A 102666-nucleotide genomic window follows, 5' to 3' on the forward strand; every position below is an offset into this window, starting at 1 on the left:
CTGGCGGAAGCGCTGGGGTATGAAGGTGGACAGGGACGCGCCGAGTGCTTCGCTGCGCGGGCAGTCGAACATACCTTCGGCGGCCCGGTTGAACAGGACGATCCTCTGCTGGTCGTTGACCGCGATGATGGCGTCGAGCGCCGACTCGACCATGCCCGACAGCCGCGCCTCGGTCTGGGTCAGGCCTTCGTAGGCACGCTCCAGCTCGGCACTCTTGTCCTCGAGCTTGCGCACCAGGGTCTCGCTGTACTGCCTCAGCACCGGTGTCTGCAGTTCTTCGGCGGTGCCCGGTGCGAGCGGCTGGCGGTCCTCTGCAGAGGCCCTGTGGATCGCCTCGAGCAGGGTTTCGATCGGTGCCGGCTTGGCGATGTAGGCATCGGCGCCGGCGGCGAGGGCGAGCTCGCGGTCCGCGGGTGAATTGTAGGTGCTCGTGTAGAGCAGGAATGGCAGACGCGCGTGCTTCTGGCTCCGGCGCACCTCCATGCACAGGCGGTAGCCGTCCATGCGCGGCATCAGGATGTCCGAGACGATGCCGTCGAAATCGTTGTCGCCATTGAGCGCAGCCAGCGCTTCGACGCCATCGGGGGCCTCGACCACGGCATGCCCTTCGGCCTCGAGCTGGGCTCGCAGCAGGCGCAGGTTGGCCGGGTAGTCATCGACGATCAGCAGCTTCATCGATTCGGCCCCTCGCGCAGATGGGCGCTGACGGTCAACGGCAATTGGCGCGTATCGATCGGTTTGGTGATGTAGCCGTCGCAACCGGCATCGAGTGCCTGGCGTTCGTCGGCGAGCATAGCGAATGCCGTCAATGCAATGACCGGTATCCCTCGCCAGCGCGGATCCGCCTTGAGCTTGCGGGTCAAGGTGAGTCCGTCCATGCCAGGCAAGGCGATATCCATGAGGATGAGGTCGGGACTGCGCGTCGCGAGATAGTCCAGGGCATCTTCCGCGTCGACGGCGGCATCCACCTCGTAGCCCTCGATCTCGAGGACGCTGCGCGCGAGTTTCAGGTTGACCGGATTGTCGTCGACGATGAGGATGCGCTGGCTCATGAGGCAGGCCCCGCGAGCGGCAGTCGCACGGTGACGGTCGTGCCGACATTGACGGTGCTATCGAGATCGATCGAGCCACCCTGGATCTCGACCAGCTTGCGGGTCAGGGCCAGGCCGAGCCCGGTGCCTTGTGATCGCCGTGCGGTATCGCGCTCGACGCGCTGGAACTCGACGAACAGGCGCTCGATGTCGCCGGGCTCGATGCCGATGCCGGTATCGGAAACCTGAAGCACGAGGGCGCCCGTGGCATCGCGGTCGGCAACGACGCGGACCTGGCCGAGCGGCTCGGTGAACTTGACCGCATTGCTCAGCAGGTTCAGCAGGATCTGCTTGAACTTGTGCCGGTCCAGCCTGGCCTCGGCCAGCCCGGCGGCGACTTCGATCCCGAGTACGATGCGCTTCTCCTGGATCAGCGGCGAGAGCACCGCGCAGACTTCCGGGATGTCGCTGCCGAGGTCGAAAACCTCGGCATGGATCTCCATCTTGCCGGCCTCGATCTTGGACAGGTCGAGCAGGTCGTTGACCAGGCGCAACAAGTGGCGTCCGCTGTCGAGGATGTCACCGATGAATTCGCGCTGCTTCGGCTCGAGACTGCCCACCTTGCCATCGATCAGCAGCTGGGAAAAGCCGATGATGCCGTTCAATGGCGTGCGCAGTTCATGCGACATGTTGGCGAGAAACTGGCTCTTGAGGCGATTGGCCTGATGCAGGGACGCTTCGACCTGCTTGCGCTCGCTGACATCGCGGATCGCGCTCGAGACGAGCAGACCGTTCTCGGTCTGCAGGGGACTCAGGCTGATTTCGACCGGGAACTCGCTGCCGTCGCGGCGCAGTCCGTGCAATTCGAGGCCGGTCCCCATGTTGCGGGCCCGCGGTTGACCGAAAAAGCCGGCGCGATGCTCCGGATGCTGGGCGCGAAACCGCTCCGGAACGAGCATCTCGATGGAATTGCCGAGCAGTTCTTCGCGCTGCCAGCCGAACAGGCGGACGGCCTGGGAATTGGCCAGGACGATCCGCCCACGGTTGTCGACGATCACCATGGCATCGGGCGCCGACTCGAGCAGGTCGCGAAATTTCTCCTTTTCGCGGCGTCGCGCGCTGACGTCGCGCACCGCGCTGATGACCAGGGTCGAGTCGCCAATGTGAATCGGGCTCAGGCTGATCTCGACCGGAAACTCGTCACCGTCGCGGCATCGGCCATGCAGGTCGAGCTCGGCCCCCATCGCGCGCGTCCGCGGATGCGAAAAGAACCGTTCGCGATGGCCGCCATGCACGTCACGAAAGCGATCCGGCAGCAATTGCTCGACCGGGCAGCCAATCAGGGCGCGCGGTTCGTAGCGGAAGAGGATCTCGGCCTGCGAATTGGCCAGCACGATACGTCCGTCGGGGCCAACCACGATGATCGCATCGGGCATGGCCTCGAGCAGGGCTCGCAGGCGTTCGTCGATCACTTCCGACATCGAATCCGTCCCTCGTCGGCGACTGCTGTGGAGCTCCCGTACAGAAACGACCCGGTTCAGCTCCGCGTGTCCGTCGGCATCCGGCGACAGCCCATCCCGGGCCAGCCTTCCGCACTTGTTACCCCCTCGCCCGCGAAGCGTATCGCGTCTCTGCCATGACCCGCCATGGGTGGATCGACGATCCGGTTTCGCTCCGGATCAAGCATAGTCGCATTGGCCCGCGCATTCATCCTCGGCGGCGCCAAGTGCTGAATTGCATTCAGGAATCCCCGAGAGGGCGCCGCGGTTGGGCACGCTCGCCATTGTCCGGTGCCGGATGCTGGCACTCAGTGTCCTGGTCGAACCAGTTCTCGGTAAACCGCCACGGTTTCGTCGACACAGCGTGACCACGGAAATGCCGCGGCGTGCTCCACGCCACGGACGGCATTTGCGCGACGCCATACCTCGTCCTCGAGCAGGCGCTCGAGTCCGTCGCGCAAGGCGGCCGGGTCGAACGGGTCCACGCACAAGGCGATGTCGGCACAGATCTCGGGCAGCGAGGAGACATTCGAGGTCAGCACCGGAATACCGCTGGCAAGGGCCTCGAGCACCGGCAGCCCGAATCCTTCGTAGAGCGACGGAAACGCGAATGCATGCGCGCCGGCATAGATCAGCGGCAGGTCGGCTTCGCTGACGTAGCCGAGCCTGCGTGCCGCACCGCTGGACTCGAGGGGTGCCAGCGCCTTCTCCAGATCCGCGCTGAGCCAGCCCCGGGCGCCGACGATGACGAGAGGGTGGCGCTTGCGCAGCGGTGCCGGCAGCGCGGCATAGGCCCGGGCAAGGCGGACCAGGTTCTTGCGCGGCTCCTGGGTGGCGACGACGAGCAGGTAGGCGCCGTGGCTCAGACCGTGGCGCGCCATGGCCTCGGCCAGCTCGTGTTCGTCGTGCGGCCGATACCTCGGATCGACGCCCAATGCGATGACGCGCAGCTTTTCCCGCGGTACGCCGAGCTTGGCGTGTATCTCGGCGGCAATGAATTCCGAATCCGTGATCACCCGATCGGCCCGCTCCAGGGTGCCTGGTAGATGGCGCTCGAGGAAGCGCACGCGCTCGGGTGGATGGGTGTCCGGATAGTTGAACGCCGAGAGGTCATGCACCGTGGTCACGGCCGGTCCGTCGAACGGCATCAGGATGTAGTTCGGCGTGTGCAGCAGGAAGCCGTGCAGCTTTCGCGTGTGCGCGCGGAACAACGTGTTGCGCACCCGGGAGTAGGCCTCGAGGGCGCGTGTCTTGAATGGCAGGTTCTGGCGCAGGCTGGCGAACAGGCGGTTCGAGCGTAGCGCGTCGGCCGGGTCGTCGACCCAGCGCACCGCGGAATACAGGCGCAATTCTTCGACCGACGCATGCCGGGCTAGGCCTTGCGCGAGTTCCAGTGCGTAGCGACCGATGCCGGTCAGCGGCGCGCTGATCGCGTCGACGTTGAAGATCACGCGCATCAGGCGTTCATTCCGGCCCGTTCGCGCTCGACATCGGCCTCGACCATGCGCCGGGTCAGCTCGGCCAATCCGACCTGCGGCGAGAAACCGAGACGGGCCCGGGCCTTGGCCGCATCGCCGACCAGCAGGGGCGCGTCGACCGGACGCATCAGGAGCGGATCGATGCGGATGCGCGGCGTGCCGTCGGCGCGGTCGGTGGCGACTTCATCGATGCCGGAGCCGCTCCAATCGAGGGCGATCCCGGCCGAGGCAAAGGCGAGCGTGGCGAATTCGCGCACGCTGGCGGCCTGGCCCGTCGCGAGGACAAAGTCGTCGCCGTGGTCGTTGTCGGCCATGCCGGCCAGCGCCGAGACGTACTCCGGGGCGTAGCCGAAATCGCGGCGCGCGTCGAGGTTGCCGAGCAGGATCTGCTGGTCGATTCCGAGCGCGATGCGCGCCACGCCCTGGGTGATCTTGCGTGTCACGAATGCCGCATCGCGCAATTCGGATTCGTGATTGAACAGGATCGCGCTGCTGGCGGCGAGTCCGAAGCTGGCACGCCAGCTGGCCATGGCCGCGTGCGCCAGCAGTTTCGACAGGCCATACGGCGAGGTCGCACGGGTCGGCGTGTTTTCATCCTGCGGTGCGTGCTGCGGACTGCCGAAGATCTCGGCGCTCGAGGCGAGCACGAAGTGCGCGTCGGGGGCGTCGCGCCGCATGGCTTCGAGCAGGTTCAGTGTACCGATGCCGTTGGCATGGACGCTGCCGAGCGGATCGCGGAACGAGTCGGCCACGCGCGATTGTCCGGCCAGGTGGAAGATCGCCTGCGGCGACACTTCGGCAACCAGTGTCCGACAGGCGGCGGGATCGGCCAGTTCGAGCGTGCGCAAATGCAGGCGGGAGTGGCCGGCGATGCCGAGTTCATCGAGTCGCCAGTTGCCGGCCGCGCTCGAAGGGCGGTGAGTGCCGATGACTTCCACGCCTTCGGCGAGCAGCTGCGCGGCCAGCCAGGCGCCATCCTGTCCGCCGACGCCAGTGACCAGGGCGCGCTGATATCGGCGCTTCACGGCCGCTCGCCCTTGAAACTGCGCAGCGGATTGATGCCGGCTGCGGCTACGCCGGGCCCGGGTTGAGGACCCGCGGCGAGGTCGAGCACCGGAACGCCGAGGCGCCGGGCCTGCGCACCGAGCAGCTTCATCGCACCCGCTTCAATCCGCTCGCCGAAGGCAACCCACTCGAAGCCGTATCGCTGCAACCACTCCGAAACATGGCGCGACGCCAGGGGTCCGGCTGGGGCCGATTCGACCAGCTCCGCCCGGGCTCCGTGCAGCACCCATTCCTGATTGTGCATCGTGATCATCCAGCTATCGTAACCGGGCAGCGGCGGCGGATTCTGCCCTGCGAGCAGATGCAGCACACGCGGCAGCGGCTGCAGCAGCGGCGCCAGGGCATGGATGCGTCGCACGCGCCAGTCGAGGACGCGGCGCTCGAACGAGAACAGCATGGCGCCGACCTCTGTCTCGTAGTTCGGCCAGCGTTCGCGCAGGACCTGCATGCCAGCGCGGCCGAGTCGCTCGCGGCGCTCGATGCCGAAACTCTGGCTGCGTGCATGCGCGACGAACACATTGCCGGCGACCAGATGCCGATAGCCGCGCGCGCTGGCGCGCTGGCAGAAGTCGTTTTCCTCGCCGTAGCCTTCCGGAAACGCCTCGACGTCGAACAGGCCGACTGCATCGAGGACTTCGCGACGGACGTACATGCAGAAGCCGTTGCCGGTCGGCAATTGCGGATAGGCGTGACCTGCCGATTGCCAGAGCGCGCGCGCGGTCTGCTCGAAGGTCCATGGCGGAGGAATCGGATTCTCGCGCTCGAGCTCGGGCACCGAAAACGCGCCGGCATTGTCCGATACCGCGGTTGCGGTGGCCACGTCGGCGGCGCAGCAAGCGGCGCGGCGCAGTCCGGTCAGCCAGTGGGCGGCCACCTCGGTATCGGCGTTGAGCAGGACCACGTCGGCGGCCCCGGCATGCCGGATGCCGCGATTCACCGTGGCCGTGAAGCCGAGATTCCTCTCGTTGGCGAGGATGTCGACGCCGGCGATGCCGCGATAGCGTTCCAGCAACGGAGAGATGCCAGGGTCGGTACTGGCGTCGTCGATGACGATGAGGCGACATGGCCCGGTGGTGTGCGCCAGCACCGAATCGAGGCAGCGTGCGACCCCTTCGGCTGCGTTGTAGACCGGCACGATCACCGCGACTTCGCGTTGCATCGGTTCGAGTTCGACGGGGACGGGTCGCTCGGCACTGGCCAGCGCGCCCAGCATCGGCGGCAGGTGCAGCGCCGGCTGCAGGCCGGGCACGCCGATCTCGATGCTGGCAACAACCGGTTCGATTGCCGCTTCCACCCGATCCTGCTCGACACGAACGTCGAGCACGCGGTTGCCGGACGGCGAGAAGGGCAGGCGAAGTTGCGCCACGCCATCGGCGCTGGCTTCGATCTCGCAGAATCGGCTGCCGTCGATCGTCACGGCGCAAGGGCCGACCCCAGCCGGAGTTAGGCACAGCGTCTGCCCGTCCCAGGTCAAGGCAGACGGTTGGCGGTTCGGGGACATCGGCATGGAGGAGAGTTGCGGCATCGTCAGGGACGCGCGATTACGCCGCGTGGCGGTCCGCATTGCAAGCGCGGACGGGCATTACCTGCCGACGACGGGGACCGACCCGGCAACCTGCGCGCTCATGCGTAGACAAGGTTGCTGCCTAGAATGCTTCGGTTTTCGATGGCAGCCAGCAGGGCACGCTGCGATTCGGTCAGGGCCTCGTCGAGGTCGGGCGGTGCATGCGACGGTTCGATCCACTCCCGGATGTCGTCTTCGGCGGGCAGTCGAAGGCCCTCGATGCCCATCGCGACGAGCGCATCGAACAGGCGGCCGGTGGTCGCCGCGGGCTGATCGCACAGTTCGCGATAATCCACAAGGACCCGCGCCCAACCCTCGCTGGCGGCGAACGCCTCGCGCGTGTAGTGCTCCCACAAGGCCAGTGCCGAGGCCGCCGACATCGCGTCGCGGCGTTGCAGCGAAGCGGCCACCTCATGCGGATCGCGAACCACGAGGATGAAGACCGGGCGCGTCAGCAGAGGCAGCATCTCGCGCGCCAGCAGGCACAGCCGCGGTTCCTTGACGAACCAGGGACGATGCGGCTCGAGCGCTTCGAGCACGGGTGCGAGCTCACGACGGAACGCATCGACGGCCTCGGCAGGCGCCGTGCGCGGTGGCGCTTTCCAGTCTCCGCCGGCGGACTGGAGGCGGCGCACGCAGGCCATGTGCAGCCCGCCATGTTCAAAATGGCCGCGCGGATTGTCCGGCCCGCGCAGAAGCAACTCCTCGGCGCCTGGCCACGCGCCCATCAACTTGAGCAGGCCGGCCACGCTCGAGGTGCCGGAGCGGTGCATGCCGAGAACGACGATCTGGCCTGTTGCAGGCCGGCGCAGGTCGACCGGGCGGTGCCTGGGCGACTTCGCGGCAGCGGGTTTCAGCGTGCCGCCGGAGGCAAGCAGCTCGACCAGTCGATCGGCACTGGCGTCGAGGTTGTTGGCTTCGGCAAACGGCGCCGCCCGGGCTGCCGCTTCGGCGACCAGATCGGCTCGTCGGTTGTACACATCGCGCAGGCGCCATTCCAGCGATGCGGAATCCGGCTGCGCCCACAGGCAATCGGGCTGGTCGGGGTCGGCGACTTCCTCGCGTACCTCGACGGCGTGGCCCCATTCGTCGATCAAGTCCTTCTGGCTGCCATAGGCCGGTGCGATGACGACCCTGCCGCAGCCGATCGCCTCGCGCACGACCGGATCCCAGCCGGCGCCGCGCCGGGCGCTGACATAGGCATCCGCGGCAACCAGCAACTGGGCGCGCTCGTAGGCCGGAAAACCCCAGCCGGCCAGGATGCGCACGCGCGCGGCGTTGTCGATGGCGGCCAGCGGCTCTAGCTCCTCGCGCAGGGCGCTTTCGTCGTTGCCGGGGCAAATGTAGATGATCAGTTCGACCGGGTCGCCGGCATCGAAACTGCGCCGGAATGCGTCGACCACACGTTCGGGGGCATCGCGCCCGAGCATCTCGACCACGCTGAGGAAAACGAACTTCCCGTCAGGATTGCGTTGGGTCGGAACGTCCGGGTGGCAGTATTCGCGATCGATGCCGAGCGGCAGCACTTCGATCGGTACACGGGCGCCCGCTTCGCGGAAGGCATTCGCCTGGAACGGATCCGGCACCAGCAACAGGTCGAACCGGTTGCACTGTTCGATCCAGGCCTTGTCCGGCCGCGCCCATTCCGAAAACGCCAACGACAGGCGGAAGCGCCCGCGTGCCGTTGTCTGCATCCGTGCCGGCGCGCAGACCAGGGCGACCTCGGGCAAGGCCGGCAGCATACGCCGCGCGGCCAGTTCAAGCCGGAAGTCGTTGCCATCGAGCAGCTCCGGCGCGACCGGCGAATAGGCCATGCGCAGCGAGCGCGCATCGAGGCGCCAGAGCAGGCTGCGGGTCAATTGGCCGTAGGCATGCGGGAGACGGCTCAGGCCTTGCCAGAGCACCGTGCCACGGTACTCTTCGATCAGACGCTGTTGCCAGCGTGCGGCGAAACTGGCGCGGCTCTGTTTCCAAAGGCGTTCGCGAAAGCCGCCATCCTCGCGGGTCGAACCGTGCTGGTCGTGGCAGACCGTGACCGCGCCGGCGACGACGGTGGCGATGCCGGCATCGGCGGCGCGCAGGCAGTAGTCGGTGTCTTCGAAGTAGCTGTGGAAACGTTCGTCGAGCAGGCCGATGCGATCAAGGCAATCGCGACGAATATAGGCCAGCGCGAAGGCAATGCTTTGCACCCTGCGGTCGCGCGGGAATTGACCGACATCCGATTCCTGTTGTCCCGATTCGGTCTGCTGACCCCAGAGCAATTCCGGCTCGATGAAGCCGCCGAGATGGAACAGCAGGTTGTCCGGACTGGGGCCGCGCATGCGGCAGCCGACGATGCCGTGGTCGGCTGCGGCGTAGGCGGTATCGCGCAGGCGATCGAGCCAGTCGACCTGCTCGAAGACGAGGTCGTTGTTGAGCAGGACGACGTCGTTGTCCTCGCGTGCCGCGGCGATTCCCGCATTCATGCCGCGCACGAAGCCGAGGTTTTCCGGCAGGCGGATGGCCCGAACGCGCGCGCCGTATTCCTCGAGGCCCGCCGGCGTCTGGTCTTCCGAGCCATTGTCCACCACGATGACTTCGGCCTGCTCGAGCCGGCAGGCCAGCAGCGAATCCAGGCAGCGTCGGGTCAGAGCCCACTGGTTCCATGCCAGCACGATCAGGCTAGCCCCGCGCACTAGTGCCGAGTCCCGCAAATAGCGCACAACTCTCGCTGGGTCTTCGACTCCGGCCCGGCGTTGCTCGACGTCACCATGGTCCCACTATGCCTCCTCCTCGCGCCTTGTGCCGGGACCGAATCCGCGGCGCGACATACGCTTGCCATTTGCGGAACACGACACTCGCCCGGATTATTCATGAATTTCACGCGCCCTCGCTTGTCCCTTGAATCCACGCGGCTTTTCGCTCATTCGGCGATAGGGCCCGCTATCCCATCACTCGCGAAATACCGCCTGAACCCAGGGTCCTGCGCGATCATCGCGCGAATTCACGAATAATCCGGGCCAGGGAGACTCTGAACCCGTGATGCCACCCTTTTTCCACCATTGAATGCATCGCCTGGGCGATGCCTGCCTGCACGCAGCCCCTTGTTGCGACGACCTGAAAGGCGGCGCGTCTGTCTGCGCCGGCGCGCCGCGATCTGCACGCGGGCAGGTGTCGTGACCTCTGTGCCACCGGTTCAGGGCCTTCCTAGTCCTGTGCCGGCGCGGACGTCTGCCAGAGCGCGCCGAGGGCCGTGCCAAGCGTGTCACGCGCGTAGCTCGATACCGGCGTCAGCAGCAGGTTGGCACAGTCATAGGTCTGTACGCTCGGCTGCCTTGCGCTGCAGCGGATGGAGCGCAGGATCGCCTGCGGCGTATCGTTCCCGTCGTCGATGGCCTGCGCCGCGGCAATCAGCAGGCGACGCGGCGTACTGCCGAGACGGTGCGCCAGGTTCCGCAGTCGGCGCACTTCCTCGCGGTTCATGCGCCACCCTCCGGGTGCACGAGCTCGTCATGGTAGGCCGCAAACACCTCGTCGCGCGGGCCTTCACGCACGCTGCGACCATGCTCGACCCAGAGCAGGCGGTCGCACAGGGCGCTGACCTGGGTCTCATCGTGGCTGACCAGGACCACGGTATGCCCCTGGCGCATGCGTTCGCGCAAGGCGGCGCCGGACTTTTCCTGGAATTCCGCATCGCCCACGGCGAGCACTTCATCGATCAGCAGGACATCGGGTTCTGCCTGGATCGCCACCGAAAATCCGAGGCGCATGACCATGCCCGACGAATAGCTGGCGATCGGTTGTTCGAAGAAATCGCCGAGTTCGGAGAACTCCTTGATTGCCGGCAGGCGGGCGATGATCTCGCGCTGGCGCAGGCCGATCATCAGGCCAGAAAGGATCGCGTTGTCGCGCCCGGAAAGGTAGGGCGTGAATCCGAGCGCCAGTGACAGCAACTGGCACGACACGCGGTCGCGGCGCATCTGGCCGCGGTCCGGGCGAAGAATCCCCGCGAGCACCCGCAGCAGGGTGCTCTTGCCGGCACCGTTACGGCCGATCACGCCAAGCCGTTCGCCCTGGCGCAGGCTCAGGCTGACGTCCTCCAGCGCCCAGAACTTGCCGCTGCCAACGCGCCGCTGCGCGCTGAAGGCGACACCGACATGCTCGAGTTCGATCAGCGGTGCGCTCATCAGACGGCCAGTTTCGGATAGCGCGGGGCCAGCTGCCTGACCACGCCAATGCCGATCGCGAAGACGATCGCGGAAATGATGCAGACCTTGAGCAGGGCCGGCCAGTCCGGCCACTGCGCATGCATCAGGATGCCGCGGGTGGCGTCGAGCAGGGTCGCGACCGGATTCAGTGCGATCACCTCGCGCAGCGGCGAGGGCACCGAATCGAGGGCGAAGACGACGCCGGACAGGAACATGACCACGGTCAGCACCTGTTCGATGACGAAGCGCAGGTCCGGAATCAGGGGCACGACGGCGGCGACCAGGAAGCCGACCCCGGCGGCGAACAGCAGGGTCACGGCAAACACGATCGGCAGGGCCAGGTAGCTCAGGCTCGGCGGATATCCGATGACCCAGAGGATCACCAGCAGCAAGGCAAAAATGAACAGGAACTTGATCGTGTCGGCGAGCATCTGCACGAATGGAAATACCAGCACGGGCAGGCGCGCCTGGCGGATCAGGCCGAGATTGGTCCAGATCGCATGGCCGCCGTGGGTGATGCAGGACTTCATCCACTGCCAGACGGTCAGGCCGACCAGAAGGAAGGGCAGATAGCCGGGACCGCCGGTCTTCAGGATCACATCGAAGACCAGCCAGAACGCGGCCATCATCATGGCCGGCTCGGCGATCCACCAGATCAGGCCCAGATAGCTTCGCGAACGCTCTGCGCGCAACTCGGCATAGGTGCTGAAAAGAATCAGTTCGAAAAGGTGCTGGGGCATGACGGACGATGGAGGCGAAGGCAGGCAGGATACCGGATCGGGAGGCGGGCATGGACGCTCCGCACCCGCCGTCAGGCGCAATTGCCGTCGAGGATCGGCCCGAGCCAGGCCAGGCCGAGCAGGACCATGGCCAGGGCGGCACCCAGGGCGATGCGCCATCGGCTCTGGGCGAGCACCTCGGACCTGCGCTCGCGGTCCACAGCAGCGACGAGGAAGCTGCCGGCAAACCCGCACAGCACCGGCAGCATCTGGAACAGGTAGCGCTGCATGACGTGAAGGCCGGCGTACAGGAGCAACTGGTAGAGCAGGAAGAGTCCGAGGAACGCCGCCAGCGGCCGCCGCCAGCGTCGCCACAGGACGATGCCGAAGGCGCCGAGGACGAGCGTGGCGGAATGGGTCAGGTAGGCCAATACGGTCAACGGCGCCGCCAGGCTGTTCGCGGCGTAGGCGCCGAGGTGGCCCGCGCAGGCCGGGCCGGGCAATTGCGAGACGAGCAGGGTCTTGGCATTGAACAGACGGAAATACTGGGTGCCGAGCTGCTCGGCCACGATGCTGGCCAGGCCGCGCTCGGCGACCACGGATCGGATCCGGTCGAGCGCCATGGCATTGCGTTGCTGCGGGGTCGATGCGCTTTCGAGGAAAGCGGTCAGGGCAGGCAGGCCGGCCTCGTCGATGTAGTCGCTGCGGCTGATGTCGCGGATGCCGACCTCGAGGTTGTATACGGAGCTGTCGGCGATCAGCGGTCGCCCGGTTTCGACCACGCCTTTCCAAAGAGCCGGTGAGATCGACAGCAGCATGCCGGCGACGAAGGCCAGCGCCGCCATCCACGCAAACGAAGGCCCGCGCTCACTGCGGCGCAGGAAGAACAGCAGGAAGACGGGCCAGAAACCGCCGAGCAGGCTCTTGAAAAGCAGGGCCAGACCGATCAGCACTCCGGCCACGAACGCGCGCAGGTGCGGCCGCCCATGCGCGGTCAGCAGCAATGCCAGCGCGCCGAGCAGGCAGGCCAGATGCGTGACCTCGGGCCACAGCCACTGCGCATGCGCGAGCGTGCTCGGATTGAGCAGGAACAGGGCGCCGGCAGCAAACGCGGCACGGCCCTCGTCGAGCGTCTTCCAGAGCCGCACGAGCAAGAGCGCGCACAGCGCCAGCACAGCGATCTGGACCCCCTGCACGGCCAGCACGTGCGCACCGAACAGGCGGTAGACGAAGGCGATGAACCAGGCTTGCCCAGGCGGCCAGATGAAGAGCTCCGGCATCGGCTTGCCGGCGAGCAGGGCCAGCGCGCGCTGGTTGTAGTCGAACTCGTCGCCGACCAGGACCTTGGTCGCCGGCGAGTAATAGATCCAGAGCAGGCCGATGTTGAGCAAGGCCCAGGCCAGGAATGCCGCAACCAGCCAGGCCCGCCGGACCGGTTCCGGGCCGGTCCGCTGCAGGGGATTCATCGGCTCAGGCACGGCGGGCAGCGCCGAGGCCAGCTCGGCGGCCCAGCGCAGGGTGGGCCGGCCGGCGCGGACGGCGCGCGGTCATCCGGCCGAGGGTTCGGTCCTGGGCGAGCGCTTGGCCGGCGCCTTGAAGGTCGGCGTCATCTTCTCGCGCACGCCGCTGGTGCTGATCGACTCGACGTAGTACCAGTAGTCCTTGCATGGATCGATGCTGTCGTCCCGATACTGGTACTTCTGCGTTTCGTCGGTGGTGCCGGCGCCAAGGATCGGATCCTTGTTCAGCTTGACGAATTCGCCGTTTTCCGAATCGCCCCGAAAGACATCGAAGCCGAAATTGTCCTGCTCGCTGGCCAGCGACCATTTCGGCGTATTGGCGAGGCGGTCTGCCTCGGGGATTCCCGACTGGTCGCCGCAGGTGCCCTCGGGTGGCCGGGCCGCGGGCGCTGGCGCAGGCGCAGGCGCCGCTTGTGGGGTGGAAGCGGATTGGGTCGACCCTTTCGCCGGGGTCGCGGGCGCGTCGGGAGACGGTTGATCGCAACCCGTGAGGGCCAGGACGAGAAGGCTGGACAGGACAATTCGGCGCATGACGACTCCGTGCGGCAGGGAAAAGATCTGGCTGCAATGCTAGCCGTTGCCGGCAGGCAGCGCACGGCACGGTTGCTCCCGGGATCATCGCATTCCTCGGCAAGCGCTGCGCCGACGCCGCGGCGCCTGGGCTGCGCGCGCCCGACGATGGACCTGGGCATCTGTCCCCGGCGCGGCCAAATCGATGAAATCCCGGCAGCGGTGCGACTGGACACGGGCGGCCCGGGGCAACGATAGTCGTGCCATGCACCGATCAGCAACCACACCATCGAGAGGAGCTCCGGCGCGGCCACTGCTGCGCGCCGTCTTGCGCATCTACCTGGCCTTGAGCGCATCGATGGCGCTCGTGGCCCCGGCTGGCGCGCTCTCGCTGGACATCGAGACGACGCCGTCGGGAGACCTCTTTCCCGCCCTCGAACTTTCCCAGCCCAGAACGGCCGACGGGGGCGAAGCACACGCCGGAAACGGTCTGCTGCGACTTCGTGTCGGACATTCCGGCCAGCCACGCGATGCCCGACTGACCGTATCCACCCCGGGCCTGACTACGGCAACCGTCATCGATACGCACATCGATGAAGACATCGTCCTGCGTCCCCGCCTGAAGTGGGATATCGGTGCCCTGCGCGGGATGCAAGGCGTGCGCCGCCAGGCCCTGCAGGTCGTGCTCAGTTCTCCCGGCATGGACCCGATCATCCGCACCGTCGAAATTCGCCTGCACCCTCTCGACGAGGCCTTGTACTTCGTGCGCGAAGGCAACAATCGCATCGATCTGGGCTGGTCGTTCGCGGCCTGGGTCGATCCGCAGGATCCGGTCATCGACGAATTGCTGCAACTCGCCGGTATCGATATCACGGGCATGATGCGCATGCCGTCGAATCGCGCCGACCGGCTCGCGCGTGCGAGAGCGATCTGGTTCGGCCTTGAGCGCCATGGCCTGCGCTACGCCGACGACAGCGCCGGAATCAGCCAGGGTCCGGTCGTCTACAGCCAGCGCGTGCGTTTGCTGTCCAGTACCTGGGATGAGCGCGTGGCCAACTGCCTGGATGGCAGTGTCCTGATTGCCTCCGCGCTCGAACGGCTCGGCGTGGGCAGCTTCCTGGTCCTTGTCCCGGGTCATGCCTTCGTCGGCTTCTACACCGACGACGCCCGGCACGAAGCGGAGTTTCTCGAAACCACCCTGCTCGGATTTGCCGGGCAGGCGCGTCCCGCGCCGTCCGGTTCGGGTGCGCGCCCGGCGCGGCAGCGTGCCATCGAAGGCTTCGAGGCGGCGCGCCGTGCGGGGCGGGATCGCTACCGCAGGATTGCGCCGCGCCTGGATGGGCGACATCGCCCCGACTACGCACTCATCGACATCTCGAAAGCGCGCGCCTATGGCATCATGCCGCTCGCCGTCGGCCGGGGCGACCGCGCCGGCAGTGCTCCAGTCGCCCTTTCGGCGCCCCACCGTCCGCAACGTCCAACCAGCCATATTCCGTGAACAGACTGCCCCAGGAAAAGCCGCTTGAGGTGGTCAGGAACGAGATACGGGCCGATGCGGAGTCCGCCCGCTTGCGTGCGCCTCCGCGGCCGGCCCGGAAGCCGCCGCAGGCGACTTCGAATACGGCTCCCGCGGCTGCGACGCAAAGCCGGTATTCGATCTCCGAATTGAGCCATGCACCCTTCCCGGGTTTTCTCGAACACGCTTTCCAGGCTCTGCTTCGGCGCCCGCCCGACCCGGCAGGATTCGACGCGCAGGCGCGCCTGCTGGCCCAGGGACGCAGCAAGATCGAGGTGCTCGGCAATCTGCGCTGGTCGCCTGAAGGGCGCGAAATCGGCGTGCGCGTGCCATGGTTGCTGCCGCGCTACCTTCTGGCCAAATGCCTGCGCATCCCGGTACTCGGCTATCTGCTCGAATGGGTCGTCTGCCTCGGCGGCCTGCCGCGTATCGTCCAGCATCAGCGTGCTGCGGACATCTACCATAGCGTACGCCTCCAGGAAGTGCTCTCCGCGTTTCGCGGCCTCCAGGCTGAACTCGCGGCGGCGCGCGGTGACATTGCCCGGCTCGATACCGACCAGCAACGCCTCGGTGTCCGCCTCGATGATCTGAATGATCGTACCTCCCAGTTGCAGGCCGAAATCGCGCGCGTCGGCGCCGATGCACATGAATTGCGCCACCTCGTGTTGAGCATGAATCACTGGCTGGCTTCGCTGCGCAAGAATCTCTCGGCACTGGAACTGGCCGAGGCGGACCAGGCACGCCAGGCGGATACGCTCGATGCGGACATCGCCGCCCGGATGATGGCGTTGGATACCGCGCGTCCGGACCGACTCGGCGGTTGGGCCGGGCAGGTCGCCAGCCTCTTGCCAGCAGGCGCCCGGGTCCTCGACCTTTGCAGCGGCGATGACTGGTTGGCGTGCCTGGTCGGCAACGGCATAGAGGCGATTGGAATCGACACCAATACGGAGGTCGGAGCACGAGCGCGCGCGGCCGGGTTGTCGATGGCGGTCGCCGAACCCTCGGAAGTGCTGGCGCGTACGGCTGATCGGTCGCTGCACGGCCTGACCGCGCTCGACACGGGTGCCCTGCTGTGCGAGATGCCGGCGAATTCGCTGCTGGTGGCCATCCGTCGCGTGTTGCTGCCAGGAGGACTCGTGGTGCTGGGTTGCGGTCGCGAACCAGCAGGCATCACTGCGCGCTTGCGCGGGCGCGCCGATGTCCAGCTCAATGCCGAATTGATCCGGCAGGCCCTGCTGGCCGCCGGCTTTGTCGACGTCCGGACGTTGGTGGCCAGCGATGGTGCGGTCTGCCTCGCCGCCAGGATCGGGAGTCTGCCGGAGTGAATCGCATGCAATACGGTCACTGCGGCGGTGGTCGCCGTCCGCCCTCGCGTGCCGCCCTGGCAGGTCAGGCATGAGGGCGGCCATCCTCATTCCGGTGCTGACCAGCAAGGACGCCGTGGGCGCCGATGCCCTGGCCATGGCCTCGATCCTGGAAGATATGGGAATCGAGACCCGCGTGTTCTGCCAATCCGCGAGCGGGGTGGAACGCAAGACCTACCCGGCCAATCAGCTGCCGCAATTTGCCGGCGGCCCACGCGACCTGGTCATCTACCATTTCTCCACTGGCTGGCCGGCCGCGATCGAGCTGCTTGGGCGCTGTCGCGGCTATCGCATCGTGAAGTACCACAACATCACGCCGCCGGAATTCTTCAGCGACATCTCCGCGGACTACGAGACCGCCTGCAGGAATGGGCGGCAGGAAATCGCGAGCATCGCAACGCTGGGATGCGAGCTCTATCTTGGCGCTTCGGCCTACAACCTTGGTGAATTGCAGAAGGCCGGGATGCCGGCGGATCGAGGCGGCGTGCTCGCCCCGTTCCACCGCGTCGACGAAATGGCCGAAGCCGAGGGCGATGTCGCCCTGATCAAGCAGCTGACCGACGGATCGCGCAATTTCCTCATGGTCGGCCGGGTCGCGCCAAACAAGGGCCACCTTGCCCTGGTCGATGCGTTCGATGCGTATGTACGGGGCTATTCCGCGACTGCCCGGCTGATCATCCTTGGCAAGATCGATCCGCGCCTGGACCGTTACACCGCGGCGATCACCGGTCGCATCGAGGCCCTGGACCTGGCCGATCGGGTGCTCTGGATCGACGCGGCCAGCGAGGCGCAGCTCAAGGCAGCCTATCTCGCCAGCCATGTGTTCATGCTCCTCAGCGAGCACGAGGGATTTTGTGTTCCGCTGATCGAGTCGATGGCGGTGGGCACGCCGATCGTCGCCCATGCATCGAGTGCGGTGCCGGAGACGCTGGGTGATGCGGGCCTGATCTGGGAGGAACGCGACCCGTGGCTCTATGCGGCCAGCGCCGCGCGCCTGTTCGAGGACGATGCGCTGCGCGCGGGCATGCTGGAGCGGGCGCGCCTGCGCTATCGGCAGCAGTTCGCCATCGAGGTGCTGCGCGAGCGCTTCATCGGCTTCCTGGAGCCCGCCCTGTGAGGCCGCGCATCGCCATCGTCGTACCGCGTTGCCACGCGCGGCTGGTCGGCGGTGCCGAGGCTCTGGGCTGGCAATATGCCCAGTTGCTGGCTGTCGACCACGAAGTCGAGGTGCTGACGTCGGCCGCTTTCGACTATACGAAATGGGACAACGATCTCGAGCCCGGCAGCGAGCAGAGGGAAGGCATCACGATTCGCCGGTTCAGGGTCGCGCGCGGGCGCACGCCGTACTTCCATGCCCTACATCGGACCATGCTCGATGCGTTCGAAAAGATGCAGGCGTCCCCGGCTTCCGGCCAGGCGCCGCGCTATGGATGGCCGGAGGCGCTCGAAGAGGAATTCATTCGTGCCCAGGGGCCGAATTGTCCGGACCTGACCGCTCACCTGTCGATTCATGGCGACGCCTACGCGGCGATATTCTTCCTGCCCTATCTGTACCCGCTGGCGCTAGACGGCATCCGTGCACTGCGACATCGGCGCTGGGCGCTGATACCTGCCTTGCATGACGAGCCGCCAGCCTACCTGCAGACCTTTGCGCAGATGGCCCGCGCCGCGCCGCGCATCCTCTGGAACACGCCGGCCGAACAGCGGCTCGGCGCGCGACTCTGGGGCGTGCACGGCGGCAACGTCGTCGCCATGACCGTCGCCACCGACAGGGTCGAGCCGGCCCGCGAAACGCGCCCGTACCTGCTCTATTGCGGACGCATCGACGTCAGCAAGGGTTGCGGGCAATTGCTCGAGGGTTTCGAGGCATTCAAGGTGGCGCATCCGGATTCGGACCTCGAACTGGTCCTGACCGGCAACGACGTGCTCGGCGTCGGCAAGCGCAAGGACGTGCGCTATCTCGGTTTCGTCGAGGAACAGCGCAAATTCGAGCTGATGGCCGGTGCGGCGGCATTCGTCCAGCCGTCGCCGTACGAGAGCCTCAGCATCGTCCTGCTCGAAGCCATGGCGCAAGGTGCGCCGGCGATCGTCAATGCCCAGTGCGAGGTCCTGGTCGACCATGTCGAAGCCAGCGGCAGTGGCCTGGCCTATCGCGGCACCGGCGCACTGGTCGATGCGATAGGGCAGGTGCTCGCGCTCGACCCGGCGACCCGCAGCGACTGGAGCGTGAAGTCCCGCGAATACGTGCTCGCCCACTACAGCCGCGATCAGGTCAAGGCGCGCCTCGACGCCGAAGTCCGGGCTCTCGCGGCGGCGTGATTGTCGCGGTCGGCAAGTACGTCGGCGGAAAGCTCAGCCTGAACGCAGGTACAAGTCGAAGCGCGCGCCGCCAAGCGTCTTCGAGCGGCCGACCTTGAGCGTGCCGCCATAGGCCTTGACGATGTTCTGCACGATCGACAGGCCGATGCCATGGCCCTGGACGCGCTCGTCCCCGCGTACGCCCCGTTGCAGCAGGTACTCGACGCGGTCCGGCGGAATACCCGGGCCATCATCCTCGACGCAGAGGTCGAGTCCGCCGCTCCGCGAATCGGCCGATCGCCCCGGCCGCGCGGTCAGCAGCACGCTGTGCCGGGCCCACTTGAATGCGTTTTCCAGCACGTTGCCGAGCAGTTCCATGAGATCGCCCTGGTCGCCACGGAAACGGGTGTCGGGATCGATCTCGAATTCGCACAGCACCTGCTTGTCGGCGTAGACCTTCTCGAGGCTGCGCACGATTTCTTCGGCATACGGTTCAAGCGGCAATGGTGCGGCGAAGGTCTGCCGCCCCGAGGTGGCCGCCCGCGAGAGTTGGTAGGCGACGATCTCGTCCATGCGACCGACCTGTTCGAGCACCGTCCAGCGCAACTCCTTGCCATCGGTCTCGGACTCGAGTTGGGTGCGGACCACGGCCAGCGGGGTTTTCAGGCTGTGGGCGAGATCGGCCAGGGTATTGCGGTAGCGCTCGAGACGCTCGCGTTCGGAGTCGATGAAATTGTTGAGGTTGGTGGCGAGTCCTGAGAGTTCTGCCGGATAGCGGCCGGCCAGATGCCCCTCGGCGCCGCGTTCGACGCGGGCCAGATCGGCAGCCACCCGGCGCAGTGGCGCCATGCTCCAGCGCAGGACGCCGAGCAGGAGCAGAAGCAGCAGTACGCCGAGTCCACCGAGCCAGGCCAGCAGGGTACGCCTGAACACTTGCACCTGGTTCTGCAGGGCGGCGCTGTCCTCGGCGATATGCAAGGTCAGTTTCAGTTCGGGCCGGTTGGCGACGCTCCAGGTGATGCCCTGCGAGAGGATGAACAGATCCCCCAGGCTCGTCTGCACCGGGCCACGAAACACGGTTGCACCCTGGGGCAGCTCGGTGTCGAACGGCAGTTCGAGCCCGAGCGCCGAAGGCGAACGCCACTGGCGCTCCTTGGCATTGCGCACATGGTCGCCGACGATGCTTGCATACAGGCCCGAACCTGGGCGGTCGAAGCGGGGATCCGGCCCGACCTCGGGTGGAATCAGGTTGCCGGCGCGATTGGTGTCGGCACCGGCGAGGTAGGCGTGCATGTAACCCTGCAGGCGATCGCGCTGCGAACTCAGGGCGGCATCGAAGAAGGCCTTGTCGAGGGCGAAGAAGGCCAGGCCGAGGAATGCCGCGAGCGCAATGCCCGCCGCTGCCAGCGAACGGGCCTGCAACGACAGCGGGCGGGCCATCGCGCGGGCCGGAATCAGGCGGCCGGTTCGGATGCGGTCTCGTCCGCCCCGCTGTCAGTGCGTTCAAGCGCGAACCGGTAGCCGCGCCCGCGAACCGTTTCGATCGGCTTGATCGTGTTTTCCGGATCGAGTTTGCGACGCAGGCGACCGATGAAGACCTCGAGTACGTTGGAGTCGCGGTCGAAATCCTGCTGGTAGATGTGTTCGGTGAGATCGGCCTTCGAGACCAGCTCGCCGGCATGCATCATCAGGTATTCGAGCACCTTGTACTCGTAGCTGGTCAGGTCCACCGGGTTGCCGTTCGAGCTGACCGTCTGCGCGGTCGTGTCGAGCGCGATCGGGCCGCATTCGAGGAGCGGACGCGACCAGCCGCTGGCCCGCCGCACGAGCGCGTTGAGACGGGCCAGAAGCTCCTCGACATGGAACGGCTTGACCAGGTAATCGTCGGCGCCGTACTTGAGACCCTGCACCTTGTCCTGCCAGGACGAGCGGGCGGTCAGGATCAGGATCGGGTAGCGCTGGCCGTCCTCGCGCAGCTGCTTGACCAGTTCCATGCCCGACATCTTCGGCAGGCCGAGATCGATGATGGCCACATCGAACGGAACTTCCCGGCCGAGGAAAAGGCCTTCCTCGCCATCGCCGGCGGCATCCACCGCAAACCCGTCGCGCTTCAATCGCGCTGCCAGGGTCTCGCGCAGTGGTGCTTCGTCTTCCACGAGCAGTACTCGCATCGCAATCTCCTGTTATTGGTCGGCCTTGATTTCAATGACGCGCACCTGACCACCAGGGGTCAGCACCTTGAAGCGGTAGATCTTGCGTTTGTCGATGCGCAGGGTCTGCACGCTGAGTACCTTCGCATGGGTATCACGCTGAATCATGGCCATGGCTTCCTGGACACTGATCTCGCGGGCTGTGACAGCCGACGAGAAGAGCAACGCGGCCATGATTGCTGCCAGCACAGGGAAGGGCTTGAGGCGCTTGGCGGCAATCATTTTCGCGTCAGGTCGTCATGGGTAACCGCTCGATGTACGCGGTTCGTGCAGTCTCGACTGCGCGCATTGAATTCCCGCTGAACTCGGTCATTCCGGCTCCGCTGAAATGCCGAAAATGACCATGCAGAACAACGGTTTGCAGGTCTCAAAATATCTCCGCGACGCAGCATCGCAGGCTTCCCCCGGCCTTTTCGATCTGCTCCAGCGGGGTGCTGCCAATCGAAAAACCCTGTTCGCCGAGCCACGTCCGCTGCGGCTCGGACAGGGCGCGGGCCGCCCGTTCGCTCATCCATACCCGGTTCCCGGCGAGACAGATCGCATTCGCCGCAAAGGCCGCTTTCTGACTTGCACCAAGCCACAGCGCTTGGTCCGGATAGAGACTCGCGATCGCCCTGGCGTCGGCGCTGTCGCGAAATCCCGATTCGGCGATCAGGGCGACGCGCCCGGCCAGGATCGCCAGCACGACGTTGGTGTGGTATTCGCCTTCCGCCAGTTCGAAGCAGTAGGTCAGACGCAGCCCAAAGGCCTCGTGCATTGCGCGCGCACCGGCCATGTCGCAGCGCTCGCCAAGACCGCAGTAACCGATTCCGCGGGCGCGATCGATGACCAGCGAACCGGTCAGTTCTGCCACCAGCGCGGCGCCGGACAGGTCGACGACCTCGCGACCGAGCAGGCGTTCGAACCAGGCCCGGATATCGGCACGCGAAGTCTCGCGCCGGCGCACGGCATGGCGCATGCGACCGACGATCAGGCGCCCGGGAGCGGTCGCGAATGCATTGTTCGGAAACACGCCATCGGGAGCCAGCGGATCACCCGGAAAGGTCGTGACCGGCACGTCCTCGGCCAGTCGGCGGGCGAGTTCGGCGTGTTCGGCCAGGGCGCGCAGCGGATCCGGCGCATCGCCGAGGTCCATGTAGCGATTGTCGCTGGCCGATTCCGCAGCCAGCGAAAAATCGATCGGACTGATCAGGAATGCGGCCTGCGCCGTAGCCGGAAGGTCGGCCGCGATCGCGCGGGTGGCGACGGCATCCAGGAAATCCTGCGGACGGGTGACGATCAAGTGCGTTTGCCCTTGCCCGGCGCGGGCTTGCCCGGGAAGCGGAAACAGCAGGTCAGGTGGTCGTTGACCATGCCGGTGGCCTGCATGAAGGCATAGCAGATCGTCGAGCCGACGAAGCTGAAACCGCGCTTGCGCATCGCCTTGCTCATCGCGTCGGAGTGCGCGCTGGTGGCGGGAACCTTGTCGTGCGCGGTCCAGCGGTTGAGCAGCGGCTCGCCGCCGACGAAGGACCATAGCCAGGCCTCGAGGCTGCCGACTTCCTCGATCACGGCAAGGCTGGCGCGTGCGTTGCTGCGTGCCGACAGGATCTTCAGCCGATTACGGATGAGGCCTGGGTCGTCGAGAAGGGATTCGAGTTCGCGGTCGCGCATGGCCGCCACCCGTGCGATATCGAAGCCGTGGAACGCGCGGCGATAATTTTCCCGTTTGCCGAGTACGGTGCGCCAGCTCAATCCCGCCTGGGCGCCTTCGAGTACGAGAAATTCGAACAGGCGTCGATCGTCGCGGACAGGGACGCCCCACTCGAGGTCGTGATAGTCGCGGTAGATCAGATCGACAGAATCTCCCGTCGCCCAAGCGCAGCGAACCCGGCCGTCGTCCGGCGCAGGAAGGTTCCTGGTGACGCGTTTGTCGCTGTTGTTCTCGGGTTTGCGGGCGGACATCGGCGGGCTCGGTGTCGCGGAGTCGACGCGTGAGCATACCCGCAGGGGCGCCTCTGTGGCAGCCCCGCGCCCGGCTCTTGCGTCATGGCGTTGCGCTGGTGCTTGCCGACAGCGGCATCCAGGGCAATGCATCGAGATCGACGTTGCCGCCGCTCAGGATCAGTCCGACGCGACGGCCGGAGAACTGCGCCGGATGCTCGAGCACCGCCGCCAGCACGATCGCCGCGGAAGGTTCGACGAGAATCTTGAGGCGCTGCCAGATCAGGCGCATGGCCTCGACCGTGCGGCTGTCGTCGACGGTCAGCGCCTGCACGCGGTGCGCGCGCAGGATCGAGAAATTGATCTCGCCGACCAGGGTGCGCAGGCCATCGCAGATGGTATCCGGGACGAAGGACCCGACCCGTTCGCCACGCCGCAGCGATTCGGCGGTATCGGCGGCGCCCGACGGTTCGGCAGCCCAGACCGTGGCCCGCGGGGCCATTGCAGCGACGGCGATTGCGGTTCCGCTGACCAGGCCGCCGCCCCCTACCGGCGCAACCAGCGCATCGAGCGGGCCGGTTTCGCCGAGCAGCTCCATCGCCGCGGTGCCCTGGCCGGCGATCACGTCGGGGTTCGTGTAGGGGTGCACGAGTGTCGCGCCGGTCTGCATGCGCACACGCTCGGCCGCCTCCTCGCGCGCGGCGATGCTCGCCGCGCAGCGATGCACGGTTGCTCCATAGGCCTCGATCGCGGCGACCTTCGAGCGCACCGCGCCTTCGGGGACGACCACGTGCGCGGCAATGCCGCGTGTGCGCGCAGCCAGGGCCAATGCTGCGCCGTGATTGCCGGATGAATGCGTGACGACGCCGCGCCTGGCGACCTCGTCCGGCAGCGACCATACCGCGTTGCTGGCACCGCGAAACTTGAACGCACCGGTTCGCTGCAAGGCTTCGATCTTGAAGTGGAGTTCGGCCCCGGCGAGCAGGTCGAGCGAGCGCGATCGCAGGACCGGGGTTCGCTGCGCATGCGCGGCGATGCGCGCGGCCGCCTCTTCGACGTTGGCGAAGGTGATCGCGCCCGCATGGGAATCTGCAGCCATGGAACCGGTCCGGTCGAATTCGGAATTTCACGATACACGCGCAGGATGGCGGCACGCCAGCGACGGTCGGGTCCACCGGCGCACCGGGCATGGCATCCACACGGCTTCCGACCTGTGCCGTATCGAGACATCGAAGCCGGCCGTCCGGCCAGGAAGGGCAGGCGGGTGCCGCGACGGCTGAGTCTAGCCAACGTGGTCGACGCTGGTTACATTGCCGCCTCGCTGTCCATCCGACAGCCGGAATCCACGCCCGCGCATGAACCCGAGTGATCGTCAAACGCATCCGCTGGTCCGCTTGCGCGATTACCGTGCCCCTGCGTGGCGCATGGAGCGGGTCGACCTGAGCTTCGATCTCGATGCGGAGCAGACTCTCGTCGAGGCGCGCCTCGAGTTGCGCCAGGACCCCGAGCGGCCGGACGCGGAATTGCGCCTCGACGGTTCGGCATTGGACCTGCTGGAAATCCGCCTCGATGGCCGCGACATCGGTACCGACCGCTACCGAATCGAAGCCGATGGCCTCGTCGTCTGCGGCGTGCGTGGCAGCGCCATTCTGGAAACGCGCAGTCGGATCCGACCGATCGCCAACACGGCCATGCAGGGCCTCTACCTGAGCGGGGCGCTCGAGACCGGGTTCCTGTTGAGCCAATGCGAGGCCGAGGGATTCCGGCACATCACCTGGTCGATCGACCGGCCCGATGTCCTGGCGCCATACACGGTGACCCTGCGCGCCGATCGCGAGCGCTATCCCGTGCTGCTCGCGGGGGGTGGCCGGGAGGCCGCCGGAGAACTCGATGATGGCCGCCATTGGGTGCGCTATGTCGATCCGCAGCCCAAGCCGAGTTATCTGTTCGCCCTCGTGGCCGGACGTCTACATTCGATCGAGGACGCCTACACGACTGCCGAGGGAAGACGGGTCCGGCTCGCGATCTGGGCCGAGGCGGCCGTTCTGGATCGCTGCCGGCACGCGATGGATTGCCTCAAGGCGGCGTTCCTGTGGGACGAGCAGACGTATGGCCGCAGCTATCGGCTCGATGCATTCCACATCGTCGCCACCCACGATTTCACGATGGGTGCGATGGAGAACACCGGTCTGAACATCTTCAACTCGAAGTATCTCCTGGCCGATCCGCTGCATGCCACGGACGACGACTTCCGGCACGTCCTCGCCGTGGTTGGTCACGAATACTTCCACAACTGGACGGGCAACCGGGTCACCTGCCGCGACTGGTTCCAGCTCAGTCTCAAGGAAGGCCTGACTGTCTACCGCGAGCAGGAATTCGAGTCCGATCTGGCATCGCGCACCCTGCGCAGGATCGAGGACGTGCGCTCGCTCTGGCGTACGCAGTTTGCCGAGGATGCCGGACCGCTGGCCCACCCGGTGCGGCCCGACCAGTATCGGGAAATAAATAATTTCTACACGACGACGGTCTACGACAAGGGCGCCGAAATCGTTCGCATGCTCGCCACCCTGCTCGGTCGGGAGGGATTCCGCCGCGGCATGGATCTCTACTTCGAGCGGCACGACGGCAGCGCCGTCACGGTCGAGGATTTCCTGGCCGCCCTGGGTGATGCCAACGCCCTCGATCTCGGTTGCTGGCTGGGCTGGTATCGACAGGCCGGAACGCCGGTGCTCGAGGCACATAGCCATTACGACGCCGAACGACGTTGCCTGGAACTGACGCTCCGCCAGCACACCGCGGCCACGTCCGGGCAAAGTGAAAAGCAGCCCCTGCCGATACCGGTCGCGCTGGCATTCTTCGATCAGCGCGGCAATCGTCTGCCGCTGCAGTGCGACGATGCCGAGCGCCTGCGCGGGGACGTGCTGCTGCTGGAGGAGGCGGAGGCTACCTTCCGCTTCACCAACCTCGACAGCAGTCCCGTGACGTCGCTGTTGCGAGGCTATTCTGCACCGGTGCGCCTGGTCACCAGCTTCGATGCACGCGGCCTTGCCATCCTGGCCAGCCACGAAACAGACGGCTTCAATCGCTGGCAGGCCGCCGACGCGATGGCGCGACAGGCGTTCGCGCAACTGCTGGCCGGCGAGCGCGGCGGGCAGCCCTTCCTCGAGGCCTGGATCTGCAGTCTACGGGCGAGCCTGGCCGAGTCCGCAATCGAGCCGGCAACGCTGGCCGAAATGCTGACCGTCGCCGACCTGGCGGCCCTGGCTGAGCCCTTGGCCGAGATCGATCCCGATGCCGTATTCAAAGCGCGCCTGACTCTCGAAACATCATTGGCGCGCGCCCTGGAGCCGGAGCTGCTCGAAAGTTATGCCGCCTTGGCATCGGCTTCGGCGGAAGGAACCGAGCCCGCGGCGCAAGCCCGGCGTCGATTGCGCAACCGTTGCCTGCAACTGTTGTGCGTGGTCGATCGGCGACATCACGTTCTGGCCGCTGCCCACTACACCCGGGCCAGCTGCCTCAGCGACCGTCTCGGCGCACTGACTTGCATCGTGCATTCGGCCGCTTCCGCGGCACCGGCGCTGCTCGAGGAATTTGCAGCCGCCTATCGCGATGATCCGACCGTGATGGACAAGTGGTTTGCGGTGCAGGCGACCATGCCATCGGCGGCAGCGCTCGAGCGGGTCTGCGAATTGACCGGGCACCCCGCCTTCCGCTGGGACAATCCGAACAAGGTCCATGCGCTGCTGCTCGGCCTGGCCCATCGCAATCCGATCGTCTTCCATCGCCTCGACGGGGAGGGCTATAGGTTCACGGCCGCAGCGATACGGAAGCTCGATGCCATCAATCCGCAGGTCGCGGCCCGCCTGGCCACCGCGTTTGGAGGGTGGCAGCGCATGGAGCCGCGGCGACGCGCGGTGATGCGTGAGGAAATGCGCCGACTGCGGACCGCCGAAAACCTGTCGGCAGACGTGGCCGACATACTCGGGCGCAGCCTGGGCGAGTCGTAACGAGGTCCGATCGGACCGCGGCGGTCGCGTGATGCCGGTGCCTATCCGCTGCGTGACAGGTTTCCGGCCAGGGCAAGGCCGCCTTCACCGTGTCCGTGACCGGGCAGCGGGTCTCGCGCATCGCCGAGGCCGTGGCCGTGCTCCTCGCCCGGTCGGCGCCTGCTCACCTGCGGCTTGCATGACTTGAATGCGACGCATGAAGGGCGCATGTTGAAAACGATGCCCCCTGGCGGGGCGATGACTGGAGAAATGCCATGTCTCGCCTGATTCCCCTGTTGCCCCTGCTGCTCACCCTGGCGGGTTGCGCGACTTCGTCGGGCACCGTCTATCACTACGAGGGTAGCGGAGACTACTACTCCACTTCCGACAGCGCCGGCCCAACGCTCGATTCGAGCGGCCCGGGTTACGGGTTCGCCCATGGTTACGGCTACGGCGGGGGTCTCGGCTACGGCTACGGGTTTGGACTCGGCTATGGTCTGGGTGGCTATCCGGGCTTGTGGGCGCCGTGGTATTTCGGCTATTCGCCCTACGTCTGGTGGCCGCACCCGTATGAACATGACAGCGGAACATGGCGCGAGTCGCAGGTCCAGCGTGATCGCGCCCTGCGCAGCACGCTTGTGGCGCGACCCGCGATCGCGGCGCCGCTGCGCGCCAAGCCGGGCCGGCTGCAACCATCGCTGCGTCCTTCGCCCGTCCCGTCCCGGTCAGGTGCTGATGCGCACCGATCAACCGTGATCCGACCCGCTGCACGCCCGGCGCCGCCAGCGCGAATGACCGCACCGCCGGTCATCCGTACCGCGCCGCCGCCGCGAAACGTGCCCCACAAGCACTGATTGCGGACAACAAAAAAGCCGCGCTTTCGCGCGGCTTTTCGTCCACCGGGAGTACTGCCGAATCGGTGGTCAGGCGGGCAGGCGGCTGAGCGCTTCGTTGATCCTTGCGCGGCGGCTTTCAAGCTGCTGCAGCTGGGCGTTGGCGTCATTCATCGCTGTGGTCGAGCGCATGTCCTGCATTGCCATTTCGAGGCGACCCAGTTCGATCATCAGGTCGTGGCGCAGGAAGAGTGGATTGAGGTTCATGCTGGCGGCGGTGGACATCATGGTGACGTGCTCCCGGGGTGATGGTTGGTCGATTGATAGGTAGCAAGGGGCGTGCCAACTCACCGAAATCGGGCCTGGATCAAGAAAAGTCCGCGAAGCGTGCCGCCCGACTGACGCTTCGTGTCGCAAGTTGACCGGGTCTGGCGTGCCTCACCCTGGCCTGCCGCTTTTCCGCGATTACGGTCACAGTCTGCCAATTGCTGTTACCGATAAGGTCAGCCAGGCGCACTCACCAACAGCGGCCACAAAAAAATGCCGCGCCCTTGCAGGCGCGGCATTTCCTGTGGGTTCGGGAGGTTTGCTCAACTGGCGCCCGGCACCATGGTCCTCCTGGATTCCCCCTGTTCATGAGACCGCCGGGCGCCAGCCTTTCTGTCGTCGCCCATCAGTCTGTGCATGCTCCCACCGGCGCGCAGCCAGCCCCTGAATTCCGACTTTCGGCGTGCTCGCATACGCCTAGCGCCGGTGGGAGTGCGATGGATCAACAGCAGGTTCCGTGCCAAGCATCGAGCAGCACAGCCCTGGGTTAGAATTGCATGGGTCTGCAACGAGTGGTCGCTTCATGTCTTCAAATCCCTCGCATCGTTACGATGTGATCGTGGTCGGTGGCGGCCATGCCGGCACCGAGGCCGCGCTCGCCGCGGCGCGCAGCGGCGCGCGAACCCTGCTGCTCAGCCACAGCATCGAGACCATTGGCCAGATGAGCTGCAACCCGGCCATCGGCGGCATCGGCAAGGGTCATCTGGTCCGTGAAATCGATGCGCTGGGCGGCGCAATGGCCGAGGCGGCTGACCGCGCCGGCATCCAGTGGCGCACCCTGAATGCGTCGAAGGGACCGGCCGTGCGCGCCACCCGTTGCCAGGCCGACCGCGTGCTCTACAAGGCGGCGATCCGTGCGATCGTCGAGGCGCAACCCGGTCTGCAGTTGTTCCAGCAGGCCGTCGACGACCTGCTCGTCGAGGGTGGTCGGGTCATCGGCGTGCGGACCCAGGCCGGCCTGCGCTTCGAAGCCGCAAGCGTGGTCCTGACCGCCGGCACGTTCCTCGCCGGCAAGATCCACATCGGCATGGCCAACCATTCCGGGGGCCGCGCCGGTGAAGCGCCGGCCCAGCGACTGGCCGAACGCATGCGCGAATTGCCGATTGCCGTGGACCGGCTGAAGACCGGCACGCCGCCGCGCATCGATGGGCGCACGATCGACTTCACGGGGCTCGAGGAACAACCCGGCGACGATCCCGCACCGGTGTTTTCATTCCTCGGTTCACGGGTCGACCATCCGCGCCAGGTGAGCTGCTGGATCACGCATACCAGCGAGCGCACGCACGAGATCATCCGGGCCGGCCTGGATCGTTCACCGCTCTACAGCGGAACGATCGAGGGCGTCGGTCCGCGTTATTGCCCTTCGATCGAGGACAAGGTCGTGCGCTTCGCCGACAAGACCTCGCACCAGATCTTCATCGAGCCCGAAGGCCTCGATACCTATGAGATCTATCCGAACGGGATTTCGACGTCCCTGCCGTTCGACGTGCAGGTCGAACTCGTGCGTTCGATCCGCGGCTTCGGCAACGCGCATATCACCCGTCCGGGCTATGCCATCGAATACGACTACTTCGATCCGCGTGGACTCAAGCCTTCACTGGAGACAAAAGCGATTTCCGGCCTCTATTTCGCCGGCCAGATCAACGGCACCACAGGCTACGAGGAGGCGGCCGCGCAGGGCCTCATCGCCGGACTCAACGCATCGCGCGCGGCGCGCGACCTTGAGCCGTGGACGCCGCGTCGCGACGAGGCCTACATCGGCGTATTGATCGATGACCTGACCACCAACGGCACGATCGAGCCGTATCGGATGTTCACCTCGCGGGCCGAATACCGGTTGCACTTGCGCGAGGACAATGCCGACCTGCGCCTGACCGCGCAGGGGCATGGCCACGGCTGCGTCCCGGAGGCGCGGTACGCGCGCCTGCAACGCAAGAACGAGGCAATCGAGGCCGAACGCGCGCGCCTGCGTGCGCTCTGGGTGACGCCGGCGAACGAACTCGGACGCGCCCTCGAAACCACCCTCGGCGTGGCCGTGAGCCGCGAGGCGCATGCGCTCGATCTGCTGCGCCGTCCCGAACTCGACTATGCCGGGTTGGTCCGCGTGCCTGGACTCGGGCCGCCCGTGGACGATGGCGAGGTCGCCGAGCAGGTCGAGATCGGCATCAAGTACGCCGGCTATCTCGAGCGCCAGCGCGAGGAGATCGAGCGCAGCCGCAGGAACGAGGACACGGTCATCCCGCAGGATTTCGACTACGAGCACGTGCGCGGGCTGTCGGCCGAGGTCATGCACAAGCTCAAGGGTACCCGGCCGACCACGGTCGGCCAGGCGCAACGCATCAGCGGCGTGACCCCGGCCGCCATTTCGCTGCTCCTCGTCCATCTCAAGCGGCACCGGCGCGTCGCCTGAATCCCCCCAACCCCTGCAGGCACGCAGGCCCCTTTGCGGCCCTGCTGTGCGTGCGGTATCGCAGCCAAGGAAACAATGTCCAGCATCGAACATCGCATCGCCCGTGAAATTGCCGCGCGCCCCGAACAAGTCGAGGCCGCCGTCGAACTGCTCGATAGCGGCGCCACCGTGCCGTTCATCGCCCGCTACCGCAAGGAAGCCACCGGCGGACTCGACGATTCTCAATTGCGCCAGCTCGAGGAACGCCTCGGTTATCTGCGCGAACTCGAGGAACGCCGCGCCGCCGTGCTCGCCAGCATCGATGAGCAGGGCAAACTCAGTGAAGATCTGCGCGCCGACATCCTGGCCGCCGACAACAAGGCGCGCCTCGAAGATCTCTATCTTCCATACAAGCCGCGACGCCGGACCCGGGCGCAAATCGCGCGCGAGGCGGGCCTCGAGCCGCTGGCCAAGACCCTGCTGGCCGATCCCGACCAGCCGCCCGAACAGGCTGCGGTAGCCTTCGTCGACGAGGGCAAGGGCATCGCCGACACCAAGGCGGCGCTCGACGGTGCGCGCGCGATCCTGCTCGAGAGCTTTGCCGAGGATCCGGCCCTGGTAGGGGCATTGCGCGACTGGCTGACGACCAAGGCCGTGATCCGAGCGAGCGTGGTCGCCGGCAAGGAGAGCGAAGGCGCCAAGTTCCGCGATTACTTCCAGCATGTCGAGCCGATCGGCTCGATTCCCTCGCATCGGTTGCTGGCCCTGTTCCGTGCGCGCAATGAAGGCGTGCTCGATCTCGAACTGGCACCCCGGCCGACCACGCCGCAGCGCACCAGCGCGACAGAGGATCCCGGTGCGGCACTCGACGAAGCAGCCGCGGCCGGACATGCGGAGGCCGAAGGGCGCGTGGCCCGCCATTTCGACATCGCCGATCGTGGCCGGGCGGCCGATCGCTGGTTGCTCGAGACCGCGAGGCAGGCGTGGCGGGTCAAGCTGCACTTGCATCTGAGTCTCGATCTGTTCGGGCGTGCCCGCGAGGCTGCCGATGCCGAAGCAATCCGCGTGTTCGGCGACAACCTCAAGGACCTGATGATGGCCGCACCCGCCGGACCGAAGACCGTCATGGGACTTGATCCAGGCATCCGGACCGGAGTCAAGTTGGCCGTCGTCGACGGCACCGGCAAGCTGCTCGATACCGACGTGATCTACCCGCACGAGCCGAAGAAACTCTGGAACGAATCAATCGCGCAGCTGGCCGCGATCTGTCGTAGGCATGCGGTCGACCTCATTGCGATCGGCAACGGCACTGCGTCGCGCGAAACCGATCGCCTGGTCGCCGAACTGATTCGCAAGCATGCCGACCTGCGCCTGGCCAAGGTCGTCGTCAGCGAGGCCGGCGCCTCGGTCTATTCGGCCTCGGAAGTCGCGGCGAAGGAGTTTCCGAACCTCGACGTCTCCTTGCGCGGCGCCGTATCGATTGCCCGGCGCCTGCAGGATCCGCTCGCCGAGCTGGTCAAGATCGATCCAAAGTCGATCGGCGTGGGCCAGTACCAGCACGACGTCAACCAGGTGAAGCTGGCGCATGCCCTGGTCGCGCGTGTGGAGGACTGCGTGAATGCCGTGGGCGTCGATGTCAACACGGCATCGGCCCCATTGCTGGCGCGTGTCGCCGGACTGAGCCCTGCGGTTGCGGAGAACATCGTTCGTTATCGCGAGGCGAACGGAGCATTCCGCAATCGCAAGGCGCTGCTCAAGGTTCCGCGCCTCGGCGAGAAGGCGTTCGAACAATGCGCCGGCTTCCTTCGCATCACCGAAGGCGATGATCCGCTCGATGCATCGGCTGTTCATCCCGAGGCCTATCCCGTCGTGCAGCGGATCATCGAGCAGTGCGGGCGCGAAGTGAAGTCGCTGATCGGCGACAGCCGCTTCCTGCGCTCGCTCGATCCGCAGCGCTACACCGACTCGATTTTCGGCTTGCCCACGGTGCGAGACATTCTCGGTGAACTGGAAAAGCCGGGCCGCGATCCGCGCCCCGAGTTCAGGACCGCCACCTTTGCCGAAGGCGTCGAAGACATCCGCGACCTCAAGCCCGGCATGATCCTCGAAGGTGTGGTCAGCAACGTGGCGGCATTCGGCGCCTTCGTCGATCTCGGCGTCCACCAGGACGGACTCGTGCATGTTTCCGCACTGTCCAATTCCTTCGTCAAGGATCCCCGCGACATCGTCAAGGCAGGCGACATCGTCAAGGTCAAGGTCATCGAGATCGACATCGCGCGCAAGCGCATCGGTCTGAGCATGCGCCTCGACGACGAGCCGGGGACATCGCGCAGGCCTCTCGATGCCGGCATGGCCCGACCATCGTCATCGAGACCGGCGCAAACCAAACTTGCCCCGCAGGCGGTTACGCCCGCCGCCGGAGCCCTTGCTGAAGCCTTCAACAAGGCGCGTCGCTGAAGCCGGCCAGGCACTGGTCGCAAAAAAAGGAAAGGCCGGCAATGCCGGCCTTTCCTGCGTCGGGATTCCGCGGCGCGGGTTACTTCTTCCTGGGCAACTTCTTCTCGCCCATGGCGAACGCCTTGACTGCATCGTCGTAGAATGCCTTCGCTTCTTCGTCGGACACCGTCTCGCCGTTGCTCTTTTCATTGAGGATGACCTCGCCCTGCTCGTTCCAGCCGACCCGCGTCGTCACCGAGCCCTTCTTCAGGATCGCCATCGGCTTGCCCTCGAGGAAGGCATATTCGACATTGGTGCGCACGGCCGAATCGCCATCGCCGAGTTCGGAGTTCACGCGCATGAAGCGCAGCTTGTTGCCCGCTTCGGCGAAGCCGTCCCAGGCCACCGAGAGGTCGCCGTCGAGGAACGAATCCTGGATGCGCTTCATGCCACCGATATGGGCCTTGAGCTTGTTGAAGTCCTCCTTGAGGTTTTCACCGGGCGTTGCTTCGGAATTGAGCACGACCTCGATCGTGTTGCCGGCACCACCGGTCAACACCGGCGACTGCAGCGCCTGCACGTAACGGCGTTCGCCATCGGTCAGCAGCACGTTGACCACGTAGACGCGCGTCTTGTCGATGCGGCCCGGCTCGAGCGGCAGGGTGAACTGATACGGAGGCTGCGTGCTGACGTCTTCGGAACTCTGCGCAATGACGATGTCCTGTTGGGCCACGTCGACCAGCTGCGCAGTCAGTTTCGCGCCTGGGTTGATCACGGCAGGCGCACGCAAGGTCACCGTTCCGGTGATCTGCGAAGGAATCGGCGCGTTGGCCAGCTGCGCGGCCGTGGGAGGTGCACCATTGCCATCCGCCGTGGGCGTGCCGGCTGGCTGGTTTGAGGGACTGCAGCCCCCGAGAACGGCCAGCGCAGTCAGGGCCGTGGCGACATACTTCAACATGGCGGAATCCTCCAGGAACTATAGACGAAATGCATCGTAGATTACTCGGCAAGCATACCGCTCGTTACATGAACGCACGACAGACCGGCTTCGGGGTTTCTTGGCGAAGCGCTCCTCGGGGGCGTCTCGCGGGCCGAGCACAATAATGCCGCGAAGCAATGTAATCAATCACTCCGGCCTCGATCGACCGACCTGCGGCGCGCCGCCCCCGTTCCCGTGCGTTCAGCAACAGGCGCTAGGATGGGCTGGTCGCAGGTAGCCAGGTGCCGTGCCCAGGATCAACAACCGGGCGATGCCAGAACGATGCAGCAAAGGCCATCAGAAGGACGCGTCGGAGCTCCTGTTCGTTGCATGGGCAGCGTCTGCAGTTGATACCGGCGCCCGCCATCCTGCCAACCCACAGATACCTGCCTGACTCATGATCGACAACGAATCCCGAACCATTCCCATATCTGACGGCCTGGCCCTGAAGCAGATCGACGGGCCGCGTTTGGCCGCCCGCAGCTGGCGCTTGAGCGATCCTTTCCGGATCGGTCGCTCCGCCAGCAACGAGCTCGAATTGCCCGATCCCGGCATCTCCCGGCGTCACGCCAGCGTCGAACGCGTCGCAGACGAGTGGGTGGTCCGCGACTGCGGTTCGCGGCAGGGCACTGAACTGAATGGCCTGGCCCTTGAAGAGTCGGGGACGGCCCGTATTCGCGCCGGCGATATCCTCTCCGTGGGCCCCTGGCAGTTCCGCATCGATGTGTGCGCCGGAGACACGCCGTTGCCGGGCAGCGCCGATGCGGCGACCCGGATCAGCGTCGTGCGTGCCGGGGGAAATCTGGCCGAACAGCGCCTTGAGCTGCTGCTGCAATATGCGGGCGACATTGCCGCGGCCGGCGATGAAGACACCCTGGCCGAAATACTGGCCGAGCATGCCCTGCTCGGGTCCGGTTACGCGCGGGCCACGGTGCTTTGGCGCCGCGGGGATGAGATCGTCGTGCGCTGCCAGCGACCTGCGCCGTCGCCGACTGGACGCTGGCGTTTCAACGCCGCGCTGGTGGCCTCCGCAGACCGCGGTGAGCTCGCGCGCCTCGAATCCGACATGGCCGAGGGCGACGGATCCGTTCTGGCACCGCGCAAGTCGAGACGCGCCATGTGCGTGCCGATCATGCTCGACGGTCGCGCCGAGGCCTTCCTGTATCTGGACTCGGAGCGGATCGGGACACGCCGGCATGCCGACGCGCCGACGTTCTGCCATGCACTGGCCCGGCTGGCGGCACTGGCCTTGTCCAACCTGCACCGGCTCGAGCACGAACGCGAGCACGCCGCTTTCACGGCAGACCTGGAACGCGCCCGTGACGTGCAGAAGCGCCTGCTTCCGCCGGCCACCGGCACGATCGGGACGGTCCGCTACGCCCTGCATCTCCACCCCGGCCGGGTCGTTGGCGGCGATGTCGTCGATGTCTTCGAGATCGACGGCGGACGTGTCGTGGCCGCGCTTGGCGACGTCAGCGGAGCCGGCCTCGGGGCGGGTTTGGTCATGGCCTCGGTGCAATCCTTCCTGCGCGCGGGCTTCGCCCACGACGGCGATCCGGTGCGTGTCGTCAGCCAGCTCAATGCACACCTGTGCGCACAGACCGGGGACGGTCGATTCGTCACCCTGTGGCTGGGCGTCTTCGAACACGGTGGCTCACGCTGCCATTTCGTCGACGCGGGTCACGGCCATGCCCTGCGCCTTGCGGGCGGCTCGGTGCAGCCGCTGTCTCCGCGCGGCTGCATACCGCTCGGCATCGATGCCCGGGCCCAATTCGTCGCCGAGGCCCTGCAACTGGGGCGCGACGAAATGGTCATGCTTTACAGCGACGGCGTCGTCGAGCAGCGCGGCGCAGAGGGATCTGCGTGGGGTACCGAAGGCTTGTCGCAAGCGGTTGCCAGCGCCGCCACGCCGGTGGATGCGATCGCGCTGGCATGGAAGGCCCTCGGCGAACATGCCAGTGGTGTGGCTCCGGAGGACGACGCCACGGTGCTGGCCCTGGCGGTCAACTGAATGCGGCCTTGGTTCGGCGGTCAATCGGCGCTCTGGTGGTTACGCGTCAGTTTGGAACAGACACGATCGCGGCCACCCTGCTTGGCCCGATAGAGTTGTTCGTCGGCGGCTCGCATGAGATCGCCGGTCGCGGTCATTCCATTCAGCCAGTCGGCAGCACCGATGCTGACGGTGATGCGTTTGGGCTCTCCATTCAGGGAAAACTCCAGGTCCGACAGCGCCACGCGCAGTTCGTCGGCGAATGCCACGGCCTGCTCGAGGTCATTTTCCGGCAGGACGATGGCGAATTCCTCGCCGCCGATTCGGGCGACGATGAATTCCTCGCGTGAATGCCCGCGCAGCGCCAGGGCCACCTTTTTCAGCACCAGGTCGCCGCTTGGATGTCCGTAGCGGTCGTTGATCGCCTTGAAATGATCGAGATCGATGATCAGCAGGGACAACGGGCGCTTGTAGTTGGAGGCGCGGGCTATCTCGCGATCGATCAGTTCGAGGAACTGGCGCCGGTTGTACAGATCGGTCAGCGAGTCCGCGGTGGCCAGCTGGTACAGCTCTTCGTGGTAGCGGGCCTCCACCGATGAGCGCTCCATGAACTTGAGCACGCAGCTGCCAACGGCGATGTGGTCGCCGTCCTTCAGTTCGGCCTCGATGATTGGCTGGTCATTGAGGAAGGTCTTGTTGGTTGAATCCAGATCCTTGATCCGATACCCGGCTGGCTCGCGCGTGATCCGGCAATGCGCGCGCGAGATGCTGCGCTCGACGATCTGGAAATCGGCTTCGGGCGCGCGGCCGATGACCAATGCCGACTCGCCGAGATCGATGCGCTGGCCAAGCCGCTGTCCCTGCAGGACGACGAGGCAGGCCGGGACCTCGCCGGCGCCGGCACGGCGCAACGGAAGCATGGTCCGCCGTTGGGTCGTGCTGGCATCGTTGTTGCGAGGACTCATGGTGGTCGGTTGCATCCCCTGTGGATAGTGCACCGGGCCCGGTTCAGGCCGGGCTCTGGCGAAGTTTACGCGATCGACGGCGGCCACTGCTCGTGACTTCGCGACAACCCGATGCCGTGGATCAGGAGGCCGCGCCGGAGACCGGCAGCATGGAAACATCGGCGACGCGCAGGAACATCGAGCGGATCCGCGCGAGCAGGGACAGCCGGTTGCGTCGCACGCGCTCGTCATCGGCCATGACCATGACGTTTTCAAAGTAGTGGTCGACCGGATCGCGCAGGGCCGCGAGGGTCCCGAGCAAGCCGACGTAGTCTCCCGCCGCGATCAGCGGCGCGCCGCTCGCTTCGGCCTGTTCGACGGCGTGCACGAGCTCGCGCTCGGCATCCGATTCGAGCAGGGACGGATCGAGCGCACCGTGACCACTGTCGCCGGCCTGGCGCAGGATGTTGCCGATGCGCTTGTTGGCGGCCGCCAGCGACTGCGCTTCCGGCAGGGTCGAGAATTGCACGACCGCGTGCAATCGACGGTCGAAATCGAGCAGCGACCCAGGTGACAGGGCGCGCACCGCCTCGAAGACTTCGCCGGCGATGCCACGCTCGGCGTAATAGCCGCGCAAACGATCGACGATGAACTCGTAGAGCTCGGCCGCCAGTTCGGCACGGCGCTGGCCCGCATCGAGTTTGTGCGGCTGGCCATCCTTGGCCTTGCCGAGTCCGGCCGCCAGGGCGGTCTCGGGCAATGCGGCCAGCGCCTCGGCCAGGTGCGCCTTGAGGTCGAGGTCGAGCCCCGCCTCGATCAGCGTTCGCGCGAGTCCGAGCGCGGCCCGACGCAAGGCAAACGGATCCTTGTTGCCGCTGGGCTTCATGCCGACGGCGAAGATGCCGGTCAGCGTATCGAGGCGCTCGGCCACGGCGAGGACCCGGCCGATCGGGGTCGAGGCGATGGCGTCGCCGGCCTGGCGCGGCCGATAGAACTCATCGAGCGCCTCGGCGACCTCGGCCGATTCGGGCGGCTCGCCCTGGCCGGCGTAGTAGCGGCCCATGATGCCCTGCAATTCGGGGAATTCCCCGACCATGCGCGACATCAGGTCACATTTGGACAAGGCCGCGGCGCGCGTGGCCAGCGCGGCATCGGCGCCGACCCGGTTGGCGATGATGCGGGCGAGTTCGGCAACACGAACGCTCTTGTCCCAGACGCTGCCGAGCGACTGCTGATAGGTGACCGATTTCAGGGAATCCTGGAACGAGGCAAGGCCTTGCTTGCGGTCCTCGTCGTAGAAGAACTTGGCGTCGGCGAAGCGCGGCCGGATCACGCGTTCGTAGCCCTTGCGGATTTCGGCCGGGTCCTTCGAGTCGATGTTGGCAATGCCGATGAAGTGCTCGCTGAGCCTGCCCGCCGCATCGAAAACCGGAACGAATTTCTGGTTCGACTCCATCGTCATGACCAGCGCTTCCTGGGGTACTTCGAGGAACTCGCGGTCAAACGCACAGGCAATCGCCACCGGCCACTCGGTCAGGTTGGCGATCTCGTCGAGCAGGTCGGCGGACAGGCGCGGCGTGCCGCCGGTCTCGGCGGCGACGCGCGCGACCTCGTCGACGATGCGTTGGCGGCGCTCGGCCGGATCGGCCAGTACCCTTGCGTTGCGCAATGCCACGAGCCAGGAGTCGGCGTCGGCGACGTGGACCGGACCGGCGTGGTGGAAGCGATGGCCACGCGACTGGCGACCGCTGTTCAGGCCGAACAAGCTGGCCGCGATCACGTCGGCGCCGTGCAGCATGACCAGCCAGTGAACTGGCCTTGCGAACGTGTAGGCATGATCGCCCCAGCGCATCGGTTTCGGAATCGGCAGGGCCTTGAGCGCCTGCTCGACGATTGCCGGAAGCAGGGCCGCGGTCGGCTGGCCGCGCTGCACGGCGCGGTGGACGAACCACGCTCCCTTGTCGGTCTCGAGACGCTCCAGCGCCGCCACCTCGACCCCGCAACTGGCCGCGAAGCCGCTCAGGGCGCGGGTCGGATTGCCGTCAGCATCGAGTCCGGCGCTGATGGCAGGTCCGCGCCGCTCGATGGCCTGGTCCGGCTGCTCGCTGGACACATTCGCGATCAGCACGGCGAGGCGCCGCGGCGAGCAATAACTGCGCACGCTGTCCGCGTCGAAGGCCACGCCATTGCGGGCCAGGCCTTCGGCCACGCCGCTGGCGAATGCCGCGGCCAGGCTGTCGAGCGCCTTCGGCGGCAGTTCCTCGGTGCCGATCTCGATCAGCAGGGGCGCGCGTCGGGTAGCCGGATTCATGCCGCTTCCTTGCGCGTGCGCAGGCCCGGAAAGCCGAGTCGTTCGCGTTGTGCGTAGTAGGCCTCGGCGACCGCCCGGGCCAACGTGCGCACGCGCAGGATGTAGCGCTGGCGCTCGGTCACGCTGATCGCGCGCCGCGCGTCGAGCAGATTGAAAGTGTGGCTGGCCTTGGTCACCTGTTCATAGGCGGGCAGGGGCAGGCCGGCTTCGACGAGCTTTTTCGCCTCGCCTTCGCAGGTGTCGAACCATTCGAGCAGTTTCGGCACGTTGGCATGTTCGAAGTTGTAGGTGCTCTGTTCGACCTCATTCTGGTGGAACACGTCGCCGTAGCTGACCACGCCGCGCGGCCCATTGGTCCAGACCAGGTCGTAGACGTTGTCGACGTTCTGCAGATACATGGTCAGGCGCTCGAGGCCGTAGGTGATCTCGCCGGTGACCGGCCGGCATTCGAGTCCGCCGGCTTGTTGGAAATAAGTGAACTGGGTCACTTCCATGCCGTTCAGCCACACTTCCCAGCCGAGCCCCCAGGCACCGAGCGTGGGCGATTCCCAGTTGTCCTCCACGAAACGCAGGTCGTGCACGAGCGGGTCGATGCCGAGGGCCTTCAGCGAGCCGATGTAGAGATCGAGGATGTCGTCGGGGTTCGGCTTGAGCACGACCTGGTACTGGTAGTAGTGCTGCAGGCGATTCGGGTTCTCGCCGTAGCGGCCGTCGGTCGGTCGTCGCGAAGGCTGCACATAGGCCGCCGACCACGGCTCCGGACCGAGTGCACGCAGGAAGGTGGCCGGGTGGAACGTGCCGGCGCCGACTTCGGTGTCGAGCGGCTGGATCAGTACGCAGCCCTGATCCGCCCAATAGCGGTTGAGGGTCTGGATGACATCCTGAAAACTGGGTCCGGCCATGTATTGGCTCACGGTAGCGGCGGAAAAGCGCGCTAGTATAACGGCCCGTCACCCAATACGAGGATCGCCGCGGCATGGCAACCCAACCGGTGCGACCTGACAACGTCGGGAAATCCGCGGCGGGCAGCCCCGCGCAGGCGCCGCAACTGGGTCTGCATCATCGCATCGATCTCGACGAGACCCTGGCCGCCCTGCTCGCCGACGGGGTTATTACCGAGCCCGACCTGCGCCGCGTGCGCGCCGATGCGCGCACGGCGCGCGGCAAGCTCGAGCTGCACCCGCTGATACTGGTCGCGAACCTGAAGCTCGAGGATGCCCGCGATCCGGGCAAGCCGCTCAGTCTCGAGGTCCTGACCCAGTGGCTGGCCAATCGGGCGCGGCTGCCCTACCTGAAGATCGATCCGATGAAGATCGATGTGCCCGCGGTGACCCAGGTGGTCAGCCACGCTTATGCGCTGCGTTACCGGATCCTGCCGGTCGCGGTCAGCCAGCTGCAGGTCGTATTCGCGACCTCGGAGCCGTTCGATACGCGCTGGATGGCCGATCTCGGCCACATCCTGCGCCGCGACATCCAGCGCATGGTCGCCAGCCCGATCGACATCAGCCGCTTCCTGACCGAGTGGTGGGGGGTGCAGCGCTCGATCCAGCGGGCCAGGGATGCCAAGGCCGAAGCTGGTGAGAGTTCCGCCCTGCTCAATTTCGAGCAGCTGGTCGAGCTTGGCAAGACCGGCGAACTCGGCGTCGACGACCGCCATGTCGTGCACATCGTCGACTGGCTGCTGCAGTATGCCTTCGAGCAGCGTGCCTCGGACATCCATCTCGAGCCGCGCCGCGACACCAGCCTGATCCGCTTTCGCATCGATGGCGTCATGCACAAGGTGTTCGAGCTGCCAACGCCGGTCATGACCGCGGTGACGTCACGCATCAAGATCCTCGGCCGCATGGACGTGGCCGAGAAGCGCCGGCCGCAGGATGGCCGCATCAAGACCCGTTCGCCTGGCGGGCGTGAGGTCGAGCTGCGCCTGTCGAGCATGCCGACCGCGTTCGGCGAAAAGATCGTCATGCGCATCTTCGACCCGGACATCGTGGTCAAGGAGTTCCGCCAACTCGGCTTCACCGGCGACGAGGAAAAGACCTGGCGCGAGATGGTCGAGCGACCGCACGGCATCGTGCTGGTGACCGGCCCGACCGGATCGGGCAAGACGACCACGCTGTATTCCACGCTGAAGGTGCTGGCGACGCCGGACCTGAACGTCTGCACAGTCGAGGATCCGATCGAGATGGTCAGTCCCGAGTTCAACCAGATGCAGGTGCACAACGCCATCGACCTCGATTTCGCGGCCGGCGTGCGGACCCTGATGCGCCAGGACCCGGACATCATCATGGTCGGTGAAATTCGCGACCTCGAGACCGCGCAGATGGCCGTGCAGGCCTCGCTGACCGGGCATCTGGTGCTTTCGACGCTGCATACGAACGACGCGCCGAGCGCCCTGACCCGGCTGCTCGACCTCGGCGTACCGAATTACCTGCTGCAATCGACCCTGACCGGCGTCGTCGCCCAGCGCCTGGTGCGCACCCTGTGTGCCCACTGCAAGGTGGAGGTGGCGCTCGATGAACGTGGCTGGGCAGCGATGACCCATCGCTGGAACCTGCCGCTGCCTGAAGTGAGTTTCGGCCCCAAGGGGTGCCTGGAGTGCCGCAAGACCGGCTTCCAGGGGCGTACCGGCATTTACGAGATGATGCGCATCACGGCGCCGTTGCGGGCCCTGATCCAGCCCGACATGGACCTTGCGCGGGTCAGCCAAACGGCGTTGGCCGAGGGCATGCGCCCGTTGCGCGTGTCGGCGGCGGCCCAGGTGGCGCGCGGGGTGACCACCCTGCGCGAAGTCATGAACGTGTTGCCGCCGGTCGAATAGCCGGTGCCCGGGCGTCCCGGAGGCGGCGCGTTCCACCGCACGACTGTCGCGGCGCCCAGCGGCCCTTGACTTGCGCAAACGTTCGCCGAAGCCGGTCCAACCAACGCAAACGGCCGGGCCGTCCGCGAGGCGGACGACACCGGCCGTCATTGAAACTGCGCTGGGTGGGAACGAGTGGTTCCCGCCCGGCGGGCGTTTCCCTACTTGCGTCCGCGCGCGCCGCGACGGATCGCCTGCAGCGGGTCGCCGAGCTTGATGTTGGACAGGTAGCTGTTGATCGCTTCGTTGGTGACGTCGTAGAGCGGGCGGCCCATGACGGCGGCCGTCGCCTTCAGGCTGTCGCGCATGCGCTTGGATACACGCAGGCTGGCGTCGCGCGCGTCATCGTGTTGAACTTCTTTCTTCTTGGTAGCCATGGTTTCCCCCTTAGGGACAGAGATAAATAGTCATGTGCGACGAAATCCTTTTTCGCCACGGCTACAAGTGTAACGCCTTTGTGGCTTGGAATAAATGTGTCATCGGTTGGCCCCGGTAAGAATTTGTGAATATCCCTGTGCGCCCAGCGCACGGAGCAAACGCCCCCCCCCCAGTCGAGGAACCGAAGATGAATGCCAAATCAGTGTCTGCAGCCAGCGGGATCGAATGGATCAGCGGATCCTTCCAGCGCATCCTGCGCAATCCGGTGGCCTTCCTGGTCATGGGCCTGATCGTGGCGGCCATCGGCATCGTGCCGCTGCTCGGCGGCCTGGTCACGGTCATCCTCGGGCCGGCCCTGTACGGGGGCATCATCTACGCCGCGCACGAGCAGGAACAGGGCCGTAATGCGGAAATACCGCAGCTGTTCCGGGCCTTCAACGAGCCCGGCAAGCTCGGGCCCATGATCATGCTGTGCCTGCCGAGCATTGCCGGGGCGGTGCTGATATTCGTCCTTCTGATCATTTTCCTCGGCGGCGCCCTGCTCGGCGGCGGTTTTTCCTCGGTCAGCAGCGGCTCCCCGGCTGCCATCGTCGGTGCCCTCGGCGCCGGTGCCCTGATCCTGGTTCCGCTCATGCTCGCCATCGCGCTGGCCGTATATGCGCTGCAGTTCTTCGCCATACCGCGGGTCATGCTCGAAGGTGCCGAGCCGATGGCGGCGATGAAGCAGAGCTTGCGCGACTGTCTGGCCAATGTCGGCGCCTACCTGGTCTTCGTCGGCGTGCTGATGCTCGGCTTCATCGTGCTGGCCGTGGTGCTGTCGGTGCTGAGTTTCCTCGGCAGCCTGCTGGTCAGCACGGTGCTCGTGCCGACCGTGGCCTGCGGCCTTTACCTGGCCTGGCGCCAGGTCTACACGGGCGCGACGGAGTTGCCCGCGCAGGGCTGATCGGGACCGAGGCAAGCGGCGAGACGGACTCAGGCGGCCGGCGTGTGTTCCTCCGCGGATGCGCGCCGGGACGCCAGACGCGCGGCGATGATGCCGAGTTCGTAGAGCAGGCACATCGGAATCGCGAGCAGCAGTTGCGAGATCACGTCGGGCGGCGTCAGCACGGCAGCGACGACGAACGCGCCGACGATCGTGTAGGGACGGCTCTTGACCAGCTGGTCCGGCGTCGTCACGCCGATCGCGACGAGGATGACCAGTGCCACAGGGACCTCGAAGCAGAAGCCGAAGGCCAGGAACAGGACCAGGGCGAAGTCGAGGAATCGGCTGATGTCCGGCATCACCGCGACACCCTCGGGGGCGATGCTGGTCATGAAGGTGAAGATCGCCGGCAGGACGAGGAAATAGGCAAACGCACAGCCGATATAGAACAGCAGCACCGATGAGGCGAGCAGGGGAACGGCGAGCCGGCGCTCGTGCTTGTACAGGCCGGGGGACACGAATGCCCACAACTGGTACAGGATGAATGGCATGGCCAGGAACAGGGCGACGAAGAAGGCCAGCTTGAGTGGCGCGAAGAATGGCGAGGCGACGTCGGTGGCGATCATTGCGCCGCCAGCCGGCAAGTGCTCGAGCAGCGGACGGGCCAGCCAGCCATAGAGCTTGTTGGCAAGTGGAATCAGGGCGACCAGAACGAGCAGGACTGCAGCCACCGCCTTGAGCAGGCGCGCGCGCAACTCGACCAGATGGGACAGGAACGATTGTTCGGCGTCCCCGGTATTGTCAGCGTGGCTCATCAGCGGAGGGCTTGTCGGTGGTCTCGCTTGCCGCCTTGCGGATCTGTTCGCCGGCTGACTCGATATCCGCGCGCAGATCAACGCTGTGCGCGGTTTCGCGGATGCTGCGCTTGATGTCCTCGGCGGCAAGCTCGCGCTCGATTTCCGAGCGCACGCCCTGCCAGCTGTTGCGCAAGCGGCGCAGCAGGGCGCCGGCGGTGCGTGCCACGCCCGGCAATCGCTCCGGCCCGAGCACGAGCAGGGCGACCACGGCGATCAGGGCCAGTTCGGCAAAGCTCAAATCGAACATGGATCAGCGCTCGACGCGGTCCTTGTCGGATTCGCTCGCCGTTTTCGCGGATTCCGGCGGATCGGCCTTCAGTTCGGAGGGCTTGGAAGGCTCGTCTCCATCCTGCATGCCCTTGCGGAAGCTCTTGATGGCCGAGCCCATGTCCTCACCGATGTTGCGCAATTTCTTGGTGCCGAACACCAGCGCGACGATGACCAGGACGATGAGCCAATGCCAGATGCTGAAACCACCCATGTTGAGTACTCCGTCTGCGCGGTTGGCGAATGGCGGGCCGTCGGCCCGGAGCGCGATAGACGGCGCGGGCTTCGATGGCGGGCTATTCGTTGCCGCTTCGTGGTTGGCGCATTCGAAATCGCGCCAGATTAGCGCGCAGTGTACTCCTCAAGGCGGTCGCGAAACTCGACAATGACGTCTGGCACATTGCTGACCCCGCCCTCGAAGATGCGTCGCGGTGTCACACCCTCGCCGAAAATCAGCTGGTTGCTGCCGTTGTCGATCGACAGCACCGAGCCGTCGAGGGCGACACCGGCAAACAGGCCACGGGCCCTGGAATAGGAATAGATCTCTGCCTTCAGCTGCGCATCGGTCGAGGCCTGGGCGGTGCGACCAACCGGGCCGGCCGCGGCCGAGGCATCGGCGCCAAGGGTGAACTTGCCGTGCACGATCGAATCAACGCCGCGCTCGGTGCGAAACACGAGGACCACGTCGGTCGAGGACACGCCGGCCTGGAAGCCGACACTGCCGCCAGTCAGGTTGACGAAGCTCGGATTCGACCAGACCCCGTCGCGGGTCTTGACCGACATCAGGCCTTCGCCGCGACGCCCGCCGATGACGAATCCGGCCTTGAGCACGTCGGGAACGACGACGATGGCATGCGCGGACTGCAGCAGCTCACGCGGAATCGCCTTGTCCGGCGCCTGCATGATTTCGCCGAGCACACGGATCGCGTTTTCAGCGCGCTTGAGCTCGGGCTCGGCCGCCTGCGCGGCAACGGCGCACAGCAGGATGAGGGCAGAAGCGAGGCGGATCGTCAGGCGCATCGGGCAACTCCGGGATAGGTCAACCGGAGCACGCTATCAGGTGAACCTGAGTCTGCGATGAAGGGTTCTCAGCGCCGCTTCCCTGATAGCGCGGGCACGCTTGCTGCCAGCAACAGCCAGCCGAGAATCACCAGTGTCCAGCTTGAGTTGGCCGGCAGGGCGGCCGACGGTGTTCCCGGACCGCCGCCTGGATCGGATGGCGCGCACGAAGTAGGCGCTACGGCAAGTCCCTTCATGCTGAAGTAGCGCAGCCGTTCGGGACCGGTGATGGGGCCGAGATTGGTCGCAACTCCACTGACTGGGTCGATTGTGGCCAGGTCGCTCCACTCGCGATTGAACGGCGGGTTGTAACTGAAGGTTGCCCACAGCGTCCCGTCGGCGCCGAAGCTGGGATCGATCCACGGGACCGACTCCGAGAATGTGCTGACGCGTGTGGCAACGGCGGTCTGCGGGTCGATCCTGTAGAGCCCCTGGTCAGCGCCGATACCCGTGCCATAGAGAATGCCATTGCGCACGGCAAGTCCGCTGATGAGCCTGCCAGTCGATCCGATCAGGGTTGTCGCGCCGGTCTGCGGGTTGACCCGCCACAGGTTGCGATTGATCGCCGAGGTCATCCAGAACGAACCATCGCACCCGTATGCCAGCGACAGGTCGAGTGCGTCGAACTGGCCCTGGCCCTGGCCAGCCAAGCCCAGGTCGCCGACATAACTGGCTGCGCCGTCGGACGCGCTGATCCTGACCAGTGCCTTCTGGTTGCCGGCAACGGCATAAAGCTCGTTGCCGGGCCCATAACTGAGGCCTGTAAGCGCAGCCAGTGGCACGCCGGCGTAATCCCCGGCAGACCCGACATAGGTCGCCTGGCGCGTGCCGAGGTCGATGCGATAAAGCTCGTCGTAAGCCACGCCAAAGCCCACCGGTTCCGCCTGGGCCAGCGAAAACGGGGCGATCAGAAGCACAGCTGCGGTGAGGCAGGCACGCATGCGCATGGCGGCGTTTCTTTGTTATGTTATTGGTAATCGTCAGCCTCGCCGTTACCGGTGAGGCGGGTCCGAGTCTAGCATTTTTCGTTGCGCCGACAAGGCCTTGGCGTTTTTCCCTGCGATTCCTTTCCCTGCGTCGGGACGACTACCTGGCATGTCGCGCTTTATCGCTTTTCCCGAGTCCCCCGATCCGCGGCGGCTGGCCGTCCTGCTCGTCAACCTGGGCACGCCGGATGCGCCGGATACGCGTTCAGTCCGGCGCTATCTAGCTGAATTCCTTTGGGATCCGCGCATCGTCGAACAGCCGCGCTGGCTCTGGTGGCTGGTTCTCAACGGCATCATCCTGCGCATCCGACCGGGGCGCTCGGCGCGCGCCTACGCCAAGGTGTGGACGGCCGAGGGCTCGCCGCTGGAGGTCGAGACACGCTCCCTGGCCGGCCGGCTGCAGGCCGCATTCGGCGAGCGCGTGACGATCCGGCATGCCATGCGTTACGGATCGCCCTCGATCGCGCAGACGCTCGAGGAAATGGCCCGGGCCGGCATGCAGCGTCTGCTCGTGGTCCCCGTGTTTCCACAGTATTCCGCGACCACGACCGCGTCGGTACTGGACGCGGTCGGCGCCGTGTTCCGGCGCTGGCGGCGACCGCCCGAACTGCGCTTCGTCAGCGATTACCACGGCGAATCCGCGCACATCGAGGCGCTCGCCCGCAGCGTCGAGCGGCACTGGCATGAGCATGGCCGCGGCGACCGGCTGCTGCTCTCATTCCACGGAATTCCCGAGCGCTACATCCGCAATGGCGATCCGTATCGCGAGCAGTGCGAAGCGACCACGGCGCACTTGCGCCGTCGCCTCGGCATGGCCGAGGACGAATTGTTGCTGAGCTATCAGTCACGCCTCGGTCGCGAGCCATGGTTGCAACCGTATACCGACATGACCCTGGCCGGATTGCCGGCGCTCGGGGTGCGCACCCTCGATGTCATGTGCCCGGGCTTTGCCGTCGACTGCCTCGAAACCCTCGAGGAAATCGCCATGGAAGGACGCGAGACCTTTCTCGAAGCCGGTGGCGAGGCATTCCGCTATATCCCGTGCCTGAACGACAACGATGACCAGGTTGCCGCGATCCGGGCCCTGATCCAGCGGCAGTGCCAGGGCTGGCCGGAGTTCAGCCTGCCGGCGAGCGTCGAGGGGTCGCCTGGCGCATGAGCATGCCAAAGGCTGCGGAACTGCGCATCCCGCTGCGCCATCTGAGCCTCGCCGCCAAGGCCTGGGGCCATGCCGACGATCCGCCGATCCTGGCCGTGCATGGCTGGCTCGACAACGCGGCCAGCTTCGATCGGCTGGCGCCCCTGTTGCCCGGACGCCGCGTGATCGCACTCGACCTGGCCGGTCATGGCCGCTCCGACCACCGCCCATCCGGCAGCTGGTATCCGTATGTCGATTTTCTCGACGACCTCGGCGAGGTCGTGCGTGGCTTTGGCTGGCCGACGGTCGACCTGCTCGGGCATTCGCTCGGGGCCACCCTGGTCAGCCTGTTTGCTGCTCTGTGCCCGGAAAGGGTGGGCCGCCTGCTACTGATCGAGGGTCTGGGCCCGCTGACCCTTGCCGTGGACAAGACCTTCGAGCAGTTGCGGCGATCGTTCACGGCGCGCGCGGCCTTCAAGGGCAATGGTCTTCGCGTATTTCCAGATATCGACGCGGCGATCGCGGCGCGGCGCAGTGCGGGCCAGCTCTCGGAGCACGCGGCGCGCTGTATCGTCGAGCGCGGGGTGCGGGCTGCGGGAGAAGGGGGCGTCGTCCGACCGGCAACGATGCAGGGTGATGCGGGTGGGTCGGAGGGCGGGCCGGATGTCAGGAGCGGCGATGGGGACCGCAGCCTCGAAAGGGGCGACGCGTTTCTGCTCGGAACGTCAGGTGGGGCGGGGCAGCGGGTGCAAGCAAGGAGCGGCGATGGGGACCGCGGCCTCGACAGGGACAATGCGTTTCTGCTCGGAACGTCAGGTGAGGCGGGGCAGCGGGTGCAAGCAGGGAGCGGCGATGGGGACCGCGGCCTCGATAGGGACAATGCGTTTCCTGGCCTCAGTTGGTCCACAGATCCGGCCTTGACCCTGCCGAGTCCGACCCGGCTGTCCGAGGAACAACTGGCGGTGATCCTGCCGAACATCTCGGCGAAAACCCTGCTCGTGCTGGCCGCGCCGGAGGCGCCCTATCTGCCGCGATCGATCATGGACGCCCGTATCGCGCTGGTCCGCGACATCGAGGTTATCCGCATGCAGGGCACCCATCACCTGCACCTGGAAGACCCGGTTCCGGTGGCGGCGGCCATCAACCGCTTTCTCGAGTCCGGCTGAATCCGCTCACGGCGCCTGGATCAGACGACCGAGCTCGGCCTTGAGGGCCTGGCCATTCACGCGCAGCCAGTCGCGTTGTTCCTCCCAGTGCGGCTGGATCGTCTCGACCAGCGACCAGAAGCGCCGCGAATGATTGCGGATGCGCAGATGGCAGAGCTCGTGCACGACGACATACTTGAGCGCGGCCGGAGGAGCCAGGGCCAGGGCCAGGTCGAGGGTGACCCGGTCGCGTGTATCGAGGCTCCCCCAGAGGCTCTTCAGGGGCCGGATGCGCACCGCGTTCGGAGCCAGGTCGAGTTGCGGGCAGATGCGGGCCAGCCAACGCGAAACGTCGCGGCGCATCTGCGCCTCGAAAAACGAACGCAGCAGCCCGCGCGCCGCATCGAGCGCGCGCCGGTGCGGCTCGGGCAGGGTCAGGACGAGGCGATCGGCGTTCAATTCGATGCGTGGATAGGTACCTGCCCGCCAGACCAGGCGCGTGGTTTCACCGCGCAGCGGAATCACCGTGGTCGCGCCGGGTTCGAGGGCCGGCGGCTGGGCACCGAGCTTGAGTTCGTCGAGCTTGCGTTCGAGCCACTCGCCATGTTTGCGCAGGAAGGCGAAGACCTGGGCCGGATGGGTGCCTTCGGGATAGGTAACCCGCGCACCGCCGGAGGTCACGGTCAGTCGCAGGCGCCGTGCTCTCGGGTGGCTCCTGCGCAGCACCTTGATCTTTTCGCCGGCCAGGGTCGGCAGTTCCAGGTAACTGTTTTCCGTTTCCAGCTTCATCGGTGTCTTCCCGCCGCTGGCAACTCCATCAGTCCTTCGCGTCCGGTCGCGGCAAACCGAACCATTCATCCAGCTTTTCGAGGAGGCGCTTCGTCTCCAGGGTCATCAGGGCAAACCGGGCATCGAGCTCGGCCTGCGCCGATTCCGAGGCCTCTTCGCCGATTTCGTCGAGCACGACATCGAGGAAGCGGAATTTCCTGACGGTCAGATCCTCGCCGAGCACGAACGCCATGCGCCCGTCGAGTTCCAGTCCCAGTTGAAACACCTGTTTACCCGATTTCAGATGCTCTCGCACCTCATCGGATTCAAGGTCCTGGCGCCTGCAGCGGACCACGGCGCCCGCCTCCGCGGGATCGCGCAATTCGCATTCGTCGCCCCAGCTCAGTCCTGCAGGAAGCTTGCCAGCAACGAGCCAGTCCGTCATCAGGATTCGCGGCGATTCGGTCGGCGCCATCGGCGTGGCCGGAAACCGTCCCAGGGCCTCGCGGACCTGGCTGACGGACTCTTCGGCGGACTTGCGGCTGGCCGTATCGATGACCATCCAGCCGGACTCCTCGGCCAGGTAGGCGAAGGTGCGCGACGGGCGCACGAAGGCCCGCGGCAGCAGGTCGGTGACGACCTCCTCCTTGAGCCGCTTGCGCTCCCGTGCGCCGATCCGACGCCCCTCCTTCGCATTGATCGCCGAGATCTTCTCGGCCAGGGCCTCGGCAATCACCGAGGCGGGCAGCAGCTTGTCCTCGCTGCCGATCGCGATCAGCGCGAACTTGCCGGAGCGGTGCACGAGTTCCTCCGACTCGCGACCGTACGGGGACACGAAGCCCCGCGTCGCCAGTTCGATCGGCCCGCAGGGGCGCAGGCGGTGATCGGCGAGACGGGTTTCCAGTTCGGACAAGGACTTGCTGGTGCTTTTCGGGAATCGGAACAGGGTCAGGTTACGGAAGAACATGGGCGGTTGCGGGTTCCATTGGAGGTGCAGGGACGCGATCCTGGCGATGCCGGGAATCAGGCGCTGAGATTGCGGGGGTTATCAGGGTCGGTCTGCCGCGATGGCCTCGGAGCCGATCTGCTCAGGATACCGCTGGGCGGCGTCCGTTCCGAGCGCGCCGAAGTCGAACAGTCGCGGATCGGCCAGTTGCGAGGGGTCGACCCGGGTCAGGGCCCGAAAGATCGCTTCGCTGCGGCCAGGGGTCTCGCGCTCCCAGGCGGCCAGCATCGCCTTGACTGCCTTGCGCTGCAGGGTGTCCTGGGAACCACAGAGGTTGCACGGCAGGATCGGGAAGCCACGCAGGTCGGAATAGGCGGCGATGTCGGCTTCGCTGCAATAGGCCAGCGGGCGGATCACCACATTGCGACCGTCGTCGGACCGCAGTTTCGGCGGCATGGCCTTGAGCCGGGCCTGATGGAACAGGTTGAGGAACAGGGTTTCAACGATGTCGTCGCGGTGGTGGCCGAGGGCGATGCGGTTGAAGCCATTGTTCGCGGCGAACTCATAGAGCGCGCCGCGGCGCAGTCGCGAACATAGGCTGCACAGGGTCCTGCCTTCGGGAATGACGCGCCTGACGACGCTGTAGGTGTCCTGTTCGAGGATGTGGAACGGAATGCCTGCGCGGCGCAATGCGTCTGGCAGCAGGCGGGCGTCGTAGCCGGGTTGCTTCTGGTCCAGGTGCACGGCGAGCAACTCGAACCTTACCGGTGCCCGCGATTGCAGGTCGCGGAGGATGTCGAGCAGGGTCCAGGAATCCTTGCCGCCGGACAGGCAGACCATGACCCGGTCGCCGTCGCCGATCATGCGGTAATCGGCAATCGCCTGGCCGACCTGATGGCGCAGGCGACGGTTCAGCGAAGTGCTCGGGTCGTTTCCGGCAATATCCATGGTCATCGGTGCGCGAGTTTCCTGATGGTCGCAGGGAACCGCCAGGGGACGCATGCGCGAGCGCCTTCGGCGGCGTTAGACTGGGCCCCTCGCAAATGCCGGCCGATCTCGCGTGCCCGGCATGCCCTGCGTGTCCCCCGTGGGTGGAGGCTAGCGGACCGATGAATCCCGAAGACCCGGTGGCCACCGTGCGCCGCCTCACGGCGCTGAAAACAGAGCATCGCGAACTCGACGCGATGATCGCGCGGCTCGTGGTCGACCCGGGCAACGACGAACTCGAACTGAAGCGGTTGAAGAAGCGCAAGCTGCATCTGAAGGACTCGATCGCCTTGCTGGAAAGCCAGTTGATTCCCGATCTGGACGCCTGACCGGGTCAGGCGCAGGTCGACCCTGTCGCGACGCGGATCAGGCCGCCTCGTCGTTGCGCCTGGCATCGCCGTCGCCGCCCGCCATCGGCAGTTCGGCAGTCAGCTTGAGGATGCCATGACGGATGTCCCGGCTCAGGATGACTTTCGACTCCTTGACCAGGTCCTCGAGTCCGTCATCGAAATCGAGCTTGTTGTTCTCGTCGGCCCAGATCACGCGGCGTTCGCGCAGTTTCTGGATGAATCCGCGAAACAGCGAACGATCGAAGAATTCCGGCGCGTTCAGCTGGTGCAACAACGACAGGCGCTGCGCGGTCAGCGAACACAGGTTCTCCAGTTCGGCCGCCGACAGCGTATGACGGCCGTTGCTGACCAGCAGGGCCAGGGTGATGTAGTAGCGTTCGACGGCCTGCAGCAGGCTGTGCGACATCACGCGAAGCTGGAAGGCGCTGTCGCTTTGCCCTGGCGCCCGCTCGATGACGCGCCCGTCGGCGTCCGTTTCGAGCAGGCCTCGCTTGACGAAGAAATCCAGGGTGACCTGCAGGCGTTCGCGGAATTCGTCCTCGCTCCAGGGCAGGAACAGCTCGGCGCGGATGAACGGATAGACCAGGCGCCCGATGCGCAGCAGGGTGGCCCGGCTCATGCGCCGGTTGTTGAGGAAGCAGCAGGCGATCCAGGCCGCGGCGACGAACACATGCTGCACGTTGTTGCGGAAGTACGAGAGCAGGACCGAGTTGTCGCCCTCGACCACGAGCACGTCGCCGAGCGGGTGCTCGACGCGCCGGATCCATTGCATCGATTCGCCGTAGGCAATGATCTGGGCCGGATTCTTGTCGGTGATCGTCATGCGGTCGCCGAACGGCAGGGCGACCAGCAGGTCCTTGCACAGGCCGATCTGGGCGAGCAGGTCGGCCTCGGCCATGGCGTGCTTGGGCATGGCCAGCAGGGCCAGGGCGAGCAGGTTGATCGGATTGACGTCGACGGCGCGGTTGATGTTCGACTGGATGCGCTCGGCCAGCGTATCGACCGCGGCGGGCAGCCATTCGGGTTTGGCCTCCGGTACGCCGGTGGATGCCCGCCAGGCCGGTGCGACCTCGTCGAGCAGGGGTGCCAGTTCGATCGGCTCGCCGAAATTGATCGTGACCTTGCCGTAGTGCTGGCGCAGTACGCGGAACGCGCGCAGCAGGCCGAGCAGCGATTCCTTTTCCTTCGGTTTGCCGGAAAGCTCGCCGATGTAGGATTTGCCCTCCATCAGTTTCTCGTAGCCGAAATAGACCGGCTGGAACATCACCGGCCGGCGCGATTCGCGCAGGAAGCTGCGCAGGGTCATGGCGAGCATGCCGCTGCGCGGGGTCAGCAGCCGTCCGGTGCGCGAACGGCCGCCCTCGATGAAATATTCCAGGGCCACGCCGCGGGCGAACAGCTGGCTGACGTATTCGGTGAACACCGCCGAGTACAGGGCGTTGGACTTGAAGCTGCGGCGCAGGAAGAACGCGCCGCCGCGGCGCAGGATCGAACCGAGGCCGGGCAGGTTGAGGTTGACGCCAGCGGCGATATGCGGCGGCACGAGCCCGTTCTGGTACAGCGTATAGCTGAGCAGCAGGTAGTCGACGTGACTGCGATGGCAGGGCACATAGATGACTTCGTGCCCGGGGGCCACCGCCCGCAGCTTGTCGAAGTGGTGCATGACGACGCCGTCGTAGAGCTTGTTCCACAGCGCGATCAACATGAACGAAATCGAGCGCACCACCGTGTGCGAGTAGTCGGCGGCGATCTCCAGGGCGTAGCCGCGTGCGCGGCGCCGCGCCTGCTCCTCGCGGATGTTTTCCTTGGTCGCCACGGCAGCGATGGTCTGGCGCACCGAATCGGCGTCGACGACGGCATCGACCACGGTCCGCCGGTGCGACAGGTCGGCGCCGATGATCGTGGTCCGGGTCAGGCGGAAATGCACGCGCAGGACGCGGGATAGCTTGCGCACGCTGCGTTCGAGCGCGACCTCGCCCTGTTCGTCGAGGGTCTGGCGCAGCGAAACCGGCGCCGAGAACTGCACGATGGTGTCGCGACCGTTGAGCAGGATGGCCAGCAGGCGGCGGAAGCGGCCGACCACGACCCAGTTCTCGGCGAACAGCACGCGGAACCAGCCTGACTGGCGGTCAGGTGCGCGGCCGACGAAGATCGAAACGGGCACCAGGCGGATGTCGTCCTGGCGGTTCCCGCTGATCAGTTCGGCCAGCTGGCTCAGCGTTTCCGAGCGCGAGGGATGCGGACGCGAGCGGAACAGGCTCGGCCGCGGGGTCAGCGCGATGATTGCTCGGGTGCGCTTGATCGGCAGCCTGGCGGCAGCCTCGTAGGGTGAAGGCAGGTCGGCCTCGCGGCAGGCCTGTTCGAGGATCAGCGTATCCGACAGGCCGTAGCGTTCGACCACGTAGACCGTGGGAACGCCATCATCGGGCAGCAGTTCCTGCGGATTCTTCGGTTCACGGCGGATGCGGATCCATGGGCGCAGGAGCGCACCGAGCAGGTTCAGCCAGGCCGGCCCGCGGACCAGGGGATCGGAAGTACGATGGAGAGGCAGTTGCTGTTGCATGGCGGTTCGTTGCCCGCACTCCGGCGTGCGCCGGCGCAGGGCCCGATCGATCAGCCACCGCTGGCGGCCGGGGCGAGAGCGGCCTGGCCGCTGTCGCGCTCCCTGAGCTTGTCGATGGTATCCCTGGCAAACCAGCGATCGTCGATCCTGACCATCTCGGAACGGGTTTCCAGCGGCGTGCCGAGCAGGGTATAGGAGATCTTCACCGCGGCCTTGTCGCCCTCATTGGAGACCAGTTCGGTATTGACCGAATCGAGCGTCTGGTCGACCGAGAAGTCATACACCTCAAGCACCTTCTTGAGGCCGTTGAAGGCGATCTTCATCTTCGGCGCGGATTGGTCGAAATCCAGCGCGCGGGCCTGGTCGAGGGTCTTCAGGTCGAGTTGCCGCGCGGTCTCGCTGATGATGGCGAGTGCCTTCTTGACCCGCTCGGGGTCGGTGAAGCGGGTCTTTTCGACCCACTGGGCGAGCGCTTCGATCACGCTGTTGGCCTGTTCCTTTTCGCTCGCGGTCAATTCCTGGCTTTGCTGGACCAGTCCGCGCAGATAGCCGCGACCCATCGAGACGATGGTCGGCATCTGTTTCTGGTACTGCGCATCGAATTGGCGGATATCGGGCTCGATTTCGGCGTAGATCGTGTCGACGGCGTCTGGCGCGGTCAGCTTGGCCATCATCTCGGCGAACTTCTGGCGCTGCTCCTCGCTCGGCGTGTCCTCGTTCTTGCGCTCGCTCCATTCGGCCTTGACCCGGGCAAACTCGGCGGGCGGCAGCATGTGCTCGATGAGGCCGGCGATGTCGCCGCTGCGGGTCAGCTCGATCGAGCGCTGCACCGTTTGCTGCGGACCGGCATTGGCGCCCGCCGTGTCCGAGCCGCTGTCGCGATTGCAGCCGGCGACGACGAAGGCAAGCATGGCCAGGAGGGAGACGCGGGCAAGGAACTTCGACATGGAAAATCCGCACTGGAAGTGAGGCGCGCACTCTACCAGTCCGATAACCCGCGCAAAAGAAAACCCGGAGGACTGATGTCTTCCGGGTTCAATCCGGCAACGCCGGAGGGGGAATCGATTCTTCGTTCTTTGCGGTGGTATCCAGGGTCCAGCGCTGCAGGCGCCGATGAAGTTGTTGGCCACATGTTACGGCGCCGTTATTCCTAATGCAATACCTTAACTTACCAAAGGTAAGACATTGATTTGTAATAAGTAATCCTCGACTCATTCCTCATTCAAGGCGCAGCGACTCGATCTTGGCCCGACGACGCATCCCGGCCGGCTGGCTCCAGTCGTTGTTGAAGAGAGCCGGCTCCCACGAGCCATAGGTTGGATTCGGCAGGACGAACCAGCGTTCGCCGATCCAGTCGAGGTACGGTGCCACGGCCTGTTGGCGACCTGCCGGGGTGTTGGCGAGGACATCGACGAGGTCACCGATCTGGTCGCCGATCTGCAGGAGGACGCGGTAGTTGCGTGAAATCAGCTCGCGTCGGCAGCCTTTTTCGCTGCCATTCTGTTCGCAGCCCGAAACGACCGTGCCGAGACCGAGGAAAACCTGCTCGCCCTCGGCAATGGGAAAGTCACGCTTGCGCAGGTTGTCGAGGGTGGCTTCGGCCAGGTCGCTGGCCCGGTTGGAGAGGTAGAAAACGGTCACGCCGCGCTCGGCCGCCAGGCGTGCGAATTCGGCCGCGCCCGGCACGGCTCGGGCCTTTTCCTCGCGGCACCATTGCGACCAGGTGAATTCGTCGTAGGACGCGCCGTTCGCGATCAATTGGGCCTGGTAGGGCGAATTGTCGAGCGCGGTCTCGTCGACGTCGAGGATGACGGCGGTCTTCGAAGGGTCCACGACCGGGGTCTTGCGCTCGCCGTTGGCCAGCGCTTCCCAGGTCGGGTCGGCAAGCGCACGATCCAGCTGCAAGGCGGCCGCATGGTAGGTCTGGCGATAGATCAGATCGCGCTCGATGGCGGTCTGGGTCCAGGCCACGGCGTTGAGATTGTCGTCCGCGGCGGGTAGTTCGGCCGCGGCCGGTGCGGCTGGCTCGACCGTCGCAACCGGCGACGCCGGGCGTGTGTTCGACAGGCAGCCGGCGAGCAACAGCGACAGCGGAAGGGCGATCAGGATGGGTTTGCGCATGCAGGAGACTCCGCGGATTCTTCATTGAACCAGTTTCGCCGGAGTCTACGACATGCGCGTGACTTTCCGGGCTGGCATTGCGTCGCGCCTGCTGACAGACTGCGGCCGTCATTCGACCCGCGTCCTCCATGCCAACAAATCCGTCGATTCTGCCGCTGAGGGTCGCCCAGGCCAGTTATGTACTGGCGGCCATTTCCCTCTGGCTGGTCCTGTATTTGCGTCTGCTCCCGGTCTTGCTGGCCGGGTTGCTGGTCTATGCCCTGGTCCGTTCGCTGGCGCCGGCGCTCGAGCGTCACCTGCCCGGCACGCGCGCGCACTGGCTCGTCGTCGCCCTGCTCGGGGCGGTGGTGGTCGGCTTCCTGACCTTCGCCATTGCCGGCGGCCTTGCCTACCTCGGTTCCGAGCACGGCAACCCCTCGCAACTGTTCGAACGCATGACCCCGGTCATCGAGCGGGCCAGGGCGCAGTTGCCGGCGTTCATCGTCGACCACCTGCCCGGCAATTCCGAACAGATCCGTATCGCCGTGATGGACTGGTTGCGCGAGCATGCGGCGCAACTTCAGCTCGCCGGCAAGAATGCTGCGAGGATCCTCGTGCATCTGCTGATCGGCATGGTGCTTGGTGCGATGCTGGCGTTGCAGACCAGCCTGCCGAAGGATTCGACCGGCCCATTGACGATGGTCCTCAATGCGCGCTGCAGCAACCTCGTCACCGCGTTCCATGACATCGTCTTCGCCCAGGTCAAGATCTCGGCGCTGAACACGCTGTTCACCGGGATCTTCCTGCTCATCGTCCTGCCGCTGTTCGGCGTCAACCTGCCGCTGGCCAAGACCCTGGTCGTGGCCACCTTCGTCTGCGGCCTGCTGCCGGTGATCGGCAACCTGATATCGAATACCCTGATCTTCGTGATCGGTCTGTCGGTCTCGCTCTGGGTCGCGATCGCGGCGCTCTCGTTCCTGATCGTCATCCACAAGCTCGAATACTTCCTCAACGCGCGCATCATCGGCGGCCAGATCCGGGCCAGGGCCTGGCAGCTGCTGATCGCGATGCTGGTCATGGAGGCCGCGTTCGGCATCGCCGGCATCATCGCCGCGCCGATCTACTACGCCTACCTGAAGCGCGAGCTCGAGGCCGGCAAGCTGGTCTGAGTATTCCCGCGCGCGGCCGGTGTGCTGGCGGGCTTCAGTCGTCGAACAGGGCGGCCAGCGCAGCGATGCTGGAGCTGGCGACTTCCTTGCGCTGGACCTCGTCCTGTTCGGCATCGCGCCCCGACCAGTGCAGGTCGGACGCCGGTAGTTCGGCCAGGAAACGACTCGGATCGTTGGCCGTGATTTCGCCGAAGCGGCGCTTGCGCCGAGCGAAGCTCAGTGCCAGTTGCTCCTTGGCCCGGGTGATGCCGACGTACATCAGGCGCCGTTCCTCCTCGAGCCGACCTTCCTCGATGCTGGCCTCGTGCGGAAACGCGCCTTCCTCGACGCCAACGATGAAGACGAAGCGGAATTCGAGGCCCTTGGCCGAATGCAGGGTCATCAGGCGCACGGCATTGCCCGGATCGTCGCGATCGCCATGGGTCAGCAGGGCGAGCTGGGCGGCGAGGTCGCCGGCCGCGCCTTCCTTCTGCATGGTGCGGAACCAGTCGCCGAGTTCCTTGAGGTTCTCCAGGCGCCGCGCACGCAGACCCGGTTCCTTGACCTGCGCGGCGATGTGTTCGACATAACCGGTGCGCTCGATCAACTGATCGACCAGTTCGGCCGCGCTCGAGCGCTCGGCGCTGCGGGCCAGGTCGCGCACGAGGTTGACGAAATCGGCCAGGGCCGAGGCCGGGCGCGCGGCGAGTTCGCTCAGCACGGCATCGTGCTGGGCCGCGCGCAACATCGAGACATGTCGCGCGCCGGCAAGCTGGCCGAGCTTTTCCAGCGTGGTCGCGCCGATGTCGCGGCGTGGAATGTTGACGATGCGCAGGAAGGCGGCGTCGTCATCGGGGTTGTTGATCAGGCGCAGGTAGGCAAGCAGGTCCTTGACCTCGGCGCGATCGAGAAAGGCCGTGCCGCCGGTCAGGTGATACGGAATGCGGGCAATGCGCAGCGCCTTTTCCAGCGGACGCGACTGGTGGTTGCCGCGATAGAGGATCGCGAACTCGTTCCAGCGCGCCTTGTGCTTGCCGGCCAGGTGCGTGATCTCGGCGGCGACGCGTTCGGCCTCGTGCTCGTCGTCGCGACACTCGAGGACCCGGATCGGCGCGCCCTCGGCGCCCTCGCTCCAGAGCTTCTTCTCGAACAGATGGGCGTTGTTGGCGATCAGCACGTTGGCCACGCGCAGGATGCGCCTGGCGCAGCGGTAGTTCTGCTCGAGCTTGATGACCTTGAGCTTCGGGTAGTCGCGCGAAAGCTCGCCGAGATTCTCCGGATTGGCGCCGCGCCAGGCGTAGATGCTCTGGTCGTCGTCACCGACCGCGGTGAACATGCCGCGCTCGCCGGCCAGCGCGCGGACCAGTCGGTACTGGGCCGTGTTCGTGTCCTGGTACTCGTCGAGCAGCAGGTAGCGGATGCGCTCCTGCCAGGCAGCGCGCGCCTCGTCGTCGTTCTCGAGTATCGCGAGCGGCAGCCGGATTAGGTCGTCGAAATCGACCGCGTTGAAGGCGGCCAGGCGCTTCTGGTACGCGGCATAGATGTCGGCCGCCTCGCGCTCGCGCGCCCCGGCGGCCGCCTGCGCGGCCTGCTCGGGCGTGAAGCCCTCGTTCTTGGCCCGCGAAACCAGCGACTGCAGGGCCCACAGCGCGTCGTTCTTGATGCCCTTGGGCGCCAGCTCCTTGATCAGGCCCTGGCTGTCATCGGCATCGAGAACCGAAAAGCCACGGCGCAGACCCGCGCGCGCATGTTCGAGCTGCAGGAACTTGAGACCGAGCGCGTGGAACGTGCAGACCGTCAGACCTTCCGCAGCGGGCCCCTGGATCAACTTGCCGACGCGTTCGCGCATCTCGCGCGCGGCCTTGTTGGTGAAGGTGATCGCGGCGATCTTCGAAGCCGACAGGTGCTTGCGCCGGACCAGATGGGCGATCTTCTCGGTGATGACCCGGGTCTTGCCCGAGCCGGCACCGGCCAGCACCAGCAGGGGGCCGTCGCAGTAGTCGATGGCGGCGCGTTGTTGGGGGTTGAGCATGTGGGGCCGGGAATCGGGAATGGAGAATCGGGAATGGGCAGAGCGGATACCCGCAATTGTGCCCTTGCGGCACCGATCCGTCATGCGCGGGGACGGCGATCAATATTGATGTGACAGAATCGCGCCCCTGCTTCGGAGCGTTTCGCTATTCCCCATTCTCCATTCTCCATTCTCCATTCCCGAATCCCGGCCTCCCGATGTCCAAACTCTATTTCTATTACTCGGCGATGAATGCCGGCAAGACCACGACCCTGCTGCAGAGTGCCTACAACTATCACGAGCGCGGCATGCGCACGCGCATCCTGACCCCGAAGCTCGACAACCGCTCGGGCGAAGGCGTGGTTGCGTCGCGGATCGGGCTCAAGGCCGAGGGGTTGCGCTTCGAGCGCGATGACGATCTGCTGGCCCTGATCGATGCCGACATCGGCGCGCATGGCAAGCTCGATTGCGTGCTGGTCGACGAGGCGCAGTTCCTGAGCAAGGCCCAGGTCTGGCAGCTGACCGACGTGGTCGACCTGCGCGGCATCCCGGTGCTTGCCTATGGCCTGCGTACCGATTTTCGCGGCGAACTGTTCGAGGGCAGCCAGTACCTGCTGGCCTGGGCCGACCACCTCGACGAGATCAAGACGATCTGCCACAGCGGCCGCAAGGCGACCATGGTCGTGCGCGTCGACGAACACGGCCGCGCCCTGACCGACGGCCCGCAGGTCGAGATCGGCGGCAACGAGCGCTATGTCTCGGTCAGCCGCGCCGAGTTCAAGAAGATCGTCGCCGGCGAAGGTCGCATCGAACTGCAGCAGCCGGTGTTGCCGCTTTGAAAGCCGGGATTCGGGATTCGGGATTCGAAACAGCGCCGCGCTTTGCCCTGTACCAGCTTCCTGGCGACGACCGAAGCTTTGAATTCCGCTCGATCTGAGAGCGTCGAATTGATTCGAATCCCGAATCCCGAATCCCGGCTTTCAGTGCTGACACCGCGGGCAGTAGAACGTCGAGCGCTGGCCGAGGGTGATCGAGCGGATCGGGGTGCCGCAATTGCGGCAGGCTTGTCCCGCGCGGCCGTAGACGAACAGCTCCTGCTCGAAGTAGCCCGGTACGCCGTCGGGCGAGATGAAATCGCGCAGCGTGGTGCCGCCGCGATCGATGGCGTAACGCAGGATGCGTTTGATCGCATCGGCCAGCATGGCGTAGCGCATGCGCGAAACGGCGCCGGCCCGGCGTCGTGGATGGATGCCGGCGGCGAACAGGGCCTCGGCTGCGTAGATGTTGCCGACGCCGACGACGACGGCCTGGTCCATGATGAAGGTCTTGACCGAGGTCGAGCGGCCCTGGGCCGTGCGCCAGAGCATGTCACCGTCGAATGCGTCGCCGAGCGGCTCGGGTCCGAGCTTGGCCAGCAGTTCATGGGTGGTGCCGGCCGGTTGCCAGAGCAGGCTGCCGAAGCGGCGTGGATCGGTAAAGCGCAGCACGCGTCCGGAATCGAGGTGCCAGTCGTAGTGGTCATGCTTGCCCGGCACGGTGTTTTCGCCGAGCACGCGCAGGCTGCCGGACATGCCGAGATGGATCACGGCACTGCCGACCTCGGTGTGCACGAGCAGGTATTTGGCCCGGCGTTCAACCGCATTGATCGACTGCCCGGGCAAGGCGTCGATCAGCGGCGTCGGTATCGGCCAACGCAATTGCGGCTGGCGAACGACCAGGCCCTTGATGCGGCGGCCGACGAGGTGCGGTGCGATACCGACCCGCGTGGTTTCGACTTCGGGAAGTTCGGGCATGGCCGAGGACCGTCAGGGTGACGCGGGAATGGGCCTGCCGAGCAGGGCCTGGGCCTGTCCCGGAGCCAGCCGATAACGGATGGGTGGAGAAGCACGCCGGAGGAAGGCGCCCTCGGCGTCGGCCCCAAGCGTGAACTCGATCGTCGAGTCATCGGCCAACCGCAGCTCGACCTGCGTACCGGTCGCGGCGGTCGCTGTATCCGCGTCGGCGACCAGGCGCGCCGCCTGCGCGTCGCTCCAGGCCCCGAGGAGATCCGCGCGCACGCTGCCGTCGATGCGCAGGCTGGCCGGGGTCGAACCTCCTGGAACCAAGTGGCGATCGAGCTCGCTTTCGGGCGCGGCGAGGAGAAACGGACTGAATCGATCGGGGACCATGGCGATGCGGTCGCCGGTTCGCACATAGCGATCGCCACCCAGCGCGTCGGTCAAGCCGATGTCGAAATGCGTATCGTCGAGAACAAGGCGCATCAGCGGCGGTGCAAGTCCGACCTTGGCGACATCGAAGGCGTCCAGCGCATGCCGCCTGCGCACCGGCGAACGGGCAATTGAAAGCAGCCTTGCAACGACGGCGTCGTCGGCCGGCAGGTCATACGGCTGACGCATCGTCCAATGTGCGCCGTCGCGTTCGAACACGCGACGCTGGCACTGCCGGCAATTGACCTCGATGCGTCGGACGGCGGAGGTATCGAGCGTGCTCAGTGGCGGCTCGAAACCGGCCACTTCGCGCTCGACCTGCCACCAGGCGGCCAGGCCGAGCAGGACGACCAGGCCGAGCAGGATCAGGTTGGTGCGGCTTGCGCGTTGCATCAGCGCCGCCGACGTCGACGCCAGATCCACAGACCGCTGCCGGCGAGCAGGATCGGCAAGCCGAGCAGGAAGCCGAAGCTCAAGATCGCGAGGGTCGTCTCCGACAGGTCGAGATGGCGATCCTCGGCGCTGCGTTCGGGAATGGCGATCAGGGCATCATCGGCCAGCAGCCAGTCGAAAAGGCGCGTGCCGAGCTCGCGGTTGCCGCCGTTGCCGAGATAGCTGTTGGAAAGGAAATCACCATCGCCGATCACGGCGACGCGCTGTTCGCGCGCGCCGGGCCGCGGCGACAGGCGGGTGATGGCGAAGCCGAAATCGAGCGGACCGGCGATTTCGCCGTCCTTGCCGTCGTAGCGCACGTCCGCGGCTGGCTCGCCGGCTTTCGGAATGTGCCCGGTTTCGTTCCAGGATTGCTGCGAGCTCTGCAGGAGCGACTTGAAATCCCAGCGCGGCGGGGCGAGCTGGGCCAGCGCGACCGGTTGCGGAAACAGCGTGCCGAGGTCGAAACCAGCAAGGGCGGGATGGCCCGTGTACCGATTCACCGCAACAAAGCTGGGGTCCTGGATTCCAAACGCCTGCCCCGAGCCGTCGACGATCACGCCCGGCAGCACGCGGATCGACAAGGCTTCGGCCAGCGCATCGAGGCCGCTGTTCTCGTCGGGTTCGATGAACCAGAGCAGGTTGCCGCCGCGCTCGATGTAGTCGACCAGTTCGAGCGCGGCAGGTCCGGGCAGGGCGACGCGCGGGTTCGCGATGACCAGCAGGTCGACATTGTCGGGAACACGCCGGGTCGTGCTGAGGGCCAGATTGAGGACGCGGATCCCGCGTTGCCTGAGGGTCTCGCCGAACTGGCCGAAGTCGGCATTGGCGACACCGTCGGGTTTGCGTTCGCCTTCGCCCTCGAGAAACGCGACCAGGCGCTCACGCGCGCGCGACAGGCGCAACAGGGCGCCGCTCAAGGCACCCTCGCTGAGTTCCTTCAGGCGCTCGCTGCGGCCATTGAAGCGCAACTCGATCTCGCCGTCGATCTGCACGCCAGCCTCGCGCATCGCATTCGGATCGGCATCCGGGTCGACGAAACGCAGGCTCAGGTCCGGCTTGACGCGCTCATAGCGGGCGATGAAGTCCCCGATGGTCTTGCGCAGGTTGCCCTGCGGTCGCGCGTAGGAAACGATTTCGACCGGCCCCTTCATCGATTCGAGCAGGGCCTTCGACTCGGCACCGAGGCTCAGGCGCTGGGCGCGACTGATGTCATGGACGAATCCGTAGCGCGTGCTCAGAAAACCGACCAGCAGGGCGACCGCAACCAGCAGGACGAGGTGGAAGAGGTTGTTCAGGCGATCGCCCACGGCTCAGCCTCGCGTCCGCAGGGTGTCGAGTCTGCGCGAAGCCAGCAGCAGGGCCAGCGTCGTCAGCAGCAGGAAGTAGACGATATCGACGCTGGCGACGAGCCCGAACAGGAACGGTTCCAGATGGGTCGACAGCGACAGCCAGTTGATCAGGGCATTGTCGACGCCCTGGAACCGCGCACCCATGTCGAGCATGGCCAGCAGGCTACCGAGAATCAGCGCCGCAGCGGCGGCCAGGGCCGGGGAGGCGGTCCAGGCCGAGCAGGCGATGCCGATCGCGGTCAGGCTCGCGGCATAGAGCAGCAGGCCGAGCGTGGCCGCGGCGAGGCGGCCGAGGTCGAGGCTGCTGCCGAACTCGAGGCTCAATGGCATCAGCACGGCCAGGATCACGACCAGGGCAACGAGGCCGAACGCACCAAGGAACTTGCCGACGACGATGCGCAGATTGCCCACACCGGCAGACAGCAGCAGCGGCAGGGTGTGTGCGCGACGCTCGCCGGCCAGGCTCTGCATGGTCGCCAGCGGCGCAATCAGCATGAGCAGGCCGGACAGGCTGCGCAGCAGCGGAATGGCGATCAGGTCGGTCGCGCCCTGGGCGTTGGGCACGGCATCGAGTTTCGGCAGGATGCGCAGGTAGGCGTCGAGCGCAACGAGGAACTGCCAGGCCAGCAGGGCGCAGGTCAGGGCGAGCAGGATCCAGGCAAACGGCTGGGCGAACCGGCGCTTGAGGTCGTTGCCGGCGATCAGGCGGATCGCGTTCAAGCGGCGGCCTCCGCGCCCGTTTCGCCGGCGATGCGTACGAAGATGTCCTCGAGCGCATTTCCGTCGGTGCGCAGTTCCAGCAAACCGAAGCCGCGCTCGTTGATGGCCCTGGCCAGTTCGCCAGCGGGAACGCCCTCCTTCAGGACGATGCGCCAGTGTTGCGCGTCGAGCGCCCTCGCTTCGGCGATCGCTGCAATGGCAGTCCAGTCCTGCGAACCGACCGGGCGCTCGACGCGCACGCGCAGGGCAGCGCCGGCATCGAGTTCGGAAAGGATCGCCGTGTGGCGCAGGCGCCCCCGATGCAGGATCGCCACGCGATCGCAGCAGGCCAGAACGTCCGACAGCACATGCGTGGACAGGATCACGGCATGCGCGTCGGCCAGGGTTCGGATCAACTCGCGCAGACGCAGCGCCTGGATCGGATCGAGGCCCGAGGCCGGCTCGTCGAGCACGATCAGGGCCGGTTCGTGGATGATCGCCTGGGCCAGGCCGACGCGCTGGCGAAAGCCCTTGGACAGGAGGCTGGTCAGGCGCCGGCGCATCTCGCCGAGCTCGCAGCGCTCGATGGCACGCTCGACCGCGGGCCCGATCGCCGTGCGCGACAGGCCGTGCAGGCGGGCACAGAAGCGCAGGTATTCCTCGACGCTGAGCTCGCCATACAGCGGTGGATCCTCGGCCAGGTAGCCGATCTCCGTTTGTGCGATTTCAGGATGCCCGTAGAGATCGCGTCCGCCGAGTCGCACGCTGCCCGAGGTCGGCGCGAGCAGGCCGGACACCATGCGCAACGTGGTCGACTTGCCGGCGCCATTGACGCCGAGCAGGCCGAGCACTTCGCCACGATCGAGGCTGAGGTCGATCTCCTCGACGATGGCGCGGCCGGACAGACGGCGCGACACACGATCGAGGGAGAGCACGGGGGGGGATTCATTCATGCCGGGCGGATTGTTCCGGCTATGCGCGGGAAGGGCAAGCGGCAATTCGCTTCCCTGCTCCCTTTTTGGCTCGATCTCCCGGAGATTTGGAGGAGGAGTTGCACTGCCTCATGGCGAGCGAGTTGATTCGGACTCACGGTAGGAGCGCCTTCAGGCGCGATGCTTTCCTGCACGCTTCGAACTTCTACGCCGTCGTCCCTTCCCTTCGACAAGCTCAGGACGGGCCGGGGTTCGTCCGGGCAGGGACCCAGCGACCTTGCTTTTCGAGCTGTAGGTTATCGCTTTGCGGCCCACGTTTGGTCTCAGGGCAAAGCTTTCACTCGCCTTCGCCGAGCGAGTCACTCCGATTCCACTGTAGGAGCGCCTTCAGGCGCGATGCTGTCCTGCACGACTCGAACTTCTACATCGTCGTCCCTGTGCAGGCAGGGACCTTGTGACTCGGCTTCTGCGCATGTTCGTGCATCGCTACGCGGCGCGAGATGTGTCGATCCAGTGCCAAGCTTTCACTCGCCTCCGGCGAGCGAGGCACTCCGCTGCCACTGTAGGAGCGCCTTCAGGCGCGATGCCTTTCCGCACGATTCGAACATCCACGCTGTTGTCCCTATGCAGGCAGGGATCCAGTGCCTTGGCCTTTCCGCTTGTCCGTGCATCGCTGCGCGGTGCATTCGTGGGGGTAAGGGCTTTCACTCGCCTTCGGCGAGCGAGTTACTTTCTCTTGCGTGGCCAAGAGAAAGTAACCAAAGAGAAGGCCACCCCAAAGCGGTGGTCTCCGGGCATCCTGCCCTGCGACTACGCGGCCGGACTACGGGGGTTCGCTGACAGCACCTCCGTGTGCTGGCAGCGAACTGGGCGCAATCCAATGCGCCCACCCTTCGCGCCTTTCCTTCGCCCGTCCGCCACCACTTACGGGGCCCGGTTAGCGCGCATCCTGCGCGCCAGAGCGAAAAGCAACAGCAACAGCAACAGCAACAGCCAAAGCCAACGCCAAAGCCAAAGCCAAAGCCAAAGCCAAAGCCAAAGCCAAAGCCAAAGCCAAAGCCAAAGCCCCTCATCCGCCTGCGGCACCTTCTCCCGCACGGCGGGAGAAGGAAGTTCAAGAGCAGAGACGAAGCCGCATCCGCAGGCTTGCGGGAGTCTGCTTCGTCTTGGCTGCGCAGGATGCGCAGTGAATGGGGCCCCTATGCAGTGGCGCAGTGGCGGAGAAAAGGCCCGCAGGGTGGCTCGCAGGGATGCGAGCCAGTTGGCTGCCAGTCCATGGATGGACTGTCAGCCAACCCCGGAGCCGCTGCGCGAAGTCGCAGGGCAGGATGCCCGGAGACCACTGCATTGGGGTGGCCTTCTCTTTGGTTACTTTCTCTTGGCCACGCAAGAGAAAGTGACTCGCTCGCCGAAGGCGAGTGAAAGCTCTGCTGCACCAACGCCTCGCAGAATGACCTGCAACTTTGAAGGTGCCATGCGCCAGGTCAGGGCTTCTTCTGGATAGAAGCTTTAGCAAAGCCACGCGCTTTGCGCGGGGGCCAACCAGCAGTAAAGAAGAACCCGCCATTCGGCGGGTTCTTCTTGAAGCACCTGATTAGAATTGGTTACTTTCTCTTGGCCACGCAAGAGAAAGTAACTCGCTCGCCGAAGGCGAGTGAAAGCTCTGCTGTACCAACGCCTCGCAGAATGACCTGCAAGTTTGAAGGTGCCATGCGCCAGGTCAGGGCTTCTTCCAGATGGAAGCTTTAGCAAAGCCACGCGCTTTGCGCGGGGGACAACCAGCAGTAAAGAAAAACCCGCTATTCGGCGGGTTCTTCTTGAAGCACCTGATTAGAAGCTGGGCCCGGCTTTCGCCGGGGTGAAGCGTTGGCAAAGCCACGCGCGGTGCGCGTGGGCCAATGCTTCACTTGATCTTGGCTTCCTTGTAGGCCACGTGCTTGCGCACGACGGGATCGTATTTCTTGATCTCCATCTTGTCGGGCGTGGTCTTCTTGTTCTTGTCGGTCGTGTAGAAATGGCCGGTGCCTGCGGAGGACACGAGGCGGATCTTGTCGCGCTTGGATGCCATGATTCGATACTCCTCAGATCTTCTCGCCGCGCGAACGCAGCTCGGCGATGACTACTTCGATACCCTTCTTGTCGATCGTGCGCAGGCCGTGGCTCGAGACCTTGAGCTTGATCCAGCGGTTCTCACTGGCCACCCAGAAGCGGCGCTCGTGAAGGTTCGGCAGCCAGCGGCGGCGCGTCTTGTTGTTGGCGTGTGAAACGTTGTTGCCGGACTGGAAACTCTTTCCGGTGACTTGGCATACCTTGGACATGCGAACCTCGTCGTAGTCTGTTACCGCCCTTGGCCAGGACGGAAGCGGCCCAGCGGCGACAGTGCGCCACACGATGCTGGGGGGCTTCGGCCATGCGACAGAGGGGTCGTGTACCGGGGACTGCCCAACCGGAGAACCGGCGGAACGGGCCGAAGCGAGCCGCGCTTTATAGCCGATTCCCCGGTTTCTGGCAAGCCGGGGCCGCGCAGGAGCGTCAGATTTCCTCGGTCGCGGTGCGCTTCGAGCGGCGGATCAGCCAGGCCACGCCGCGCAGGTCGGCGATGCCGACCAGGGCGCGATTGAGGTTGTTGTACTTGGACACCCCGGATCCGCGCGCCCGGTGGTTGACCGGGACGCTCTTGACCTGCCAGCCGGCGCGCTGCATCAGCGCCGGCAGGTAGCGATGCATGTGGTCGAAATAGGGCAGGTCGAGAAAGGCGGCGCGCTCGAACAGCTTGATGCCGCAACCGGTGTCCGGGGTTTCATCGCGGAGCAGGCGGCTGCGCAGGCCATTGGCGAATTTCGAGGCGAAGCGCTTGCTGCCGGTGTCCTTGCGATTGACGCGCCAGCCGGCGAACAGCTTGATCGTGTCCGGCGATTCGTCGCGCATGGCGATCAGCCTGGGAATATCGGCCGGATCGTTCTGGCCATCGCCATCGAGGGTGGCGATCCACTCGCCACGCGCGGCCCTGACCCCGGTGCGCACGGCCGTGCTCTGGCCGCTCTGGGACAGGTGCCGGATCACGCGCAGTTCAGGGTAGTCGGCCTTGGCCGCGGTCAGCACGGCGAGCGTATCGTCCTTGCTCGCGTCGTCGACATAGACGATCTCGAAATCAGCCGCTCCGCGCAGTGCGGCCGCGATCTCTCCGATCAGGGGCAGGACATTGTCGCGCTCGTTGAAGACTGGCACGACGACCGAGAGCTGGGGCATGAGCCGCATCCTGTGAGGGAAATCCGGCGACCGCGCGGCGCCGATGTCGTCGCCGATTATCGCCGATCGACGCGTTCAGCCCCAGACCTGCGACAAAACAACCCGAATCAGCGGATCCGCCCGAGTATGCCGTCAAGCTCGTCGAGGCTGTGGTAGTGGATCACCATCTTGCCACGGCCGCCACGCCCATGGCTCAGCGATACCCGCGTGCCGAGCTTGCCGGCCAGTTCGTTTTCGAGTGCCTCGATGTCGGCATCGCGCTTGGGCCTCGCCGCCTTGCCCTTCGGCAGTTCGGTGGCGCGACGGACGGCTTCCTCGAGTTCGCGAACCGACCATTCCTGATCGACGGCCTTCTGCGCAAGGGCAATCGCGCGCGCCTGCGGAAGCGTGAGCAGGGCGCGCGCGTGGCCCATCTCGAGACGGCCGTCGTCAAGATGGGCGCGGATCGGATCGGGCAGGTCGAGCAGGCGAAGCAGATTGGAAACCGCCGCGCGCGAACGGCCCACCGCATCGGCGGCCTGCTGGTGGGTCAGCTTGAATTCGGCGATCAGGCGGGCCAATGCATGGGCTTCCTCCAGCGGCGAGAGGTCCTCGCGCTGGATGTTCTCGATCAGGGCAATGGCAATCGCGGTGCGGTCGTCGATATCGCGCACGAGAGCCGGTATTTCGGTCAGTCCGGCGAGTTGGCTCGCGCGCCAGCGCCGCTCGCCGGCGATCAGTTCGAAACGGCCGGCGTCCGTGCTGCGCACGATGATCGGCTCGATCACGCCCTGCGTCTTGATCGACTCGGCCAGTTCCTCGAGCAGGGCCTCGTCGAAGTGACGGCGCGGCTGGTAGCGGCCAGCACTGATCGATGCGACGGCCAGCGAGCGCAACTCACCTTCGCTCGCGCTCGCTGTAGTGGTGGATTCGGTTTCGGGATCGGCGCCGCCGAGCAGGGCGTCGAGCCCGCGTCCGAGGCCAAGCCCGCGTTTCTTTGCTGCCATTGCTGTGGGTTTCCTAACTGGCGGCCTGGGCGGCCGGTGCGCGTTCGCGGCGCAGCATCTCGCCGGCCAGGCCGAGATACGCGATGGCGCCACGCGACTCGCGGTCGTAGAGGTTGATCGGTTTGCCGTGGCTCGGTGCTTCGGCCAGGCGGATGTTGCGCGGGATGATCGAGCGCAGCAGCTTCTCGCCGAAGTGCTTGTGCAACTGGGCCGAGACGTCGTTGCTCAGGTTGTTGCGCACGTCGTACATGGTCCGCAGCAAGCCTTCGATCTCGAGGCCCGGATTGAGTCGCTTGCGCACGGCCTTGATCGTATCGACCAGGCTCGACAGACCCTCCAGGGCGAAGTACTCGCACTGCATCGGAATCAGCACGCCGTGCGCCGCGGTCAGGGCATTCAGGGTGAGCAGGTGCAGCGATGGCGGGCAATCGATCAGGATCGTGTGGTAGCGATCGCCAAGCTTGTCGAGTTGTTCCTTCAGGCGATGCTCGCGGGCCAGCGCGTCCATCAGCTTGATTTCGGCGGCAGTCAGGTCGCCGCTGCCAGGCAACAGGTCGAAGCCACCCTCGGTCTTGACGATCGCGCTGTCGATGGATGCCTCCTCGAGCAGCACGTCGCAGCCATTCGGCTTGGCCTCGCGCTTGTCGATGCCCGCGGCCATGGTCGCATTGCCCTGCGGATCGAGATCCACGAGCAGGATGCGCCGACGCGTTTCCGCGAGCGCCGCAGCGAGATTGACCGCCGTGGTGGTCTTGCCGACCCCACCCTTCTGGTTTGCGATGGCGATGATGCGTGTCATGAAGGTTTCCGGGCAGCCGGTCCATCCCCGCTGCGCTTGATGATGACCAGATGTCGCTCGGCGTCGAGGCCCGGCACGGCAAGCCGATGCACGGCCTCGACGACAAAGCCCGAGGGCAGATTGTCGAGCTCATCCTGAGGGAATCGCCCCTTCAGCGCCAGCCATCGGCCGTCGTCCGCGAGCAAATGGCCACCCCAGCCCAGCATGTCGGCCAGTGTCGCGAATGCGCGTGCCGTCACGCAATCATACCGGCCGCTGGCGCTTTCGGCGCGAGCCTCGACGATCCGCGCATGCGCCAGATGCAATTGGCGCACTGCTTCGCGCAGAAAGCGCGCCTTCTTGCCGTTCGAATCGACCAGGCAAACCTCGAGCTCTGGCCTTGCCAGGGCCAGAGGAATGCCCGGCAGGCCTGCGCCAGTGCCCAGATCGGCCAGGGACCGACCTTCCACGTAAGGCAGGATTGCCAGTGAATCGAGCAGATGGCGGGTCACCATCTCGCCCGCATCGCGCACGGCAGTCAGGTTGTAGGCGGTGTTCCAGCGTAGCAGCAGGTCGACGTAGTCGAGCAACTGCTCGACGACGGCATCGCCCAGTGTCAGATTCAGCGCCGTCAGCCCGGAGCGCAGCCGCTGCCGCAGCGGTTCGCGTTCGGACATGAGTCGCTCGGAATCGAAGGGGGCGTCAGTATCGGGGTGCAAGCGCCTGAAATCCAGCGTCGCAGCGCCCCGTTTCCCCGGGAGAAGCGCCTGGGTTCGATCGGTGCGGGCGCACGTGGCCGCCCAGGACGGTCCCGACATGGGCGATAGTGACGCAAGCGGACCGCGCGATCGTCGCGCGAAAAGAGGGCGGGGCGATATCAGGCGGCGTTGCGCAGATCGATGCGCGTTACCAACAGGCCGCGTTCGCGGACTTCGCCGTTGAGACCCTGCTTGAGCCAGGCCCTGCGTTCGAGCGGATCGGTGGGAAGCGCACTGCTGCCCAGGAGCTCACTGGCCCGTTCGTGGAGCAGCGTATCTACCGATTCGATGACGTTGTCGGCGCGCTGCGGATCCAGCACCTGGAAATAGACCGACGCCGAGCAATCTTCGCCGGTGCTCAGGGCGGCCCGGACCTCGATGGTGCTGCCGCTCAGACTCATCTTGTGGGAGACACGCTCGACCAGGGGCATCACGAAATGCATGCCGGCACCGACGAAGCGGATTTGTCCTCCGAACCGGCGCAGCGAATAGACCTGGCCTTCCGGGATTCGGCGCACAGAGGCCAGCGCCAGCAGCACCAGCGAGACAAGCATGAGGGACAGCAGCGGGGTCAACATTTTCTTGCACCTACAAGAGGTTATCCAGTGAACCTCAGGTTGAGCCTAACAAAATTTTCTTCAGGCTGGAATAACAGAGTCTTAACACTATCGCGCGAATCGGGACAATCAATGCTGAACGGAATCACAGTTTCGCGTTGTCTTGCCCGGAAAAGACCCGTAGGCCGCAGCACGGAACCAAGCAAATGCAATGCCAGATTGGCCGGCGCTTACCGGCCGAATTCGTGCTCGAGAGTCAATTTGAAGCCCGTTTGCCGGGCTGCCAACGTTGTCAATCTGGCACCTATGGGCGGCCTGATCGCGTTGTCTGGATTCACCGCATTGCGTCGTCGCCGCCTGAACTGAGCCGAACGGCAGTGACGAAAAACCCCGCTTCGGCGGGGTTTTTTTGTTCGAACGTTTTCGCATCGGGACGAGCCGATGCGGAAACAACCCGGTCTTCGGACCGGGCGCCGTTTCGGATCCCGGGCTCCGCGCGCACCGGGCTGGCTGCACAGAATGTCGACGCGTCAGGGCTTCAGATGCGTCTCGAACAGCTTGAGGATGCGCCGGTATTCGTCGTACCAGGAATCGGGATGGACGAAGCCGTGGCGCTCGAGCGGGTAGCCGGCGAGTTCGAAGTCGTCCTTGTGCAGCTCGACCAGCCGCTGGAACAGCCGTACGGAATCCTGATACAGCACGTTGTCGTCGATCATGCCGTGCGCGATCAGCAGGCCGCCCTTCAAGCCGTCCGCGAACTCGATCGGCGAGGAGCGGCGGTAGGCGATCGGATCGACTTGCGGCGTGTTGAGGATGTTCGAGGTGTATTCGTGGTTGTAGGAGGTCCAGTCGGTGACCGGCCGCAGGGCGGCGCCGGCGGCGAAGACCTCCGGTGCGCGGAACATGGCCATCAGGCTCATGAAGCCGCCGTAGGAGCCGCCATAGAGGCCGACACGCTGGCTGTCGACCGACTGATTGGCGACCAGCCAGTTGACGCCGTCGACGAGATCCTCCAGTTCGGGATGGCCCATCTGGCGGTAGATCGCGGTGCGCCAGTCGCGGCCGTAGCCTTCCGAAGCGCGATAGTCCATGTCGAGGACCAGATAGCCCTTCTCGGTCAGCAGGTTGTGGAACATCTGCTCGCGGAAGTAGTACGGATAGCTGAGATGGACGTTCTGCGTATAGCCGGCGCCGTGCACGAACAGTACGGCCGGATACTTCTTCGCCGGGTCAAAATCGGCCGGCTTGTAGAACTTGGCGTAGATCGGGCGCGCGGCATGCGACGAGGGCACCTGGACGATGTCCAGCTTCGGCCAGGCGAGCGCCTTGTATTCCGGTGTCCGCGTATCGGTCAGCGACCGCGCCGCGCCGCCGGCGGCATCCTGCACGGCCAGTTGCGCTGGCAGGTACGGGCCCGACTGCAGCAGGGCGAGGCGGCTGCCGTCCGCGGACAGCACGAAGGCATCGAGGCCGCCGCCGGAGCGGCTCACCTGCTGCAGTGCGCCGCCCGTCGAGGCGACCCGGAACACGTCGTAGGAATACGGCGCCTCGACATTGGCACGCACATAGAACCAGCGGCCATCGGCGGAAAGCGTCGGTTCGGCGATCTCGAACTGTCCGGAAGTCAGTGCCTTGGCGCGACTGCCAGGCTGCTTCAGGTAGAGCTGCGAATAACCGCTCTCCTCGGACAGGTACCACATGGCCCGTCCATCCGGAGTCCAGCCAAAATCGTTGAAGTTCCAGTTGATCCAGGCCGGATCGGTGAGGCGGTGCTGGCTGACCAGCTTGCCCTTGGCGAAGTCGACCGTGGCAATCCAGCGATCCTTGTTGTCGATGGCGCGCAACTGGATGGCCACCCGGCCACCGTCCCGGCTCCAGACGATGTCCGCAACCGTCATCGCGCGTACCTCGGCTTCGCTGGGCTTCCTGTCCTTGCGGCCCGCGTCCTTTTCCTTGTCCTTGCCGCGCTTTTCGTCGGCGGACCGATTTTCATCGCGAATCTTCTTCAACGGGTCGTCGTGGCTGCCGGGCAGGTCGGCCAGGGACAGTTCGCGTGCCTCGTGCGCATCCAGATCGAGCAGCCACAATTTGCTCGGCGCCGGTACGTTGCGACCGACGCGCACGCGCTCGTCTTCCTGTTCCTCGTAACCCGATTCGGTCACGTAGCGCTGGAGTTTGCCGATCTTGCCCTCGTCATAGGACTTGTCCTTGGTCACGACGAGAAGATGGCGCCCGTCGGGTGACAGCGAGCTGCCATCGATGGCCACATCGTCGCCGAGATAGAACGGCAGCGGCGTGCGCGTCGGGTCGCCCTTGCGGAAGGATTCCTCATTGGCCTTCGTCGCCTCGCGGTCGTCCCTGATGGAACGCAAGGTCGAGAACAGGCGCAGCTGCAACTCGCCGAGGTCGTCGGGTTTCTTGTCTTCCGGATCCTTTTCGGCGCGAAGGATCGCCGCTGGCCCGGTCACGCCACTGGCGATGTCGTGACTGAACCAGTCGTTGCCTGTACGGAACTGCACGGCCCGGCCGTCGGCCGAGAACTGCGGCGAGGTTTCCTTTTCAGTGGTTCGGGTGACCTGGGTCAAACGTCCGCTGCCGGTCTCGCGCAGGAAGACATCACCATTGCGCACGAATGCGGCACGCCTGCGTGCACCATCGAAGACGGAGCGCGGACCGTCCGCACTGGCCATCGCAGCGGGCTCGACGACGACATCGGTCGAACTGGCCGGATCCACCCGATGCAGGTCGCGCACGCTCGAACCCTTGCGCTTGAGGCTGTAGTAGATCGATTTGCCGTCGACGCTCCAGTAAGGCGCTTCGACCGGGGCGCCGATCCAGTCCGGATCGGCCATGGCCTGATCCAGCGTTATGGCCCGGGCCGGGGCGGCGAGCACGCACAGCAGTGCGAACAGGAAAGCAGCGGTGGAACGGGGCATCGGCAGGATCTCCATCGGGACGCAAGCCCCACAGCATAACCGCTGGCGCGCGCCGGGCCATGCGCCGAAAGTCAGCGCAGCCGGGACCGGCATCGAAGGCGATGATGGACATCGCCCGGTGCTTGGCATCGGCATCCGTTTCGGGCAGCCTGCCGGGTCGACCCCTCCAGGAAGTTCCCATGTTGCTCGACTGCGTACAGACCGAAACCGGACCGAACCCGACCTTCGCGGTGATCTGGCTGCATGGCCTCGGCGCGGACGGCAACGACTTCGGGCCGATCGTGCCGGAACTGGTGGCCGCCGGTTGGCCGTCGATCCGCTTCGTGTTTCCGCACGCGCCACGGCGACCGATCACGATCAATGGCGGCATGAGCATGCGCGCCTGGTACGACATCACCGGCATGGAAATCGCCCAGCGCCAGGACGAAGCCGGAATCCGCGCCTCGATGGCCCAATTGGAGGCGCTGATCGCACGCGAGGTCGAGCGTGGCATTCCCTCCACGCGCATCTTCCTGGCCGGCTTCTCGCAGGGGGCGGCGATGGTCCTCTCCGGCGGTCTGCGCCATGCCAACCCGCTGGCCGGCATCATCGCCCTGTCCGGTTACCTGCCGCTGGAAAAGCAGCTTGAAGCGGAACGTTCGGCGGCCAATGCCCATGTGCCACTCTTCCTCGCCCATGGCAGCCTCGATCCGGTTGTGCCGCAAACCCTCGGCATGCTCAGCCGCGACTTCCTGCGCGCCCATGGCTACAGCGTCGACTGGCACAGTTATGCGATGGCCCATCAGGTCTGCAGCGAGGAAATCCGCGACCTGCGCACCTGGCTCGGTGAACGAATGGCACCAGCGGTCGCTTGAGCCGCATCGCCGGCTGGATTGTCAGGCTGGCATGGGGGAAGCTTTGCGGGTGGGAGCCGGGAGCTGGCCTGACCGGATCGGGCTCCAGCACGGACAGCGCCGACGACCACGTGGGTCGGCGTATCGCATTCGCCTGGGGAGCCGGCATGGCCGAAGCCGAAAAGCATCGATGGTTGCCGCAGTTCTGCAGCCTGCCGACCTTGTACGCATTGATGGTGGTCGCCGAAATCGTCGCCCTGGTCATCGCCATGGCTCCGGACCGGGTCGCGCGCTCCTGGCTCATCGAACTCGCCATCGCCAGCGTCTTCGTGCAATGGCTGGCCTTGCTCAACGCCGTGGTCCTGTGCTCGTCGCGGGAGTCGCTCGAACGACTGCCCGCACGCTGGGGATTCTTCGCGGCATGGCTGCTGGCCGTGGTCACCACCGCGCTCGGCAGCGCCGTGGTCTATTCGATGGATCATGCCCTGGGTTTCGGCCTGACTGCGCCGTCCGGGGCAGGTTGGCGATTTTCCCTTGGCAACGCCGCCATCTGCGCCCTGATCGCCGCCGCGTTGCTGCGCTACCTGTACATTCGCGAGCTGTGGCAGGAGCGCGTGCACGCCGCCGCCAAGGCCCAGGTGGATGCGTTGCAGGCGCGCATCCGGCCGCACTTCCTGTTCAACAGCATGAACACGATCGCCAGCCTGATCCGCAAGCGGCCGCTCGACGCCGAACGGGCCGTCGAAGACCTGTCCGACCTGTTTCGTGCCGCCCTCGGTACGCGTGAAACCCTGGCCACCCTGGGCGAGGAGCTCGATCTGATCGGCCACTACCTGCGCATCGAAAGCCTGCGCCTCGGCGAGCGCCTGAACATCGAACTGGATATCGCGGGCCTGCCGCGTGACCTGCCGATGCCGCCCCTGCTGCTGCAGCCACTGGTCGAAAACGCGGTCTATCATGGCATCCAGCGCATGCCGCAGGGCGGCACCCTGAGCATTCGCGGACGCCGCCGGAACGGTGAGGTCGAGATCGTCGTGCGCAATCCGGTACCCGATGATGCGGCACAACCGCGCAATGCGCATGCGCTCGGCAACGTGCGCGCGCGCATCGCGTACCATTTCGGCGACAAGGGTGCCCTGGTCGTGCAACCGGCGCGCGGGGAATTCACGGTGACTGTGCGCATGCCAGACGAAACCAAGCCATGAAAGCGTTGATCGTCGACGATGAGCCACTTGCGCGGGAGCGCCTGGTCGACCTGCTCGGCGCCCTCGATTCGGTCGAGGTGGTCGGCGAAGCGAGCGACGGTCGCGAGGCGATCGAAGCGGTCGAACGCCTGAAGCCGGACCTGGTCCTGCTCGATATCCGCATGCCGCGCATGGATGGACTCGAAGCGGCGCGCCATCTGGGTGGATTCGAGAACGCGCCGGCCATTGTCTTCTGCACGGCCTACGACGAACATGCGCTGGCCGCGTTCGATGCCAACGCAGTCGACTACCTGCTCAAGCCGATCCGCGCCGAGCGCCTGCGCACGGCCATCGAGCGCGCCGGCCGCTTCAACCGCGAAGCGCTCAGGATGATCGAGCACAACGAAGCCACGACGCGTGAGCGCAGCCACCTTTGCGCCAGGGTCCGTGGCAACCTGGTGCTGGTTCCGATCGCCGAAATCGATTACCTGCTGGCCGAGGACAAATATGTGATCGTGCATCATGCCGGAAGCGAAGTGCTGATCGAGGAACCCTTGAAGTCGCTCGAGTCCGAATTCGGAACGCGCTTCGTGCGCATCCATCGCAACTGTCTGGTCGCACTCGACAAATTGTCCGGACTCGACCGCACGGCCGACGGCCGCGTGCTGGCCCGGCTCGAAAACGTCGACGCCGAGCTCGAAGTCAGCCGGCGCAACCTGCCGGCACTGCGCAAGCTGGTGCGATCGCTGTGAAGCATCTGCGCATCGCCACGAGAAAGAGCGCGCTGGCCCTGTGGCAGGCCGAGCATGTCGCCGCGCGCCTGCGCGCCGTCCACTCCGATCTCGAAGTCGAGCTGGTGCCGATGACCACGCGCGGCGACCAGGTCCTCGATCGTCCGCTCTCCGAGATCGGCGGCAAGGGCCTGTTCCTCAAGGAACTCGAAGTCGCGATGCTCGAGCATCGGGCCGACATTGCCGTGCATTCGCTCAAGGATGTGCCGATGGAACTCGAGCCGGGTTTCGCCATCGGCGCCGTGCTCGAGCGCGCCGACGCCGCGGATGCTTTCGTCAGCAACACCGTGGAGCGCCTCGATCAATTGCCGGAAGGGGCCCGTGTCGGCACCTCGTCGCTGCGTCGGCAGGCGCAATTGCGTTCGCTGCGGCCCGATCTGAGCCTTCTCGACCTGCGTGGCAACGTCAACACGCGCCTGGCCAGGCTCGACGACGGACACTACGACGCGATTATCCTGGCCTGTGCCGGCCTCGAGCGGCTCGGGCTGGGCGAGCGCATCCGGTCACGGCTGGTGGCGCCCGACTGGATTCCGGCGGTAGCCCAGGGCGCGATCGCCATCGAACAACGTGTTGCGGATGTCGGCGTCGCCGCCCTGGTCGGGGTGCTCGATGATGCCGGAACGCGGCGCTGCGTCGAGAGCGAGCGGGCGATGAACCGCCGCCTGCACGGCAGCTGCAATGTGCCGGTCGCCGGCTATTGCGTGGAGACCGAAAGTGGTCTGGTCCTGTACGGCCTGGTGGGCGATGCGGGGAGCGGCGATCTGGTCCGGGCCGAGGTCGAATGGTCAGGGCGCGAGGGCGGCCTTGCCCTCGGCGAACAGGTGGCCGAACTGCTGCTCGAACGCGGCGCCGCGGAAATCCTCGGCCGCCTTAGCCCGGCCTGAACTCACGGGAAAGGAACGGATCCGACGGATCCGTTCCCGGCAGTGGCTGGCTCAGAACTTGTAGACAAGGTTGGTCGTGACCAGCTGGTCGGTCTTCTTCTTGCCCGGGCTGACATCCGAGTTGTGGCGGATCTGGTAGCCGAGCTTGAGCGCGAGCTTCTCGTTCATGCTGACCGCAAGGCTGGCATCATTCTGCAGGAAGGTGTTGTTCGACCCGGTTTCGATCAGGCTCGTGTTCTCGAACGAGGTCACGTCGTTGAACTTGTGCTTGAACGTGATCAGTCCGCGACCGACCACGTTGCCCTCGACATCGGGGTCGATGATCGTGGTCACCGGTGGGTCGCCGGCGGTCACGGTATACGGCCGCTTGTCGAGGCGCCGATAACCCGGACCGATTTCGGCCGACAGCTCGGTCTGCTGGTTCTTGATGATCGTGTAGCCGTAGCCCAGTGAGATCACCCACTGGTAGGAATACGGCGAGAAGTCGTCGTTCTCGTAGCGCGCGGCGCCGACCAGGTAGCTGCGTTCGTCGAACTTGTAGCCCGACGAGGCGCCCGCTTCGTAGCGGTTCGCGGTCAGCTTGTAGTCGCCGTCGGTCTCGCCCTTGCTGCGCAATGCATTGAGGAAGAAGTTGTGCTTCCACTGCGCATCCTCCTTCTTGAAGGCCAGCTTCGCATTGAGGTTCTGCGACTTGGTGTTGCCCGAGGTGGCGGCGAAACCGACTTCGCCGGCACCGGTCCATTCACCGTCTTCGGCGTGGACCATGGCGGGAATCGCGAGCAACAGGGCGCTCGCCAGAACGGCGTTCTTCATCTTCGATACCTTGCTTTCTGGGGAATTGACGTCGGTGCCCGGAAGGGCTCGTTGGGCGGGGATGCTAACGGCCCGAATTGAATGCCAAGTGAACAGGCGCCAGAGGCGTTGCAGCCGAAACGATTGTTTGCAGCTGGCCTAACGCGCGCCGTAATAGAGCATGACGGTATGCCTGGCCTCGGCAAAGAACAGCCAGCGCTCGACGAAGAGGCCGGTCATTCCGGTCACCAGGGCGATCCAGGCGCCGACGCGCCACGATCCCGGAACGAATACGGCCAGCAGGGCCAGTGCCGCAGGGAGCAGAAATCCGGCCACGACCACGATCCGCCGCAGCTTGCGCGAATGCTTGCGGGCGATGCGGAATCCCATCTCGTGGGTCAGGTAGTTTTCTTCGGTGTGCGGCTGTTCGAACGAGCGTACCGTTCCGAGATGACCCAGGCCTGTGGCGACCCCGGTCGTCGATTCGCGTTCGCGGTCGATGAAGCGCCAGTAGAAATGCTTGAGCAGTGCCCCGGCCAGGGCCGCTGCCACTACGCCGGCCAGCAGCCAGCGCGTGCCGCGCATGTGGCCATGGGGCAAGGTGCACAGGGCCCACGCGAGCAGGCCGCCACTGTAGATGCCGAGCAGCAGATAGCCGGCGACGACGTAGCGGTTGTGCCAGGCACGCACCGGCTTCAGGCAAGCATAGATGTTGCCCGTGCAGAACACGGTCAGCACGGAGCCGATTGCGAGCAGCGTGCCGAGTATGGCCAGGGTCGTCGCGGTGAACCACAGCGTACCGCCGACCACCGGCTCGTCCCCGATCGTGCGCATGATCCATGCATCGTGAGCCACCACTACGGCAATTCCGAGGGCCGGAGCGAACGTGAAAATCGCGGTCACGCCCTCGCGGGATAGCCACGAGCTGCGCCACTGCGAAAAGGCCCGCCATGCGCGCGCGGGTCTGCCGAGATGCCAGAGCGATGAGAGCAGGCCCGAGCTGACGAGCAGGAACCCGGCTGCGAGCCCATAGATGTGAAACCCTGGCCAGCGCAGCAGGGTCAGGAATTCGCCGGAGGATGTCTCCGGCCAGAACATGGCCAGGGCAACGCCGACAATCATCCACAACCCATACCCGGCCCCGGACATGACGGTGAAGAAGAGGATCGAGAAGCTCGGCCGCATGGTCTGTGGTTCTCAGCGCGAAAGGACGCGATCGACCCAGCGCAGCAGCGGCGACATCTGCGCGGTGTCGATCGATTCGGTGACGGTCGCCTTCGCTGCGGTCGTCCCGTCACGACGCGGTCGCGGTGGCAGGTAGCGGTTGACCGGCGCGTAGCCCAGCTCCGGCATCAGCGCGTAGCCGCCGCGCTCGGCCACCAGTCTCGAGACAGCGGAGTCGCTGTCGCCGAGATCACCGAAATGGCGCGCCCGGGTCGGACAGGCCATCACGCAGGCCGGCTGACGGTCCGCTTCATCGAGCGTCTCGTTGTAGATGCGGTCGACGCACAGCGTGCATTTCTGCATGACTCCACGTTTCGCACTGAGCTCGCGGGCGCCATAGGGACATGCCCAGGCACACAACTGGCAACCGATGCACTTGTCCTCGTCGACCAGCACGATGCCGTCCTCGGCGCGCTTGTAGCTCGCCCCGGTTGGACACACCGTCACGCAGGCTGGCGTCTCGCAATGCAGGCACGAACGGGGGAAGTGGACGCTCATTGCATTCGCGGGATTCGGGATTGGGGATTCGGGATTCGAACGAGCAGCTCGCGGCTCCGCTTTACCCAATCTCGAATCCCCAATCCCTGATCCCTGCACTTCATAACCATGCACCCGATTGAACCAGACCCCCATCGGCTCGGCCCCGTACGGATCGGCGTCAGGCAAAGGACCGAAGGCACCACCATCGTTCCATTCCTTGCAGGCGACCGCGCAGGCATGGCAGCCGACGCAGGTGTCGAGATCGATGACGAGCCCCAGTTTCCTCGGGCCGGCAGTCGGAAGCGAAGTCATGGCATTCGCTTCTGCAGCAGAAAGGTGTTTGACACTTCGCCCGGTCGCATCCCGGTATAGCTGTCTTCGATGACCTCGAGCAGATCGAGGCCGTGATTCCTCGCGGTCCGCATGATCGTCGCCTGGGGAATGGCGTGCATCTCCATCGCCTGCTTGTCGAAGTCCTCGCGCAGGTAGTGTTCGAGTCGAAATTCGTAGTCGACGCGAAAAGTCGGCACCTGGAAGTAGGCGAAGCCACCTGGCCTTAGCCGAGCGAACACACGTTCGAGGATTGCGCGGATGACCGGGGGTGGATTGTGTTGCAGCACGATGACCGAATAGAAAAGGTCGAACGGTGCCAGCGTGTCGAGCATCTCGATGCCGACCAGGCGCTTGAACTCGACCTGGGTGATGCCCTCGGCCTGAAGGTGCTGCTGGGCAAGGGCGAGGTGTCCCGGCGAAACATCGCACGCGAGCACATGCGCGCAGCGACGCGCCAGCCACGCCGTGATCCGACCGACGCCGCAGCCGAGTTCGAGGCAGGTGGTGTCGGCGCGAAGTTCGAAGCCGGCACGCGCGAGGGCGGCCGTGAGCCGTTCGACGTCGACCTTTCCACTGGCATTGAATGCATCGATGTTCCCCGCCAGTTGCGCAGGCTTGAATTTCTCGTTGGTGATGACGGAAAAGTGTGGCTCGGTATCACCGAAGCGCGTCCAGGTTCTGGCGATATGTTCCAGCAATCGCGCGACTTCGGTTGGATCATCGACGTCGTCGATGCGCATGCGTTGCTCGTTGCCTGAAAGTGAAGGTCGCCGGTTGCCGTTCGCCCGAAGGGCAAACTCCTCCGAGGCCATGAAGCACCGGCGAATCTCGGCGGAACCACGCAGGGCAGCGGCCATCTGCCTGACTGTGCGAGGATCGTCCGGCTCGCGGTCGAGGAAGAGCCGGTAGGCCCAGACGATCGCCTCATTGTCGGGCCCGGTCAGCGCCCGTCGCGTGCGTGAGAGCAGGCGGCCGATCATCTGTGGCAGGCCTTCGCGTTGCACGATGTCTGGCGGATCGGGACGTACGGGTTCATCGGTTCGAGGGCTCCTTCAAAAAAGTCGTGTTCGCCATCGCACAGCTAGCGCAGCGGCCAGAACAGCGGGATCAGGTACATCGACAGGGCGCAGAAGATCGCGATCAGCGGAATGCCGACGCGCATGAAATCCATGAAGCGGTAGCCACCCGCGTAGTAGACCATCGTATTGGTCGGATAGCCGACCGGTGTCGCGAACGAGGTCGCTGCGGCAAAGGCGACGGCGACCACGAACGGGCGCGGATCGGCGCCGACCGTATGCGCCACCGAAATGGCGATGCCGACCATCAGCACGACTGACGGATTGTGACCCATCAGCTCGGTCAGCAGCGCGGTCAGCAGGTAGACCATGAGCAGGGCGGCCAGCGGGCCGTGCTCGCCGACGATGCCCATGCCGGCCTGGACCAGGGTGTGCGACAGGCCGCTGTTCTCGATCGCCGTGCCGAGCGGCAGGATCGCCGCGAGCAGGACGATGATCTTCCAGTCGATGCCCTGGTAGAGATCCTTGCGGCCGTAGCAACCCGCAATCGCCATGGCCACGGCGCCGGCTATCGCCGCAACCGGGATCGGCAGCCAGTGCAGGCCCGAGATGACCACCACCGAAACCATGATCAGCACCGCCGCGATCGCCCGCCGCGAGGTGCGTCGCGTGTCCTCGCGCTCGCTCAGCACGACGAAGCGCTCGTCGCTGCGCAGGGCGGACGCGGCTTCGTCGCTGACCAGCAGCAGGAGGACGTCGCCGGCGGTCAGGCGCACGTCCTTGAGTTTGTCGCGCAGGATCCTTCCGCGCTGGTGGATGGCCAGGGCGATCGCATCGTGGTTGCTCTTGAAATCGAGCTCCTCGAGCGAGCTGCCCTCGATCGTGGTGGCTGGCTTGACCATGACCTCTACCAGGGTGCGCGCGCTGCTCTTGTCGTGGCCGTAACGGTTCTCCGGGTCGATTTCGAGCACGGCGCGCTTGCGGAAATCCTCGATCTTGTCCCAGTCGCCGCGCACCAGCAGCACGTCGTCGACTTCGAGCTGCTGCGAGCGCGGCGACCACAGGTGGCGATCGCCACGCAGCAATTCGAGCGGATAAATCCCGAATTTGTCGCCAAGTTTGGCATCGGCGATGGTCTGGCCGACCAGCGGTGAATCGGCGGTGATTTTCAGCTCGGTCACATATTTGCCGATGTCGGTCTCGGCGGCGGCGACCGGCGAGATCTCCTCCGGTAGCAGCCAGCGCCCGACCAGCATCAAGTAGGTGATGCCGACCACGGCGAGCAGGGCGCCGAGGCGGGTGAACTCGAAAACGCCGAAACCGGACAGGCCGTGCTGCTGGGCCAGGCTGTCGGCGAGCAGGTTCGAGGAGGTGCCGATCAGCGTGCAGACGCCGCCCATTTGCGCCGCGTAGGCCATCGGCAACAGCACGCGCGCCGGAGAGGTGCCGGTATTCGCGCAGACGCGCAGAGCCAGTGGCAGGAAGGTCGCGACGAGGGCGATGTTCTTGACGAAGGCGCCCATCGGTGCGATCGCCAGCATCAGGCACAGGGTCAGCAACCAGGGTTTCCGAATCCGCGAGAGCAGCCGGCCGAGTGGATCGAGTGCTCCCGAACGCTCGATGCCGAGGCTCAACGCGAACATCGCGGCTACCGTAATCGTTGCCTCGTTGCTGAACCCGGCCAGGGCCTCGGCTGGCGTGATCAACTGCAGTACGACCAGAAGCACGAGCACGATCAGGGCGACGATGTCGATGCGCACCTTCTCGCTGGCGAACAGCGAAATCGCCCCGATGACGAGAATCAGGGTCATCCATTGCGGGGCAGTCATCCGGAGGTCCTCGCAGGGCGGAGTTCGATGCGATGCCCATCCTGATGCGGCTCGGGGTCGCGTTCAATGCGGACGCGCAGATCGAACCAGGCGGCCTGGCCGGTGACCGGATCGGCGTTGGCGTAGGCGTGCGGGTCCGTGCTCGCCGGCAGGCGTTCGTCGATCAGATGGTTGAGCAGGAAGCCATCGACATTCTCTGGCGCATCGGCATCGAGTTTCCAGGCACTCTTGCGCTTGCCGATCGCGTTCCAGGTCCATAGCGTCCCCGGAGCGGTTGCCTCGTGCAGCCTGGCCTGCACACGGATGCGTCCGAGCGGCGAGACCAGCCATATCCAGTCGCGGTCGGCGACGCCGTGGGCGGCCGCGGTTTGCGGGTTGAGATAGAGAAAGTTGCGCGCCGTGATCTGGCGCAGCCAGGCATTCTGCGAACCCCAGCTGTGGTACATGAACATCGGCCGCTGGGTTATGGCTGAGAGGGGGTATCGAGCGCTTTCCGAGAGGTCCGCACAGGGATCTGCGGTTCCGTTCTGCACTGCGCGGACCGATCCGCATGAAGATACCTTCTCGTACCAGATCGGCAACGGATCGAAATAACGTTCGACACGCTCGCGCTCGCGTTCGGGAGGTTGTTGCGGGCCATGGCCCTGCGCGGCGAGGCGGAATCGCTGCAGGGTCTCGCAATACAGTTGCAGGACGATCGGTTCGGTCGAGCCGAGGAAACCGAGCGAGCGGGCCCAGGCCAGGTAGTCGCGATTAGCCATCTTGTAGTAGCGCGCCGAATCGGGGACGCGCGCCTCCCAGACGCAGCCGTGCTCCACATAGCGCTGTATCTGCGCGGGGTTCGGTTCGCCGAAACCGCTCTTCGTGCCGTCATCGCCGCGCCAGCCGGCGAGCATGCCGACGCCCGGCGCGCGCTCGTGTTCGACCATGTACTGGGCGAAGCCCCGTGGGTATTTCGCCGTGCCATCCTCGTTGACCAGGCCTGGCAGGCCGATCCGCGCGCCGAGGTCGATCAGAACGTCCTGGAACGGCCGCACCTCGCGATCCGGCGCGATTACCGGTTGGCGGATCGCATCGGCCGCGCAATCGGCATCCGAGATCGGGCGGTCGAGCATGCTGATGCAGTCGTGGCGCTCAAGGTAGGTCGTGTCGGGCAGGACGAGATCGGCGAAGGCGACCGTCTCGGACAGGTAGGCGTCGGAATAGATGATGTGCGGAATGCGGTATTCGCCGCTCGCGGCATCGCGATCGCAGAGCATGGCCCGGGTCTCGCTCGTGTTCATCGACGAGTTCCAGCCCATGTTGGCCATGAACATGAACAGCGTATCGATGCGGTACGGGTCGCCGGCCCAGGCGTTGCGGATCACCGAATGCATGAGGCCGTGCGCGGCCAGCGGGTACTCCCAGGAGTAGGCCTTGTCGAGTCGGCGCGGCCTTCCTTCGGCATCGACCAGCAGGTCCGCTGGCGACTGCACGTAACCGAGCGGACCGCCATCCAGCGCGCCGTTGTCCTTGCGCGACTTGCCCGGCCGGTTCGGCGGTGGTGCCGGCTTCGGATACGGCGGCTGGTAGCGGAAGCTGCCGGGCGTGTCGATCGCACCGAGCAGCATCTGCAGGACATGCAGGGTGCGACAGGTATGGAATCCGTTGGCGTGCGCCGAGATGCCGCGCATCGCGTGCATCGCGACCGGACGCCCGAGCATCGTCTCGTGGTGGCGGCCGTGTGCATCGGTCCAGGGCTGGTCAAGCGTGATGGCCTGGTCGAAGGCGGTTTCGGCCAGTTCCCGGGCGAGACGCCGGATCGTCTCGACGCTGACCCCGCAGCGCTCGCTGACCGCGGCCGGTGCATAGTCGTCGCATAGAAATCGTTCGGCCAGCAACTGGAACGAGGGCACCGCCTTGCGCCCGTCGGGCAGGGTGAATTCGCCGACCACCATCGGCGCGATCCCGACATCACTCGCCCGAACGATTTCATGTTCCTCACCGTCGTCCCCGCGAAGGCGGGAACCGTGTGCCTGTTCCGCGGAGCCTGAAGTCGCTGGACCCCAGCCTGCGCCGGGATGACGGAGGTTTGAGCGTGCCGCGCACAATGCATTCCCTTCCGCGTCGCGCGCGACCAGGCCGTCGTCGGCTGCGCCCGGATCGCGGATCACCAGATGATGCGCATTGGTGTAGCGCACCAGGTAGTCCAGGTCGATGCGATCTGCACGCAGCAATTCGTGGATCAGGGCGCCGGCGAGCAATCCATCGGTGCCCGGATTGATCGGCACCCACTCGTCGGCGATCGCGCCGTAGCCGGTGCGCACCGGATTGATCGCGACGATCTTCGCGCCGCGCGCCTTGAGCTTGCCAAGGCCGAGCTTGATCGGATTCGAATCGTGATCCTCGGCGACGCCCCAGAGCATCAGGTACCGGGTCAAGTCCCAGTCCGGTTCACCGAATTCCCAGAAACTGCCGCCGAAGCTGTACATGCCGGCGGCGGCCATGTTGACCGAGCAGAAACCGCCGTGGGCGGCGTAGTTGATCGTACCGAACTGCTGTGCCCACCAGCCGGTCAGGGCCTGCGACTGGTCGCGGCCGGTGAAGAAGGCGAGTTCGTCGGGGTTGCGCGCACGGATGTCGCCCAGCCACTTGGCAGCGAGCGCAAGGGCCTCGTCCCATTCGATCTCGCGGAACTCGCCGGCTCCGCGCTCGCCGACCCGCAGCAGCGGCTTGGACAGGCGCGCCGGCGAATAATGCTGCTTGATGCCGGACGAGCCCTTGGCGCAGATGACGCCACGATTGACCGGGTGCCTGGGATTGCCATCGATGTAGCGGACGCGGCCATCTTTCAGATGAACGCGAATACCGCAGCGGCACGCGCACATGTAGCACGTGGTCGTCTTGACCTCGTCACCGGTGGGCGTGTTCAGGGCCAGAGAGGCGTGCGGCATCTTCCAGGCGTGCGCTGTTCAGGAATCCGTGATGGTAATGGTTAAATCCGGGCACAGGGGCACTGCCCGGGAAAAGCCAGATTTCGGGCCGCGCAAATCCTTGTTTCGACTCGAATCTGCGCGCTCTTTCGTTTTTCATGGAGATGCCTGATGCCAGCTATGAAGTGGCTTGGATGGGCGCTTTTCGGGACCCTCGCGATGCACGCACGTGCCGGTTCGCCGGACTGGCAGGAGCAGGACAGCTGGAATCGTCTGTTCAGCGAAGCGGGCGTTGCCGGTACCGCCGTCATCTACGACGAAACCGGCCAACGCTGGCTGGTCCATGACCGCGAGCGCGCCAGCCGCGCCTACTCGCCGGCTTCGACCTTCAAGGTCTTCAATGCGATGGCCGCCCTCGACAGCGGGGCGGTCAAGGACGAGTTCGAGGTGATCCGCTGGGACGGCAAGGAGCGCATGTACCCGATGTGGAACCGCGACCACAGCCTGGCCAGCGGCATGAAGTACTCGGTGGTCTGGTTCTATCAGGAAATGGCCCGCCGCATCGGCGCCGGTCGCATGCAGCGCTGGCTCGACCAGGTCGGATACGGCAACCATCGCATCGGCGGCGCCATCGACATGTTCTGGCTCGACGAATCGTTGCGCATCTCGGCGATCCAGCAGGTCGAATTCCTGCGTCGCCTGGCCAATGGATCGCTGCCATTCTCCGAACGCGCACAGGAAGCCGTGCGCCGCATCACGATCATCGAGGACGCGCCAGGCTGGATCCTGCATGCCAAGACCGGCTGGGCGACCCATGGTGCCGCCGACGGCAAGGCCGATCTCGGCTGGGTCGTCGGCTGGCTCGAACGCGATGGCCGGCGCTGGTTCTATGCCCTCAACATCGACATGCCCGATTCTGCCGACGCCGCCAAACGCCTGCCCCTGGCCCGGCAACTGCTGGCCGAAGTCGGCGCCTTCGGCCATCAACCGTAGGGGCGGGTCTCAGACCCGCCCGCTCTGTTGCGCAGCGCAGGTACATGTGCATGAAAAGCGGGCGGGTTTGAACCCCCTCTACGAAATCGGGCAGGGCTCATCCCGTCCGGTGGCATGGTCCACCGCGAAATCCGGTTCCCCCAATCCCGAATCCCGGCGCAGCCACGCCAGCTGCCACACCCGCGCACATATGCCAAACTGCGCGTTGCTCTCACGACGCGGCATTTCCGACCCATGGATCGCTACGAACGCACGCTCATCCTGCACCGGATGCTCAAGGCAGCGCGCTATCCCGTCACGCTCAAGCGCGTGCAGGAGGAACTGCAGTGTTCGCGCGCCACCATGTATCGCGACATCGCCTTCCTGCGCGATGCGCTCGGCGCGCCGATCGAGAGCGATTCGGAGAACGGCACGATCCACTACGCCAAGGACGAAGTCGATCGCTTCGAATTGCCCGGCCTCTGGCTTTCGAGCGAGGAACTGGCGGCCCTGCTCGCCCTCAACGAACTGCTCGATCGGTCCGATCCCGGCGTGCTGGCCGGTGCGCTGGCGCCATTCCGCGCCCGCATCGAAAGCCTGCTCTCGGACCACGCCAGCGGTCGCGCGCTGCCGGTCGAACGCATCCGCGTCATCGCCAGCGGTGCGCGCACGCTCGACCAGGTCGTGTTCCGCACCGTTTCCAGCGCCTTGCTCAACCGCAAGCGCCTGACCTTCGAGTACCGGGCCCGCACCACCAATGCCGCAACCACGCGCGATGTCTCGCCGCAGCGGCTCGCCCACTATCGCGACAACTGGTATCTCGATGCCTGGGACCATGGCAAGGAAGCCCTGCGCAGTTTCGCCCTCGATCGCATGCGCAATCCCAAGGTCGGCGAGCAGGCTTCGCTGGATCGCGACCTCGCCGAACTCGACGCCCACCTGGCCTCGAGCTACGGCATCTTTTCCGGCCCGCCCAAGGCCACCGCCGTGCTGCGCTTCTCCGAGCACGCTTCGCGCTGGGTGGCCGACGAACACTGGCATTCGCAGCAGGAAGGCCACTGGCTGCCCGACGGCCGTTATGAGCTGAAGGTGCCCTACAGCAATTCGCGCGAGCTGCTCATGGACGTGCTCAAGTACGGTCCCGATGCCGAAGTCGTCGGCCCGGTCTCGTTGCGCGAGGAGATGCGCATCCTGCTGCAACTGGCGATAGGCAGCTATCAGACTGCCAGGGATTCATGAACCACCAGGGGCCCGTGCCTGTCGAGCAGCAGTCGGCAGCAAAGAGGCCGATCTCGCTCGTGCTCGGCTCGGGCGGCGCGCGCGGCTATGCGCATATCGGCGTGATCGAGGAACTGGTCGCGCAAGGCTACGACATCCGTTCGATCGCCGGCAGCTCGATGGGTGCCCTGGTCGGCGGCGTCTATGCGGCCGGCAAGCTCGACAACTATCGCGACTGGGTGCTGCCGCTGGCCCGCATGGACGTGTTGCGCCTGCTCGACATCACCTTCCGCGGCGGCGGCTTCATCAAGGGCAATCGCATCATCAATGCCCTGCGCGAGCATGTCGGCGATGTCGCCATCGAGGACTTGCCGCTCAGCTACACCGCCGTGGCGGTCGATCTCGATGCCCAGCGCGAGGTCTGGTTTTCCAGCGGCTCGCTGTTCGAGGCGATCCGCGCATCGATCGCGATCCCGACCGTGTTCCGCCCGCATCGCTACCAGGGACGGCTGCTGGTCGATGGGGGCTTGCTCAATCCCCTGCCGGTATCGCCAACCTTGCGCGACTTGACCGACGCTACCATCGCCGTCGATGTCAACGGGCCCGAAGAACCGACGGCCGCGTCGGGTGTGGCCAGTACCTGGCCCGGTCTCGAGGCGCACGGCGAACTGCCGGCGGAGACGAGGGGCGACGACGGCGACGCGGATGGCGAAGGCCGGAAGTCCAGTGGTGCCGTGCGCCGCATGTTCGCCTCGATGCTCGGCAAGTCCGGCACCGGAGATTCCATCCGCGATCCCGGCCTGCTCGAACTGTTCGCGCGCTCGCTCGATACCGTCCAGGAAACGATCACGCGCCTGAAGCTGGCCGCGCAGCCGCCCGATCTGCTGATCACCATTCCGCGCAATATCTGCACGTTCTACGATTTCCATCGGGCGGAAACCGTCATCGAGTGGGGACGGTCGCGGACCCGCGAAGCGCTCGAGCGATGGACCCCGCCCAAGGCCAGGCGCCGACCCTGACCTGATCGACAGGGTCAATTGCATGGCAAAATGGCAGGCAACGTCGGGAACCCGCGGTGCCGCGCGCAGTCCCAGCAGGCACATGGTTCCGGCGGGGCAACCCGTGCCGTCGCCGATCTCCCCGAATACCCCTCAGGATCCTGGAGTAACAAGCGGATGAATTTCAGATATCACCTCGCTGCGGCGGTGCTGTTCGCCGTGCTCGCCTCCGTCAGCGGCGTGGCCGCAGCGCAATCGTCTTCGGCCTATCGCATCGACATGATCATCTCGCGCAACGGTTCATTGATCGGCAAACCCGCCATCGTCGCCGAAGCCGGCGCCGAGGCCGAATTGACCGACCAGAAGCCCGACAAGCCGGACGACGGTTTTCGCATCCTGGTCAAGGTCAGCCCGCTGGCCGATGCGCCGAATGGCAAGGAATCCATCAAGCTCGACCTGACCTTCTTCGGCAGGTACAACGGCAAGTGGAACGAGCGCGACCATCATTCGATCACCGCGCTGGTCGGCAAGAGGGTCAGCTTCGCATTTCCGTCGAAGGCGCCCGAGTCGGTCGGCAAGGACTACGATCTTGTCGTCACCACCAGTCACGTGAACCCCGCGGCGAACCCGGCGCAGTAACATGCCCTCCTGGGGGAATCCGGGCGGCGAATGACCGCCCGGTCCCGCAAGCTGCCGCCGTTGCAGTCCCCGACTTCCCAGGAAGGCAACATGACCGAGCGCACCGACACCGAGCGCCCGCCCCGGCCAGGGCCCGGACTCGATTCCGCCACCCGCGAAGCGGTACGTGCCGCAATCGAGGCGTGCCGCGAATTGCCTGGCGCACTGCTGCCGATCCTGCACGGCGTCCAGGATGCGCTCGGCTACGTACCGCCGGCTGCGGTGCCGGTCATCGCCGAGACTCTCAACCTCAGCCGTGCCGAAGTGCATGGCGTCGTCAGTTTCTACCATCACTTCCGCAGCGTAGCGCCGGGCCGGCACGTGCTCAGGCTTTGCCGTGCCGAAGCCTGCCAGGCCATGGGTGCGCGTGAACTCGAGGCACACCTGCGCGCCCGCCTGGGAATCGGATTCAATGAGACGACGGCCAATGGCGCGCTGACCCTCGAGCCGGTCTACTGCCTTGGCAACTGCGCTTGTGCGCCATCGGCGATGCTTGATGATCGCGTGCACGGGCGGCTTTCGGTCGAACGCATTGACCGGCTGGTCGATGCGTGTGGGGACGCATCGTGAGCGTGCGGATCTACGTGCCCTGCGATACGAGCGCGGTGGCGTGCGGGGCGGATCGGGTGGCTGAGAGGATCGAGAGCGAGGCCAGATTGCGCGGTTTCGATGTCGCGATCGTACGGAATGGATCGAGAGGTACTTGTTGGCTCGAGCCGCTGGTCGAGGTGGAAACAGCGAACGGACGCATCGGCTTCGGGCCGATCGATGCAGACGAGGTTCCTGCGCTTTTCGACGCCGGCTTTCCGGGAGCTTGCAGTCACCCGAGCGCTGTCGGACGGGTCGAGGACATCGACTGGCTCAGGAACCAGCAGCGGATCTGTTTCGCGCGCAACGGCATCACCGATCCGCTCGACCTCGACGACTATCGCGCGCATGGCGGGTGGAAGGGACTCGAACGCGCCCTGGCCATGGTGCCACCGGACATCGTCCAGGCCATCACCGAATCGGGCCTGCGCGGTCGCGGCGGAGCCGCGTTTCCATGCGGGATCAAGTGGAAGACCGTGGCCGATCAGCTTGCCGCCCGGAAATTCATCGTCTGCAATGCGGACGAAGGCGATTCCGGCACCTTTTCGGACCGCATGCTCATGGAAGGCGATCCGTATCGCCTCATCGAGGGCATGCTGATCGCCGCTCTCGCGGTCGGCGCAAGCCAGGGCTACGTCTACCTCCGCAGTGAATACCCGGTTGCCCATCGGATCCTCGGCGAGGCCATTCAACGGGCGCGCGCGGCCGGTTGGCTCGGTGCCGACGTGCAGGGATCCGGTCGCACGTTCGACATCGACCTGCGTCTCGGCGCCGGCGCCTACATCTGCGGTGAGGAGACTTCGCTGCTCGAAAGTCTGGAGGGGCGCCGTGGGCAGGTCCGCTACAAGCCGCCACTGCCCGCAATCAAAGGGCTGTTCGGCCAGCCGACCGTGGTCAACAACGTGATCACGCTGGCCTCGGTGCCCGACATCCTCGTCAATGGCGGCGCGTGGTACCGCGACCTCGGCACGGGCCGCTCGCGCGGCACGCTGCCGATCCAGCTCGCCGGCAACATCCGGCGTGGCGGTCTGATCGAAGTCGCCTTCGGCGTGACCCTGCGCGAGCTGCTCTACGACTATGGTGGCGGCAGCGCCAGCGGCCGCCCGATCCGCGCCGTGCAGGTCGGTGGCCCGCTTGGCGCCTACCTGCCCGAATCGCAGTTCGATACGCCGATCGACTACGAGGCCTTCGCCGCGATCGATGCGCTGCTCGGTCACGGCGGCATCGTCGTCTTCGACGACACCATCGACATGGCCGAGCAGGCGCGCTTCGCGATGGAATTCTGCGCGATCGAATCCTGTGGCAAGTGCACGCCGTGCCGCATCGGTTCCACCCGCGGCGTCGAAGTGATCGATCGCATTCGCAAGGGTGTCGCGCGCGACGCCAATACCGATCTGTTGCGCAGCCTCTGCGACACGATGCTGCACGGCTCGCTGTGCGCCCTCGGTGGATTGACCCCATTGCCGGTGCTCAGCGCGTTGAGGCACTTCCCTGCGGACTTCGCGCGCGACCTCTGAGCCGCCGCTGAATCCGCCATGGTCGGGCCCCTTGCGGGCACGACAAAGCCCGTATCGAATCCCCTGGACGACCTTGCGGCGCACATCAGGTTTGCGCACCGGTTGATCGGGATGCGAACTCGATCACGCATTGCGTTCGATGGTCGTTTCTCGAGACTGAATCGTTTGAAAACGTGCGGACCAGGTCCTGTCACATGACGCGCTGCATGCGGTAGCGTGGAACCTGACTGCACGCACTTGCCCGTTCTCGCCGCGCAGTCAGCGCACCCTCATCGAAGAAGAATGGAGCAACGTCATGAATATCCGAATGACCCGGAACGCCCTCCTCATGCTGGCCATCGCCGGCTCCGCGCTGCTGGTCGGCTGCACGCACTACGTCAAGCAGGCCGATTTCGACGCGGCCATCAGTGACCTGCGCAATACCGACCAGCGACTGCAGCAGCAGATCGACGGCCTCAAGGCCGACATGGAGCAACGCTTTTCAAAATACGACGCACGCCTGACCCAGCTTGAAGGTCGTATCCGCGTCGACACCGTGGCCCACTTCGATTTCAACGAGTCCACGCTCAAGGAGCAGGACAAGCCAATGCTCGATGAATTCGCATCCGTCATGCGCGAACATCATTCCGCCGCGCTGGTGACCGTTGAAGGATTCACCGATCCGGCCGGATCGCGGGCCTACAACAAGCGCCTCGGCAAGGCGCGCGCCGATGCCGTGGGCAATTACCTGGTCGAGAACGCCAGCATGCCGGCCGACCAGGTGCGCGCGGTCAGCTACGGTGAGGATACCGATCGTCAGGTGCAGAAAGGCATGACCCGCGCCGACGGCGTCGAGAATCGCCGCGTCACTCTGGTTGTGGATTTCGCTGGGGCCTGAGGTTCCGCGCAACGCCGCATGCCGTGCAGGCAAAATGCGGCGCCCCGATGCGTGCCTGTAGCCGCAAGCTTGCGGCGACAGGCCGCCCACGCGGAATTTCGCGGCCGCATCACGATTAGGCTTCAAGCCCGATGCCTTTCTCCCGACGACAGGACGAAAATCGCGGCTGAAGCCAATACCGAAGCGGCAACGAGGGGCCAGCCAACGAAGTCCGCGCCACCCACCGCGAGTTCCTTGTAGGAAGAGCCTTAAGGCTCGATGCCTTATGCATGGGTTTTCGAGAAGCATCGCGGCTGAAGCCGCTTCCTACAACGGAGCGGCAACGCGAGGCCAGCCAACGAAACCCGCGCCACCCTCCGCAAGTTCTTCGTAGGAAGAGCCTTCAGGCTCGATTCTTCTCTCCCCCCACCGATTTTGCCCAGCTCGGTGAGGCGCGCATAATCGGGACGTAGCACGCGCGACATCCGGGAAACGACCATGCGCTCCATCGCGGACACCGATTACGGCACACCGGCGGTCCAGTCACTGGATACCCTCAAGCTCGTGCGCCTCGACATCGACGGCGTGCCGGTCAAGGTGCCGGCCGGCACCTCGGTCATGCGTGCGGCGGCGACCAGCGGCATCGGCATTCCCCGCCTGTGCGCGACCGACACCCTCGATGCGTTCGGTTCATGCCGGCTCTGCCTGGTCGAGATCGACGGCATGAAAGGCTACCCGGCCTCTTGCACGACGCCGGTCAGCGACGGCATGAAGGTGACCACGCAGAGCGCGAAGCTCGCCGAACTGCGGCGCGGGGTCATGGAGCTCTACATTTCCGATCACCCGCTCGACTGCCTGACCTGCCCGGCCAACGGCCATTGCGAACTGCAGGACATGGCCGGCGTGGTCGGCCTGCGCGAGGTGCGCTACGGCTATGACGGCGCAAACCATGTGTTCCCGGAGAATCATGTCCATGCGGGCGTCCCTGCTCACGAGGACCAGGAACAGGCCGTACCTGGCAGCGCCCTTCAGAAAGCACTCAATCCGCGCTTCGTCGCGGCGGATACATCCACCCCGTATTTCTCCTTCGATCCGTCCAAGTGCATCGTCTGCTCGCGCTGCGTACGCGCCTGCGACGAAATCCAGGGCACGTTCGCGCTGACCATCCAGGGCCGCGGCTTCGATTCGAAGGTGGCCGCCAGCCAGGATGAGCCCTTCCTCGCGTCCGAGTGCGTGTCCTGCGGTGCCTGCGTGCAGGCCTGTCCGACCGCAACGCTGACCGAGAATTCGGTGATCGAGAAGGGCCAGCCGCAACGCAGCGTGGTCACCACCTGCGCCTACTGCGGCGTCGGTTGCTCGTTCCGCGCCGAGATGCAGGGCGAGGATCTCGTGCGCATGGTTCCGCACATCGACGGCAAGGCCAATCACGGCCATTCCTGCGTCAAGGGCCGCTTCGCGATCGGCTACGCCACGCACAAGGACCGCATCACCACGCCGATGATCCGCAGGAAAACCAGCGACCCGTGGACCGTGGTCTCCTGGGATGAAGCGATCGCCTATACAGCCGGCGAATTCAAGCGCATCCAGTCCGCCTACGGCCGCGATGCAATTGGCGGCATCACCTCCTCGCGCTGCACGAACGAGGAAACCTGGCTCGTGCAGAAGCTCGTGCGCGCCGCCTTCGGCAACAACAACGTCGATACCTGCGCGCGGGTCTGCCATTCGCCGACCGGCTATGGCCTCAAGGCCACGCTCGGCGAATCGGCCGGGACCCAGGATTTCGACTCGGTGATGCAGGCCGATGTGATCTTCGTCATCGGCGCCAATCCGACCGACGGGCATCCGGTATTCGCTTCGCAGATGAAGCGCCGCCTGCGCCAGGGCGCGAAGCTGATCATCGCCGATCCGCGCAGCATCGACCTCGTGCGTTCGCCGCACGTCGAAGCGGACCACCTGCTCAAGCTCAGGCCCGGCACCAACGTTGCCCTGCTCAACGCGATGGCTCACGTCGTCGTCGACGAAGGCCTCGTCGACGAGGCCTTCGTGGCCCAGCGCTGCGAACCCGACGCCTTCGCGAGATGGAAGGCCTTCGTCGCCGATCCGCGTCATTCGCCCGAAGCGAGCGCGGCCGAGACCGGCGTGCCGGCCGAGCAGGTCCGGCACGCCGCACGCCTGTTCGCGACTGGCGGCAATGCGGCGATCTACTATGGCCTTGGTGTCACCGAGCATTCGCAAGGCTCGACCGCGGTCATGGCCATCGCCAACCTGGCCATGGCCACCGGCAACATCGGCCGCCGCGGCGTCGGCGTCAATCCGCTGCGCGGCCAGAACAACGTGCAGGGTTCCTGCGACATGGGCTCGTTCCCGCACGAACTGCCCGGATACCGGCACGTCTCCGATGTCGGCGTGCGCGGCAGTTTCGAGCAGGACTGGGGCGTGACCCTGCTCGCCGAGCCGGGCCTGCGCATCCCGAACATGTTCGAGGCCGCGCTCGATGGCGAGTTCAAGGGCCTCTACATCGAAGGCGAGGACATCGGCCAGTCCGATCCGAACACCCAGCACGTGACCGCGGCCCTGGGTGCGATGGAGTGCGTGGTCGTGCAGGACCTGTTCCTCAACGAGACCGCCAAGTTCGCCCACGTATTCCTGCCCGGCTCGACCTTTCTCGAAAAGGACGGCACCTTCACCAACGCCGAGCGCCGCATCTCGCGCGTGCGCCGCGTGATGCAACCGAAGTCCGGCTACGCCGACTGGGAAATCACCCAGCTGCTCTCGAATGCCCTTGGCTACCCGATGCACTACACGCATCCGTCCGAGATCATGGATGAGATCGCGCGCCTGACGCCGACCTTCGCCGGCGTCAGCTACGCCAGGCTCGACGAGCTCGGCAGCATCCAGTGGCCGTGCAATGCCGAGGCGCCGGACGGCACGCCGACCATGCATGTCGATGAATTCGTGCGCGGCAAGGGGCGCTTCATGCTGACCGAGTACGTGCCGACCACGGAAAAGGTCAATGCGAAGTTCCCGCTGATCCTGACCACCGGCCGCATCCTGAGCCAGTACAACGTCGGCGCGCAGACCCGGCGTACGCCGAACACGGTCTGGCACAGCGAGGACCGCCTCGAGATCCATCCGCATGACGCCGAGCAGCGCGGCATCGGCGAGGGCGACTGGGTCGGCATCGCCAGCCGCGCCGGCGAAACCGTGCTGCGCGCGCAGATCAGCGAACGCATGCAACCCGGGGTCGTCTATACGACCTTCCATTTCCCGTTCTCGGGCGCCAACGTGATCACCACCGAGAACTCGGACTGGGCCACCAACTGCCCCGAGTACAAGGTCACCGCGGTCGAGATCACCCGCGTCAGCCAACCCTCCGAATGGCAGCAGCGCTACCGCGCCTTCAGCGAGGTGCAGCAGGAATTGCTGCGCGAGCGGCGCAGGTCGTCCGCCACGACGCCGCCTTAGTTCGTCGTTTCCGCGAATCCCCTGTAGGAAGCGGCTTCAGCCGCGACGCTCTTCGTTGGCTTGCGGAAAAGGCATCGAGCCTGAAGGCTCTTCCTACGAAGAGCATGCGGTGGGCGGCGCGGGCTTCGATGACGGCAGGTGCGTTGCTGCTTCGTTGTAGGAGCGGCTTCAGCCGCGATGATCTTCGTCAATGTGCGGGAAGAGGCATCGAGCCTGAAGGCTCTTCCTACGAACAGCATGCCTTGGGGGCGCGGGCTTCGACGCCTTGCGGCGCGTTGCTGCTTCGTTGTCGTGCCAACCGGGCAAACCATTCCTACTTCGTCTAGAATGCGCGCCCCCGTGGGACGCCTGCTCTGGCCTGCTGTCCCCGACACGTTCGTCCGGGACCGAACCTCCACCGCGGAATCGCCGCGCCGGTCGTCCGCCGCCTACATTCGCCAACCCTCGCCAGACGCGAGGAGGAAATCCCCGTGTTCAAATCCATCCGCCAGGAATGGCTGTCCAATCCGCGCGCCGATGTGCTGGCCGGCCTGGTCGTGGCCCTGGCCCTGATTCCCGAGGCGATCGCGTTCTCGATCATCGCCGGCGTCGATCCGAAGGTTGGCCTGTACGCCTCGTTCTGCATTGCCGTCGTGATTTCGTTCACCGGCGGACGCCCGGGCATGATCTCGGCGGCAACCGGCGCGATGGCCCTGGTCATGGTGACCCTGGTCAAGGAACACGGCCTGCAGTACCTGCTCGCCGCGACCCTGCTCACCGGCGTGCTGCAGATCATCGCCGGCGCCCTCAAGCTTGGTTCGCTGATGCGCTTCGTCTCGCGCTCGGTCATCACCGGTTTCGTCAACGCGCTGGCGATCCTGATCTTCCTGGCCCAGCTGCCCGAACTGACCGGCGTGCGCTGGCCGGTCTACGTGATGGTCGCGGCAGGCCTCGGCATCATCTATCTGTTCCCGCGCATCACCCGCGCCATTCCGTCGCCGCTGGTCTGCATCGTTGTCCTGACCGCGGTCGCGGTCATGTTCAGGATCGATGTTCATACGGTCGGCGACATGGGCGAGCTACCTGACAGCCTGCCGGTGTTCCTCTGGCCCGAGGTACCGCTGAATTTCGAGACGCTGAAGATCATCTTCCCGTTCTCGTGCACGCTGGCCGTGGTCGGCCTGCTCGAATCGCTGCTCACCGCGGCCATCGTCGACGATCTGACCGACACCCCGAGCAACAAGAATCGCGAAGCGACCGGGCAGGGCATCGCCAACATCGCCTCCGGCCTGCTTGGCGGCATGGCCGGCTGCGCGATGATCGGCCAGTCGGTGATCAACGTGAAGTCCGGTGGCCGCACGCGCCTATCCACGCTGACCGCCGGCGTCGTCCTGCTGGTCATGGTCGTATTCGCCGGGCCGATGGTCGCGCGCATCCCAATGGCGGCCCTGGTCGCGGTCATGATCATGGTCTCGATCGGCACCTTCAGCTGGAGCTCGATCGTCAACCTGCGCACCTACCCGAAATCCTCGAGCACGGTCATGCTCGTCACCGTCATCGTCGTCGTCGCCACCCACGACCTGGCCAAGGGCGTACTGGCCGGCATGCTGCTCTCGGCGCTGTTCTTCGCGCGCAAGGTCGGCCAGGTCCTGCATGTCGGATCGGCCTCGCTCGATGACGGGCTTACGCGCCGCTATGCGGTGACCGGCCAGGTCTTCTTCGCCTCGGCCGACGCCTTCGTCGCCCGCTTCGATTTCCGCGAGGTACTCGAGAAGGTCGTCATCGATGTCACCCACGCGCATTTCTGGGATCTCTCGGCGGTCGGCGCGCTCGACAAGGTGGTCCTCAAGTTCCGCCGCGAAGGCACCGAAGTCGAGATCCTCGGCCTCAACCAAGCCAGCGCCACCCTGGTCGACCGGCTCGGCGTGCACGACAAGGCGGGCGACGTCGAACACCTGATGGGACACTAGCCCGGAGTATTCATGCATTGCACGCGCGCTCACATCTTCCCTGAAGCCACACGGCTTTGCGCTCATTCGGCGATAGCGCCGGCTGTCGACCCGGTCGCGAGAAATCGTGTGAATCCAAAGTCCTGCGCGATCATTGCGCGTATTCACGAATAGTCCGGGCTAGCCATGACCACAGCACCCACCCTGATCCACGCCGACGGCCGCGTTCTCGCTGCACTCGACGTTTCGACCTATTCGGCCAGTGTCGCCGAAATGGCCGCATGGGCCGCCGCGCGCCTGCAGGCGCCGCTCGAATTCGTCAACGCGATCGATCGCCCGACCTCGGCCCCCGGGCGCCAGGATCTCAGCGGCAACCTGGCCCTTGGCGATCGCGAGGACCTGCTCGCCGAACTGACCGCGCTCGACGAATCGCGTGCACGCGTGGCCCAGGAGAGCGGACGTCGCCTGCTTGCCCAGGCGCGTGCGCTGGCCGCCCAAGCGCGCGGCATCGAGGCCGAATCGCGCCTGCGCCACGGCGCCCTCGTCGACACCCTGCTCGAACTCGAAGCCGAGGTGCGCCTGTTCGTCATCGGCAAGCGTGGCGAACATGCCGATTTCGCCAAGGGCCATCTCGGCAGCAACCTCGAGCGCGTGGTCCGTGCCGTGCACCGCCCGGTGCTGGTCGCCGCGCGCAGCTTCAGCGCGCCGGAGCGCTTCCTGATCGCCTTCGACAACAGCGCCACGACCCGGCGCTGCGTCGAAATGGTCTGCGCAAGCCCGCTGCTCGCCGAGCTGCCGTGCCACCTGCTCATGGTTGGCGATCCCTCGCGCGAGCCGGAAGGGCTCGAGTGGGCGCGCGAACAACTCAGCGATGCCGGCTTCCACGTCGACGTCCACGTCGTCGCCGGGCCGGCCGACGCGGCCATTGCGCGCCACGTCCAGCAACACACGATCGACCTCATCGTGATGGGCGCCTACGGCCACTCGCGCATCCGCAGCCTGATCCTCGGTAGCACCACGACCGAAGTCCTGCGCAGTTGCCAGGTACCCGTGCTGCTGCTGCGCTGAATCGAGCGGTTCGCCGCAGCGCGAGAAGGGCACGGACGGCATCGCAACATTCGGCCTTGCCACAAGGCCGATAACACCAAGAGCCAATGCTTCTCCCGGGAGCGGGAGAAGCTGCCGACAGGCTGATGGGGGTGGACGCGCGAAGTGCGCCGATAGGCCATGCCGCCATTGCCGGCAATCCGCCCTACGCCGCTGCGCTGCCGATACTCGCCACGCCGCGAAGCAGGCTTTCCGATCACGCCTTCCTCGAAATCCTCCCCGTTCGCGGCCACGCCCGCCTAGCCGGCCCTGTTCCCCCCTTCTACTCAGCCGGCATCCCTGGCCCGCGGCGATCATTCGCTCGCCTGCTATCCTTCGGCAGCGCGCCGAAACGGGCGCATCCGAACAGACCCCAATAGCGGGGCTGCCAAGGAGGTGTTCGACCGATGTCCATGCCCGACTGGATGGAGCCGCGATTCCGCCCCTGCACCAACGAAGGCTGGCGCGCGCGCTGGTTCCGCATCATCTTCCACCATCACGAACCAGACGAGCGGCGTTTCGACCTCATCTTGCTCGGCGTCATCGTGGTCAGCGTCATCGTCGCCCTGCTCGACAGCGTCGCCCTGCTGCACATCCATTACGGCCACATCTTCTATGCCATCGAATGGGTGTTCACGATCGCCTTCACGATCGAATACCTGTTGCGCCTGAGCCTGGTCCGCCGGCCGCTGCGCTACGCGCTGAGCTTCTACGGCCTGATCGACCTGCTGGCCGCCTTGCCGACCTACATCAGCCTGTTCATCGTCGGCGCCGACCACCTCCTCGTGATCCGCGTGCTGCGCATCCTGCGCGTGTTCCGCATCCTCGAGATGGTCGAATACTCGAACGAGGGCTCCGAACTGATGCGCGCGCTGCACGCAAGCCGCCGCAAGATCGGCATGTTCGTGCTGTTCGTCCTCTTGATCACGGTCATCTTCGGCGCCGTGATGTACCTGATCGAAGGCCCCGAGCACGGCTTCTCGAGCATCCCGCACGCCATGTATTGGGCGATCGTGACCATGGCCACGGTCGGCTTCGGCGACATTACTCCGCAGACACCGTTGGGACAGTTCATCACTTCGATCATGATCCTGATCGGCTACGGGATCATTGCCGTGCCGACCGGGATATTCGGGGCGCAGCTGGTGCAGGCGGGGATAAAGCGGCGGGAGGAGAAGGCCGGATCCGAGGAGGCCGCGGTGAGTTGTGGGCGGTGTGGGGAAGGGCACCACTTTGCGGGAGCTCGGTTTTGTCAGCGCTGCGGGGAGAGGTTGGGGGAGGGGCGATGAAGCGTATCCGGAGTGACTCGGGTTGACGCCGTTAGCGCCCGCCGACTTGCGCCATGAGATGGAGAATGTGAATATTCCATGAGGTTCAGTCGAGGGGATTCAAAGACCCCAAGATTAGACACAAGGATTAGACACCACTATCGGAAGAATCTATTGATTTTAGTAGGAAAGTTTCTACGACACGGACCCGAAATCCGGGATTAGACACCAGGAATAGACACCATTTTGGTGTCGACTAGTAGTTAGCGCTATGCGAAGTCTCTTGATCATTCTGATGTTGTTCGCTTTCGGAAGCGGCCAGGCCGCTGTTTCGGGTGTTCCGGAAGAAGCCGTTGGACTATGGCAGTTTCCCGATCGCGGGGTTTGGGTTCAGGTAAATTCCGACGGCTCAACGTTTCAGTGTCGGCATGCTCCGAGCGGAACACTTTTCACTTCCAAGGGTATTTTTGTTTCTCCGGACATCATTGAGTGGCAGGACATCTGGGATACAGACAAGGTCTCTGTGGAAAATGGTTCGCTCACCCTGACCGGAAAGTGGGGTTCCTTTTCATATCGTAAAGCTAAGGATCCGTTATTCGAGCAGTGTCTGGCTTCGGTGAGCCGACGCTAACTGTTCAATCAAGCCGACCGCTGACGCGGCGGCTTATTTCTGGGGTTAGATTTTCCGAGAAGGTCGCGTGGTAGCACTTACGCTAACGTCGGTTCTCTTAGCCCTCGCCGCATGCGTCGTTGTCGCGAATTGGTATGCCGTCATCGCAAGCTATCGGTTCAAGCGTCAGGGCGTACCTCGGCATATTTCGCTCATCCCCGCATTGAGCCAGATCTTCGTTATTTCTGCTGCATTCATTGCGCACCTGGGAGCGGTTGCTGCCATTCCGGAATGGCTGTTCTGGGCTGTTGCACTTTCTGATGTCTCGCTGTACTCAATCCTCTATTTTCCCGCTCACTTGCTCCGTAGAAGATTTCGTGCATAAATCTAACTATTCAATCAAGCCGACCGCTAACGCGGCGGCTTATTTCCGGAGTTAGAACTCATGAGCCTTGGGCTTCGCGAATTGGATTCCTCCCAGTTCAATGCCACGTTTGCGCCTCCCATGCGCGATGTCACAAGTTCTGCGGAGGAGGTCGTATCCATTTGGCCCTACGCAGAAGAGGCGATGGCACATGAGTTTCCTGGCGTGGAAACGTCCAACTGGAATGTCGAGTACGTCTATGAGGATCCCTCCGGTAGCTGGCAGCACGTACTCATCAACACGGAAATACAGAATGCCTATTTGGTAGTAGTCATCGATATCAACGCGGAGTCCATTCTCGGCTACCATTTCTTGAATTTAAATGAAAAGTAT

General features: G+C 65.5%; 89 protein-coding genes (1 of these 89 only partly in view). 33 read left to right on the forward strand and 56 right to left on the reverse strand.

All coding sequences use genetic code 11. The annotated features are described in order from the left end of the window. The 12 genes from BM125_RS02265 to BM125_RS02320 form a co-directional block, all read right to left on the reverse strand. Positions 1-675, reverse strand: the start of a protein-coding gene (locus BM125_RS02265; RefSeq protein ID WP_092404445.1) for a GGDEF/EAL domain-containing response regulator. 2451 nt of this gene lie to the left of the window's left edge; only the first 675 of its 3126 coding nucleotides appear in the window; its start codon is at positions 673-675; its stop codon lies beyond the left edge, outside the window. After that, entirely contained in the window at positions 672-1052 is a 381-nt protein-coding gene (locus BM125_RS02270) for a response regulator (RefSeq protein WP_092404447.1), read from the reverse strand. The genes BM125_RS02265 and BM125_RS02270 overlap by 4 nt, the downstream gene beginning before the upstream one ends. Next, the gene (locus BM125_RS02275) at positions 1049-2512 is read right to left on the reverse strand and encodes a PAS domain S-box protein (RefSeq protein ID WP_092404449.1); all 1464 of its coding nucleotides are present in this window, start codon (positions 2510-2512) and stop codon (positions 1049-1051) included. The genes BM125_RS02270 and BM125_RS02275 overlap by 4 nt, the downstream gene beginning before the upstream one ends. A gap of 326 nt (positions 2513-2838) precedes the next feature. Continuing rightward, positions 2839-3987, reverse strand: coding sequence for a glycosyltransferase family 4 protein (locus tag BM125_RS02280; RefSeq protein ID WP_092404451.1), 1149 nt, complete (start codon positions 3985-3987; stop codon positions 2839-2841). Then, positions 3987-5033, reverse strand: a complete 1047-nt coding sequence (locus BM125_RS02285) for a GDP-mannose 4,6-dehydratase (RefSeq protein ID WP_092404453.1) — start codon at positions 5031-5033, stop codon at positions 3987-3989. Before BM125_RS02285 ends, BM125_RS02280 begins: the two co-directional genes overlap by 1 nt. Then, positions 5030-6490 (reverse strand): glycosyltransferase family 2 protein, encoded by a 1461-nt coding sequence (locus BM125_RS02290; protein WP_175497870.1) that lies wholly within the window; start codon positions 6488-6490, stop codon positions 5030-5032. Before BM125_RS02290 ends, BM125_RS02285 begins: the two co-directional genes overlap by 4 nt. Before the next feature lie 206 nt (positions 6491-6696). Continuing rightward, positions 6697-9312, reverse strand: a complete 2616-nt coding sequence (locus BM125_RS02295; protein WP_175497871.1) for a glycosyltransferase — start codon at positions 9310-9312, stop codon at positions 6697-6699. Positions 9313-9823: 511 nt separating this feature from the next. After that, complete coding sequence (locus BM125_RS02300; protein ID WP_092404459.1) at positions 9824-10099, reverse strand: hypothetical protein; 276 nt, start codon at positions 10097-10099, stop codon at positions 9824-9826. Continuing rightward, a complete protein-coding gene (locus tag BM125_RS02305; RefSeq protein WP_092404461.1) occupies positions 10096-10803 on the reverse strand; it encodes an ABC transporter ATP-binding protein in 708 nt (235 codons plus the stop codon). The genes BM125_RS02300 and BM125_RS02305 overlap by 4 nt, the downstream gene beginning before the upstream one ends. Then, a complete protein-coding gene (locus tag BM125_RS02310; protein ID WP_175497872.1) occupies positions 10803-11564 on the reverse strand; it encodes an ABC transporter permease in 762 nt (253 codons plus the stop codon). The genes BM125_RS02305 and BM125_RS02310 overlap by 1 nt, the downstream gene beginning before the upstream one ends. Before the next feature lie 71 nt (positions 11565-11635). Next, positions 11636-13009, reverse strand: a complete 1374-nt coding sequence (locus BM125_RS02315) for a glycosyltransferase family 39 protein (protein ID WP_092404465.1) — start codon at positions 13007-13009, stop codon at positions 11636-11638. A gap of 81 nt (positions 13010-13090) precedes the next feature. After that, complete coding sequence (locus BM125_RS02320; protein ID WP_092404467.1) at positions 13091-13594, reverse strand: hypothetical protein; 504 nt, start codon at positions 13592-13594, stop codon at positions 13091-13093. Positions 13595-13838: 244 nt separating this feature from the next. Here BM125_RS02320 and BM125_RS02325 point away from each other — a divergent pair, with 244 nt between their 5' ends. The 4 genes from BM125_RS02325 (at position 13839) to BM125_RS02340 (ending at position 18772) form a co-directional block, all read left to right on the forward strand. Next, positions 13839-15071: a hypothetical protein gene (locus tag BM125_RS02325; protein WP_139224824.1), complete on the forward strand. Its 1233-nt coding sequence runs from the start codon at positions 13839-13841 to the stop codon at positions 15069-15071. Between the two features lie 167 nt (positions 15072-15238). Then, entirely contained in the window at positions 15239-16414 is a 1176-nt protein-coding gene (locus BM125_RS02330) for a hypothetical protein (protein ID WP_139224825.1), read from the forward strand. Positions 16415-16484: 70 nt separating this feature from the next. Further along, on the forward strand, positions 16485-17570 hold the full coding sequence (locus tag BM125_RS02335; RefSeq protein WP_175497873.1) for a glycosyltransferase family 4 protein: 1086 nt from the start codon (positions 16485-16487) through the stop codon (positions 17568-17570). Further along, complete coding sequence (locus BM125_RS02340; protein ID WP_092404475.1) at positions 17567-18772, forward strand: glycosyltransferase family 4 protein; 1206 nt, start codon at positions 17567-17569, stop codon at positions 18770-18772. Before BM125_RS02335 ends, BM125_RS02340 begins: the two co-directional genes overlap by 4 nt. Positions 18773-18805: 33 nt before the next feature. Here the strand turns inward: BM125_RS02340 and BM125_RS02345 are convergent, their stop codons facing one another. The 6 genes from BM125_RS02345 to BM125_RS02370 form a co-directional block, all read right to left on the reverse strand. Then, the gene (locus BM125_RS02345; RefSeq protein ID WP_092404477.1) at positions 18806-20191 is read right to left on the reverse strand and encodes an ATP-binding protein; all 1386 of its coding nucleotides are present in this window, start codon (positions 20189-20191) and stop codon (positions 18806-18808) included. A 14-nt stretch (positions 20192-20205) separates the two neighbouring features. Continuing rightward, on the reverse strand, positions 20206-20922 hold the full coding sequence (locus BM125_RS02350) for a response regulator transcription factor (RefSeq protein WP_092404479.1): 717 nt from the start codon (positions 20920-20922) through the stop codon (positions 20206-20208). A gap of 12 nt (positions 20923-20934) precedes the next feature. Beyond that, the gene (locus BM125_RS02355; protein ID WP_092404481.1) at positions 20935-21183 is read right to left on the reverse strand and encodes a PepSY domain-containing protein; all 249 of its coding nucleotides are present in this window, start codon (positions 21181-21183) and stop codon (positions 20935-20937) included. Between the two features lie 145 nt (positions 21184-21328). Beyond that, positions 21329-22243: an arginine deiminase-related protein gene (locus BM125_RS02360; RefSeq protein WP_092404483.1), complete on the reverse strand. Its 915-nt coding sequence runs from the start codon at positions 22241-22243 to the stop codon at positions 21329-21331. Then, the gene (locus BM125_RS02365; RefSeq protein WP_092404485.1) at positions 22240-22905 is read right to left on the reverse strand and encodes a DNA-3-methyladenine glycosylase I; all 666 of its coding nucleotides are present in this window, start codon (positions 22903-22905) and stop codon (positions 22240-22242) included. Before BM125_RS02365 ends, BM125_RS02360 begins: the two co-directional genes overlap by 4 nt. A gap of 82 nt (positions 22906-22987) precedes the next feature. After that, positions 22988-23983, reverse strand: a complete 996-nt coding sequence (locus BM125_RS02370; protein WP_092404487.1) for a pyridoxal-phosphate dependent enzyme — start codon at positions 23981-23983, stop codon at positions 22988-22990. 256 nt (positions 23984-24239) lie between these two features. On the opposite strand from BM125_RS02370, the gene pepN reads away from it, so the two are divergent. After that, positions 24240-26891, forward strand: a complete 2652-nt coding sequence (gene pepN, locus BM125_RS02375; protein WP_092404489.1) for an aminopeptidase N — start codon at positions 24240-24242, stop codon at positions 26889-26891. Between the two features lie 41 nt (positions 26892-26932). Here pepN and BM125_RS20795 read toward each other — a convergent pair whose 3' ends face one another. After that, on the reverse strand, positions 26933-27058 hold the full coding sequence (locus BM125_RS20795; protein ID WP_281243919.1) for a hypothetical protein: 126 nt from the start codon (positions 27056-27058) through the stop codon (positions 26933-26935). An 87-nt stretch (positions 27059-27145) separates the two neighbouring features. On the opposite strand from BM125_RS20795, the gene BM125_RS02380 reads away from it, so the two are divergent. Beyond that, positions 27146-27724 (forward strand): hypothetical protein, encoded by a 579-nt coding sequence (locus BM125_RS02380; RefSeq protein ID WP_092404491.1) that lies wholly within the window; start codon positions 27146-27148, stop codon positions 27722-27724. 69 nt (positions 27725-27793) lie between these two features. Here the strand turns inward: BM125_RS02380 and BM125_RS02385 are convergent, their stop codons facing one another. Further along, positions 27794-27991 carry a hypothetical protein gene (locus tag BM125_RS02385; protein ID WP_092404493.1) on the reverse strand — a complete coding sequence of 66 codons (198 nt, stop codon included), beginning with the start codon at positions 27989-27991 and terminating at the stop codon, positions 27794-27796. 562 nt (positions 27992-28553) lie between these two features. On the opposite strand from BM125_RS02385, the gene mnmG reads away from it, so the two are divergent. Beyond that, on the forward strand, positions 28554-30440 hold the full coding sequence (gene mnmG / locus BM125_RS02390; RefSeq protein ID WP_092404495.1) for a tRNA uridine-5-carboxymethylaminomethyl(34) synthesis enzyme MnmG: 1887 nt from the start codon (positions 28554-28556) through the stop codon (positions 30438-30440). A gap of 75 nt (positions 30441-30515) precedes the next feature. Beyond that, positions 30516-32876, forward strand: a complete 2361-nt coding sequence (locus BM125_RS02395) for a Tex family protein (protein WP_092404497.1) — start codon at positions 30516-30518, stop codon at positions 32874-32876. 79 nt (positions 32877-32955) lie between these two features. Here BM125_RS02395 and BM125_RS02400 read toward each other — a convergent pair whose 3' ends face one another. After that, positions 32956-33813, reverse strand: a complete 858-nt coding sequence (locus tag BM125_RS02400) for a YbaY family lipoprotein (protein ID WP_092404499.1) — start codon at positions 33811-33813, stop codon at positions 32956-32958. A gap of 511 nt (positions 33814-34324) precedes the next feature. On the opposite strand from BM125_RS02400, the gene BM125_RS02405 reads away from it, so the two are divergent. Next, the gene (locus BM125_RS02405) at positions 34325-35845 is read left to right on the forward strand and encodes a SpoIIE family protein phosphatase (protein ID WP_175497874.1); all 1521 of its coding nucleotides are present in this window, start codon (positions 34325-34327) and stop codon (positions 35843-35845) included. Positions 35846-35865: 20 nt separating this feature from the next. Here BM125_RS02405 and BM125_RS02410 read toward each other — a convergent pair whose 3' ends face one another. From BM125_RS02410 to glyQ, 3 genes are all read right to left on the reverse strand, one after another. After that, positions 35866-36789: a diguanylate cyclase gene (locus BM125_RS02410; protein WP_175497875.1), complete on the reverse strand. Its 924-nt coding sequence runs from the start codon at positions 36787-36789 to the stop codon at positions 35866-35868. Between the two features lie 121 nt (positions 36790-36910). After that, positions 36911-39079, reverse strand: coding sequence for a glycine--tRNA ligase subunit beta (gene glyS, locus BM125_RS02415; protein ID WP_092404505.1), 2169 nt, complete (start codon positions 39077-39079; stop codon positions 36911-36913). Continuing rightward, positions 39076-39981, reverse strand: coding sequence for a glycine--tRNA ligase subunit alpha (glyQ, locus tag BM125_RS02420; RefSeq protein WP_092404507.1), 906 nt, complete (start codon positions 39979-39981; stop codon positions 39076-39078). The genes glyS and glyQ overlap by 4 nt, the downstream gene beginning before the upstream one ends. Positions 39982-40055: 74 nt before the next feature. Here glyQ and tfpB point away from each other — a divergent pair, with 74 nt between their 5' ends. Beyond that, the gene (tfpB, locus tag BM125_RS02425; RefSeq protein WP_092404509.1) at positions 40056-41897 is read left to right on the forward strand and encodes a type IV pilus assembly ATPase TfpB; all 1842 of its coding nucleotides are present in this window, start codon (positions 40056-40058) and stop codon (positions 41895-41897) included. 200 nt (positions 41898-42097) lie between these two features. Here the strand turns inward: tfpB and BM125_RS02430 are convergent, their stop codons facing one another. Next, positions 42098-42313, reverse strand: coding sequence for a hypothetical protein (locus tag BM125_RS02430; protein ID WP_092404511.1), 216 nt, complete (start codon positions 42311-42313; stop codon positions 42098-42100). A gap of 188 nt (positions 42314-42501) precedes the next feature. Here BM125_RS02430 and BM125_RS02435 point away from each other — a divergent pair, with 188 nt between their 5' ends. Next, positions 42502-43257 (forward strand): BPSS1780 family membrane protein, encoded by a 756-nt coding sequence (locus BM125_RS02435; protein ID WP_092404513.1) that lies wholly within the window; start codon positions 42502-42504, stop codon positions 43255-43257. 29 nt (positions 43258-43286) lie between these two features. On the opposite strand, the gene tatC is transcribed toward BM125_RS02435, so the two are convergent. The 5 genes from tatC to BM125_RS02460 form a co-directional block, all read right to left on the reverse strand. Then, positions 43287-44051 (reverse strand): twin-arginine translocase subunit TatC, encoded by a 765-nt coding sequence (gene tatC, locus BM125_RS02440; protein ID WP_092404515.1) that lies wholly within the window; start codon positions 44049-44051, stop codon positions 43287-43289. Then, complete coding sequence (gene tatB / locus BM125_RS02445) at positions 44038-44340, reverse strand: Sec-independent protein translocase protein TatB (protein ID WP_092404517.1); 303 nt, start codon at positions 44338-44340, stop codon at positions 44038-44040. The genes tatC and tatB overlap by 14 nt, the downstream gene beginning before the upstream one ends. A 3-nt stretch (positions 44341-44343) precedes the next feature. Beyond that, complete coding sequence (tatA, locus tag BM125_RS02450; protein ID WP_092404519.1) at positions 44344-44574, reverse strand: Sec-independent protein translocase subunit TatA; 231 nt, start codon at positions 44572-44574, stop codon at positions 44344-44346. A 128-nt stretch (positions 44575-44702) separates the two neighbouring features. Continuing rightward, on the reverse strand, positions 44703-45380 hold the full coding sequence (locus BM125_RS02455; protein ID WP_092404521.1) for a lipid-binding SYLF domain-containing protein: 678 nt from the start codon (positions 45378-45380) through the stop codon (positions 44703-44705). Between the two features lie 68 nt (positions 45381-45448). Then, complete coding sequence (locus BM125_RS02460) at positions 45449-46366, reverse strand: DUF6923 family protein (protein ID WP_092404523.1); 918 nt, start codon at positions 46364-46366, stop codon at positions 45449-45451. Positions 46367-46514: 148 nt separating this feature from the next. Between BM125_RS02460 and hemH the strand changes: the two genes are divergently transcribed. Together hemH and BM125_RS02470 are read left to right on the forward strand one after the other, a co-directional pair. Beyond that, positions 46515-47564 carry a ferrochelatase gene (gene hemH, locus BM125_RS02465; protein WP_092404525.1) on the forward strand — a complete coding sequence of 350 codons (1050 nt, stop codon included), beginning with the start codon at positions 46515-46517 and terminating at the stop codon, positions 47562-47564. Then, a complete protein-coding gene (locus tag BM125_RS02470; RefSeq protein WP_092404527.1) occupies positions 47561-48709 on the forward strand; it encodes an alpha/beta fold hydrolase in 1149 nt (382 codons plus the stop codon). The genes hemH and BM125_RS02470 overlap by 4 nt, the downstream gene beginning before the upstream one ends. Positions 48710-48715: 6 nt before the next feature. On the opposite strand, the gene BM125_RS02475 is transcribed toward BM125_RS02470, so the two are convergent. From BM125_RS02475 to ttcA, 3 genes are all read right to left on the reverse strand, one after another. Then, positions 48716-49477, reverse strand: coding sequence for a M48 family metallopeptidase (locus BM125_RS02475; protein WP_092404529.1), 762 nt, complete (start codon positions 49475-49477; stop codon positions 48716-48718). Between the two features lie 28 nt (positions 49478-49505). Beyond that, the gene (locus BM125_RS02480) at positions 49506-50423 is read right to left on the reverse strand and encodes a recombination-associated protein RdgC (RefSeq protein WP_092404531.1); all 918 of its coding nucleotides are present in this window, start codon (positions 50421-50423) and stop codon (positions 49506-49508) included. Between the two features lie 81 nt (positions 50424-50504). Beyond that, the gene (gene ttcA, locus BM125_RS02485; protein WP_092404533.1) at positions 50505-51356 is read right to left on the reverse strand and encodes a tRNA 2-thiocytidine(32) synthetase TtcA; all 852 of its coding nucleotides are present in this window, start codon (positions 51354-51356) and stop codon (positions 50505-50507) included. 155 nt (positions 51357-51511) lie between these two features. On the opposite strand from ttcA, the gene BM125_RS02490 reads away from it, so the two are divergent. Beyond that, positions 51512-51718, forward strand: a complete 207-nt coding sequence (locus BM125_RS02490) for a YdcH family protein (RefSeq protein ID WP_092404535.1) — start codon at positions 51512-51514, stop codon at positions 51716-51718. Positions 51719-51755: 37 nt separating this feature from the next. Here the strand turns inward: BM125_RS02490 and plsB are convergent, their stop codons facing one another. The 3 genes from plsB to BM125_RS02505 all read right to left on the reverse strand — a co-directional run bounded on the left by plsB (position 51756) and on the right by BM125_RS02505 (position 56423). Next, positions 51756-54302: a glycerol-3-phosphate 1-O-acyltransferase PlsB gene (plsB, locus tag BM125_RS02495; protein ID WP_092404537.1), complete on the reverse strand. Its 2547-nt coding sequence runs from the start codon at positions 54300-54302 to the stop codon at positions 51756-51758. 50 nt (positions 54303-54352) lie between these two features. After that, positions 54353-55249: a hypothetical protein gene (locus tag BM125_RS02500; protein WP_092404539.1), complete on the reverse strand. Its 897-nt coding sequence runs from the start codon at positions 55247-55249 to the stop codon at positions 54353-54355. A gap of 271 nt (positions 55250-55520) precedes the next feature. Continuing rightward, positions 55521-56423 (reverse strand): 5'-nucleotidase, lipoprotein e(P4) family, encoded by a 903-nt coding sequence (locus tag BM125_RS02505; RefSeq protein ID WP_092404541.1) that lies wholly within the window; start codon positions 56421-56423, stop codon positions 55521-55523. Between the two features lie 128 nt (positions 56424-56551). On the opposite strand from BM125_RS02505, the gene BM125_RS02510 reads away from it, so the two are divergent. Continuing rightward, complete coding sequence (locus BM125_RS02510) at positions 56552-57571, forward strand: AI-2E family transporter (protein ID WP_092404543.1); 1020 nt, start codon at positions 56552-56554, stop codon at positions 57569-57571. 34 nt (positions 57572-57605) lie between these two features. Here BM125_RS02510 and BM125_RS02515 read toward each other — a convergent pair whose 3' ends face one another. Further along, the gene (locus tag BM125_RS02515) at positions 57606-59582 is read right to left on the reverse strand and encodes a UvrD-helicase domain-containing protein (RefSeq protein WP_092404545.1); all 1977 of its coding nucleotides are present in this window, start codon (positions 59580-59582) and stop codon (positions 57606-57608) included. A gap of 197 nt (positions 59583-59779) precedes the next feature. On the opposite strand from BM125_RS02515, the gene BM125_RS02520 reads away from it, so the two are divergent. Next, the gene (locus tag BM125_RS02520) at positions 59780-60400 is read left to right on the forward strand and encodes a thymidine kinase (protein WP_092404547.1); all 621 of its coding nucleotides are present in this window, start codon (positions 59780-59782) and stop codon (positions 60398-60400) included. A gap of 141 nt (positions 60401-60541) precedes the next feature. Here the strand turns inward: BM125_RS02520 and mutM are convergent, their stop codons facing one another. The 13 genes from mutM to BM125_RS02585 form a co-directional block, all read right to left on the reverse strand. Beyond that, positions 60542-61354 carry a bifunctional DNA-formamidopyrimidine glycosylase/DNA-(apurinic or apyrimidinic site) lyase gene (mutM, locus tag BM125_RS02525; protein ID WP_092404549.1) on the reverse strand — a complete coding sequence of 271 codons (813 nt, stop codon included), beginning with the start codon at positions 61352-61354 and terminating at the stop codon, positions 60542-60544. A gap of 12 nt (positions 61355-61366) precedes the next feature. Further along, positions 61367-62161: a DUF4340 domain-containing protein gene (locus BM125_RS02530; RefSeq protein WP_139224826.1), complete on the reverse strand. Its 795-nt coding sequence runs from the start codon at positions 62159-62161 to the stop codon at positions 61367-61369. Further along, the gene (locus BM125_RS02535) at positions 62161-63510 is read right to left on the reverse strand and encodes a GldG family protein (protein ID WP_092404553.1); all 1350 of its coding nucleotides are present in this window, start codon (positions 63508-63510) and stop codon (positions 62161-62163) included. The genes BM125_RS02530 and BM125_RS02535 overlap by 1 nt, the downstream gene beginning before the upstream one ends. 3 nt (positions 63511-63513) lie before the next feature. After that, positions 63514-64272 (reverse strand): ABC transporter permease, encoded by a 759-nt coding sequence (locus tag BM125_RS02540; RefSeq protein WP_092404555.1) that lies wholly within the window; start codon positions 64270-64272, stop codon positions 63514-63516. After that, positions 64269-65204: an ABC transporter ATP-binding protein gene (locus BM125_RS02545; RefSeq protein WP_092404557.1), complete on the reverse strand. Its 936-nt coding sequence runs from the start codon at positions 65202-65204 to the stop codon at positions 64269-64271. Before BM125_RS02545 ends, BM125_RS02540 begins: the two co-directional genes overlap by 4 nt. Positions 65205-67086: 1882 nt before the next feature. After that, entirely contained in the window at positions 67087-67254 is a 168-nt protein-coding gene (gene rpmG / locus BM125_RS02550) for a 50S ribosomal protein L33 (protein WP_425429588.1), read from the reverse strand. Between the two features lie 10 nt (positions 67255-67264). Beyond that, positions 67265-67501, reverse strand: coding sequence for a 50S ribosomal protein L28 (gene rpmB / locus BM125_RS02555; RefSeq protein WP_092404559.1), 237 nt, complete (start codon positions 67499-67501; stop codon positions 67265-67267). Positions 67502-67715: 214 nt separating this feature from the next. Next, positions 67716-68432, reverse strand: coding sequence for a glycosyltransferase family 2 protein (locus BM125_RS02560; protein ID WP_092404647.1), 717 nt, complete (start codon positions 68430-68432; stop codon positions 67716-67718). 107 nt (positions 68433-68539) lie between these two features. Beyond that, positions 68540-69418: a ParB/RepB/Spo0J family partition protein gene (locus BM125_RS02565; RefSeq protein WP_092404561.1), complete on the reverse strand. Its 879-nt coding sequence runs from the start codon at positions 69416-69418 to the stop codon at positions 68540-68542. Positions 69419-69431: 13 nt separating this feature from the next. Beyond that, positions 69432-70217: a ParA family protein gene (locus BM125_RS02570; protein WP_092404563.1), complete on the reverse strand. Its 786-nt coding sequence runs from the start codon at positions 70215-70217 to the stop codon at positions 69432-69434. Next, the gene (rsmG, locus tag BM125_RS02575; protein WP_092404565.1) at positions 70214-70873 is read right to left on the reverse strand and encodes a 16S rRNA (guanine(527)-N(7))-methyltransferase RsmG; all 660 of its coding nucleotides are present in this window, start codon (positions 70871-70873) and stop codon (positions 70214-70216) included. The genes BM125_RS02570 and rsmG overlap by 4 nt, the downstream gene beginning before the upstream one ends. Before the next feature lie 200 nt (positions 70874-71073). Continuing rightward, on the reverse strand, positions 71074-71532 hold the full coding sequence (locus BM125_RS02580; RefSeq protein ID WP_092404567.1) for an SPFH domain-containing protein: 459 nt from the start codon (positions 71530-71532) through the stop codon (positions 71074-71076). Between the two features lie 509 nt (positions 71533-72041). Then, positions 72042-74447 (reverse strand): S9 family peptidase, encoded by a 2406-nt coding sequence (locus BM125_RS02585; protein WP_092404649.1) that lies wholly within the window; start codon positions 74445-74447, stop codon positions 72042-72044. 179 nt (positions 74448-74626) lie between these two features. On the opposite strand from BM125_RS02585, the gene BM125_RS02590 reads away from it, so the two are divergent. From BM125_RS02590 to hemC, 4 genes are all read left to right on the forward strand, one after another. Continuing rightward, positions 74627-75301, forward strand: a complete 675-nt coding sequence (locus tag BM125_RS02590; RefSeq protein ID WP_092404651.1) for an alpha/beta hydrolase — start codon at positions 74627-74629, stop codon at positions 75299-75301. 146 nt (positions 75302-75447) lie between these two features. Then, positions 75448-76485 carry a sensor histidine kinase gene (locus BM125_RS02595; protein ID WP_092404569.1) on the forward strand — a complete coding sequence of 346 codons (1038 nt, stop codon included), beginning with the start codon at positions 75448-75450 and terminating at the stop codon, positions 76483-76485. Beyond that, positions 76482-77216, forward strand: a complete 735-nt coding sequence (locus tag BM125_RS02600; protein WP_092404571.1) for a LytR/AlgR family response regulator transcription factor — start codon at positions 76482-76484, stop codon at positions 77214-77216. The genes BM125_RS02595 and BM125_RS02600 overlap by 4 nt, the downstream gene beginning before the upstream one ends. After that, a complete protein-coding gene (gene hemC, locus BM125_RS02605; RefSeq protein ID WP_092404573.1) occupies positions 77213-78139 on the forward strand; it encodes a hydroxymethylbilane synthase in 927 nt (308 codons plus the stop codon). Before BM125_RS02600 ends, hemC begins: the two co-directional genes overlap by 4 nt. Before the next feature lie 51 nt (positions 78140-78190). On the opposite strand, the gene BM125_RS02610 is transcribed toward hemC, so the two are convergent. The 6 genes from BM125_RS02610 to BM125_RS02635 form a co-directional block, all read right to left on the reverse strand. Beyond that, entirely contained in the window at positions 78191-78952 is a 762-nt protein-coding gene (locus tag BM125_RS02610; RefSeq protein ID WP_092404575.1) for a DUF481 domain-containing protein, read from the reverse strand. Positions 78953-79090: 138 nt separating this feature from the next. Further along, on the reverse strand, positions 79091-80116 hold the full coding sequence (locus BM125_RS02615) for a dimethyl sulfoxide reductase anchor subunit family protein (RefSeq protein WP_092404577.1): 1026 nt from the start codon (positions 80114-80116) through the stop codon (positions 79091-79093). 12 nt (positions 80117-80128) lie between these two features. Then, complete coding sequence (locus BM125_RS20890) at positions 80129-80653, reverse strand: 4Fe-4S dicluster domain-containing protein (protein WP_342741285.1); 525 nt, start codon at positions 80651-80653, stop codon at positions 80129-80131. Positions 80654-80943: 290 nt separating this feature from the next. Beyond that, on the reverse strand, positions 80944-81972 hold the full coding sequence (locus tag BM125_RS02625; protein WP_092404581.1) for a class I SAM-dependent methyltransferase: 1029 nt from the start codon (positions 81970-81972) through the stop codon (positions 80944-80946). Positions 81973-82049: 77 nt separating this feature from the next. Next, a complete protein-coding gene (locus BM125_RS02630; protein WP_092404583.1) occupies positions 82050-83813 on the reverse strand; it encodes an SLC13 family permease in 1764 nt (587 codons plus the stop codon). After that, a complete protein-coding gene (locus tag BM125_RS02635) occupies positions 83810-86746 on the reverse strand; it encodes a molybdopterin oxidoreductase family protein (protein ID WP_092404585.1) in 2937 nt (978 codons plus the stop codon). Before BM125_RS02635 ends, BM125_RS02630 begins: the two co-directional genes overlap by 4 nt. A 150-nt stretch (positions 86747-86896) precedes the next feature. Here BM125_RS02635 and blaOXA point away from each other — a divergent pair, with 150 nt between their 5' ends. From blaOXA to BM125_RS02695, 13 genes are all read left to right on the forward strand, one after another. Next, positions 86897-87718, forward strand: a complete 822-nt coding sequence (blaOXA, locus tag BM125_RS02640) for a class D beta-lactamase (RefSeq protein ID WP_092404587.1) — start codon at positions 86897-86899, stop codon at positions 87716-87718. Positions 87719-87952: 234 nt separating this feature from the next. Continuing rightward, positions 87953-88936 carry a helix-turn-helix transcriptional regulator gene (locus tag BM125_RS02645; RefSeq protein WP_092404589.1) on the forward strand — a complete coding sequence of 328 codons (984 nt, stop codon included), beginning with the start codon at positions 87953-87955 and terminating at the stop codon, positions 88934-88936. Beyond that, the gene (locus BM125_RS02650) at positions 88933-89934 is read left to right on the forward strand and encodes a patatin-like phospholipase family protein (RefSeq protein ID WP_092404591.1); all 1002 of its coding nucleotides are present in this window, start codon (positions 88933-88935) and stop codon (positions 89932-89934) included. The genes BM125_RS02645 and BM125_RS02650 overlap by 4 nt, the downstream gene beginning before the upstream one ends. A 156-nt stretch (positions 89935-90090) precedes the next feature. Next, a complete protein-coding gene (locus BM125_RS02655; protein ID WP_092404593.1) occupies positions 90091-90552 on the forward strand; it encodes a hypothetical protein in 462 nt (153 codons plus the stop codon). Between the two features lie 90 nt (positions 90553-90642). Beyond that, positions 90643-91161 carry a formate dehydrogenase subunit gamma gene (locus BM125_RS02660; protein ID WP_092404653.1) on the forward strand — a complete coding sequence of 173 codons (519 nt, stop codon included), beginning with the start codon at positions 90643-90645 and terminating at the stop codon, positions 91159-91161. Next, positions 91158-92696, forward strand: coding sequence for a formate dehydrogenase beta subunit (locus BM125_RS02665; RefSeq protein WP_092404655.1), 1539 nt, complete (start codon positions 91158-91160; stop codon positions 92694-92696). Before BM125_RS02660 ends, BM125_RS02665 begins: the two co-directional genes overlap by 4 nt. A gap of 295 nt (positions 92697-92991) precedes the next feature. After that, positions 92992-93573 carry an OmpA family protein gene (locus BM125_RS02670; RefSeq protein WP_092404595.1) on the forward strand — a complete coding sequence of 194 codons (582 nt, stop codon included), beginning with the start codon at positions 92992-92994 and terminating at the stop codon, positions 93571-93573. Between the two features lie 477 nt (positions 93574-94050). Then, the gene (gene fdhF / locus BM125_RS02675) at positions 94051-97017 is read left to right on the forward strand and encodes a formate dehydrogenase subunit alpha (RefSeq protein WP_092404597.1); all 2967 of its coding nucleotides are present in this window, start codon (positions 94051-94053) and stop codon (positions 97015-97017) included. Positions 97018-97481: 464 nt separating this feature from the next. Next, on the forward strand, positions 97482-98966 hold the full coding sequence (locus BM125_RS02680) for a SulP family inorganic anion transporter (RefSeq protein ID WP_425429589.1): 1485 nt from the start codon (positions 97482-97484) through the stop codon (positions 98964-98966). 165 nt (positions 98967-99131) lie between these two features. Next, the gene (locus tag BM125_RS02685; RefSeq protein ID WP_092404601.1) at positions 99132-100013 is read left to right on the forward strand and encodes a universal stress protein; all 882 of its coding nucleotides are present in this window, start codon (positions 99132-99134) and stop codon (positions 100011-100013) included. Positions 100014-100444: 431 nt separating this feature from the next. After that, positions 100445-101320, forward strand: a complete 876-nt coding sequence (locus BM125_RS02690; RefSeq protein ID WP_092404657.1) for an ion transporter — start codon at positions 100445-100447, stop codon at positions 101318-101320. 262 nt (positions 101321-101582) lie between these two features. Then, on the forward strand, positions 101583-101930 hold the full coding sequence (locus BM125_RS19660) for a hypothetical protein (RefSeq protein ID WP_139224828.1): 348 nt from the start codon (positions 101583-101585) through the stop codon (positions 101928-101930). 424 nt (positions 101931-102354) lie between these two features. After that, the coding region (locus BM125_RS02695) for a hypothetical protein (RefSeq protein ID WP_139224829.1) at positions 102355-102666 on the forward strand (312 nt) is incomplete at its 3' end.

Source organism: Dokdonella immobilis (assembly GCF_900115085.1).
Classification (GTDB): domain Bacteria; phylum Pseudomonadota; class Gammaproteobacteria; order Xanthomonadales; family Rhodanobacteraceae; genus Dokdonella; species Dokdonella immobilis.

Coding starts and splice junctions, on each gene's coding strand:
- tfpB (WP_092404509.1), top strand. CDS start 40,056: ATGGCAACCCAACCGGTGCGACCTGACAACGTCGGGAAATCCGCGGCG.
- BM125_RS02370 (WP_092404487.1), bottom strand. CDS start 23,983: ATGGCTGCAGATTCCCATGCGGGCGCGATCACCTTCGCCAACGTCGAA.
- BM125_RS02270 (WP_092404447.1), bottom strand. CDS start 1,052: ATGAGCCAGCGCATCCTCATCGTCGACGACAATCCGGTCAACCTGAAA.
- tatB (WP_092404517.1), bottom strand. CDS start 44,340: ATGTTCGATTTGAGCTTTGCCGAACTGGCCCTGATCGCCGTGGTCGCC.
- mutM (WP_092404549.1), bottom strand. CDS start 61,354: ATGCCCGAACTTCCCGAAGTCGAAACCACGCGGGTCGGTATCGCACCG.
- BM125_RS02470 (WP_092404527.1), top strand. CDS start 47,561: ATGAGCATGCCAAAGGCTGCGGAACTGCGCATCCCGCTGCGCCATCTG.
- plsB (WP_092404537.1), bottom strand. CDS start 54,302: ATGCAACAGCAACTGCCTCTCCATCGTACTTCCGATCCCCTGGTCCGC.
- BM125_RS02560 (WP_092404647.1), bottom strand. CDS start 68,432: ATGCCCCAGCTCTCGGTCGTCGTGCCAGTCTTCAACGAGCGCGACAAT.
- BM125_RS02380 (WP_092404491.1), top strand. CDS start 27,146: ATGTCTCGCCTGATTCCCCTGTTGCCCCTGCTGCTCACCCTGGCGGGT.
- BM125_RS02590 (WP_092404651.1), top strand. CDS start 74,627: ATGTTGCTCGACTGCGTACAGACCGAAACCGGACCGAACCCGACCTTC.
- BM125_RS02505 (WP_092404541.1), bottom strand. CDS start 56,423: ATGCGCAAACCCATCCTGATCGCCCTTCCGCTGTCGCTGTTGCTCGCC.
- BM125_RS02545 (WP_092404557.1), bottom strand. CDS start 65,204: ATGAATGAATCCCCCCCCGTGCTCTCCCTCGATCGTGTGTCGCGCCGT.
- BM125_RS02585 (WP_092404649.1), bottom strand. CDS start 74,447: ATGCCCCGTTCCACCGCTGCTTTCCTGTTCGCACTGCTGTGCGTGCTC.
- BM125_RS02510 (WP_092404543.1), top strand. CDS start 56,552: ATGCCAACAAATCCGTCGATTCTGCCGCTGAGGGTCGCCCAGGCCAGT.
- BM125_RS02520 (WP_092404547.1), top strand. CDS start 59,780: ATGTCCAAACTCTATTTCTATTACTCGGCGATGAATGCCGGCAAGACC.
- BM125_RS02670 (WP_092404595.1), top strand. CDS start 92,992: ATGAATATCCGAATGACCCGGAACGCCCTCCTCATGCTGGCCATCGCC.
- BM125_RS02460 (WP_092404523.1), bottom strand. CDS start 46,366: ATGCGCATGCGTGCCTGCCTCACCGCAGCTGTGCTTCTGATCGCCCCG.
- BM125_RS02320 (WP_092404467.1), bottom strand. CDS start 13,594: ATGCGCCGAATTGTCCTGTCCAGCCTTCTCGTCCTGGCCCTCACGGGT.
- BM125_RS02455 (WP_092404521.1), bottom strand. CDS start 45,380: ATGCGCCTGACGATCCGCCTCGCTTCTGCCCTCATCCTGCTGTGCGCC.
- BM125_RS02685 (WP_092404601.1), top strand. CDS start 99,132: ATGACCACAGCACCCACCCTGATCCACGCCGACGGCCGCGTTCTCGCT.
- BM125_RS02315 (WP_092404465.1), bottom strand. CDS start 13,009: ATGAATCCCCTGCAGCGGACCGGCCCGGAACCGGTCCGGCGGGCCTGG.
- blaOXA (WP_092404587.1), top strand. CDS start 86,897: ATGCCAGCTATGAAGTGGCTTGGATGGGCGCTTTTCGGGACCCTCGCG.
- BM125_RS02365 (WP_092404485.1), bottom strand. CDS start 22,905: ATGTCCGCCCGCAAACCCGAGAACAACAGCGACAAACGCGTCACCAGG.
- BM125_RS02650 (WP_092404591.1), top strand. CDS start 88,933: ATGAACCACCAGGGGCCCGTGCCTGTCGAGCAGCAGTCGGCAGCAAAG.
- BM125_RS02610 (WP_092404575.1), bottom strand. CDS start 78,952: ATGAAGAACGCCGTTCTGGCGAGCGCCCTGTTGCTCGCGATTCCCGCC.
- BM125_RS02515 (WP_092404545.1), bottom strand. CDS start 59,582: ATGCTCAACCCCCAACAACGCGCCGCCATCGACTACTGCGACGGCCCC.
- BM125_RS02280 (WP_092404451.1), bottom strand. CDS start 3,987: ATGCGCGTGATCTTCAACGTCGACGCGATCAGCGCGCCGCTGACCGGC.
- BM125_RS02300 (WP_092404459.1), bottom strand. CDS start 10,099: ATGAACCGCGAGGAAGTGCGCCGACTGCGGAACCTGGCGCACCGTCTC.
- BM125_RS02565 (WP_092404561.1), bottom strand. CDS start 69,418: ATGGCAGCAAAGAAACGCGGGCTTGGCCTCGGACGCGGGCTCGACGCC.
- BM125_RS02655 (WP_092404593.1), top strand. CDS start 90,091: ATGAATTTCAGATATCACCTCGCTGCGGCGGTGCTGTTCGCCGTGCTC.
- BM125_RS02580 (WP_092404567.1), bottom strand. CDS start 71,532: ATGTTGACCCCGCTGCTGTCCCTCATGCTTGTCTCGCTGGTGCTGCTG.
- glyQ (WP_092404507.1), bottom strand. CDS start 39,981: ATGGCCGGACCCAGTTTTCAGGATGTCATCCAGACCCTCAACCGCTAT.
- mnmG (WP_092404495.1), top strand. CDS start 28,554: ATGTCTTCAAATCCCTCGCATCGTTACGATGTGATCGTGGTCGGTGGC.
- tatC (WP_092404515.1), bottom strand. CDS start 44,051: ATGAGCCACGCTGACAATACCGGGGACGCCGAACAATCGTTCCTGTCC.
- BM125_RS02430 (WP_092404511.1), bottom strand. CDS start 42,313: ATGGCTACCAAGAAGAAAGAAGTTCAACACGATGACGCGCGCGACGCC.
- BM125_RS02480 (WP_092404531.1), bottom strand. CDS start 50,423: ATGTTCTTCCGTAACCTGACCCTGTTCCGATTCCCGAAAAGCACCAGC.
- tatA (WP_092404519.1), bottom strand. CDS start 44,574: ATGGGTGGTTTCAGCATCTGGCATTGGCTCATCGTCCTGGTCATCGTC.
- glyS (WP_092404505.1), bottom strand. CDS start 39,079: ATGAATCCGGCTACCCGACGCGCGCCCCTGCTGATCGAGATCGGCACC.
- BM125_RS02335 (WP_175497873.1), top strand. CDS start 16,485: ATGAGGGCGGCCATCCTCATTCCGGTGCTGACCAGCAAGGACGCCGTG.
- BM125_RS02345 (WP_092404477.1), bottom strand. CDS start 20,191: ATGGCCCGCCCGCTGTCGTTGCAGGCCCGTTCGCTGGCAGCGGCGGGC.
- BM125_RS02500 (WP_092404539.1), bottom strand. CDS start 55,249: ATGTCGAAGTTCCTTGCCCGCGTCTCCCTCCTGGCCATGCTTGCCTTC.
- BM125_RS02275 (WP_092404449.1), bottom strand. CDS start 2,512: ATGTCGGAAGTGATCGACGAACGCCTGCGAGCCCTGCTCGAGGCCATG.
- BM125_RS02660 (WP_092404653.1), top strand. CDS start 90,643: ATGACCGAGCGCACCGACACCGAGCGCCCGCCCCGGCCAGGGCCCGGA.
- BM125_RS02310 (WP_175497872.1), bottom strand. CDS start 11,564: ATGCCCCAGCACCTTTTCGAACTGATTCTTTTCAGCACCTATGCCGAG.
- fdhF (WP_092404597.1), top strand. CDS start 94,051: ATGCGCTCCATCGCGGACACCGATTACGGCACACCGGCGGTCCAGTCA.
- rsmG (WP_092404565.1), bottom strand. CDS start 70,873: ATGTCCGAACGCGAACCGCTGCGGCAGCGGCTGCGCTCCGGGCTGACG.
- BM125_RS02305 (WP_092404461.1), bottom strand. CDS start 10,803: ATGAGCGCACCGCTGATCGAACTCGAGCATGTCGGTGTCGCCTTCAGC.
- ttcA (WP_092404533.1), bottom strand. CDS start 51,356: ATGACCATGGATATTGCCGGAAACGACCCGAGCACTTCGCTGAACCGT.
- BM125_RS02530 (WP_139224826.1), bottom strand. CDS start 62,161: ATGCAACGCGCAAGCCGCACCAACCTGATCCTGCTCGGCCTGGTCGTC.
- hemH (WP_092404525.1), top strand. CDS start 46,515: ATGTCGCGCTTTATCGCTTTTCCCGAGTCCCCCGATCCGCGGCGGCTG.
- BM125_RS02325 (WP_139224824.1), top strand. CDS start 13,839: ATGCACCGATCAGCAACCACACCATCGAGAGGAGCTCCGGCGCGGCCA.
- BM125_RS02595 (WP_092404569.1), top strand. CDS start 75,448: ATGGCCGAAGCCGAAAAGCATCGATGGTTGCCGCAGTTCTGCAGCCTG.
- BM125_RS02645 (WP_092404589.1), top strand. CDS start 87,953: ATGGATCGCTACGAACGCACGCTCATCCTGCACCGGATGCTCAAGGCA.
- BM125_RS02475 (WP_092404529.1), bottom strand. CDS start 49,477: ATGAAGCTGGAAACGGAAAACAGTTACCTGGAACTGCCGACCCTGGCC.
- BM125_RS02385 (WP_092404493.1), bottom strand. CDS start 27,991: ATGATGTCCACCGCCGCCAGCATGAACCTCAATCCACTCTTCCTGCGC.
- BM125_RS02615 (WP_092404577.1), bottom strand. CDS start 80,116: ATGCGGCCGAGCTTCTCGATCCTCTTCTTCACCGTCATGTCCGGGGCC.
- BM125_RS02490 (WP_092404535.1), top strand. CDS start 51,512: ATGAATCCCGAAGACCCGGTGGCCACCGTGCGCCGCCTCACGGCGCTG.
- BM125_RS02600 (WP_092404571.1), top strand. CDS start 76,482: ATGAAAGCGTTGATCGTCGACGATGAGCCACTTGCGCGGGAGCGCCTG.
- pepN (WP_092404489.1), top strand. CDS start 24,240: ATGAACCCGAGTGATCGTCAAACGCATCCGCTGGTCCGCTTGCGCGAT.
- BM125_RS02400 (WP_092404499.1), bottom strand. CDS start 33,813: ATGTTGAAGTATGTCGCCACGGCCCTGACTGCGCTGGCCGTTCTCGGG.
- BM125_RS02690 (WP_092404657.1), top strand. CDS start 100,445: ATGCCCGACTGGATGGAGCCGCGATTCCGCCCCTGCACCAACGAAGGC.
- BM125_RS02570 (WP_092404563.1), bottom strand. CDS start 70,217: ATGACACGCATCATCGCCATCGCAAACCAGAAGGGTGGGGTCGGCAAG.
- BM125_RS02410 (WP_175497875.1), bottom strand. CDS start 36,789: ATGAGTCCTCGCAACAACGATGCCAGCACGACCCAACGGCGGACCATG.
- BM125_RS02435 (WP_092404513.1), top strand. CDS start 42,502: ATGAATGCCAAATCAGTGTCTGCAGCCAGCGGGATCGAATGGATCAGC.
- BM125_RS02635 (WP_092404585.1), bottom strand. CDS start 86,746: ATGCCGCACGCCTCTCTGGCCCTGAACACGCCCACCGGTGACGAGGTC.
- BM125_RS20890 (WP_342741285.1), bottom strand. CDS start 80,653: ATGAGCGTCCACTTCCCCCGTTCGTGCCTGCATTGCGAGACGCCAGCC.
- BM125_RS02395 (WP_092404497.1), top strand. CDS start 30,516: ATGTCCAGCATCGAACATCGCATCGCCCGTGAAATTGCCGCGCGCCCC.
- rpmB (WP_092404559.1), bottom strand. CDS start 67,501: ATGTCCAAGGTATGCCAAGTCACCGGAAAGAGTTTCCAGTCCGGCAAC.
- BM125_RS02350 (WP_092404479.1), bottom strand. CDS start 20,922: ATGCGAGTACTGCTCGTGGAAGACGAAGCACCACTGCGCGAGACCCTG.
- BM125_RS02630 (WP_092404583.1), bottom strand. CDS start 83,813: ATGACTGCCCCGCAATGGATGACCCTGATTCTCGTCATCGGGGCGATT.
- BM125_RS02355 (WP_092404481.1), bottom strand. CDS start 21,183: ATGATTGCCGCCAAGCGCCTCAAGCCCTTCCCTGTGCTGGCAGCAATC.